Annotated in this window: 102 protein-coding genes and 12 pseudogenes (2 of these 114 only partly in view); 62 read left to right on the forward strand and 52 right to left on the reverse strand. The window is 68.7% G+C overall.

Annotation, left to right across the window (positions count from 1 at the left end):
* Both OG522_RS38920 and OG522_RS38925 read left to right on the forward strand, forming a co-directional pair.
* Positions 1-238, forward strand: partial view of a macrolide family glycosyltransferase gene (locus OG522_RS38920; protein ID WP_329468174.1) — the 3' end only. It extends 929 nt beyond the left edge of the window; the window shows 238 of its 1167 coding nt (coding positions 930-1167); its start codon lies off the left edge, out of view; its stop codon occupies positions 236-238.
* An 81-nt stretch (positions 239-319) separates the two neighbouring features.
* A complete protein-coding gene (locus OG522_RS38925) occupies positions 320-940 on the forward strand; it encodes a response regulator transcription factor (RefSeq protein ID WP_443074880.1) in 621 nt (206 codons plus the stop codon).
* Positions 941-963: 23 nt separating this feature from the next.
* On the opposite strand, the gene OG522_RS38930 is transcribed toward OG522_RS38925, so the two are convergent.
* The 5 genes from OG522_RS38930 to OG522_RS38950 all read right to left on the reverse strand — a co-directional run bounded on the left by OG522_RS38930 (position 964) and on the right by OG522_RS38950 (position 5357).
* Positions 964-1734, reverse strand: coding sequence for a polysaccharide deacetylase family protein (locus OG522_RS38930; protein ID WP_329468176.1), 771 nt, complete (start codon positions 1732-1734; stop codon positions 964-966).
* Between the two features lie 88 nt (positions 1735-1822).
* Positions 1823-3046 carry an MAB_1171c family putative transporter gene (locus tag OG522_RS38935; RefSeq protein ID WP_329468177.1) on the reverse strand — a complete coding sequence of 408 codons (1224 nt, stop codon included), beginning with the start codon at positions 3044-3046 and terminating at the stop codon, positions 1823-1825.
* A 5-nt stretch (positions 3047-3051) separates the two neighbouring features.
* On the reverse strand, positions 3052-3594 hold the full coding sequence (locus OG522_RS38940; RefSeq protein ID WP_329468178.1) for a hypothetical protein: 543 nt from the start codon (positions 3592-3594) through the stop codon (positions 3052-3054).
* A 93-nt stretch (positions 3595-3687) separates the two neighbouring features.
* Positions 3688-4254 (reverse strand): helix-turn-helix domain-containing protein, encoded by a 567-nt coding sequence (locus tag OG522_RS38945; RefSeq protein WP_329468179.1) that lies wholly within the window; start codon positions 4252-4254, stop codon positions 3688-3690.
* Between the two features lie 950 nt (positions 4255-5204).
* Positions 5205-5357, reverse strand: a complete 153-nt coding sequence (locus OG522_RS38950; RefSeq protein WP_329468180.1) for a hypothetical protein — start codon at positions 5355-5357, stop codon at positions 5205-5207.
* 170 nt (positions 5358-5527) lie between these two features.
* On the opposite strand from OG522_RS38950, the pseudogene OG522_RS38955 reads away from it, so the two are divergent.
* From OG522_RS38955 to OG522_RS39000, 10 genes and pseudogenes are all read left to right on the forward strand, one after another.
* Positions 5528-6006 (forward strand): annotated as a pseudogene (locus tag OG522_RS38955) (transposase); the annotation flags it as partial.
* Between the two features lie 368 nt (positions 6007-6374).
* On the forward strand, positions 6375-6542 hold the full coding sequence (locus OG522_RS38960; RefSeq protein ID WP_329468181.1) for a plantaricin C family lantibiotic: 168 nt from the start codon (positions 6375-6377) through the stop codon (positions 6540-6542).
* A gap of 52 nt (positions 6543-6594) precedes the next feature.
* Positions 6595-6759 (forward strand): class II lanthipeptide, LchA2/BrtA2 family, encoded by a 165-nt coding sequence (locus tag OG522_RS38965; protein ID WP_329468182.1) that lies wholly within the window; start codon positions 6595-6597, stop codon positions 6757-6759.
* Between the two features lie 118 nt (positions 6760-6877).
* Entirely contained in the window at positions 6878-9820 is a 2943-nt protein-coding gene (locus OG522_RS38970) for a type 2 lanthipeptide synthetase LanM family protein (protein ID WP_329468183.1), read from the forward strand.
* Positions 9820-11961 (forward strand): peptidase domain-containing ABC transporter, encoded by a 2142-nt coding sequence (locus tag OG522_RS38975; protein WP_329468184.1) that lies wholly within the window; start codon positions 9820-9822, stop codon positions 11959-11961. The genes OG522_RS38970 and OG522_RS38975 overlap by 1 nt, the downstream gene beginning before the upstream one ends.
* Positions 11958-14684 (forward strand): type 2 lanthipeptide synthetase LanM, encoded by a 2727-nt coding sequence (gene lanM, locus OG522_RS38980; RefSeq protein WP_329468185.1) that lies wholly within the window; start codon positions 11958-11960, stop codon positions 14682-14684. The genes OG522_RS38975 and lanM overlap by 4 nt, the downstream gene beginning before the upstream one ends.
* Before the next feature lie 18 nt (positions 14685-14702).
* Positions 14703-15650: an LLM class flavin-dependent oxidoreductase gene (locus OG522_RS38985; RefSeq protein ID WP_329468186.1), complete on the forward strand. Its 948-nt coding sequence runs from the start codon at positions 14703-14705 to the stop codon at positions 15648-15650.
* 88 nt (positions 15651-15738) lie between these two features.
* The gene (locus OG522_RS38990) at positions 15739-16656 is read left to right on the forward strand and encodes an ABC transporter ATP-binding protein (protein WP_329468187.1); all 918 of its coding nucleotides are present in this window, start codon (positions 15739-15741) and stop codon (positions 16654-16656) included.
* The gene (locus OG522_RS38995) at positions 16653-17390 is read left to right on the forward strand and encodes an ABC transporter permease (RefSeq protein WP_329468188.1); all 738 of its coding nucleotides are present in this window, start codon (positions 16653-16655) and stop codon (positions 17388-17390) included. Before OG522_RS38990 ends, OG522_RS38995 begins: the two co-directional genes overlap by 4 nt.
* A 310-nt stretch (positions 17391-17700) precedes the next feature.
* A complete protein-coding gene (locus OG522_RS39000; RefSeq protein WP_329468189.1) occupies positions 17701-17856 on the forward strand; it encodes a hypothetical protein in 156 nt (51 codons plus the stop codon).
* 171 nt (positions 17857-18027) lie between these two features.
* Here OG522_RS39000 and OG522_RS39005 read toward each other — a convergent pair whose 3' ends face one another.
* The 4 genes from OG522_RS39005 to OG522_RS39020 all read right to left on the reverse strand — a co-directional run bounded on the left by OG522_RS39005 (position 18028) and on the right by OG522_RS39020 (position 23817).
* On the reverse strand, positions 18028-20400 hold the full coding sequence (locus OG522_RS39005; protein WP_329468190.1) for a non-reducing end alpha-L-arabinofuranosidase family hydrolase: 2373 nt from the start codon (positions 20398-20400) through the stop codon (positions 18028-18030).
* On the reverse strand, positions 20397-20552 hold the full coding sequence (locus tag OG522_RS39010; protein WP_329468191.1) for a hypothetical protein: 156 nt from the start codon (positions 20550-20552) through the stop codon (positions 20397-20399). The genes OG522_RS39005 and OG522_RS39010 overlap by 4 nt, the downstream gene beginning before the upstream one ends.
* A 431-nt stretch (positions 20553-20983) precedes the next feature.
* Positions 20984-22549 carry a sigma-70 family RNA polymerase sigma factor gene (locus tag OG522_RS39015; RefSeq protein ID WP_329468192.1) on the reverse strand — a complete coding sequence of 522 codons (1566 nt, stop codon included), beginning with the start codon at positions 22547-22549 and terminating at the stop codon, positions 20984-20986.
* Between the two features lie 236 nt (positions 22550-22785).
* Positions 22786-23817: a DUF6215 domain-containing protein gene (locus OG522_RS39020; RefSeq protein ID WP_329468193.1), complete on the reverse strand. Its 1032-nt coding sequence runs from the start codon at positions 23815-23817 to the stop codon at positions 22786-22788.
* A gap of 132 nt (positions 23818-23949) precedes the next feature.
* Between OG522_RS39020 and OG522_RS39025 the strand changes: the two genes are divergently transcribed.
* Complete coding sequence (locus OG522_RS39025; protein ID WP_329468194.1) at positions 23950-24297, forward strand: hypothetical protein; 348 nt, start codon at positions 23950-23952, stop codon at positions 24295-24297.
* A 124-nt stretch (positions 24298-24421) separates the two neighbouring features.
* Here the strand turns inward: OG522_RS39025 and OG522_RS39030 are convergent, their stop codons facing one another.
* On the reverse strand, positions 24422-27151 hold the full coding sequence (locus OG522_RS39030) for a discoidin domain-containing protein (protein WP_329468195.1): 2730 nt from the start codon (positions 27149-27151) through the stop codon (positions 24422-24424).
* A gap of 409 nt (positions 27152-27560) precedes the next feature.
* Between OG522_RS39030 and lpdA the strand changes: the two genes are divergently transcribed.
* Complete coding sequence (lpdA, locus tag OG522_RS39035) at positions 27561-28970, forward strand: dihydrolipoyl dehydrogenase (protein WP_329468196.1); 1410 nt, start codon at positions 27561-27563, stop codon at positions 28968-28970.
* An 81-nt stretch (positions 28971-29051) separates the two neighbouring features.
* Here the strand turns inward: lpdA and OG522_RS39040 are convergent, their stop codons facing one another.
* Positions 29052-29837, reverse strand: coding sequence for a metallophosphoesterase family protein (locus OG522_RS39040; protein ID WP_329468197.1), 786 nt, complete (start codon positions 29835-29837; stop codon positions 29052-29054).
* 248 nt (positions 29838-30085) lie between these two features.
* Between OG522_RS39040 and OG522_RS39045 the strand changes: the two genes are divergently transcribed.
* Positions 30086-30394, forward strand: coding sequence for an immunity 53 family protein (locus tag OG522_RS39045; protein WP_329468198.1), 309 nt, complete (start codon positions 30086-30088; stop codon positions 30392-30394).
* A 21-nt stretch (positions 30395-30415) separates the two neighbouring features.
* Here the strand turns inward: OG522_RS39045 and OG522_RS39050 are convergent.
* Positions 30416-30642: pseudogene (locus OG522_RS39050) on the reverse strand (IS630 family transposase); the annotation flags it as partial.
* A 24-nt stretch (positions 30643-30666) separates the two neighbouring features.
* On the opposite strand from OG522_RS39050, the gene OG522_RS39055 reads away from it, so the two are divergent.
* From OG522_RS39055 to OG522_RS39070, 4 genes are all read left to right on the forward strand, one after another.
* A complete protein-coding gene (locus tag OG522_RS39055) occupies positions 30667-30939 on the forward strand; it encodes a peptidoglycan-binding domain-containing protein (RefSeq protein WP_329468199.1) in 273 nt (90 codons plus the stop codon).
* Between the two features lie 145 nt (positions 30940-31084).
* On the forward strand, positions 31085-31453 hold the full coding sequence (locus OG522_RS39060; RefSeq protein ID WP_329468200.1) for a peptidoglycan-binding domain-containing protein: 369 nt from the start codon (positions 31085-31087) through the stop codon (positions 31451-31453).
* Between the two features lie 135 nt (positions 31454-31588).
* The gene (locus OG522_RS39065; protein ID WP_329468201.1) at positions 31589-31750 is read left to right on the forward strand and encodes a hypothetical protein; all 162 of its coding nucleotides are present in this window, start codon (positions 31589-31591) and stop codon (positions 31748-31750) included.
* Between the two features lie 29 nt (positions 31751-31779).
* On the forward strand, positions 31780-31905 hold the full coding sequence (locus OG522_RS39070; RefSeq protein ID WP_329468202.1) for a hypothetical protein: 126 nt from the start codon (positions 31780-31782) through the stop codon (positions 31903-31905).
* A 130-nt stretch (positions 31906-32035) separates the two neighbouring features.
* On the opposite strand, the pseudogene OG522_RS39075 reads toward OG522_RS39070, so the two are convergent.
* Positions 32036-32327 (reverse strand): annotated as a pseudogene (locus OG522_RS39075) (IS630 family transposase); the annotation flags it as partial.
* Positions 32328-32702: 375 nt separating this feature from the next.
* Between OG522_RS39075 and OG522_RS39080 the strand changes: the two are divergent.
* The 3 genes from OG522_RS39080 to OG522_RS39090 all read left to right on the forward strand — a co-directional run bounded on the left by OG522_RS39080 (position 32703) and on the right by OG522_RS39090 (position 34823).
* Complete coding sequence (locus OG522_RS39080; protein ID WP_329468203.1) at positions 32703-32984, forward strand: hypothetical protein; 282 nt, start codon at positions 32703-32705, stop codon at positions 32982-32984.
* A 735-nt stretch (positions 32985-33719) separates the two neighbouring features.
* Entirely contained in the window at positions 33720-34388 is a 669-nt protein-coding gene (locus OG522_RS39085; RefSeq protein ID WP_329468204.1) for a DUF4232 domain-containing protein, read from the forward strand.
* 204 nt (positions 34389-34592) lie between these two features.
* Entirely contained in the window at positions 34593-34823 is a 231-nt protein-coding gene (locus OG522_RS39090) for a hypothetical protein (protein ID WP_329468205.1), read from the forward strand.
* Between the two features lie 18 nt (positions 34824-34841).
* On the opposite strand, the gene OG522_RS39095 is transcribed toward OG522_RS39090, so the two are convergent.
* A complete protein-coding gene (locus OG522_RS39095; RefSeq protein WP_329468206.1) occupies positions 34842-35255 on the reverse strand; it encodes a winged helix-turn-helix transcriptional regulator in 414 nt (137 codons plus the stop codon).
* A 102-nt stretch (positions 35256-35357) separates the two neighbouring features.
* Between OG522_RS39095 and OG522_RS39100 the strand changes: the two genes are divergently transcribed.
* A complete protein-coding gene (locus OG522_RS39100) occupies positions 35358-36209 on the forward strand; it encodes an alpha/beta hydrolase (protein WP_329468207.1) in 852 nt (283 codons plus the stop codon).
* Positions 36210-36350: 141 nt separating this feature from the next.
* Here OG522_RS39100 and OG522_RS39105 read toward each other — a convergent pair whose 3' ends face one another.
* The 3 genes from OG522_RS39105 to OG522_RS39115 all read right to left on the reverse strand — a co-directional run bounded on the left by OG522_RS39105 (position 36351) and on the right by OG522_RS39115 (position 39442).
* The gene (locus OG522_RS39105) at positions 36351-36899 is read right to left on the reverse strand and encodes a GNAT family N-acetyltransferase (RefSeq protein WP_329468208.1); all 549 of its coding nucleotides are present in this window, start codon (positions 36897-36899) and stop codon (positions 36351-36353) included.
* 310 nt (positions 36900-37209) lie between these two features.
* Positions 37210-38505: an alpha/beta hydrolase family protein gene (locus OG522_RS39110; protein ID WP_329468209.1), complete on the reverse strand. Its 1296-nt coding sequence runs from the start codon at positions 38503-38505 to the stop codon at positions 37210-37212.
* A gap of 385 nt (positions 38506-38890) precedes the next feature.
* On the reverse strand, positions 38891-39442 hold the full coding sequence (locus tag OG522_RS39115; RefSeq protein WP_329468210.1) for a YceI family protein: 552 nt from the start codon (positions 39440-39442) through the stop codon (positions 38891-38893).
* A 178-nt stretch (positions 39443-39620) separates the two neighbouring features.
* On the opposite strand from OG522_RS39115, the gene OG522_RS39120 reads away from it, so the two are divergent.
* Together OG522_RS39120 and OG522_RS39125 are read left to right on the forward strand one after the other, a co-directional pair.
* Complete coding sequence (locus tag OG522_RS39120) at positions 39621-41051, forward strand: glutamate decarboxylase (protein WP_329468211.1); 1431 nt, start codon at positions 39621-39623, stop codon at positions 41049-41051.
* A 344-nt stretch (positions 41052-41395) separates the two neighbouring features.
* Positions 41396-42436 (forward strand): mechanosensitive ion channel family protein, encoded by a 1041-nt coding sequence (locus tag OG522_RS39125; RefSeq protein WP_329468212.1) that lies wholly within the window; start codon positions 41396-41398, stop codon positions 42434-42436.
* A 392-nt stretch (positions 42437-42828) separates the two neighbouring features.
* On the opposite strand, the gene OG522_RS39130 is transcribed toward OG522_RS39125, so the two are convergent.
* The gene (locus tag OG522_RS39130; protein ID WP_329468213.1) at positions 42829-43521 is read right to left on the reverse strand and encodes a maleylpyruvate isomerase family mycothiol-dependent enzyme; all 693 of its coding nucleotides are present in this window, start codon (positions 43519-43521) and stop codon (positions 42829-42831) included.
* A gap of 742 nt (positions 43522-44263) precedes the next feature.
* Here OG522_RS39130 and OG522_RS39135 point away from each other — a divergent pair.
* The 6 genes and pseudogenes from OG522_RS39135 to OG522_RS39160 all read left to right on the forward strand — a co-directional run bounded on the left by OG522_RS39135 (position 44264) and on the right by OG522_RS39160 (position 49042).
* Positions 44264-45019: a dienelactone hydrolase family protein gene (locus OG522_RS39135; RefSeq protein WP_329468214.1), complete on the forward strand. Its 756-nt coding sequence runs from the start codon at positions 44264-44266 to the stop codon at positions 45017-45019.
* A gap of 319 nt (positions 45020-45338) precedes the next feature.
* Positions 45339-45582: pseudogene (locus OG522_RS39140) on the forward strand (site-specific integrase); the annotation flags it as partial.
* 502 nt (positions 45583-46084) lie between these two features.
* Positions 46085-46795 carry a hypothetical protein gene (locus OG522_RS39145; protein ID WP_329468215.1) on the forward strand — a complete coding sequence of 237 codons (711 nt, stop codon included), beginning with the start codon at positions 46085-46087 and terminating at the stop codon, positions 46793-46795.
* 51 nt (positions 46796-46846) lie between these two features.
* Complete coding sequence (locus OG522_RS39150) at positions 46847-47398, forward strand: YciI family protein (protein WP_329468216.1); 552 nt, start codon at positions 46847-46849, stop codon at positions 47396-47398.
* A 194-nt stretch (positions 47399-47592) separates the two neighbouring features.
* Positions 47593-48276, forward strand: a pseudogene (locus OG522_RS39155) (recombinase family protein); the annotation flags it as partial.
* Positions 48277-48661: 385 nt separating this feature from the next.
* Complete coding sequence (locus OG522_RS39160) at positions 48662-49042, forward strand: peptidase inhibitor family I36 protein (RefSeq protein ID WP_329468217.1); 381 nt, start codon at positions 48662-48664, stop codon at positions 49040-49042.
* Between the two features lie 91 nt (positions 49043-49133).
* Here OG522_RS39160 and OG522_RS39165 read toward each other — a convergent pair whose 3' ends face one another.
* Both OG522_RS39165 and OG522_RS39170 read right to left on the reverse strand, forming a co-directional pair.
* Positions 49134-49577, reverse strand: a complete 444-nt coding sequence (locus OG522_RS39165; protein WP_329468218.1) for a DUF6294 family protein — start codon at positions 49575-49577, stop codon at positions 49134-49136.
* A gap of 53 nt (positions 49578-49630) precedes the next feature.
* Entirely contained in the window at positions 49631-49978 is a 348-nt protein-coding gene (locus tag OG522_RS39170; protein ID WP_329468219.1) for a hypothetical protein, read from the reverse strand.
* Positions 49979-50192: 214 nt separating this feature from the next.
* Between OG522_RS39170 and OG522_RS39175 the strand changes: the two genes are divergently transcribed.
* Positions 50193-50618, forward strand: a complete 426-nt coding sequence (locus OG522_RS39175; protein ID WP_329468220.1) for a hypothetical protein — start codon at positions 50193-50195, stop codon at positions 50616-50618.
* 351 nt (positions 50619-50969) lie between these two features.
* Here the strand turns inward: OG522_RS39175 and OG522_RS39180 are convergent.
* Together OG522_RS39180 and OG522_RS39185 are read right to left on the reverse strand one after the other, a co-directional pair.
* Positions 50970-51344: pseudogene (locus OG522_RS39180) on the reverse strand (helix-turn-helix domain-containing protein); the annotation flags it as partial.
* Positions 51345-51394: 50 nt separating this feature from the next.
* On the reverse strand, positions 51395-51754 hold the full coding sequence (locus tag OG522_RS39185) for a hypothetical protein (RefSeq protein WP_329468221.1): 360 nt from the start codon (positions 51752-51754) through the stop codon (positions 51395-51397).
* A 710-nt stretch (positions 51755-52464) separates the two neighbouring features.
* Between OG522_RS39185 and OG522_RS39190 the strand changes: the two genes are divergently transcribed.
* A complete protein-coding gene (locus tag OG522_RS39190) occupies positions 52465-52698 on the forward strand; it encodes a hypothetical protein (protein WP_329468222.1) in 234 nt (77 codons plus the stop codon).
* Positions 52699-53029: 331 nt separating this feature from the next.
* Here OG522_RS39190 and OG522_RS39195 read toward each other — a convergent pair whose 3' ends face one another.
* The 4 genes from OG522_RS39195 to OG522_RS39210 form a co-directional block, all read right to left on the reverse strand.
* Positions 53030-54268 (reverse strand): cytochrome P450, encoded by a 1239-nt coding sequence (locus OG522_RS39195; protein ID WP_329468223.1) that lies wholly within the window; start codon positions 54266-54268, stop codon positions 53030-53032.
* A gap of 24 nt (positions 54269-54292) precedes the next feature.
* Positions 54293-55684 (reverse strand): NAD(P)/FAD-dependent oxidoreductase, encoded by a 1392-nt coding sequence (locus OG522_RS39200; protein ID WP_329468224.1) that lies wholly within the window; start codon positions 55682-55684, stop codon positions 54293-54295.
* Positions 55677-55937 carry a ferredoxin gene (locus tag OG522_RS39205; protein ID WP_329468632.1) on the reverse strand — a complete coding sequence of 87 codons (261 nt, stop codon included), beginning with the start codon at positions 55935-55937 and terminating at the stop codon, positions 55677-55679. The genes OG522_RS39200 and OG522_RS39205 overlap by 8 nt, the downstream gene beginning before the upstream one ends.
* A 144-nt stretch (positions 55938-56081) precedes the next feature.
* On the reverse strand, positions 56082-56756 hold the full coding sequence (locus OG522_RS39210) for a hypothetical protein (protein ID WP_329468225.1): 675 nt from the start codon (positions 56754-56756) through the stop codon (positions 56082-56084).
* 734 nt (positions 56757-57490) lie between these two features.
* On the opposite strand from OG522_RS39210, the gene OG522_RS39215 reads away from it, so the two are divergent.
* Together OG522_RS39215 and OG522_RS39220 are read left to right on the forward strand one after the other, a co-directional pair.
* Entirely contained in the window at positions 57491-58405 is a 915-nt protein-coding gene (locus tag OG522_RS39215; protein WP_329468226.1) for a hypothetical protein, read from the forward strand.
* Between the two features lie 802 nt (positions 58406-59207).
* Positions 59208-59639 carry a VOC family protein gene (locus tag OG522_RS39220; protein ID WP_329468227.1) on the forward strand — a complete coding sequence of 144 codons (432 nt, stop codon included), beginning with the start codon at positions 59208-59210 and terminating at the stop codon, positions 59637-59639.
* Between the two features lie 68 nt (positions 59640-59707).
* Here OG522_RS39220 and OG522_RS39225 read toward each other — a convergent pair whose 3' ends face one another.
* The gene (locus OG522_RS39225; RefSeq protein ID WP_329468228.1) at positions 59708-59842 is read right to left on the reverse strand and encodes a hypothetical protein; all 135 of its coding nucleotides are present in this window, start codon (positions 59840-59842) and stop codon (positions 59708-59710) included.
* 342 nt (positions 59843-60184) lie between these two features.
* The gene (locus OG522_RS39230) at positions 60185-60688 is read right to left on the reverse strand and encodes a hypothetical protein (protein WP_329468671.1); all 504 of its coding nucleotides are present in this window, start codon (positions 60686-60688) and stop codon (positions 60185-60187) included.
* Between OG522_RS39230 and OG522_RS39235 the strand changes: the two genes are divergently transcribed.
* Positions 60645-61004: a DUF4232 domain-containing protein gene (locus OG522_RS39235; protein WP_329468634.1), complete on the forward strand. Its 360-nt coding sequence runs from the start codon at positions 60645-60647 to the stop codon at positions 61002-61004. The genes OG522_RS39230 and OG522_RS39235 overlap by 44 nt on opposite strands.
* A 412-nt stretch (positions 61005-61416) precedes the next feature.
* Here OG522_RS39235 and OG522_RS39240 read toward each other — a convergent pair whose 3' ends face one another.
* A complete protein-coding gene (locus tag OG522_RS39240; RefSeq protein ID WP_329468229.1) occupies positions 61417-62937 on the reverse strand; it encodes a SulP family inorganic anion transporter in 1521 nt (506 codons plus the stop codon).
* Between the two features lie 35 nt (positions 62938-62972).
* Positions 62973-63593: a carbonic anhydrase gene (locus tag OG522_RS39245; RefSeq protein ID WP_329468230.1), complete on the reverse strand. Its 621-nt coding sequence runs from the start codon at positions 63591-63593 to the stop codon at positions 62973-62975.
* Between the two features lie 1339 nt (positions 63594-64932).
* Between OG522_RS39245 and OG522_RS39250 the strand changes: the two genes are divergently transcribed.
* The 5 genes and pseudogenes from OG522_RS39250 (at position 64933) to OG522_RS39270 (ending at position 70546) form a co-directional block, all read left to right on the forward strand.
* Positions 64933-65211, forward strand: coding sequence for a hypothetical protein (locus OG522_RS39250; RefSeq protein WP_329468231.1), 279 nt, complete (start codon positions 64933-64935; stop codon positions 65209-65211).
* Positions 65212-65586: 375 nt separating this feature from the next.
* Positions 65587-66873 (forward strand): cation:proton antiporter domain-containing protein, encoded by a 1287-nt coding sequence (locus OG522_RS39255; protein ID WP_329468232.1) that lies wholly within the window; start codon positions 65587-65589, stop codon positions 66871-66873.
* A 439-nt stretch (positions 66874-67312) separates the two neighbouring features.
* On the forward strand, positions 67313-67489 hold the full coding sequence (locus OG522_RS39260) for a hypothetical protein (RefSeq protein WP_329468233.1): 177 nt from the start codon (positions 67313-67315) through the stop codon (positions 67487-67489).
* 129 nt (positions 67490-67618) lie between these two features.
* A pseudogene (locus OG522_RS39265) lies at positions 67619-68202 on the forward strand (TerD family protein).
* 562 nt (positions 68203-68764) lie between these two features.
* Positions 68765-70546: an ABC transporter ATP-binding protein gene (locus tag OG522_RS39270; protein WP_329468236.1), complete on the forward strand. Its 1782-nt coding sequence runs from the start codon at positions 68765-68767 to the stop codon at positions 70544-70546.
* 147 nt (positions 70547-70693) lie between these two features.
* Here OG522_RS39270 and OG522_RS39275 read toward each other — a convergent pair whose 3' ends face one another.
* The 4 genes from OG522_RS39275 to OG522_RS39290 form a co-directional block, all read right to left on the reverse strand.
* Positions 70694-71812, reverse strand: a complete 1119-nt coding sequence (locus OG522_RS39275) for a sensor histidine kinase (protein WP_329468238.1) — start codon at positions 71810-71812, stop codon at positions 70694-70696.
* Positions 71809-72480: a response regulator transcription factor gene (locus OG522_RS39280; RefSeq protein ID WP_329468240.1), complete on the reverse strand. Its 672-nt coding sequence runs from the start codon at positions 72478-72480 to the stop codon at positions 71809-71811. The genes OG522_RS39275 and OG522_RS39280 overlap by 4 nt, the downstream gene beginning before the upstream one ends.
* Positions 72481-73021: 541 nt before the next feature.
* Complete coding sequence (locus OG522_RS39285; RefSeq protein ID WP_329468241.1) at positions 73022-73915, reverse strand: methyltransferase domain-containing protein; 894 nt, start codon at positions 73913-73915, stop codon at positions 73022-73024.
* A 256-nt stretch (positions 73916-74171) separates the two neighbouring features.
* On the reverse strand, positions 74172-74933 hold the full coding sequence (locus tag OG522_RS39290; protein ID WP_329468242.1) for an SDR family oxidoreductase: 762 nt from the start codon (positions 74931-74933) through the stop codon (positions 74172-74174).
* A 203-nt stretch (positions 74934-75136) separates the two neighbouring features.
* On the opposite strand from OG522_RS39290, the gene OG522_RS39295 reads away from it, so the two are divergent.
* Positions 75137-76093: a helix-turn-helix transcriptional regulator gene (locus tag OG522_RS39295; RefSeq protein ID WP_329468243.1), complete on the forward strand. Its 957-nt coding sequence runs from the start codon at positions 75137-75139 to the stop codon at positions 76091-76093.
* On the opposite strand, the gene OG522_RS39300 is transcribed toward OG522_RS39295, so the two are convergent.
* On the reverse strand, positions 76062-76577 hold the full coding sequence (locus OG522_RS39300) for a MarR family winged helix-turn-helix transcriptional regulator (RefSeq protein WP_329468244.1): 516 nt from the start codon (positions 76575-76577) through the stop codon (positions 76062-76064). The two genes, OG522_RS39295 and OG522_RS39300, sit on opposite strands and share 32 nt — an antisense overlap.
* A gap of 268 nt (positions 76578-76845) precedes the next feature.
* Between OG522_RS39300 and OG522_RS39305 the strand changes: the two genes are divergently transcribed.
* The 3 genes from OG522_RS39305 to OG522_RS39315 all read left to right on the forward strand — a co-directional run bounded on the left by OG522_RS39305 (position 76846) and on the right by OG522_RS39315 (position 80230).
* Positions 76846-77916 (forward strand): alkene reductase, encoded by a 1071-nt coding sequence (locus OG522_RS39305; RefSeq protein WP_329468245.1) that lies wholly within the window; start codon positions 76846-76848, stop codon positions 77914-77916.
* Between the two features lie 119 nt (positions 77917-78035).
* Positions 78036-78941, forward strand: a complete 906-nt coding sequence (locus OG522_RS39310; RefSeq protein ID WP_329468246.1) for an NADP-dependent oxidoreductase — start codon at positions 78036-78038, stop codon at positions 78939-78941.
* Positions 78942-79111: 170 nt separating this feature from the next.
* Positions 79112-80230, forward strand: a complete 1119-nt coding sequence (locus OG522_RS39315; RefSeq protein ID WP_329468247.1) for an alpha/beta fold hydrolase — start codon at positions 79112-79114, stop codon at positions 80228-80230.
* A gap of 550 nt (positions 80231-80780) precedes the next feature.
* On the opposite strand, the gene OG522_RS39320 is transcribed toward OG522_RS39315, so the two are convergent.
* Positions 80781-81179, reverse strand: coding sequence for a VOC family protein (locus tag OG522_RS39320; protein ID WP_329468249.1), 399 nt, complete (start codon positions 81177-81179; stop codon positions 80781-80783).
* Between the two features lie 101 nt (positions 81180-81280).
* Between OG522_RS39320 and OG522_RS39325 the strand changes: the two genes are divergently transcribed.
* Positions 81281-82282 carry a helix-turn-helix transcriptional regulator gene (locus tag OG522_RS39325; RefSeq protein ID WP_329468250.1) on the forward strand — a complete coding sequence of 334 codons (1002 nt, stop codon included), beginning with the start codon at positions 81281-81283 and terminating at the stop codon, positions 82280-82282.
* A 184-nt stretch (positions 82283-82466) separates the two neighbouring features.
* On the opposite strand, the pseudogene OG522_RS39330 reads toward OG522_RS39325, so the two are convergent.
* Positions 82467-82705, reverse strand: a pseudogene (locus OG522_RS39330) (IS256 family transposase); the annotation flags it as partial.
* A gap of 121 nt (positions 82706-82826) precedes the next feature.
* On the reverse strand, positions 82827-83129 hold the full coding sequence (locus OG522_RS39335; protein WP_329468252.1) for a helix-turn-helix domain-containing protein: 303 nt from the start codon (positions 83127-83129) through the stop codon (positions 82827-82829).
* A gap of 66 nt (positions 83130-83195) precedes the next feature.
* Between OG522_RS39335 and map the strand changes: the two genes are divergently transcribed.
* Positions 83196-83966, forward strand: a complete 771-nt coding sequence (gene map / locus OG522_RS39340; RefSeq protein WP_329468253.1) for a type I methionyl aminopeptidase — start codon at positions 83196-83198, stop codon at positions 83964-83966.
* 480 nt (positions 83967-84446) lie between these two features.
* Here the strand turns inward: map and OG522_RS39345 are convergent, their stop codons facing one another.
* The 3 genes from OG522_RS39345 to OG522_RS39355 all read right to left on the reverse strand — a co-directional run bounded on the left by OG522_RS39345 (position 84447) and on the right by OG522_RS39355 (position 86474).
* Complete coding sequence (locus tag OG522_RS39345; protein ID WP_329468255.1) at positions 84447-85385, reverse strand: MerR family transcriptional regulator; 939 nt, start codon at positions 85383-85385, stop codon at positions 84447-84449.
* A gap of 274 nt (positions 85386-85659) precedes the next feature.
* Positions 85660-86076 (reverse strand): SRPBCC family protein, encoded by a 417-nt coding sequence (locus OG522_RS39350; RefSeq protein WP_329468256.1) that lies wholly within the window; start codon positions 86074-86076, stop codon positions 85660-85662.
* A gap of 26 nt (positions 86077-86102) precedes the next feature.
* Complete coding sequence (locus OG522_RS39355; protein ID WP_329468258.1) at positions 86103-86474, reverse strand: VOC family protein; 372 nt, start codon at positions 86472-86474, stop codon at positions 86103-86105.
* Between the two features lie 157 nt (positions 86475-86631).
* Between OG522_RS39355 and OG522_RS39360 the strand changes: the two genes are divergently transcribed.
* Complete coding sequence (locus OG522_RS39360; RefSeq protein ID WP_329468260.1) at positions 86632-87447, forward strand: helix-turn-helix domain-containing protein; 816 nt, start codon at positions 86632-86634, stop codon at positions 87445-87447.
* 269 nt (positions 87448-87716) lie between these two features.
* Here the strand turns inward: OG522_RS39360 and OG522_RS39365 are convergent, their stop codons facing one another.
* Complete coding sequence (locus OG522_RS39365; RefSeq protein WP_329468262.1) at positions 87717-88568, reverse strand: oxidoreductase; 852 nt, start codon at positions 88566-88568, stop codon at positions 87717-87719.
* A 205-nt stretch (positions 88569-88773) separates the two neighbouring features.
* Between OG522_RS39365 and OG522_RS39370 the strand changes: the two genes are divergently transcribed.
* From OG522_RS39370 to OG522_RS39380, 3 genes are all read left to right on the forward strand, one after another.
* On the forward strand, positions 88774-89646 hold the full coding sequence (locus tag OG522_RS39370) for a helix-turn-helix transcriptional regulator (protein WP_329468263.1): 873 nt from the start codon (positions 88774-88776) through the stop codon (positions 89644-89646).
* A 1038-nt stretch (positions 89647-90684) separates the two neighbouring features.
* Complete coding sequence (locus OG522_RS39375; protein ID WP_329468265.1) at positions 90685-91413, forward strand: SDR family oxidoreductase; 729 nt, start codon at positions 90685-90687, stop codon at positions 91411-91413.
* A 651-nt stretch (positions 91414-92064) separates the two neighbouring features.
* A complete protein-coding gene (locus tag OG522_RS39380; RefSeq protein ID WP_329468267.1) occupies positions 92065-93270 on the forward strand; it encodes an alpha/beta hydrolase family protein in 1206 nt (401 codons plus the stop codon).
* A gap of 28 nt (positions 93271-93298) precedes the next feature.
* On the opposite strand, the gene OG522_RS41450 is transcribed toward OG522_RS39380, so the two are convergent.
* A complete protein-coding gene (locus OG522_RS41450) occupies positions 93299-93583 on the reverse strand; it encodes a hypothetical protein (RefSeq protein ID WP_443074871.1) in 285 nt (94 codons plus the stop codon).
* 89 nt (positions 93584-93672) lie between these two features.
* Here OG522_RS41450 and OG522_RS39390 point away from each other — a divergent pair, with 89 nt between their 5' ends.
* The gene (locus OG522_RS39390) at positions 93673-94731 is read left to right on the forward strand and encodes an NAD(P)/FAD-dependent oxidoreductase (RefSeq protein ID WP_329468268.1); all 1059 of its coding nucleotides are present in this window, start codon (positions 93673-93675) and stop codon (positions 94729-94731) included.
* A 30-nt stretch (positions 94732-94761) separates the two neighbouring features.
* Here the strand turns inward: OG522_RS39390 and OG522_RS41455 are convergent.
* The 3 genes and pseudogenes from OG522_RS41455 to OG522_RS39400 all read right to left on the reverse strand — a co-directional run.
* Positions 94762-95112, reverse strand: a pseudogene (locus OG522_RS41455) (cupin domain-containing protein); the annotation flags it as partial.
* A pseudogene (locus OG522_RS41460) lies at positions 95110-95412 on the reverse strand (helix-turn-helix domain-containing protein); the annotation flags it as partial. The pseudogenes OG522_RS41460 and OG522_RS41455, both read right to left, overlap by 3 nt.
* A 66-nt stretch (positions 95413-95478) precedes the next feature.
* A complete protein-coding gene (locus OG522_RS39400; protein ID WP_329468269.1) occupies positions 95479-96474 on the reverse strand; it encodes a hypothetical protein in 996 nt (331 codons plus the stop codon).
* A gap of 415 nt (positions 96475-96889) precedes the next feature.
* Here OG522_RS39400 and OG522_RS39405 point away from each other — a divergent pair, with 415 nt between their 5' ends.
* Positions 96890-97753 carry an LLM class flavin-dependent oxidoreductase gene (locus tag OG522_RS39405; protein WP_329468270.1) on the forward strand — a complete coding sequence of 288 codons (864 nt, stop codon included), beginning with the start codon at positions 96890-96892 and terminating at the stop codon, positions 97751-97753.
* On the opposite strand, the pseudogene OG522_RS39410 reads toward OG522_RS39405, so the two are convergent.
* Together OG522_RS39410 and OG522_RS39415 are read right to left on the reverse strand one after the other, a co-directional pair.
* Positions 97754-97918 (reverse strand): annotated as a pseudogene (locus OG522_RS39410) (ATP-binding protein); the annotation flags it as partial.
* A 56-nt stretch (positions 97919-97974) separates the two neighbouring features.
* A complete protein-coding gene (locus OG522_RS39415) occupies positions 97975-99000 on the reverse strand; it encodes a polyprenyl synthetase family protein (RefSeq protein ID WP_329468271.1) in 1026 nt (341 codons plus the stop codon).
* Positions 99001-99429: 429 nt separating this feature from the next.
* On the opposite strand from OG522_RS39415, the gene OG522_RS39420 reads away from it, so the two are divergent.
* From OG522_RS39420 to OG522_RS39440, 5 genes are all read left to right on the forward strand, one after another.
* A complete protein-coding gene (locus tag OG522_RS39420) occupies positions 99430-100077 on the forward strand; it encodes an ABC transporter ATP-binding protein (protein WP_329468272.1) in 648 nt (215 codons plus the stop codon).
* Positions 100074-100916, forward strand: a complete 843-nt coding sequence (locus tag OG522_RS39425) for an ABC transporter permease (protein ID WP_329468273.1) — start codon at positions 100074-100076, stop codon at positions 100914-100916. The genes OG522_RS39420 and OG522_RS39425 overlap by 4 nt, the downstream gene beginning before the upstream one ends.
* Positions 100917-101062: 146 nt before the next feature.
* On the forward strand, positions 101063-101524 hold the full coding sequence (locus tag OG522_RS39430) for a nitroreductase family deazaflavin-dependent oxidoreductase (RefSeq protein WP_329468274.1): 462 nt from the start codon (positions 101063-101065) through the stop codon (positions 101522-101524).
* A gap of 475 nt (positions 101525-101999) precedes the next feature.
* Positions 102000-102479, forward strand: a complete 480-nt coding sequence (locus OG522_RS39435) for a hypothetical protein (protein WP_329468276.1) — start codon at positions 102000-102002, stop codon at positions 102477-102479.
* Positions 102480-102514: 35 nt separating this feature from the next.
* The gene (locus tag OG522_RS39440; protein WP_329468278.1) at positions 102515-104584 is read left to right on the forward strand and encodes a M48 family metallopeptidase; all 2070 of its coding nucleotides are present in this window, start codon (positions 102515-102517) and stop codon (positions 104582-104584) included.
* A gap of 217 nt (positions 104585-104801) precedes the next feature.
* On the opposite strand, the gene OG522_RS39445 is transcribed toward OG522_RS39440, so the two are convergent.
* Positions 104802-105359 (reverse strand): NADPH-dependent FMN reductase, encoded by a 558-nt coding sequence (locus OG522_RS39445; RefSeq protein ID WP_329468279.1) that lies wholly within the window; start codon positions 105357-105359, stop codon positions 104802-104804.
* A gap of 107 nt (positions 105360-105466) precedes the next feature.
* Here OG522_RS39445 and OG522_RS39450 point away from each other — a divergent pair, with 107 nt between their 5' ends.
* Positions 105467-105940 carry a MarR family winged helix-turn-helix transcriptional regulator gene (locus tag OG522_RS39450; RefSeq protein WP_329468280.1) on the forward strand — a complete coding sequence of 158 codons (474 nt, stop codon included), beginning with the start codon at positions 105467-105469 and terminating at the stop codon, positions 105938-105940.
* A gap of 530 nt (positions 105941-106470) precedes the next feature.
* Here the strand turns inward: OG522_RS39450 and OG522_RS39455 are convergent.
* Positions 106471-106746 carry a hypothetical protein gene (locus OG522_RS39455; RefSeq protein WP_329468281.1) on the reverse strand — a complete coding sequence of 92 codons (276 nt, stop codon included), beginning with the start codon at positions 106744-106746 and terminating at the stop codon, positions 106471-106473.
* Between the two features lie 213 nt (positions 106747-106959).
* Positions 106960-108396 (reverse strand): carboxylesterase/lipase family protein, encoded by a 1437-nt coding sequence (locus OG522_RS39460; protein ID WP_329468635.1) that lies wholly within the window; start codon positions 108394-108396, stop codon positions 106960-106962.
* Between the two features lie 140 nt (positions 108397-108536).
* On the opposite strand from OG522_RS39460, the gene OG522_RS39465 reads away from it, so the two are divergent.
* Positions 108537-109514: an Lrp/AsnC family transcriptional regulator gene (locus OG522_RS39465; protein WP_329468282.1), complete on the forward strand. Its 978-nt coding sequence runs from the start codon at positions 108537-108539 to the stop codon at positions 109512-109514.
* 55 nt (positions 109515-109569) lie between these two features.
* Here OG522_RS39465 and OG522_RS39470 read toward each other — a convergent pair.
* A pseudogene (locus OG522_RS39470) lies at positions 109570-110027 on the reverse strand (transposase); the annotation flags it as partial.
* 351 nt (positions 110028-110378) lie between these two features.
* On the opposite strand from OG522_RS39470, the gene OG522_RS39475 reads away from it, so the two are divergent.
* Positions 110379-113036: an ABC transporter substrate-binding protein gene (locus OG522_RS39475; RefSeq protein WP_329468636.1), complete on the forward strand. Its 2658-nt coding sequence runs from the start codon at positions 110379-110381 to the stop codon at positions 113034-113036.
* Positions 113037-113619: 583 nt separating this feature from the next.
* Positions 113620-113837: the beginning of an AzlC family ABC transporter permease gene (locus OG522_RS39485; RefSeq protein ID WP_443074872.1), read on the forward strand. It continues 283 nt past the right edge of the window; the window shows 218 of its 501 coding nt (coding positions 1-218); it begins with the start codon at positions 113620-113622; its stop codon lies beyond the right edge, outside the window.

Below are 113837 nucleotides of genomic sequence, written 5' to 3' on the forward strand. Positions count from 1 at the left end.
GCAGAACGCCGAGGAGGCCTTCCACGCCGACCGGCTGGTCGAACTGGGTGTGGCCCGCCGTGTCGATACCGCGGACATCTCGGCGGCGGCGCTGCGTACGGCACTGATGGAACTCATCGGCGATTCACAGGTCGCCGCGCGCTCGGCATGGCTGTGGGCCGAGGTGCGCGCCGAGGGCGGCGCCCGCCGGGCCGCGGATCTGATCGAGGAGCAGCTGGTGGAGGAGCAAGTGGGTTGATAACGCGGGGCTGGTGGCCGGGGAGCGGTGGTGGCGCCGTGCGGTGCCGCGGGGCCTGTCGGCGGTCGTCCTCGACGCCGGCTGCCGACTGGCGTCGCCGCCGACCGCGGCGCCCGCCCTCGCTCTCGGCGCAGCGGCCCACTGGCCAACCCGGTGCTGGCCCGCGCTGTTCGGCGGCCGGGCGGTCAGGGCGAGGCGCGGACCGCCGGGCGCAGGATCCGCGAGCACACCGGCGCCGTGGTGATCATGGTCGGCGCGCGATCCGATATGGGGTCCCGGATCCACGGCCTCAGCCTGGGAGCCGACGAGTACGTGGTGAAGCCGTACGACACCGGGGAACTGCTCGCCCGTATCCACGCGGTCAGCCGGCGCACCGCCCACGCGAGCGCCCCTGGAGCGGGCGAGACCGTGCTGCTCCTTGGCCCGGTGGAGATCGAACTGCCCACCCGCCGGGTCAGCGTGGACGGTTCGGTCGTCCAGCTGACCCGCAAGGAGTTCGATCTACTGGCACTGCTCGCGCAACGCCCCGGCGTGGTGGTTCGGCGGGAACAGATCATCAGCGGGGTGTGGCGCGCCAGTTGGGAGGAGACCGGGCGCGTTCTGGAGACGCATGTGGCGTCCCTGCGAGCCAAGCTGGGCGTGCCCGCGCTGATCGAGACCGTGCGCGGCGTGGGCTACCGGCTCAACGCCCCGGGCACGTAGCGGCACCCACCGCCGTGAGGAGTTCACCGCACCGGGAAACCGAAGGTGTGGCCCTGCGCTTTGAGCTCGGGGAGGAGCCGGCGGAGGGCTTCGATGGTCTGGCTGCGGTTGCCGCCCGCGTCATGGAAGAGGATGGTCGGTCCGCTGGGCAGCTCCCGTTCGACGGTGGCGACGATGACGTTCGTGCCCGGCCGCTCGAAGTCCTTGCTGTCCACGTTCCAGCCCAGCGGACGCATGCCCCGGGATGCGGCGAGCTGGCGGCTGTAGGGGGTGAACGCGCCGCCGGGTGCCCGGTAGTACATCGGCCGTACGCCCCCGGACGCTTGGGTGATCATGCGTTCGGCGTCGAGTATCTGCTGTGACTGGTAGGCCTGGGAGGCTTTGTCCATGGAGGTGTTGTGCGACACCGAGTGGTCGCACAGGCGATGCCCGGCCGCGACCACCTTCTTCACGAGGTCCGGGTGGGCCTGCGCCTGGGTGCCCACCATGCAGAACGTGGCCTTCACCCCGAACTCCCGCAGCAGGTCGAGTACTTGGGGGGTCCACACGGGGTCCGGGCCGTCGTCGATGGTGATGTTGACGCCGTGTGTCCCCGCGTCCGAGGCGTGCGTGATGGTGTCCGCGACCGGCTTGACGTCCATGTCCGGCGTGGCCGACCCGTTCGCCCTGGGTGACGCGTGGCCCGCGGTTCCGGCCTGGGCGGTCCACACCGAGGCACCGGTGGCCAGGATCGTCACCCCGAGCGCCGCCCCGACCAGTTTGCCGTACCAACCCCGCCCGCCGTGCCGTGCCATGTCCGCCTCTTTTCGCCGCAGTTCCTCGCCGGTCCCTGGTCACCTGGCAGGACGAGGCGCGGCGGCCGGGGGATGCCTCCGTTACCGATCACGGACAATCCCGGGAATGTTCGCGGACAATCCCGGATGTGAGGGTTCGGGTGACCACGGGTGAGTGCTGGAAGGCGACGGCGACTTTGATCAACCAGTCCGTCTCGTCCGCGAGTCCGGCCGTTCCGGGCATCTCGCCATGGGGTGGTGCGAGGGTGGGAGGACGTCCGGTCTCCTTGGCCTGGATCGCGGTGGCGAGCAGCGCGGCTTCCACTGCGGCCCGCAGGTCGGCGCCGTCGAGACCGGCGGTTCTGGCGTGCTCGCGGGCCCGGTGACCGGCCTCCGGGCCGGCGTAGGCCCGCAGGGCGAGCTGGCCGTCGCGGATCTCGATGACACGGCGGTAGAGGCGGAACTCCAGGGCCTGGAGGCTGTATCGCGACCGCCATGGCCGGGCGGCCGTCTCCAGGACGATGGAGGGAGCGGCGTTGCTGAGCGCTTCCCACAGGGGCCGCAGCCGCCGGAACCGGCGCCATGCGCGCAGGCTCCGGTGCGCGGTGGTGAGCGCGGGGCCCCAGCCGGGCATCGTCCAGCCGATGTGGATGAGCAGGGTTCCGGCGTCGCCGCACAACCAGGCGAGCCACTCCAGGGAGTCGGGCTTCCAGGGCAGGCGCGTGGTGACGATGTTGAGGAGCCGGATGGTGCCGTACCCCAGGGTGAGGGTGGCCCCGGCGCAGACCAGGTTGAGGCCTCGGCGCAGCCAGGGTTGGGGGGCCAGCCGGGCGTAGCGCCGGCTCAGCCGCGCGACGACGATCTCGCCGTGGACGTAGGCCGCGATGTACAGCAGGAGGTAGGCGGAGTACAGCGGTTCGTGGACGTAGTGGAGGGTGAAGCCGCGGGGCTTGCGCTGGTCGGGTGCGAGCAGGGTGAACAGGCCCACGAGCGTGCCCAGGACGAGGAGGGCCAGGGCGAGCCGTACGCCGATCTTCCGGCGGGCCTGACGCGGCGGACTGTTCCAGTAGATGAGGACTGCCTGCTGTCCCGTGATCAGGAGCACGACGCTGCACTGCGCCAGGAGCGCGGCGATGTTGGGGTAGCCCAACAGGCGGTCCAGCAGGCTCCATACGGCCGGCTGCGACAGGGTGAGGCTCAGGGCGGACAGGGCCAGGACGCCGCACAGGACTGCCAGCGCCGGATCACGGGGCGTGCGGAGCAGGTCCCGGAGCTTGTACGTCAGCGCCAGCAGTGCCGTCAGTGCGCACAGCGGGTGGAGGTAGTCGATCATGCCGCTCAGCCGGAGTGCTGGCCCAGCGAGCGGATCAGGCGTTCCACCAGGGCGGTCTCACTGGTGGGAACACACACCGGGGCCGGCTCGTCGTGGCCGGCCTGAAGGAGCATCGAGGCGAGGGTCTCGGCCTCCGCTTCCTGCTGGCTGTCATAGGCGGAGCGCGCCAGCGCTCGCCGGATCAGAGAGGGCCCGAGGTCGGGCAGCAGCCGCTCGGTTCCCTCCGGGTCCGTCACGGTGCGGTGGCCGAACAGCATGTGGGCGCACTCATGAAGGATGATCTGCTGCTGGTGCAGGGGCGAGGTCTTCTGCTCGTGGCAGACGTAGTCGGTGGAGGCGGTGGCGATCCACAGACCGGAAGGCGCACCGGCGCCGCTGATGCCCGGCAGCGGCAGGACGACGATGGGCCGTCCCCGCCCGTGGGCGAGGTTGTCCAGAAATCTCTGTGTGGTGAAGGGCCTGGGCAGCGTCAGCGAGGCGAGAAGCTCCTCGCACCGGGCGTGCAGTCCCTGCCTGCTCCTGGCGTGTATGGAAAGCCCTTTGAACATGCGCACCGTCCCCCGTGACAGCCGGTTCGGCCGGGCCTGGTCGGGGCCCGCCCGTTGCTCCGGTGCAGCGTATCCCCGCGGATGCGCGGTTGCTCAGATGGGGTTGTCGAGCTGTTCCAGGCTGCGCAGCCGGTCCACCATGCCGCTGAGGGCGTGCAGGCTCTCGGGGGACAGGCCGTCGGCGCGCAGCGCGATGTTGCGCACGGCTCCGCTCTTCAGGGCATGCAGAATCGTGAGCTGCTCATCGATGCGGTCGGCGACGGTGTCGTTGAGGAAGTACTCCGTGGGCACGTCGAAGTAGCGGGCCAGCGCCTCAAGATGACCCAGGCGCGGATTGTCGGCTTCGCCCTTGTGGAGCTTCCAGATGTAGCTGGCCGAAATCACGCGTTCGCCCGCGGCCTCGTCGATGGCGCGCGCGATCTCGTTGTACGACGGTGACGCGCCCCCCTGGGGCGTGGTGAGCGTCAGGAGCCGGTCGAGCTTCTCCGCGAGGGGGCTGCGACGGGCCGTACGCGGGCTCTGCGCGTTGCTGTCTGCTGCGGGTGGCGCGGCAGCAGGTCGTGTTTCCGCGTGTGAGCGACCCCCGGGGGCGGCGCTCGGCGTGCCGAGCGGGTCCTCACCGGTGCCTTCGGACGCGCGGGTGCGGGCTGGCAACTTCACCTTCGGGCTGCCCCCTTGAGGATTGCGGCGCTGATCGGCCGGACGAAGAATATCCGGCTCCTGTCCGGTTCCGGGACGCGGCTTGCCCTTTCGTGGCCGATGGCCGATGGGTGGCGAGCGCGCGTGGCTGGATCTCGCCTGCGGACCGATCGATTCCGGCCGCTTTCTCGTGGCCTGTTTCCGTGTGGAAACGGAAGTGCCTACAATCTGGAAGATCACGGTTGTTGGCTGCGGGGGACGCGCGAGACAGGCGGGGGGCCGGCCATGTGGGGTCGATCCGGGACGGGACGGTGTCGCCCGTCGAGACGCTGCGTCGTTGTGCGACGCCCGGGGCGTCCGCGTAAACCCCCTTGTGGCGAGCGGCAGTTGACCGATGGGACAGCCAGGAAGGCCCATCGCGCCCATCGCGCCCAGGAGTTCTCCCGCGGGCCTTCCTGACGCCCGGGACCGGTCCCGAGGCCGACTTCGACGACAACGCGGACGGATACGGCTGACCCGTCACGCACCGTGTACCGACGCCGTCCAGCCACTCTCATCCCGTTGCACCGCACGGGCTGCCGCCGCGTGTCCGGCGCGGTTCGCCGACCCGGTGTGGCCGCCCGGCGAACCGCGGAGGCACAGTCATCCGAACCACATGGTGTAGCGAAGCGGTCACTTGGGCCGTCAGGTTTCCGGGCGGGCATGGATGCGGTGCGGCCTCGCCCGCCGCGTACCGGCACCACCAGGCAAGAGCCGTCCCCGACGCGCGTCGGCCGGCGCGATGGTGCCCATTGCTCATCTACTGCTGTCCGGCCATGGCCGGGACGCCAGTCGGCCGGCCACGGGGAGAGCGCTCGATGACTCCCGTACACCCACCTGTCCCATGACCAAGGTGACGGGGCATCTGCTGCGGACCGGCCGCTCGCCGCCCGGGTGAGGGGGCGTGCGCTTGCCGCCGGTCAGCGCCGCATCTACTGGTGGAAGTAGGTGCTGGTGATGGCGGCGGTGTTGGCGGCCTCGGAGTTCCGCCCGTACTTCGCCTTGCGCCGGGCCTTCTTGGCGTCCTTCTGCTCCTGCTTGTCGCGGGCTTTGGGGTCGTCGCTGCCGGCCTTCTTCTTGAACATGGGCTGCTCCTCATGTCGTTGGCATGCATATCGCCTCCTTCGACGATGCCATATCCCCGACGGGGCTGCCAGGCCGTGCCGCTGAACTGGTGCGCGCCCGGATCGGGCGGCCCGAGTCGCGGTGAGCTGAAATCAGTCAGTGTCCTATGTGGAGAGTTGGGCATTCTTTTATGGGGCAGGGTACGTGGAGTTGGATAGTTCCGGACGGGTTGTGGGAGATCGCTCGTCCGCTGATTCCGGAAGAGCGGATTCGGCCGCAGGGTGGAGGCACACCGAACACCCCAGATGAGACGCTGTTCGCCGCGGTTGTCTACGTCCTGGTCAGCGGGTGCGCCTGGCGGTCGCTGCCGCCGTGTTTCGGGGTGTCGAAGTCGACGGCTCACCGCCGGTTTCTGATCTGGCACCGGGCCGGGACGTGGGACCGCCTGCACGAGGAGGTCCAGCGGCAGGCGGACTGCGCCGCGCTGACCAGAGTGAGCCGCGCCGTGCTCGAATCCGCCCCCTTGCGGGCCAAGAAAGGCGCGAACACAGAGGTCAGAGCCCCGTGGGCCGAGACGGGCCGGGTGCCGAGATGCAAGCCTTGCCGGAAGCGGGCGGACTGTCCCTGGTCTCCGGCCGCTTCGCGCTCGACATCCGGGGGCTGAACCCGTGGCGGCGGATCACGAGGACGCCGTGGGGCAGAGCATCGGCTCGGGGCCCCTCTGTACTCCTCTGTACTCCGCAGTAGCAGCAGACGGCGTTTTCCCGGTGTGCGGCCGCCGGTGAAAAACCGACTCATTCGCCTCACCACATAGGACACAGAGGTACGAGTGCATTGCTCGTCACTGACCTGCACTAAACCAAACCGTTACTGTGACCAGGGTCACAATTGCGACTGTTGTGGTCCACGGTGCTGCTGTGTAACTTCATGCCTCGTTGCTCTGACCAGGCAATGGCATGCGAGGCGAAACACCGCTGAAATACGCGGAGTTCATCGACTTGCGGCATATTTAGTGGTCGGAACGGGGGTGAATTCACATGGCTTTTGAGGGTGACGTTTCGCTGATCGAGGAGATCGCGGAGCAGGACTTCGACGGCGTCGCGTACGGCGCGTGCACGACGAACACGTTCTCTCTGTCCAACGTGCTCAGCAACAACGGTGGCTGGTGCACGCTCACGAAGGAATGCCAGCCGAACTGCAACTGACCCCTGTCTTGGGGCTGTTCAGGCGTGAGTGTGACGGAGGGAGGTGAAGTACATGCAGAAGGAGGACTTCCTTGGTGCCTACGACGAGCTGGAGCTGATCGAGCTCAGCGAGGAAGACGCACACGGAGGCACCACGACCGTTCCGTGCAGCATCGCTGTCACGACGCTCGTCTCCAGCGCGGCTTGCCCGACGACCAAGTGCAGCAAGCAGTGCTGACCCCGGTCGCGTAGCACACGGCACGAACGAGCCCGGGGGAGCGGGGAACGGAGCATGTTCCCCGCTCCCCTGGGCCCAACTTTCCACCCTACCGCTTTCCGCGCATGGAGTAAGAACGTTGACCTCTCCCGTGAACCTTTATCCGGAATTCGACGGCGCGGAAATACAGGAGACCATCGAGCCCCTCAGCGTGTTCGACGCCGCCGTACGGACGGTGCTCACCACGGCGAGTGAGCCGGCACCGGCCGACTGCCCGGCCTTCGTCGTCAACTGGTCCCGGATGCCGGAGACCTACCCGTTCCAGCGGGTCATCCGCCAACTCGCCCTGCCCGCCGCTGTTCAGGCCCTGCCCGCGGACCACGCGGACATGTTCGCAGACGCCGACGACATCACGGTGCAGGTGCTCACCCGGGCCGAGTCGAGGATCCGCGACACCGCCACGCGCGCTCTGGTCGCCGCGGTGAACCAGGCGTCCGTGGACGGCGTGCTCAGCGGTGACACCCCGCAGGACCGCTACGAACACTTCGTGCGTGCCGTCTGGCCCACATACCTCGCCCAATTCCCCGTCCTCACCTCCGCCGTGACCCATGTGGTGCGCAACACCCGTGCCGCGGCACGTGAGTTGTTCGAGCGCCTGGCCCAGGACCGCGACGCCTTGCAGCGCCGATTCGCCGTCGCTCGCGACGACCGGCTGGTGTCCATCGGTGACGCCGACGGCGACGCACACGCCCACGGCCGTTGCGTCAGCATCCTGACCTTCGCCTCCGGCGCCCGCCTTGTGTACAAACCCCGCGACATCTCCTGCGAAGCGGCTTTCGAGACGATCACCGCCGAGGTCAACCGGATGGCGGGGACCGCCCTGCCCGCCGCCTCCGCGCTCGCGCGAGGGGGGTACGGGTACGTGGCCTACGTACAGGCCGAGGACGTGACGGACCAGGGTGCGCCGTTCATGCGTGCCTGCGGCGAACTGGCTGCGGTGTTCTACCTGTTGGACGCGCGGGACATGCACTTCGAGAACATCCTGGCCACCCGTCGCGGCCCCGTCCCGGTCGACCTGGAGACACTGCTGCACCCCGCGCGCGTCCACACCGGTCCCAAACCGGAAGCCGACGGCAACGCCTACGACGCCATCGGTCGCAGCGTGTACGGCATCGGCATCCTTCCCCTGGTGCTGCCCGGCAAGGACGAGAACTCCGGCCATGTCGACCTCGGGTTCCTCGGCGGCGACAACCAAGGAGTGTCGCCCTTCAAAAGCATGGTGTTCGACCACCCCTTCACCGACCGGATGCGGATGCGCCTTCAGGCCCAGCCGGCCGAGCAGCGTTCCACCGTCGTACGGGAGGGCAGCGAGGAGGAGATCCACCGCCTCGCCCAGGAGATGGCCGACGGTTTCATGACGGTGTGTCAGGCCGTGCGGCGTGAGGCGTCCTCGTGGACCACTCTGCTGAAGACGACCGCCCCGGCCCTGCGGATCCGCTACATCCACAACCCGACCTCGCTGTACGCGCAGAGCCTGCGCATGACGTCCTCGGCCGCCGCCATGGCCGGTACGGATCTGAGTGTGGGGCTGCTGAAGCGGATCGCGATCCCGTCGAAACTGTCCGACCCCGCTCTCGTCGGCTCGGAAATGGTGCAGATGGCCGAGCGGGACATCCCGTACTTCACCGCCGAGGCGACCGGCACGGCCGTCTACGACTGCGACGGCAACGACACGGGCGCCCGGCTCGCCGAACCCCCGCTCGCGCGGGCCCTGGCGAAGGCCACCGCGCTCGACGACCGGGTGATCGACCAGCAACTGAGCATGCTGTACGCGGCGTTCTGCGCCCGTTTCCCCGACAACCACCTCTCCGGACACAAGACGTGGGACGTCCACCCCGTCGGCAGCGAAACGGCCCCGCTGGAGGAACTCGCCCGGGTGCTGGCCGACGACCTGGTCGCCTCGAACCTGCCCGACAAGTTCGCCCACCTGCCCTCCACCTGGATCGGGCCGCTCGCCTCCGCGCAGGCCACCCGGCCCTGGCCCTCGGGCGTCCTGGGCTACGACCTGTACACCGGCCGCACCGGCCCCGCCCTCGCGCTGGCAGCCGCCGGCCTCCACTTCGACGAGCCGCGCTATCTGGCGGTGGCCCGGCAGATCTTCTCCACCAGCGCCGCCATCCTCTCCGACGGCGTCTACGAGCAGCGCAGCGTCCGCCAGAACGGGCCCGGCGCCTACACCGGCATGGCCGGACTCCTGCTCTCCTTGAGCGTGGCCGGGCGGATGCTGGACGAGCCCGGCTGGATCAAGGCCGCCCAGGAAGCCGTGCCGCTGGTAGCCGATCAATGCGGGCCCGCGGACTCCCCGGACGTGATCACCGGAATCGCCGGGACCGCGGCGATGATCGCCACGGTCGGCGGCAGTTACGCCACCGGAGCACTGACCGGGCTCTGCGCACATCTGGACCAGCACATCAACGACCCACGGGGTTCGTGGTGGGAGCAGTCCGGATTCGCCCACGGCGTCGCCGGTGTGCTGCACACGCTCGCCGTCCTGCGTCCGCACACGGGCGACCGGGTCGATCCGGCGATCGGGCTGCTCCTCGACCGTCTCGCGACGTTCTACGACCCGCGGGAAGAGAACTGGTTCACCAACACCTCCACCCGGGACCGGTTCTCCACCGGCTGGTGCCACGGCGCCGCCGGTATCGCCCTCGGTCTCTGGCAGGTCGCGCAGACCACGGGCGAGCCGCGGGCCGGTGAGTGGCTGGACACCGCGCTGGCGAACACCGTCCGGTACGGGTTCGGCCGGAACCTGACGTGGTGTCACGGCGACCTCGGCAACCACGACATCCTCAGCCACATCGCCGCCCGGCGCGGAGATCCCGCGCTCCTCGACGAGATCGCCGACAGTGAAGCCCGGTGGCTCCACCCGAGCGTCATCAGCCAGAAACTGGCCGACCGCACGTCCCGCTACGCGCACACCAACAGCGTCATGCTCGGCACCTCCGGCGTGCTGCTGCACCTGGTCCGACGGCTCGCGCCCGGCCTGCGCATATCGCCGATCTGCCACGGGGTGGTGTGATGGGCCGCCGCGTACCCACGCTCACCCAGGTCACCCAGACGGAGTGCGGACTGTGCTGCTGCATCGCGGTCATGCGCTACCACGGCCGTACCGAGGACTTCCAGACCGTACGTGAGGGCCTGGAAGCCGGCCGTGACGGGCTCGGCGCGAAGCAGCTCGCGGACTTCCTGCGCTCGCGGGGCATGGACGTGAAGCTGTTCCGGGCCAGGAGCGTGGACGCCCTCAAGGGCTTCACCCAGCCGGTCATCCTGTACTGGGAGGAGTACCACTTCCTCGTACTGGAACACTTCGACGGCAGGACCGCACGGGTCATGGACCCGGCGGTCGGCCGGCGCCGCATGACCCGTGCCGAGCTGGAGGCCGGGTTCTCACAGGTGGTCATCGCGCCCGAACCCGGCGAGGGTCTGGTCCGCCAGTCGCTGCCGGCCAGCCGGGACTGGCGGACCCTGCCGCTGTTCCCAACCGGGTCGAAGCACCGGATCGCGCTGGTCGCCCTGCTGTCGCTCGGCTCCTACGGCGCGGTCCTCGGAATCCCGGCGCTGACGAAGTGGGCCGTCGACCGCGAACCGGCCTGGCAGGACCTGAGCCAGATGGGCTCCGTCATGGCGGCGGTCGCGGCGGCCGCGGCCGGGTACCTGCTGCTGTGGATGCTCCGGACCCTCACCTTGGCCGGGCTCATCTCCGTGATGGGCCGGCACCTGATGAGCCACGTCTTCACCCGGCTGCTCTCGCTGCCGTACAAGTTCTTCGCGACCCGACAGCCCGGGGAGCTCCTGTTCCGGCTGAACACCGTCAACCACATCCGTGACCTGCTGTCCTCCCGGATCGCCCAGGGCGTCCTCGACGTGGGCACCCTGGTGTGCATCGGCGTCTACCTGTTCGTCACCGAGTGGCGGATCGGCCTCGTCGCCCTCGCCCTGTTCGGTATGAACGCGCTGTTCCTGTGGACGACGAGGAACCGCGTCAAAGAGGTCACCGACGCGGAGATCGCCCACCTCTCCCGCTCCCAGGCCACCCAGCTCGACGCCATCGTTTCCATCCCGACCATCAAGATGGGCGGCTACGCCCGCCAGTTCGCCGCCGAGTGGGAGCAGATCTACCGCTCGTCGCTGGACGCCATGAGGGCGAGGATGCGGCTCCAGCAGGGCTGGATCTCCGGCATGGCCACCACCACCCAGATGTTCGGCCCACTGATCCTGCTCCTGGCGAGCCTGTACCTGGCGGCCAACCACATCGTGTCCATCGGCTCGGCGATCGCCGTGCAGGCCGTCTCCGCCACCTTCTTCGCCCTGTCGACGTCGGTGTTCCAGATGGTCACCGAAATCACCGAGACCTCCCGCTACATGAGCCGTCTCAGCGACATCACCGGCCACGAACCGGAGCCCGTCGGCGGTGAACTGACCGAGCTCGCCGACACCTCCATCCGCTTGGAGCGGGTGTCGTTCCAGTACACGCGGCACAGCAAACCGGTCCTCGAAGACGTGACGCTGGACATCCCGGCCGGGGCCAAGGTGGCCTTCGTCGGCGCGTCCGGCTCCGGCAAGACCACGCTCGGCCGGCTCGTGTGCGGGCTGCACCATCCCACCGGCGGCGTGGTCGAGTTCGCCGGACGGCCGATGGCCGACTACCGGACGGACTTCCTGCGCCGCCAGATCGGCTACATCCCCCAAGAGGTCCACCTGCACAACCGCACGATCCTGGAGAACCTCACCCTCGGTCAGGACATCGACGAGGAAACAGTGCGCGAGTACTGCGCCACTGTGGGCATCCTCGACTTCATCGACGACCTCCCCATGGGGCTCAAGACCCTGGTGTCGGAGATGGGCTCGAACTTCTCCGGCGGCCAGCGCCAGCGCCTGGCCATCGTGCGCACCCTGCTGCAACGCCCGCGGATGATCGTCATGGACGAGGCCACCGCCTCCCTGGACACCGTCAACGAACGCCGCGTGTCGAAGATCATCGAAGAGAGCGGTGCGACGCAGATCGTCATCGCGCACCGCCTGGCGACGATCAAGAACGCCGACCACATCTACGTCTTCCACCGGGGCCGGGTCGCTGAACACGGCACCCACAAGGAGCTCCTGGCCAACCAGGCCGCCTACGCCGCCCTTTACGCAGAACCTGTGGGTGAGACCGCATGACCGACCCTGCCGTGAACCTAGAGTGCTTCGCCCCCTTCTACACACATGCCGCCCCCTGGCAGGCGTTCAAGGACGGACTCGCCCCGGCCGCACGGCGCGCCATCGCGCCACAGAGTCGCGATGCGGTACTGCACCGGATGTGGGAAGCCGTCCTGGCGACCGTCGAGGGACACTCCTACCGCTCCCTGATCGCGGCCTTCCACGCCTTCCGCGAAGCACAGGGTCTGCCCGCCGACCTCGGCAGCAACAGGGCCCTCACCCTCTACACCCGCCATCTCGCCCACGACGGCAGTGCCGACGTACTGGCCGAGTACCCCGTCCTCGCCCGCCGCCTCGCCGGCGTGACGGAGCAGATGCGCCAGGCCTCACACGAGCTGCTCACCGGCTACACCCAGGACCTGCCCCGCCTGACCGAGGCGTTCGGCATCGAGCCGTCCGACCTGATCAGCGAGGTGCAGACGTCCGGCTCGGACCCGCACAACAACAATCGGCGCGTGTGGTTCGTGACCCTCACCAGCGGCACACGACTGGTGTACAAACCACGCCCGCTCACCGGCGACGAATTCGCCCGCGACCTGTACCGGGCGGTCGGCCCGGGGCTCACCCACTCCCTGGAGCCCTGCGCGCCTGCCTCGCTCACCTGCGCCGACCACGGCTGGCAACTGTTCACGGCGCCCCGTCCGATGCGGACCCCCGCGGAAGCCGACCGCTATTTCTACCGGTTCGGGGCTCTCACCTGCCTGTTCTCCGCGATCGGGGCGACCGACCTGCACGACGAGAACCTGCTGGCTTGTGGCGAGTACCCCACCGTTGTCGACACCGAGACGCTGCTCCGCGCGGACGCCGGAGTCGACAACGACACCCTGCCCAACGCGCTGATCAACCACATGAAGAGCAGCGTCACCTCCACCATGATGCTGCCGATGATGAACCCCGACTCGGTGTTCGACATCATGCTGTCCGCCATCGGCGTCCTCGGCGCGCAGGAATCGCAGATCAAGAACCCGAAGGTCGTCGACGACGAGACCGACGCGATCCGGGTGGTGTGGGAGAACTACAGCCACCAGCACACCATCAACGTGCCCCGGCTCCAGGAGAAGGACCTTCCGGTGACGGAGTTCTTCCCGCAGATGATGCACGGCTACCGGGACATGCTCGCCGTGCTCGGCACGGGCGCGGTCGAGGAAGTGCTCGACCGGTACGGGTCCATGGTGATGCGGTCCGTGATGCGGTCCACTGAGGTGTACTCACGTTTCCTGGACGCCTCCACCCACCCCAAGTACCTCAAGAAACAAGAGGACTTGGACCGGCTGTTCACGCACCTGAGGCGGTTCCACCAGAAACTGCGCCCGGACCAGGCCGAGTTTCTCCAACGCCAGGAGGCCGCCGGGCTCGACAACGGTGACATTCCCTACTTCATGGTCCGCTCCGACCGGCTCCATCTGGCCACGTACACCGGGCAGCACGACACCTTCTACCGCACCGCCGCGATCGACTTCGCCAAGTTGGGGGTGAGCATGGCGAAGCGTCAGCACGAGCGGTACCACCAGTTCCTCGTCGAGGAGTGCCTCGGTGACCTGGCCGTGCTGCCGCAGGGGCTGTCCCGGGACAGCATCTTCCGGGCCGCCCTGGACGGGACCGCCCCCGGCGAATGGGGCCACAAGATCGCCGACATCGTCGCCGATCTCGCCGTCACCGTGGACGGACGCACCGGATGGCTCGGCGGCATCGGCCCCGACCGGGGCGCGGCCACCGTCACCCCCGGCAACTTCGTCACCTTCCACGACATGGGCGGCATCGCCCGCATGTACGCGCAGGCCGCCCGCGCCGACCGGCGCCACGCCCCGATGCGCGACGCCGCGCTGGCCGGGCTCACCGAGCTGTGGGAGGCATACCCGCAGGTCCTGGACAACGTGCCGGAGTCGGTGTTCTCCGGCCGCGCCTCCCAACTCCTGGCCCATGCCGAGTCGGGCGGGGACGCGTGGCTCAAAGACCTCCTGGCCTCCATCGCGGAACGCGGCGAGCAGCGGGAACAGGACGTCTCCAACGGCCCTGCCGGGCTGTGGCTGCTGCTCCTGGCAAGGATGCGGCACGGCGGCCGGACCTACGACCCCGCCCTGGTCGAGGAACTGCGTCAGCTGGCGCTGGCACCGGGGGCGGCTCCGACCGGCGCCCCGATGGAACTCGCCCACGGCCCGCTCGGCCTCGCCTGGGCGAAGGCCCGCACCGCCGCGGTCCTGGACGAACCGGCCCTGGCCGAGGAAGCCGCCGACTGGCTCGCCGCCCACTTCGATGGTTACGCCCCCGCACTGACCGGATGGTGCAAGGGCGCCGCCGGCGTACTGCTGGCCGGCAGCGAGATCGCCCAGGCCGCCGGACGGCTCGACTGGTTCACCGACCGCGCCGTGCCCGGCCTCGTACAGGCCGCCACCGAGCTTCCCGCGGCACCGGTGGAACTGTCCGTGTGCCACGGCAGCAGCGGCGTCGTGCAGGCCCTCCTGTACGCGGCGCGGCTCACCGGGGACGAGAGCCTTGTGAAGTCGGCCGGCCAGTACCAGCACGAGGTGCTCGAACTGGCCCGCCGCCACGGCTTCTACGTCGGCGCCCGCGGCCGCACCTCCACCCTCGGCTACATGACCGGCTGGGCCGGTGTGGCCGACACCGACCTGATGCTCACCGACCACGGCGCGGCCCTCGGCATACCGACCGCGCTGTCCTGCTAGGAAAAGAGTCCCGCTGCCGTGCGCTGTTCGCTCGTACTCCCGATCGCCGTGACCCGGCCCGAGCAGGCCGTACCCTTCGCGAACCTGGTGCGCTGGACGAAGGCGCACCGGTTCTGGCAGGGCCAGTCACCCATCATCGACAGTCACCAACTCCTGTCGTGGCTGGCCGGGTTGGGCATCAGAGTGCCCGCCGGGTTCGGGGTGAGCCTCACGCCGCTGCGGGCCCCGTACCAGGCCGCGATGGAAGCCCGGACGGTGTCCCTCACCACCGGCCACGAGGTCCTCGCTGCGTTCGGCCCCGGTGCCCCGAACTACCAGGCGGCCGTTCTCGGCCGGCCGTACGCCAAGCCGCTCACCCTGATGCACGAGTACCTGAGCGCGGTGAAGGGCCTGGTCGCGGGTGAACCGGTCGCCGCCGAGGGCGAGTACGTGTCCATGGAGGCCCAGCTCGTCCCGCTGCGGGCGGCGAAGGTCCGCGTCGGCGCCGGAGTCCTGCGGCCGCGCATGGCCGAGGTCGCGGGACGGATCGCCGACGACGCCGTGACATGGCTGTGCGGACCGGAACACATCCAGGACACCCTCATCCCCAGGATCCGCGCGGGTGAGGAGAAGGCCGGGCGGACCACGAGGGTCGGGGTGACGGCGTTCGTTCCCGTCGCCGTGGCCCGCGAGGGCCGCGACATGGTCGACACCGCTTACGGCACCTTCGGCATGCACCTTCAGGCGGATCACTATCAGGACACCCTGCGGCACGCCGGACTCGACGTCACGGGGGAGCGGGAGGACGCCAAGAAGCTCATCGACGCCGGGCTGTTCCTGTACGGCACCCCCGCCGACATTCGCGACGGCCTCGAACGTTACCGCCGGGCCGGTGTCGACGAGGTTGTCCTGAACACCGTGGGTGTCGCCGCACTGTACGGCGCACGCGAGGCAGCGAAGGATCTGGAGGACATCCTTGAGACGTAGACGGGCTCGATCCACGGTATGACCCGACCCACTCACCCCGCATCTAGGGTGAGTCGCACCACTTCGCCAACTCCCCCTGGGTACTTGAATGATCCACGTTGAGAGCCTGACCAAACGGTACGACGACACTCTCGCCGTCGACGATCTGTCCTTCACGGTGGAGCCGGGGAAAGTGACCGGCTTCCTCGGTCCCAATGGCGCGGGCAAGTCCACCACGATGCGCATGATCCTCGGTCTGGACGAGCCCACCGGCGGGCGCGCCCTCGTCAACGGGACCCCCTACGCGCAGCTGCAACGCCCGTTGACGCAGGTGGGGGCGCTCCTGGACGCAAAGGCGACCCACGGCAAACGCAGCGCCCGCGACCACCTGCGGGCGCTCGCGGCCGCCAACGGGATTCCCGAACCGCGGGTGGACGAAGTACTGGGCCTGGTCGGCCTGAGCAACGTGGCCAAGAAGAAGGCGAAGGGGTTCTCCCTAGGCATGGGGCAGCGCCTCGGGATCGCCGCCGCGCTCCTGGGCGACCCGGCGGTGCTACTCCTCGACGAACCCGTCAACGGGCTTGACCCGGAAGGTGTGTTGTGGATCCGCGGGCTGATGAAGCAGCTCGCCGCCGAGGGCCGAACCGTCCTGGTGTCCTCACACCTGATGAACGAGATGGCGGTCACCGCAGACCACCTGGTGATCATCGCCGGTGGCCGGCTGCTTGCGGACACCACCATGCGGGCGTTCATCGCCGAGCACTCCGCGGACGTCGTACTCGCCCGGGTCGCCGAACCCGACAAGCTCCACGACGCTCTCACCCGTGAAGGCCATACGTGTGTGAGACAGCCGGACGGAACGCTTGAGGTGCACGGCGCGACGGTGGAGAAGGTGGGCCACATCGCCAACGCCCAGCAGGTGCCGGTGTTCGGGCTCTCGCAATCCGCCGCGTCCCTGGAGGAAGCGTTCATGCGGATCACCCACGACCACACGGAGTACCGCGCCACGGTGGGAGGCCGGCGGTGAACCACGCCCTGAAGTCCGAATGGATCAAGCTGACCACGATCCGCTCCCTGGCCTGGTCGCTCGGGCTGTACCTGTGGCTGATGCTCGGCCTGTCCGTTGCCTATGGAACGGTGCCCGGAGAACGCGACCTGAACGCCAAGGGCTTCGACCCGATCGGGCTCGGGCTCTCGCTGGTGCCGCTGGGGATGATCCTCCTCATGGTCGTCGGCGTCCTCGCGGTGACGGGGGAGTACGCGAGCGGCACGATCAGGTCGAGTCTGCTCGCCGTGCCCGATCGCACCAGGTTCTACGTGGCCAAACTCGGCCTGCTCGCCCTCGTCACCGGCGCACTGTCCACGGCCGGGATCGTGGCGGGGTTCTTCATCGTCCAGGCCTTCATCGGCGATCATGCCGCTCCGTTCGACGCGGCGACCGTCGGCCACCTGGCGGGCGCGGTCCTCTACACGGTGCTGCTCGTGCTGTTCTCCATGGGCCTGGCCACCGTCCTGCGCTCCAGCGCAGCGACCCTGACCACGCTGATCCCGCTGTTCTTCATGGTCTCCACGATGCTGAACCACATCCCCAGGGTTTCGGCCGTGGCGCAGTTCCTCCCCGACGTCGCCGGAGGACTCGCCCTCCAGCAGCACTCCGGGGGCGGCGTGCTGAACGCCTGGTCCGGCCTCGGTGTCCTCGCGGTGTGGGCCATCGTCTCCATCCTGGCCGGTCACATGTCGCTCACCCGCCGCGATGCCTGACCATCTCGCCCGGTCGGGGCCGAGCGCGAACCGCCCACTCAACAAAGGGAGTTGACTGTGTTGGCCGCAAAAAGAGGCATAGGCAGCGCCTTCGCTCTGCCGCGTCCGAGACCGAGCCGCGACAGGTAGCCGGTCGGCTTCCGTCAGCCGATGCGACGGGCCCGGCCATGACCACCGGGTTGCGGCACACCTCGTCGTGCCGCGCCGCCCCGGTCCGCGGGGGGCCTCCGGCCCCTTCACCGAGGGCGCTCCGACCACTGATTTCCACCGCCTGCGGACAGAACCGCCCGCGGACCGAAGGGGTTCATTCATGAAGAACACCATGGGCGCCAGCCTGCCGATCGTCATCGGTGTGGTGATCGCGAGCGTGTGCATCACCCAGGACAACTACGGCGGAGCGGCGTTCGCCATCGTCGTCTGCGCAATCGCCTCGCTGGTGCTCTACCGCAAGACCCGCGGCAAGTAGGTACGTGTACGTCAGCCTCTGGTACGCAAGGAGAGGAACCCCAGCCGACGCACGGCTGGGGTTCCTCGATGCGGTGGGTATCGGTCAGCGGGCGGTGCCGCCCGCGCCGTGAACCATTGGTCTCAGCGCGGGCAGACGGCCCTGAGCCGCGATCACCGTGGATGGGTCAGGTCAGCGCCGCAGCGTGAGGACCCCGGGACGCCAGGGCAGTTGGTCGTAGGGGCCGCTCGCGGTGGGGGACTTGCCCTGGTAGAGGAACTGCAGGTTGCAGGGGTCGATGGTCATGGTCTGGTCGGGGTTGTCGCGGACCAGGTCGCCGTGGCTGATGTCGTTGGTCCAGGTGGCACCGCTGTTGGCCTTGCCCGCGAAGGGGTTGCTCTCGCTGGCGGCCTGCGGGGTCCACGAACCGTTCAGGCTGGTGGCAGTGAACGAGCGGAAGTAGCGCTGCTCGTTCGCACCCCGCGCCTCGACGATCATGAGGTACTGGTTCTGGTCCTTGACCTTGTAGACCTGCGGCGCCTCGAACAGGTTCTTCACCGTGTCACTCATGACCGTCGTGTACGAGGAGCCGAAGCTGCCCGGGAAGTTCCCGATCGGCATGCTCGCCCGGTAGATCTTGCCGTTGTCACCGGCGAAGAACAGGTACATGTTCTGGTCGTCGGCGATCAGGGTCTGGTCGATCGGTGCGGCGCCCGGGATGCCTCCGGTGAACAGCGGATGCGGGGCGGACCAGCCGTTGGGGTTGGTGGGGTCGCTCGACGTGCGGTAGATGAAGGGCCACGCACCCCACTGGTACGCAAGCACCCAGATCTTCTTGGGCGCGAAGTAGAACAGCGTGGGCGCCACAGCGGACTGGCTCATCCCGGTCTGACGGGCCGACGCCATGTCCGACCAGTTCGTGAACGGACTGAACATCATCGAGCCGTACGACGATCCCGACACGTTCGAGGCGTAGACCAGGTGCTTGCCGTTGTACGTCACGGTGGTGAAATCCTTCACCGAGGCCCACCCGTTCGCCGGCTGCGCCAACGCACCCGTCGACGCCCACCGATACGTCGACGGAAGAGCACACGAGCCACCCGCCGGCGCGGGCTTCGTCGGGGTGGGCGTCCCGGACAGACCGCTCCACTTCTGGTTGCCGCCCGACCAGCAGGAGTACAGCTGGATCTTGGTGCCGTTGGCGGTGGCCGCGCCGACGGCGTCGAGGCACAGCCCGGACTGGACGCCGGCGATCGTGCCGTCGGTGTTGATGTTCCACTGCTGGCCGGCGCTGCCGTCGCAGTCCGAGATGACGACCGCGGTGCCGTTGCGGGTGCCCTTGGCCATGGCGTCCAGACACTTGTTGCCGTAGACCATCAGCTGCTTGCTGGAGGTGTAGGTCCAGCGCTGATTGGTCTGTCCGTTGCAGTCCCACAGCTGCGCCTGGGTGCCGTTGGCCCTGGTGGAGCCGTTGATGTCGATACAACGGCCGGAGGGGACGCCCTTGATCTCCCCACCCGTACCGGCCCCGCCAGGAGTGGTACTGGGAGCGGACCTGAGGACGTTCATGACGGCGGTGTAGGCAGCCTTGGGGTTGCCGTTGTTGTCGAAGAGCAGGGGGCTCTCGCTGCTGCGCCAGGAGTCGCGGTCACGGATGCCCCATACCGTGATGCCGGTGCAGCGGGCGACGTTCATGCACGCCTGAACGGCGTTGGCGTAGGCGGTCGGTGATGCCTGGGCGATGTCGAGTTCGGTGATCTGGACGTCGATGCCGAGGGCGGCGAAGTTGGCCAGGGTGGTGCGGAAGCTTGCGGGCGAGCCGCCGGCGCCGAAGTGGCTCTGGAATCCGACGCAGTCGATGGGTACGCCGCGCGACTTGAAGTCCTTGACCATGTTGTAGACGCCCTGGGTTTTGGCGTCCGACCAGTTCTCGATGTTGTAGTCGTTGTAGCAGAGTTTGGCCGAGGAGTCGGCGGAGCGGGCGGTGCGGAAGGATTCCTCGATGAAGCCGTTGCCCAGCACGTTCTGGAACACCGAGCTGCGGTGCTGGCCGCTGCCGTCGTCGGCGAAGGCCTCGTTGACGACGTCCCAGGCGTAGATCTTGCCCTTGTAGTGGGTCATCTCCGTGGTGATGTGGTTGTCCATCACACCGCGCAGAGTGTTCGCGTCGCCGATGGAGCCGACCCAGGACGGAAGCTGCGAGTGCCACACCAGAGTGTGGCCGCGCATCCGCTGGCCGTGCGCGGTGGCATGGTTGACGATCTGGTCGGCGGGGCCGAAGTTGAATTTTCCGCGGGACGGTTCGGTGGTGTCCCACTTCATCTCGTTCTCCGGGGTGATCATGTTGAATTCCCGGTCGAGAATCGTCGAATACGTCGAGTCACCGAGCTTCCCGGCAGCCACGGCCGTGCCGAAGTACCTGCCCGAGGGGGCCGCCTGCGTACCGAGGGCGGCGGCTCCGGCGGAGCTGGGGAGCAGCGTCACGACACCGGCCACCACCGCGGCGGCCGACAGTCCCACCATTACTGTTCGGCGGCGCCGGCCGAGCCGGTGCAGGCCCTTCATGATTCTCCTCGGGGGCCGCGGGTCACTCCGAGTTCCGTGATCGTGAGCGCATCGGCCGGTACGGCCTGATCCGTCGCGGGCCGGGTGCGGTGCAGGACATGAGCCCGTTCCTGCACACCGGTCGCCCGGGGGTCGTGGGTGTGTCGCGTCATGAGAGCGGCTTCCTTCAGGGGATACGTACGGGGAAAACTCGGGGTACCCCGCCACGCCGGCACGTCAAGGTGAGCGACGGGAAGAGCACCCCACAAAGGGGAGGCCTCCGAACTCGCGGTCTCGTAACAGAAAAATGGCGGCGTCCAAACAATTGCCCAGTGATGCATCTCGCGGGCAAAAAGCGTTATGCCGAGCCCTGCGGTCTGGTCGTCCCGGTGAAAAGGGCGCGCCGCCCTGCTCATCAGCGAAGGGTCGGGAGTGGTCCCCATGGCGGGTTGTCGCGGTGATCAACCCTTGGGGCGGCCGCGGCGAGACATGCGTCGATGAACGTCGTGAGCCGAGTGGCGCGCCGAAGCCGGGTGCGGGGCTGGGGTGCGAGAGCGCGCGCCGTCACCGCGCGACTCGGTGCACGACGCTCAACGAACGGTTCTCAGGCCCAGGCCCTGCGGATGATGAAGGAAGCCTGGTCGCCGAAGGCCCGAGTGCCGTCGGAGCCATCGAGCCAGATGCCACCGTCGCGGCAGCGGAGCACCGATCCGGGATAGTTGTGCGCGTGTAGGGTCACCGACCCGGCGACCGCCCCGGGGCGCGGACAGAAGGTGGCGTCTTGACGGAACAGTTCGCTGCCGTCGTTCGTGCTCAGCCGCAGCCGCAGGTCACGATGGCGCAGATAGCGGCCGTCGGTGGCGCGGAAGGTGACGCATCGTGTGTCGGCCAGCCCTTCGATGACCGTGAAGGTGACCCGCTGGCGAGTCTGCGGGTCGCTGGACGCGGAGACATGGCCGAGCGCCGCGAAGTCCCCCGCGTACGTGAGGTACAGGGCGGGGTCGGCAACGGACTCCAGCGACTGCGCACCCGGCAGAACAGTGCCCGCGGCGGCGGACGGACTCGCCGAGGACGGCCCGGCCGAAGGGGTGGCGCGCGACGGGACGGGCGTGGAATTTCCGACCGTGGGAGCGGCGACGACGCCGGGCACCCGATGCGCCGGTTCGGGCCAGGCCGCGTAAGTGACGGTCCCGGTGATGAGCACCGCGCCGGTGGCGAGGGCCAGCACCGGATGAGCGGTCACCGCGTAGAGCTTGCCGATCAGCGAGCCGTGCAGACTGCCGCCCGCCGTCGCCGTCGCCGTCGCCGTCGCTGTCGCCGTGCCGACGGCTGCGTGTGCCGCGGCCAGTCCGGCGGCGCTCGCGGCCGTACTCGACAGCAGGCCCTTGGCGGCAAGCGCGGCGATGAGCCCGGCCGGGACCGCCAGCGGCGCGAGGCTGAGGAGCAACAGTTCGGCCGGAACCCGGGTCGACGTCGTCGCCGCGCAGACCGGGCAACCGCGGGTGTGCCGCGCGATCCGCTTGCGCCACACCGATGTACGGAGACCGTCCCAGCCGACGACGGTCTCGTCCAGCCGCGGACAGCGCGGGTCGGCCGCCAGCGCGGCGACGATCGTCCGGGTCAGTTCCAGCTGCTCGCGCATGCGTTGCAGACGCACTCCGACGTGGGCGACCGTGAGCCCGGTCGCGGCGGCGATGTCGTCACGGCTCAGCAGGCCGGCGCCTTCCTGCAACCACAGTGACAGCAGCACCCGTTGGTCCGGGTCGAGCCACCGGCCCGCTTCCACAACCTGGCGGCGCTCGTCCGACACATGCAGACGCAGGAGCGTCATGTCCTCAGGTACGGCGTCGGGGTCCGGAATGCGGTGTGCCTCATCGATGACCGTGGTCCGGTCCGCGAAGGTGCGTTGCCGGATCCGGTGGGTACTGATCTGGCGCAGCGTGATCGACACCAGCCAGGACCGGAAGCTCTCCGGGGCACGCAGGGCCGGCAGGTCGCGCACCACGCGCAGCAGGGTTTCCTGGACCACGTCGTCGACGTCGGCATGTCCGCTCAGCGCTCGCCCGACGATGTTGTAGAGCAATGGCAGGTAGGCGGCGATCAGTTCCTCGCGCGCCCGATCGTCACCGGCCTGCGCCGCGACGACCAGCTCCACGTGGTCCGTGTCCATGAGCCCCCCATTCCCACCTCCCGCTGGGGAGCGATCCGCCGAGTACGGCGCCACACCCTAGCGTCGGCAAGGGTATGTGGCGAAGCCGGTGCCCGTACCCCAGCTCTCCGGGTTCCGGGTTCCGGGTGGTTAAGGTCGAAGGCAGGGAGGACAGTGCCGACTTGGCGACCTCTGCTTCGCACCGGTTTCACCACTTGCGACGAGGGCAGGCCGCGCGCCAGGAAGGGAACGGGCTCTTATCGGGCAGCCCGTTGGGGGATCGTCGGAAGGACCTTCTCAGCGATGCCGAGGAGAACGCCGTCGTCCGGGACGACGCCGGACGTGCGCCACACGGTGACCTCGTAGTAGCCCCCTCGGTCCGCCTGGTCGAGGGCTATGGACAGCGTTCTGGCCAGGGGGCCTTGTTCGACCGGTCCGCCGGATCCCGGGCCGATCCTGATCGCCATGGTGTGATCCGAGGACAGCACTGCGGGCCGCCCAAGAACCGGAAGCTGCTTGACGTCCTTCTCATTGCCGAACTTCATCAACTTCACGTACTGGGCTATCGACAGCTCGTTGTACGTGGCCGAAAGGTGCACGGTGTACGTGTCGAAACTGACCTCGGCCTCCGGGAGGGCGACCTTCTCGTCCGTCAGGAGAGCTGTGTTGCTCGTACCGGAGGCCGTGGTCGCACTCTCTCCGGGCGTGCCGAGCAGCTGGGCCAGGTCGGGCCGATTGAGCGCCTTGCACAGTTCGTCACCGGTCGCGGCGCGCGGCGTCCCCTTGTACGCCTTCGGCAGCTCCTTGTGTTCCCCGGCCGGACACGTGGCGGCCTGCCGCGCCGTGCTGTTGTCCGACGGCAGCACACGCGGAGCCAACCACAGCGCGGCCGCGAGCGCCCCGACCACGGCCACCGCCGCGATGGCCTGGCCCCACACATTGGGCTCCTTCTCCGGGGCGGCCGGGCCGGGTCGCGGCCCCGCTCCGGCCTGGGGCTGGGCCTGGGCCGGGGCTTGGGTTTGGATTTGGGTTTGCGGGGCGGCGTCGACCGCCGCCCCGTCTGCATGGGTCGCCGGACTCGGGTTCCGGCGGCGTGCGCGCAGGGCGCGGAGCACCATGTGGACGCGTATCGCGGTGAACACGAGGAACACCACGCCGAGACCCGCAGCGACCTTGTCGTGATCGCGGATGGCGAGATACATGATGCGTACGCCGAGAACGGACCCGACCGCGATGAGCAGCGGCTCGCGGACCCAGAACGGCAGAAGACGGAGGAGGAAGCCGAGCATCTGGCGATCTCACCATGGGAGGACCACGTCCGCCGTGGTCGAAGCCACAGTTCCAGGACCATGGAGGGTGGGAGCGACCGGACGGCCCAACTGGGGTCGGTTTCCTCAGCGGGACTTGATCGTTGTCAAGGCATGAAGAAGAGAATGCTGCTCACGGCCCCACTCATCCTCGCGCCCCTGCTGGCAACACCGGCTGCCCACGCCACCGGCACAGGCGTCCTGACCGTCCCACCGCGATCGGGAAACGTGTGCGTCAACCTCACGCGGGACATCAAGACCATCGTGCTCCCCCCGGGCTACCGGGCCAGTATCCACAAGGAGAAGAACTGCCGGGGACACGTCCTGCTGGAATCCACCGAACGCCGGATCACTGGGCTCCCCAGCGGGGCCGCGAGCGTCCACGCCTTCAAGGACTCCTCTGACATCCATCTCCCCCTCGTACAAAGCCTCATCGGGGATCCGTCCGCAGGACCGGCCTGAGCACTCACGCACAAGCCGCTTCAGCGGCCCCGCATGCGCGCAGCGTGGCGCGCATGCGGACGGACGCCGGCTGAGCTCGGTCGGTCCCGGGTCGGTGCGGGCCAGAACACGGCCCGCGCTGCTCCTAGTTCACCGTCAACTCGGCGACACCCGGGTGGTTCTTGGCCTGGACGTCACCTTGCACCGTCAGCCGTACGTACCGCGCGAGTTGCGCGTCGCCCGCCACCTCGCGGTGCCAGTGCCGCCCGTCGAGGGAAAGCTCGATGCTGTAGGCCACGGGCTTGGTGGCGTTCCAGGTGGGAGTGACCTTCTTGACGGGCACGGGCCTGGTGAGGTCCGTCGTCAGCTGGCCGCTCGCGCTGTCGGGGACCCAGGCCGTGGCCGTGTTGCCGTCGACGGCGGCGTCCGCGTACATGCCGGGTTGTTCGGACGAGGCCGTGGCAGTGGTGCAGCGGGCCGCGTTGGTGGTGGGTGTGAGGTCGGGGCGGCGGGTCTTGAGGACGGCGGGGACGTCCCTGCTGACGATCTGCTCGCCCTGGGGGGTGTCGAGCGTCATCGGCGCGCCGGCGGTGAGGCGCACGGTGGTGCGGTGCGCGCCGAGTTCGATGTCGTATGTGCGCCCCTGCCAGGTCAGGCCGTGCAGGGTGACGCCGCGGTCGAGTTGCGGCGGCAGCATCGGGTCGAGGTGGAGGCTGTTCTCGCCCATCCGCATGCCGGTCAGGCCGTTGGTGAAGACCTGTAGGAAGCCTCCCTTGCCGGTGAGGAAGTCCTGCGCGGGCGAGCCCGCCAGGGGGTCATCGGCGCCCGCCTTGTCGCCGCGGGCCTCCGAGAACTGCTCGAACGGGCCGCGTACGAACGGCTTGATGGAACGCTCCAGATAGGTGTACGTGGAGCAGCCCGGTTCGCCGATTCCGGCGGCGTCGATGGCGTGCACCGAGTCCGTCATGGCCGGGCCGTCGGGGTCGGTCCGCTGCGCGTAGTAGTCCAGGGTGGCGGCGTCGGCGCCCTTGGGCATGGGCCACCCCAGCGGGTACATCAGCAGGACCGTGTCGGCCTGCTTGATGGTGCTGCCCTTGTAACCGTCGTACTGCTGGAAGACCTTGCTCCGTGCGTCGTACGGGATCCGGATGTGGTCGGCGATCGCGTTCCACTCCTTGGGTGCCTGCTTGCCGAGCAGTTCGGCGGCGCGGGTGGCGTGGCGCAGGGCGGTGACGGCGCCGGCGTTGGTGAAGACCGCGTCGTCGACGCCGTTGCTGTACTCGTCGGGCCCGGCCGTGTCCTTGATCGAGTAGCTGCCGTCCGGGTTGGGGCTGACGCGGCTCGCCCAGAACTCGGCGATGCCCTGCAGCACCGGCCAGCCGCGATCGCGCAGCCATTGCGTGTCCTTGGTGGCCAGGTAGTACTGCCAGGCAGCCAACGAGATGTCGGACTGGAGGTGGATCTGGGTGCGGCAGTGCGGCGGGTCGACGCTGTGGCACTCCTGGGCCAAATTGCCCGAACTTCCACTGTTCCAGGGGTAGAAGAGCCCTTGATAGCCGAGGTCGCGGGCGTTCGCGCGAGCCCCCGCGAGGGTCCGGTAGCGATAGTCGACCACGGTCTTGGCGAGTTCGGGCCGGGTGGCGAGCAGACCCGGATACATCCACGTCTCCGCGTCCCAGAAGACGAGGCCCGCATAGTTGTCGCTGGTCAGGCCTGCCGGAGCGATGCTGTTGGACGCGCCCTCGCGAGTGTTGGAGAGCAGCCCGTACTGCGCGGACCGCACCCACGACTGCATCTCGGGCTGACCGGGCACCTCGATGTCGCTGCGCCACAGCCGGGACCAGGCGGCGGCGTGGGAGCGCAGCAGGGCATCCCAGCCGCGGTCGGCGGCCTGCTGCGAGGTGGCGGTGGCGTCCCGGCGCGGCGCGCGCGAAGTCAGGGCCGTGTCGACGCCTACGTACTTGGTGACGTCGTACGACTGCCCGCTCCGGACGTGCAGGGTAAGAGCCTGATGGCTCGTCATGTCCTTTGCCTGAGTGGCCTGTTGTGCCTTGACGCCGTGTGTTCCGCTTCCGGCGCGCAAGGTGGAGGCGACAGCTCCGTCCACGTTCGTGCCGTCCGTACGGAAAGCCACATCCATGGTTGGTGCGGTCCGGCCGGCGCTGTGGTCCCCGCTGGTCTGGTCACCGCCGCCGGTCTGTTGCATGCGCCGCGCGCCGCGGCCGTCCAGGATGTCGGTGACGGTCGCCTCCCCGCTCCAGTGCGGCGTCATGCTCATGCGTACGGCGCCAACGTGCGGGTTGACGCGGTCGGCGAGCACCTCGTACACGAGGTCGGTCTGGCGGCCGTCGGCGGCGGTCCAGGTCATCGACGTACGCACCACGCCGCAGTGGAGGAAGAGCGACTGGCGGTAGTGGGAAATCCGGCCGGGTGACGTCGAAGAGTTGAAGGTATCGCCCTGAGCTCCACCCGTAGTGACGGTGAGGGCGGTCCAGGTGGGCAGCGCCGCGACGGCCTGCCGGTCCCCGGCGGTCTGCTTGTTGTGCGCGTACAGGCCGGACACGAAGGAGCCGTCGTAACGCGGGGTGAACAGCGGCCAGCCGGTCTTGGCGTCGCTGTCGGCGTATCCGGCGCCGTTGGGCGGCACGCGCTGCCCCAGGTAGCCGTTGCCGACGAAGGCATGGTGGGTATCAGCCGCATCGATATGGTTGGTGCCGAGCGTCCAGTCGTCGCTGCTGCGGCAGTTAGCGGTCGGGGCGGCGGTGTTTCGCGCCGGCTGCGAGGCCGCGGGTGGCGCGGAGGTGACCAGCACTCCGGCCAGCAGCACCGCGGTCAGTCGGGCAGCACGCGGCCGCACACCGAGGGAGTACGTCATTGTTCTCCGTCACTCTGGTTCGCCTGCGAGGGTCCAGGGACCATAAATTTCCTGAACGATCGGCGTCAATAGCTAGGCACTATTAATCAAGTCCCGAATGCATGAGGGCGACTGCTCGTGTCCAGACCGAGGTGTTTCAGCCAGCGCGCGAGGGTCCGCCGACGGCGGGCGTGCTCTCGGCATGGGGGCCGACGTCAGCGGCGCCGGCCAGGGCCCTCGCATCGGCCCCCCCCCCGAGGAAGTGGCCGATGTCACTGCCTTCCCGCTCTCCGACAAGGCATCGTTCATGCAGGGCGGTTACTACGCGGTGGACGGCGGCTGTGCAGGAGCCTGAAACGGCTGCGGCCCCAACCGAGTTCGGGCGGACCGCGCCGGAACACCCGTACGGACAAGGGAAGTCAGAGGAACAATGAGCGAGCATTTCGATGTCGTCGTCCTGGGAGCGGGCCCCGGCGGTTACACCGCGGCGGTGCGTAGCGCACAGCTCGGTCTGAAGACGGCCGTCGTCGAGCCGAAGTACTGGGGCGGGGTGTGCCTGAACGTGGGCTGCATCCCCTCCAAGGCCCTGTTGCGCAACGCGGAGCTGGCCCACATCCTGACCCGGCAGGCCGACACCTACGGCATCCAGTCCTCAGGCCCGATCACGCTCGACTTCGGTGCCGCGTTCAAGCGCAGCCGGCAGGTGGCCGACGGCCGGGTCGCGGGCGTGCACTACCTGATGCGCAAGAACGGCATCACCGAGTACGACGGCCGCGGCACCTTCACCGACAGCCGCACCCTCCAGATCGCGCTGTCCGACGGCACGAGCAGCACCGTCACCTTCGACCAGTGCATCATCGCGGTGGGCGCCACGACCCGTCTGCTGCCCGGCACCAGCCTGAGCGCGCGGGTCGTCACGTACGAGGAGCAGATCCTCACCGAGGAACTGCCCGAACGCATCGTCATCGCGGGCGCCGGAGCCATCGGCGTCGAGTTCGCCTACGTGCTCCACAACTACGGAGTCAAGGTCACCCTCGTCGAGTACGCCGACCGGATCGTGCCCGCCGAGGACGCCGACATCTCCAAGGAACTCACCCGGCACTACCGCAAGCTGGGGGTGGAGATCCTCACGTCCACCCGGGTCGACGCGATCGACGACTCCGACCCGTCGGGCCCGGTCAGGGTGACCGTCACCCAGAGCGGAACTCAGAAGGTCCTGGAGACGGACAAGGTCCTCCAGGCCATCGGCTTCGCGCCGCGCGTCGAGGGCTACGGCCTGGAGACGACCGGGATACGCGTCGGCGAGCGCGGCGCCATCGAGGTCGACGCCCGCGGTCGCACCGGCGTCCCCCACCTGTACGCGATCGGCGACGTGACCGGGAAGCTGATGCTCGCGCACGCCGCCGAGGCCATGGCCGTCATCGCCGCCGAGACCATCGGCGGGGCGGAGACGATGGAGATCGATGACTTCCGGATGATTCCGCGCGCCACCTACTGCCAGCCGCAGATCGCGAGCTTCGGCCACACCGAAGCACAGGCTCGGGAAGCCGGCTTCGACGTACAGGTCTCCAAGTTCCCGTTCACCGCCAACGGCAAGGCCCACGGCCTGGGAGAACCGGTTGGCTTCGTCAAGGTGATCAGCGACCGCCGGCACGGCGAACTGCTCGGCGCGCACCTGATCGGCCCCGAGGTCACCGAGCTGCTGCCGGAACTCACCCTGGCCCAACAGTGGGACCTCACGGTGCACGAGGTCGCCCGCAACATCCACGCCCACCCCACGCTCGGCGAGGCGGTCAAGGAAGCCATCCACGGCCTCGCCGGCCACATGATCAACATGTGACGCCGGGACGCCCCTCCGGGGGCGTCCGCGCCACCGGGCGAATCGTGGAAGGGGTGGTGAGTCTGACTCACATGAAGGCCACTACCCCTCTACGCGGCCCGTCGGGTCGTGCGCCGGGTCGTCCGCGGACGACCCGGCGAACAGGGCGAAGGCCTCCGCCTCGCCGGTTCGGGCGTTGAGGCAGTGGTCCGCCCACTCGGCTGCCTGCACGAAGGTGGAGCGCGCCACGATGTCTTGGGTCGCACTCTCCACGTCCAGCGGGGTGCGCCGCAGTTGGACACCCGGGCCGAGCAACGCCCAATGTGCGCCTGCCCTGCCGTAGGGCATGCCAACGCTGCCCGGGTTCACTACGAGCCGGCCGGCGGCCAGCCGTGTGTAGGGCATGTGTGTATGGCCGCACACCACGGTGGTGACTGTGGAGGGCAGGCCGGAGAACACCCTCTCCCACCGCTCGGCGGGGGAGTCGACCAGTACCACCTCCTCGTCGTCGCGTGGTGTGGCATGGCAGAACAGCACCTCGCCGAGCCCGTCCACCTCGACGGTGTGCGAGGTGGGCAGTCCGGCCAGGAAGTCCACTTGTTCCGCACGCAGGCTGTCGGCAGCCGAAGGGCCGATCGGGTCCGGGATGGACGTACGCATTCCGCGCCGGTACTCGACGAGTTCGCGATCGGCGTTGCCCCGGATCCACACCACCCTGTCGCCAAGCCCGGCGAACAGGTCAAGGACGTGGGTTGGCTGGGGACCGCAGGCGATGTCGCCGGTGAGCACGATCAGGTCCGCGGCCACGACGTCCGCTTCCGCCAGAACGGCCTCGGCCGCGGGCAGCACGCCGTGGATGTCGGAGAGCACAGCTACTCGGTGCACCATGATGATCAGTATCCGACTCCGCGCTTCATCATGCGTGCGATCACGCCACGGTCTCGGATTGACCGGAGGCATCGCGTGGCAGAAGCCGCTGCCACCGGTCGCCAGGTGCGCCCACCGGGTGTGTAGGCGAGCGCGGTGGCGGTCACGGCGCCGTTGCCCAGCAGGGTGCCGCGTGGTGCCTGGTGCTGTGACCGGGAAGGTACGCCGGGTTGGTTGGTGCGTGCGCGGTCCGCTTAGCATTTGCGTCCATGGCTGAATCCGTGCACGTCCTTGACTGGTTGCAGAGCTGGTACACCTCACAGTGCGATGGCGACTGGGAACACGAATGGGGCATGACGATCGAGACTCTCGACAACCCGGGCTGGGCCGTCAAGATTGATCTTGAAGAGACAGTCTTGGCGGACCGGGAGTATGCCCAATATCGGGTCACTCGGGATGGGCACGACTGGGTCATGGCCTGGACGGCCGAGAGGGCGTTTCGCATCGCGTGTGGACCCGGCAACCTGACCGAGGCCCTCACGCTGTTCCGGGTCTGGGCAACGGTGAGCGTCCCGTAGGTGATGTGACCGGCGAACTGGTCACGCTGCGAGCGCGGGTCGGCCGCCCCAGCGGAGGCCTTTCTCGCTCCGGATGCGGGCGCGTTCGCGTCGCTGTGCGGTGAGGACGTCAGGGTGTCGGTTGTGCTTGTTGCGCCAGCGCAGGTAGGCGTGCAGGGCCCGGGTCTGGAGGTGTGGTTCGGGTGGTGGGAGTTGGCGAGGTTGAATTGTCGCAGGGGTCCGAAGTGGGCCTCGATGGGGTTGGCCCAGCACCGGCACCGGCCACCACGATCATGAAACCGGCGCACTTCACCTGTACCTACACCACCAGCGAACCGCAGCTGGCGTCCGGCAGTACGGGCGCGGCCGTGAAGCAGGCCCAGTGCCAGCTCAACAGCGTCCTGGACCGTCGCGTCACCGTCGACGGCATCTTCGGCAGCGGCACCAAGAGCGCGACCATCGCCTTCCAACAGTGCGCAGGGCTGTCCGCCGACGGAATCATCGGACGCGATACCTGGGCCGCCCTGGACAACTGGTGGCTCAACGACATCGACTGCCACAAGTAGCCGCACCTCGCCGGCACACACCGAAAGGCCACAACCGCGCCGTGTCCGACCGGCCAAGCCTCGCTGCTCGGCCGGTCGGACACGGCCCGACCAAGAACGCCCGTAGAGAGCATCCGATCCCGCTCACAGCGACAGGGGGGACCTCATGGCACCACGCCCCACCAGCGCCGCCGTCACCCGGTGGACCACCGTGGCGGTCAGTTGCGCAGCTCTGCTGTGCTCACCACTCGTCGAAGTTGCCGCGGCCCAACCGGCGCCCGGCCCGTGCCAGTACGCCCCGTGGAACAGCTGGCACAGGCCGCCCAGCGCGCCAGAGGTACGCCAGCTCCAGTGCGAGCTCAGCTATGCGCTGAGCGACTACCACGGTCCGATCACCGGAGTCTTCGATCAGCGCACCCTCGCGGCGCTGCTCCGCTTCCAGACGTGCGACGGACTTGGCGCCGACGGAATCTACGGCCCGCGCACCCAAGCCGAGCTCTACCGCGTCTACTTGAGCGGACAACCCGCCTGCTGAGGGATGTCGAAGGGCGTCGAGCACCGCCGACGTTCGGACGGCTGCGGGTCAGTACGACTCGGTCCTCTCCGGTCCGCCATGCCGCACTCAGGTTGGCGCGCTGCCGACGCAGGCCCTGTGGTCCCATCGGCCTCGATGCGGTCGACCACCGTGCTGTCCCCCGCTGTCCTCGGCGGGGCCGCGATCACCGCTGCCACAGGCACCGCGAGCGCTGCCTCCGGCGCATCCTGCATCAGCCAGGGCCAGAACACGTACGCCGTCGATCCGTCCAACTCTCAGCCGATGAGCACCTGTTGAGCTCCCCCAGCGCCAGCGCGTCGTCCTAGGTGCCACCGCCAAACAAGCTGCTGAACTACGACGTGACCGATGGGTACGCGATCGACGGGTACGCGACCCACGGCTACGGCTACGGCTACGGCTACGGGTACGGGTACCTTCCCACGGCCTGGTGATGAGGAGCGGCAGCGCCGGACTCGGCGCGCCTGCCCGGCACGGTGATGACACCTCCGGCCTCGCGCGGTAGGCGGCTCGGCACGGGCCCCGGGCCGCTTACACGCAGAGGGCCGGGGCCGGATCATCTGCCGGGCGGGTGGCGGCCGTCGCCATGACGAGGACTTGGTCGTCAGTGCCGAACAGGCGGGTACGGCCTCCTGCCCATCGAGGGCTCAGGCAGGTCAGCCGATCTCGTAGAGCCGGTGGATGATTTCCCGGGCGGCGTACTCGTCGGCCTGCACCAGCTCAGCGATCACCGGGACCCGGTTGCCGCCGACCGAGGCCATCAGCATCATCACGCGCGGGTAGCGCACCGAACTCGTGCTGTCCCGCGCACAACTGCTACCGCAGCTGCCCCTCCTTGATCGGTCGATCTGCGCACATGGGCCTGTATTTCGCAGCCAGCCAGCCAGCCAGCCAGACGGCCAGACGGCGAACGACGACGTCAACTACCCCACGGCCCCGCGGCGCAGGTTGGGGATGAAGAGGAGCTGTAGCAGTTCGTGGCCTCCTCGACCCGGCCGGTCCCGCGGTGCGAGAGCGGTTGGCCCGCCGGGCGGTCGCCGAGGTGAACCGCAGGTGCGGTGGAGGACGCCGAGGGTCCGCTCGTAGGCGTTACGACTTCAGAGTGCTTCCACAACAAGATCATGGTTTCCGGCGCGCCATCGGGTGGTTTAGGGCGATTTATATTAATTTGCATGACTGTAAGGGATCGATCTGTCGCGGATCGTGTCCACTTCACTCCAATGGAGATGACATGAACAAGCTTCGCAAGGCCGCCGTCCTGGTCGCTGCCCTCGGTAGCCTCGGGATGCTGGCCACCGGCACGGCCCAGGCGCACGACGGCGGGAAGGGCGGCGACCAGTTCGGCATCAAGCAGAGCAGCAACTGCAAGTCGCACGACCTGAACCTCGACATCCTCGGCCAGGTCGGCATCCTCAACGGCCTGCTGGGCAACGGGCTCAACGGCGAGGGCAACCCGGGTGCTCAGAACACCCACATCGGGTCGAGCATGGGCTGCAACAACACCGCCTTCTGAGCCAGGGTTACAAAGTTGTGGCTGCCGTACCGTAGCTGGTCAGGACGTTGAGCCTCTGGCTCGGACGAGTGCGTGTGACTGTCCATCGGTGCATGATGGGCGTCGCGACCTGACCAGCGCAGGCGCCACGATCGAAGTACACAGAGAAGCCCCCAAGTCTCGCCGTAATGGCGTGACTTGGGGGCTTGTGTGGTTCACGAACGAGTTGGTGCCACTCGGCGGGAGCAGCCGCCTCCGGCTAGGTCGCTGTGGTCTTGGCGTTCTCGGCTTGTTACTTGACCGCTGGGCGGCGGCTGTGTTCGGCGACGGTTTCGGGGCGTCTGATCGCTTTGTACACGCCGTAGCGAGTGGTGGGTCGTTGGTGACTCAAGTCAAGTGGGCGACCTGGGCTTGGAGTTGATGACTGGTGGCGGGTTCCCTTGGGGGCCCACCGGCCGACCAGCGACGAGAAAGTCCGGACCCCAACTGCCAACTGGCGGGGGAACGTAGGGATCCTCGCCCGTATCTGGTCACCGATGTCGGCGGCGTGCTGTGCGCGTGCGCCCAGCCGCCGAAACGGTGTCCGGCGGTCGCCCCTTGAACCAGGCTGGTGACCGTACGGTGGCGGCGCCTTGGCGGAGCGTGCGGTCAAGAGGCCTGTGACAGAACGAAGACGTCGCGAAGCACCGCCTGTAACCCGGTGCGGGATACAAATACTTCCGACCGCACGCACCGCCCTACTTCTGGGGGAACACCGTGAACTACACCCGCATCACTGCTCTCGCCGCCGTCGGCCTCGCCGCCACCCTCTCGCTCACCGCCTGCGACAACAACGACTCCGGGAACAACTCGTCCTCCAAGGCCTCCCCGTCCTCCGCGCCTTCGTCCTCGGACGGTGGCTCGAAACCGGTGGGCGCGGGTTCCGCGGGCTCGGGGGCCGGCAACGCGAAGTCGGGCTCCGGTCAGGACACCGCGGCCGGCTCCGGCGCCGCGAAAGGCGAGACGAAGACCAGCAGCAAGAGCACGTTCTGCAAGGCGGAGGACCTGGCCATCGACGCCCAGGACGCCGCGACCGACAAGAGCTCCGGCAGGATCAACATCACCATGATCAACCGGGGTTCGACCACCTGCTCGGCAACGGGCTTCGCGGGCGTCGACATCAAGGACGCCGACAACACCTCGAACCCCATCGAGCGCGGCCACGCCCAGCCGCGCATAACCACCCTCAAGCCCGGCGACGCCGCTGTCTTCGACATCGCCTACAACATCGACAGCAGCGGCAACAGCCTCACGCACCCGACCAACATCCTGGTGACGCCCCCGAACGAGACCCACACCGTGAGCCTGAAGTGGCCCTCCAGTGCTGGGCAGATCAAGGGCGCCTACACCGACGTCGAGGTCTACCCCACGCACACGACCAAGTAGAGGCGATGACCGCGGTCAGCCGGTGCCAAACTGCCGTACCCGGGCAGGACGTTGGCCGTTCGAGGTGCAGCCGGCCCGTGTGGCTTCGTAACCGGGAACTGACACGAAATGTCGACGAGTTTGGGGTTCTGGTACATCTCTGGGGGAGCGGGCGCGGAGCGTCATCTCGGTGTCGATGGGGGCCCGGTCGATCAGCTTGCATGATTGCGCACCAACCCGGAGAAGCTCGATCAGGCGCGCAGCCACAACAAGTGCGGCTCTCTCACGGTGGTCGGCCGCCGACGTTCGGCCCGGGGCGACTACCGTGAGCGGTACGCGGTCGAGTGGGGCATAAATCGGCTCAAGAGGCACCGCGTAGTGCCCACGACGTGCGGCAAGTTGGCGGTCCGCCACGAGGTGACCGTCCTCGTCGTGGCCATCAATGAGTGGCTGTGACCAGCGCTTCGATGCACGCTAGGGGGCGGGTGACTCATCGGCGAGCTGGTTGTTGCGGTCGATCTCCGGCATGTGTGTCTCGGCCCAGCCCCGTAGGGCTGAGAGCGGTCTTTCGAGGGACAGGCCGAGGTCAGTGAGCCGGTAGTGCACGGCGGGCGGCACGGTGGGTTCCACGCGGCGCGCGACCAGGCCGTCGCGGGCCAGACTCTGCAGGGTGGCGGAGAGCATCTTCTGTGAGATGCCCGGTATACGACGTCGCAGTTCCGCGAAACGGAGCTCGTCCGGAGCCTCTTCGGCCAGCACCTTGACCACCATCGACGTCCACTTGGTTCCGATGCGGTCGAGCAACTGGCGGGTCGGGCACGACGGATCCAGCAGGTCACCGCGCTCACCGGGCCGCTGGTCGCGGCTGCTCGACTTCGACGGGGTCACCTTGGGCTCACCACCTGATTCGAAAGTGCTCTCTTGGGCGGACCAAGTTAGTTCCCTAGCGTGGCCTTGTCACCATCGTTCACCAAGTACCTGGAGGGCCCCATGCCCGAGCTGCGACGCGTCCCCGTCAACGGTGTCGAACTGAACGTCGCCCTCGCCGGGTCCGGCCCAGCCGTTCTGCTGCTGCACGGCTTCCCTCACACCTGGGAGTTGTGGACGGACGTCATGGCCGATCTGTCCAGCCGCTACCGCGTCATCGCACCTGACCTGCGCGGGTTCGGCGCGAGCAGCCGGGCCGCCTCCGGATACGACGCGGGCACCCTGGCCGAGGACGCCGCGGCGCTTCTCACTGCTCTCGGCGTGTCCTCGGCCGCGGTGGTGGGCATCGACGCGGGCACCCCGCCGGCCTTCCTCCTTGCGCTGCGCCACCCCGGTCTCGTCCGGCGCCTGGTGGTGATGGAGTCCCTGCTGGGCAGGCTGCCCGGTGCCGAGGACTTCCTCGCCGACGGAGCGCCGTGGTGGTTCGGCTTCCATTCCGCCGCGCCCGGCCTCGCCGAGACCGTCCTTGAGGGCCACGAGGCCGCCTACATCGACTGGTTCTTGCACGCCGGCATGCTCGGCGACGGGGTGCGCCCCGCCGTCCGGGACGCCTTCGTCTGCGCGTACACCGGTCGGCAGGCGTTGAGCTGCGCGTTCTCCTACTACCGGGCCCTGCCCGAGAGCGCGGTACAAATCGAGCAAGCAGTCACCACTGCCCGCCTGACCGTGCCGACGATGGCGCTGGGCGCCCGCCCTGTCGGTGCTGCCCTGGAACGTCAACTCCGCCCGGTCACCGACGATCTCACCGGACACGTCATAGAAGACTGCGGCCACATCATCCCGCTGCACCGACCGCGCGCCCTGCTCTCGCTGCTGCTTCCGTTCCTGGCCGGAGAGGAAGCCCGAGCGGCCTGAGGCGGAGCGAGAACCCGAGGACCCGAGGACCACAAGCCGAGGCACGCTGGCGCCACGCCTTACAACTCGCCTAATCCGTACGGCACTTCGCATGTCACGGCCCGAACCGGGACGATCACCATGTACGCCGCGGCCGTGAAGCTATCCGGCCTGAACAGCCTCTGCCGGGACCTCGAAGATGATCGTGAGTCCGTCGCGCTCGTTGCCCTGCTCACCGACGCGCGTGAAGCCGAACCCCTCGATGGTTGCCAGAGAGGCGGTGTTGTCGGACCCGATCCTCGCGCGCACGGTCCTGACCCCGGGTTCGGCGGCGGCCCGGACGAGCAGCGTCCTCAGCATCGCGCGGCCATAGCCCTGGCGGCGGTACGCGGGCACGACGGTATAGCCGACCTCGACCATGCCGGACTCGTCCGGCGGCCCGTGGAACCCCGCGTCCCCGACGACGATCCCGTCCGGCTCGGACACCGCGGCCCGCGTGATCCAGGGCGCGGCAGAGGGGTCCTTGGCAAGCTGATCGGCACGGTAGCCGAAGATCCTGCGGGCTCGTTCACCGACGAAGTGTTCGTCAAGAGCGACCCCGGCCTCGGCGCTGCCGCCGGCGAGGTCACCGTCGGCAAGGGCCCGCAGCGCTCTTGCGCTGAGCTCGACGAAGCGGACGAGCTTGGGGGCGGAGAGAGGTTCGTTGTTCATCGCGGTGATGCTCACCCAGAGCCGGAAAGCTGTCCACCGCTTTTCGGCACGGTGACCGCCACACGGGCGCCGCGATACCTGCGCCGGTCCCGTCTCGTGATCGCCAAGCGCCAAGCGCGTAAGTGGCGGCCATGGTCGGAGAGTTCTGCTCAGCACGGGGACATCGCTGATGTGGAGATGCGCATTGGTGTGTTCGTTGTGAAGGACCTGTCTCATCGCGGCACGGCCGTCTGACAGGCCTTGAAATCTTCGGTTCGGCGATGGGGGCGATGGGTGTGTGTTCTGCGATGAGAGGTGTCAGACGGGTGGCTCAGCTGGTGCCGGTGTCCAGCGGAGTGCAGGTGGCCGGCGAGGTTCCGCCGTGGGTGCGGAGGAAGGCAAGTGTGTCGCAGAGCGATCGGCCCAGGACCTGTAGGTGGCCCGCGGCCGGATAGGTGCGATAGTGCACGGATGGCGAGCCGAGTTTGCGCAGATGGGCGACTACCTGGGCGGTCCAGACGGCCGGCACGTCCTGGTCGGCCTCGCCTTGGATGATCAGTGCCGGGACGGGTACAGGGGCGCGGTCGGGATCACCGTAGGCGCCCATCCGTTCCCCGATTCGGTTCAGACGGTCGGCACTCAGCGGCAGCATCTCCTCGGTGTCCAGGCCCTTCAGCACCATGGCACTGTTCGTGGCGCAGCTGTTGAGGACCCGGGAGGCGGTGGTGGCTGCCGCGTTCCCCAGCAGCGCGCGCAGGCTCACCGACGCGTCGGTCGGGTCGACGGCCGCAAGCCCGGCGAGGGAGTACAGAGCGAAGGACAGCTCGCCGGGCACGTGGGATGCCTTCACCCCGGTGAGCATCCCCTCCAGATGGCTGGCCGGGGCAATGGCCACCACCCCGCCCAGGCGCTGACCGCCAGGTGGATGTGCAGCGTGCGCGGCGAACAGGGCGGCCTGGCCGCCTTGGGAGTGCCCGACCGCGAACCACACCCGCCCCAAGCCGGGCACCAACTGGTGGGCGGCGGTGACGATGTCGGCCACCGCATTGCCCTCGTCCGAGCCGACCAGATACGTGTGCATCCCCGGTGTCCCGAGCCCGGGGTAGTCCGAGGCAGTGACCGCGTATCCGGCGCGCAACAGCGCACCGAGTTCCTGGATGTAGGCGGCCGAACCGAGATCGGCCAACCGGGAGGGAGCGCAGGCATCGGCCACCCCGGTGGTGCCGTGTGCCCAGGACACCACCGGCCAGCCGCCACGAGGAGGGGAGCCGGGTGGCAGCAGCACTGTGCCGCTGACCGGGACGTCTGCGCCACGGCCGTTGGTGGAGTGGTGGACCACAGTCCAGCGCCGGGCGCCGGCCAGCCGGGCATCGGGGCCGTGATCGGTCGCGGCGATCAGCTTGCCCGGCGTCCCGGCCGGTAGCGGCTCGGGCACGCGGTACGTCTCGCCCGTCACGGCTACCGTCGGCGGCACGGCGCGATCCGATGGGCTGGTGGCCGTATGCGGGGAGGTGCAGCCGACCGCCGCGACCACGGCCGTAACCACGACGGTCAGCAGCCCAGCCATGCGCCGGCGCGCGCCGTCCGAACCCGGTACCGCACCGTACGGGGGCTGGGCTGACTCCATGTGGGCGACGCCCCTTCCCGCGTGATCCGTCAGCTGATCTCACCCTGGCATCGCCACCCCTGTCCACGCATCCCAGGGTCCGCCGCCCGTGCGATGTGGCGGCTACGCGAGCCACAACGCCGCCGCGATTTGCCGAGCGACAGTGTCACGGAGCCGGAGGTTGAGCCGGAACCCCAGTTTCGACAGCACCTGGAACTCAACGGATTCGAATGGGGTGGCCCGGTGACTTCTGCGTCCCGCACCTGGATGATGTTTGCCATGCGGGTGCGGGACGGCATGCGACCTGGCCACTGCGGTCTTTTCGCCCCACGGTCGCTTCGCTGTGTGGTGGGGCCGTCGACCGGGTGCGCCGAACGTTCGGGCGCGGCTAGTTCTGGTAGGTCTGCTAGTTCTGCTTGATCGCGGAGATGTCGAATTCCAGGACGACCTTGTCGCCGACCAGTACGCCGCCGCCTTCCAGCGCCGCGTTCCAGGTCACGCCGAACTCCTTGCGGGAGATGGTCACCGATCCCTCCAGGCCGACCCGCAGGTTGCCGTAGGGGTCGACGGCATTTCCGGTGTACTCGAAGTCGATGGTGACCGGGCGGGTGGTGTCCTTGACGGTCAGGTCGCCAGTGACGCGGTACTCCGTGTCGGAACGCGGCTCGATGGAGGTGCTGCGGAAGGTGATGTCGGGGAAGTGCGGAGCATCAAGGAAGTCGTTGGTCCGCAGGTGCTGGTCGCGCTGCTCGACGCCCGTGTCGATGCTCTCAGTCTTGATCACCACCTGGGCGGTGGAGCGGGACGGATCGGTGCCGTCCAGGTGGGCCGTGCCCTCGAACTGGTGGAACGCGCCGCGGACCTTGGTCACCATGGCGTGGCGGGCGACGAAGCCGAGACGGGTGTGGGCTACGTCGAGGACGTAGTCCCCTGTGAGCTCAGACATTGCGGCAGTCATGGTTGAGGTGCCTCCTAGGACGGGATCCCGGCGGCGATATGCCCGGATCGTTTTGGACTCACGCTACGGCGCGACCGGGTCCAGTCCCGGCCGGACGCACGGGGCGGCGGCCTTCGGTTGTCGGGCGGTCGCCTGGGTACCCGGGAGGGGACCTGTCTCCGGGAAGGGATGCCCTGTCATGGCTTTGAAGCACCCCCGTCACAATGGACGCGGCTCTCGCAGCGTGGAGGCGAATCCGTTGTTCAGCCGCGAGCCTGTGACGGTCGCCCGCTACGAGATGCCGCGCCGGGCGGTGGACCCGGACACGGCGTACCAGCTGGTGCACGACGAGCTGATGCTTGACGGTAACGCCCGGTTGAACCTGGCCACCTTCGTCTCGACGTGGGCGGAGCCGCAGGCACTGCGACTGATGTCGGAGTGCGCCGAGAAGAACATGATCGACAAGGACGAGTATCCGCAGACCGCCGAGCTGGAAACCCGGTGCGTGCACATGCTCGCCCGGCTGTGGAACGCTCCCGATGCCGATGATGCGGTGGGCTGCTCAACGACCGGGTCCAGCGAGGCGGCGATGCTGGGCGGCCTCGCGCTGAAACGGCGGTGGCAGCAAAAGCGGCGCGCCGAAGGCAAACCCGCAGACCGGCCCAACCTGGTGATGGGCATCAACGTTCAGATCTGCTGGGAAAAGTTCTGCGACTACTTCGAGGTCGAGCCGCGCTACGTCCCCATGGAGGGAGAGCGCTACCACATCAGCCCGCAACAAGCTGCCGAACTGTGTGACGAGAACACCATCGGCGTTGTCGCCGTCCTCGGTTCCACCTTCGACGGCAGCTACGAGCCGGTCGCCGACCTCGCCGCCACCCTTGACGATCTTCAAGCCCGAACCGGGATCGATGTGCCCATCCACGTCGACGGTGCGTCGGGCGCGATGATCGCACCCTTCCTCGACCCCGAACTGGTCTGGGACTTCCGCCTCCCACGCGTCACCTCCATCAACACCTCCGGTCACAAATACGGCCTGGTGATGCCCGGCGTCGGCTGGGCGCTGTGGCGTGACACCGATGCGTTGCCGGACGATCTGGTCTTCCACGTCAACTACCTCGGCGGGGACATGCCCACCTTCGCCCTCAATTTCTCCCGCCCCGGGGCCCAGATCATCGCCCAGTACTACAACTTCCTGCGCCTCGGCTTCGACGGCTACCGCCGCGTCCAGCAGACGTGTCGTGATGTCGCCACTCGCCTCGCAACGGACATCGCCAAGCTCGGCCCCTTCGAACTGCTCACCGACGGCCGTCACACACCTGTCTTCGCCTTCCGTATCAAGGACAGCGTCGACAACTTCACCGTCTTCGACGTCTCCGCAGCCCTGCGTGAACGCGGCTGGCTCGTACCCGCCTACACCTTCCCGGCCGACCGCACCGATCTCGCCGCACTGCGCATCGTGGTACGCAACGGATTCGGCCACGACCTCGCCGACCTCCTCATAGAGGATCTCCGCCGCGTTCTGCCGCGCCTCGAAAAGCAGCAGGCCCCGCACCGCGACGAGGAAGACGCAGGCGGCTTCGCCCACGGAGCGGAAACCAAAAACCCGCGCAGCTCCGGCCATCACTGACCCCAAGTGCTACGCCATCCAGGGCGCGATGGCTCATGGCTGCGCTGGCTCATGGCCGCGTTGGCTCAGGGCCAGGAGCAGCGCCCGGTGCGCCCCGCGCACGACGCGGCACGCCGCCCGGAGCCCTTCGCGCTCGCGGAAGCCGGGGTACCAGTGGCTGGTGCTCGTCCGTCGTGCCGCCACGACAGCTGCGTAGTGGGCTCCTGAAGTGAACTGAGGTAGCGAGCCGTTTCGCTCGCGGCTCCTCGGTGAGCCTCGTCGAAGAAGTTCGGAAGCGGACGTGTCATCGGAAGCGGACGTGTCAGGGGAACCGCGAATTCTCCCTCGGAAAGGATGAGGTGTGCATGGAGTTCACAGTGCGCCCGTTGTTGGTGGCGGCAGGCGTTATTGGCGCCACCTTCGCCGTGGGGTGGGCTGCCGACCTGGTGTTGCGCCGGATCGCCTCCCGTCATCCCGCGGCGCCCCTGTGGCAGCGGTTGCGCCGCTGCCGGGTGCCGCTGCAAGTCGCCTCGTGCACAGGGCTGTTGCTCAGCAGCTACCGGACGGCCGGGGTTGGCCAGGACCATCACGTCGGCATTGACCGTGCGTTGACACTGTTGCTGATCGCGTCCGTGGGATGGCTGAGCCTGCGGATCGCCGGTGCTGTCGTCGACTCCGGCTACGCCCGCTACGCTTCCGCCTCGCATGATCCGGCGCGCGTACGGCGGGTGCGGACCCAGGTTGCCCTCATCCAGCGGGTCGTGACCGCCGTGGTGATGGCGGTCACCGGTGCCGTCATGTTGATGCAGTTCCAGGCGGTGCAGACGCTGGGCACCTCGGTCCTGGCCTCAGCGGGAGTGATCGCCGCGGTTGCCGGTATCGCCGCCCAGTCGACGCTGGGCAACCTTTTCGCCGGCCTCCAGATTGCTTTCGGCGACATGGTCCGCCTCGGTGACACGGTGGTCGTCGAGGGGGAGTGGGGCACGGTGGAGGAGATCACGCTCACCTACCTCGTGGTCAGGACCTGGGACGAACGCAGGATCACCATGCCGGTCTCGTACTTCACCAGTCGGCCGTTCCAGAACTGGTCCCGCGGCGGTGCCCAGATGACCGGTACCGTCTTCCTCCACGTGGACCATGCCACTCCGGTCGCCCTGCTGCGTGAGCAGCTGCACCGGGTCCTGAAGGAATGCGACGCCTGGGACGGGCGCTCCTGGAGTCTCGTCGTCACAGATACGACTCCCAGCACGATCGAGGTGCGGGCGCTGGCCACCGCGCGGAACGCGGACAACATCTGGACGGTGCGGTGTGCCGTCCGGGAAGGGCTGGTCGGCTGGCTGCGGGACGAGCATCCGTACGCTCTCCCCAGGATCAACCACACCCCGGCACCAGGGCGGGAACCATGAAGCCGGCTCGGCGCGGCCCGAGTGGAGCGACGTGTACGAACACGACGTGCCCCGCGACGACAAGCTGCTGGCCCCTTCGGGTCACCCGGCCACCACGGTCCGTGAGCAGGAGCCGGCCAAGGGCCTGCCGCCGCCGCTGAGCTCCGCTTTTGCCCATGAGGGCGGCCGCGTCGGGTGCCTTGTGGCCGGAATGAATCGACGCGACCGATATTCGTCAGCCGCGGGCCTGATCTGATCTGCCCGGGTTCCGGGGGTGGGGAAGGCGTCAATGGGCCAGCGGGTTCCGTTGCGGTTAAGGCGCCAGCGGGCCGACGGTGCCGTGGTGGTCAAGGAGTCAACGGGGCGGCGGGCCTGTGGGGGGCACGTCAGCGGGGCGGCGGGTTCCGTGGCGGTCAAGGAGTCAACGGGCCGGCGAGAGTCGCTGCTCCCGCCGCGCGGTCTCCGGACCACGAGATCGACGCGTCGTCTGCGGGCAGTCGGCCCCAGAGCATGAGCAGCAGCTGCTCCGCCGTTCCGGAAATCTCGGCGACAGGCTCGCCAGGCCCGTGAGTCCACGACTGGCCGGTGTCCGTGGCCCGCAGCCGGAGTGCATGGCGCGGCGGTTCAGCCCGGCCGAGCTTGACCTGACGCGGCGCCATGGTGTCGAAGACCTCCGCCACGCCGTCTGCCGCGAACTCCGGGTCGAAGGGGAGGGCTTCTCCCAAGGCGTTCTGCGCGTCCCAGCGGTGGATCAGCATCTCCTGAGCGCGCCGCCGCTGCCAGAAGCCCACGGTGTGCGGCGGGTAGAAGGTCCACGCCTCGTTGGCCGGATCGGTGTCCAGCACGGCCAGCAACTCGTCTGCCGAGGCGTCGAACCAGCCCCGCACTTCGTCGTCCACGCGCGGCGCGGACGGCGCTTCGTAGTCGCCGCGCTTCTCGGTGACCGCAGCGGCAGCCCAACGGTTGCCCCGGCCCATGTGCTCGGCGAGACCGCGCAGTGTCCAGTCTCCGCAATGGATGACGGGCAAACTCAGGTCGTGCCCAAGGCAGGCGCTGAATGCGTCGGACTCCTGGCGCAGCAGCTGGAGGTAGGGAAGCGAAGCCATGGACTTGACCCTACCCAGCCCTCTCCCGTGGCCCCGCGGGGCACCCCGTCGATGCTCTCGTCCCAGCATTTCTGAGAAGCCGTATCTCTATCGGTCGCGAGGGCGGTTCTGATCGAACGGTGGCCATCGCGGCGGCGGGGGGTCTACGGGCTGCCGTTCGCCGACGCGTCCCCGGCCCACCGCGCGCTCGTGTGCGAAGCCCCCGACCCGGCCGCCGTCGGCACGAGGGGGCCCCGGTCGGGTGATCTCGGTCGGGTGGCCGCGTAAGCACGGGGCCGCTTGGTAGCTCGGGGTTGCGACGCCTGCTCAGTTTCCCCGCCGTGAAGTGGAACAGCTCCTCCCAGACCAGGGACGAGGGAAGCCCACAATCGGTTCGGCGAGTACAGCACCCACGAACTCGGCATCCAGCCCGAGGCGTACGACGCGAAGCTCGACGTCGACTTCACGCCGCTTCGCGAGCAGGACCTGACCGCTGCCGGTCTCGGCCAGGCCGCGTGAGCCGTGAGGTGCCTAGCTGGTGACGCCCCTTCAGGGGGTCGGCCCGGTTTACGCCAGAATCCGGCCCCGAGGGTCGGTCTCCAACACCGTGGCCTGGGCAGGTGATCCGACAGTGCTGCCGTGGGAACGGGGTTTGTGACGGTTCCTGTGAGCCCTCGCCGTATTTCAGAGGGATACCCGCGCTGTTCTGCCAGCGGCAGAACACCAGCCGGACCGGGCTCGACGATCACTATCGTCCAGTCTCATGACGACGATTACAACGCGCACGGTCGAGTACCCGGCCGACGGTCTGACGATGTTCGGGCACCTCGCACTCCCGGCCGGTGTCGACCGCCGGCCGGCAGTCCTGATCGGACCCGAGGGGACGGGGCTCAGCGACGTCGAGCGCCGCCGGGCCGAGGCGCTGGCCGAGCTGGGTTACGTGGCGCTGGCCTTCGACCTCCACGGCGGACGCTATTTGGAAGACCCAGAGGAAATGTTGGCCCGTTGCATGCCGCTGCTCGCCGACCCCGACCGGATGCGGGACATCGGTCATGCGGCGCTCGACGTGTTGCGCGCCGAACCGCGGACCGACCCCGACCGGATCGCCGCCGTCGGCTACGGCACCGGGGGCGCAATCGCACTGGAACTCGGTCGCGATGGCGTCGACCTGCGCGCGATCGGGACAGTCAACGGGCTGATCACGGGCCGACCGGGCGAGGCGGCGCGCATTCGATGCCCCGTGTGGGCCGGGGTCGGGTCGGAAGACCCGATCATGCCGCCCGCGCAACGGAACGCGTTCACCGCCGAGATGCAGGCCGGGGGCGTCGATTGGCGCCTCGCGGTCTACGGCGGCGCCTTGCACGCCTTCCACCACCCGTCGGTCGGCCACACCGTGCGTCCCGGCGTCGGCTACCACCCACGGCACGCGCAGCGAGCCTGGCGCGACGTCCTCGACCTGCTCGCCGAGTGCCTGCCCGTGACGGAGGATCTGGTCAGTCCAAGCTCGGCCATCGGCTGACCAGCGCTTATCGGTCACTACGGCACATTTCTGGAGTGTTCCGGTCCCGTCCCGTCCTTCCACGCCGCAGGACGCCGACGATGCGCTCTCTGCCCAAGGCCGGGGCCTCCACGCAACGTTCGGGGGTGACGAGGGGATGCCGACCCACGTGGCGGAGCTCGGGAACGCCGCAAGCCCGCAGATGAGTCGCCGCCATGATCAGTTCAACGAGGGAATGTGCGACATCCCGTGAGTTCCCGTGAGTTCCCGTGAGCCCAGCTGAGTCCTCAAGCCCTTAGCCAGGAGGTGCCTTCTCCTTCGGGTGCAGTGCGTCTTCGTGGTCGGCCTGCGGGTCAGTGAGGCGTGCAAGCTCGACCTGACCGACATCAAGTGGGAGCTGGAAGCCGCTTCGGCAAGCTCCACGTCCGTCACGGCAAGGGGGCCCCTCGGCTTGGCCCGCGAGCGGATGGTGCCGGATATCAACGGTGCCGACCGCACGCTGCGGTGGTTCATCGAGGACGTGGGGTCAGTTCGACGACGACCACAGCCGCCCTGGCGCGCAAGCAGCCCCCCCCCGGCACCGGCCTGGCGCCCGGATTCCGGCTGGACGCAGCCATCGCTGTTCGAGCAGATCCCCCGCGACTACCGGCGACTCGCCCTGGCCGACGCCGCCCTGGCCAACCCCTGACTGACCTGGGCGAAGTACCCCGCGCACCGGCTCGCCGAGGCGCGCGGCTGGGGCCGCAACATCCGCTTGGCCGTCAACCGCGGCGTGGCCCTCGTCCTCACCGGCTACGTCGAGGGGGACGTCATCCGTCCCACAGAGATCTTCGCCCCATTGCGTGTTCCTGGACCTGCCGGTCGGCCACACCGTCACGGTCCTGGAGGGGATGGGAATCTTCGAAGACGACAGCGAACCCTCCTTCGAACGCTGGCTCGCCGAGAGACTGGAAGGTCTCGCACCCGGCATCCGCTCGGAGACCGAACGTTGGACCCGCGTCCTTCGCGACGGCGGCCCGCGCAGCCTCCCGCGACGGGGGGCACCGTCTGGCTCTACCTCAACCGAGTCCACCCGCCCCTGCTGAGTTGGTCGAACCGCTACGACCACCTCCGCGAAGTGCCCGCGACGACGTCCTCACCTACATCAAGACCCTGCACGGCCATCAACACCACGACCAACTCGTCGCCGTACGCTCGCTGTTCACCTGGGCCAAGCAGAACGGGCTGATCTTCCGCAACCCCGCCGGCCGGATCAAGGTCGGGCAATACGAGTACGCCATGCTGCAACCGCTCGTCCCCGTACAGGTCGACCGCTCTGTCGCAGTGGCTACCACCCCGGCGACACGGCTCATCCTCACCCTCGTAGCGGTTCACGCCGCCCGAGTCGCCCAGATCGTCACCTTCATGCTCAACGACACCGACCTCGGCAACCGCCGACGGACCATCGCCGGACGTGTCCGCCCGCCGGACGACCTCACCACGCAACGGCTGCTGGACTGGCTGGAGCACCGGCACCGACGATGGCCTAACACCGCGAACCTTCACCCGCTGATCAACAACCAGACCGCCAACACCTCCAGCCGGGCCGGCAGCCACTGGATCAGTGCTGCGATGCGGGGACAGGACGCGACCCTGGAGAGACTCCGCGTCGACCGGCAGCTCGAAGAAGCCCGGGTCAAAGGACCCGACCCACTCCACCTCGCGGAGGACTTCGGGCTCGATGAGAAGACCGCGATGCGCTACGCGGACTCCGCACGGGCCCAGCTGCCGCAGGCAGCCGAACAACCCTCTCAGTGAAAACCGCTGAAAACCGCTCGACCGGTTACCTCATTGAAGAGATCTTTAGGCATGGAGTTCCTCTGCTACCACCGCGACCGGCCCGCCTCCCTGCCACTGCGCTACGAGCTGCAGGAAGCGCATTGGTCCTACATGGACCAGTACGCGAAGGAGATGATCGCCCGGGGCCCGACTCTCGCCGACGACGGCGACACACCCACCGGAAGCGTGCACATCCTCGACCTGCCCGACCCCGCCGCGGCCCGCACATTCGCCTTCGACGAGCCGAACTACCAGGCCGGCGTCTACCGGGACGTGCTGCTACGACGGTGGCGCAACACGCTGGGGCGCACCATGTGGGACTTCCCCGGCGGTCGGACGGGCGGCGACCGGTACCTGGTGATCGGCCTCGGCACGGGACAGGCCGCCGACCTCGCGGTGCCGCCCGACCTGAACGAGCTGATCGCCTACGGACCGCTGTTGTCCGACAACGGCGCCACCTGGCTGGGCACCGCGGCGCTGCTCCGAGCGCCGGACCCGGACACGGCACGCGCCATCCTGACCTCGGACGAGTACGCCGACATTGAGGTGCACAACTGGCAGTTCGGCGGACGCCCGACCTAGCCGAGGGTCCGTCGCCACAACCGCCGAAGCCCTTCGGGTCGCTCCGCATCCCCGTGTTCAACGTCAGGTAGACCGCTGCGGGGCCGGTGGGCGCCGGGGCGGCCGTGGCGGTGTCGGCGGGGGTCGCCATCGCCATGGTCCACGGTCCGGCTGCGGGACTCGACCCGGTCAGGGCACTGGAGGCCGGCAATCGCATGGCCCGCCACCACCGGCTGCTCGCCACCCGTGCCCACCTCGTTGAACTCCTCGGCGAAACACCGGGGCCGCGGCGACCTCCGACCGCGAAGCCGCCCGACGCATCACCAGAGCCCCCAGGCGCCGCCTGCGCCGCCCCGGCGGGCTCCCCGTGCCGGACTGGGAAGGGCAGGGTGGCGACCCAGTACCACACCGCCAGCTTCCGCCTCGTGCCCCAACTCGCCAAGGCCCTTAGCGTGCCGACTCCCGCCGTACGCAAGCCGGGCTCGGTGTGGACCGAGCTGCGCCGGCCCGTGCGCGCCGGCGCCGAACCGGTCGGACACGTCCGCCTCGACTACGCCCCGCGCCTCGACCGTCCGGAGTCCCTGGACGCACAGCTCGACTCGCTCGGCGAGGCCGGGGTCATCCGGGTCTTCTCGGAGAAGATCTCCACCCGCGCCACCCAGCGCCCGGAGCCGGAGGCCGCCGTGAAGCTCGCCGGGGAGATCCGCTCCTCCGGTGTCGCCGTCACCCTCGTCGTGCACGAGCACAAGCGTCTCGGCCGCGACATCGAACTCGCCGTGCTCGCTGAGGAGTTGAAGGCAAGTGACGTCGGTCTGGAGGTTCTCACCGGAGAACTGAAGGGCTCACACGACCCGTCCGGCGTCGTGTTCACCGTGCTCGCGGCCGTGTCCGGCATGGAGCGCGAGCACGTCCGCGACCGCACCCTCGAAGGCCACGAGTCCACGCGGAAGCGTGGCAAGACCATCGGCGGTGCCGGGGTCACCGACGACGACAGGCTGTCCCGCTCAACCAGGCGCTTCGTCTTGGACCGCACTCGCGAGGCGCGTGGGGCGGACTCCGGCGCACGACCGGCGCGTGCGCGGCCGTGCTTCCAGCCTCACCTGGTCGGCGAGAAATGCTCTGATGGTGCACTTTTTGCGACGAAATACTGGGCGCTGTTTTCGCGGGGCGGGCCCATCGGTGCCACCGCTCGGCCCCGCTGCTCCGCGCCCATGCGGTCCTGCGCGGCCGGCCCACGAGGTGTGGCCGGTCCGGACCGCCGACGAGAAAGAGGAGTTGCTCCTTATGCGTCGTATCCACTCGTTCGCCGTCGCCTCTGTGGCCCTGGCCGCCGCGCTGGGCGTCGTACCCACCGCGACCGCGACCTCCGCGGCGCCCGCCCGAGCAGCGGCCTACAACTGTTCACCAGGATACTTCTGCATCTACAGCGGCTGGAACGGTTCGGGAACCCGTTGTCAGTGGTCGCAGTCCAGCCTGGCCAACACGGCGGACAACTGCTCCTTCATCCAGAAGGGCCAGAACGTGCGCTCCGTGTGGAACAAGACGGGGCACCGCGTCCAGTACTACACGCAGACCAACTACCACGCGCGCGTCGGATCCACCGAGGCCGGCAAGGGCGGCAACGTCCAGGGCAACTACCAGATCCGCTCCTTCAAGCCCCAGTAGAGGCGCCCCCGCATCCATCCGGGCGGCACATGAAGAAGCGGCGGCGCTGTGCTTTGCAGAGCACAGCGCCGCCGCTCCTGATGAGCGAGTCTCAGCACTCGGAGTGCTGGACGACTCTCGCGATGGCGTTGTACACGCTGGGTTCGAAGGTCCCCTGCACCGTGTAGGTGTGGTGCTTGCTCGGCCACATGGTCGGGCTGTCGTAGGTCCCGGTGGTGTACATCGTCTGGCCCGCAGAATTGTTCAGCTTGAAGCGCGAGTGCCAGATGTCCCCGCTGATGGTGCGGGTCGTCCAGGCCGTGGCGTTGAACGTGAGTTTGCCGTCGGAGTAGAGCTGTAGGTGCCCGCCCGTCTGATGGCAGTCACCGACGCTCAGGTCGTCCCACGTGAACCATTTGTAGTCGGCCGCAACCCCTGAACGGACGGTGCTCCCTCGAGAGTCGGCCGAGGCGGTCGCGGGGTTGAGAACGAGGACGGTGGCTCCGATGGCGGCCGCCGTCACGAGTACCCTGCTAGCCCGTCGGAGTACGTTCATTGATCAACTCCCCTGCCATTGAGGTAACTTGGGGCGGTTGAATGGGTCATGCGCTAGGCCGAGCCGAAGCCCACGCTGCGGGCGGGCAGCGGCGGCGGGCCGGTCTCGTCCCACGTCCCCCCGACGCCCACGATCGCGAGGAGTTGCCGGCAGTCGGTGTCCGCGTAGACGAATGCGGTGGCATCGGTGTCGTTGCCCGCGTGGGCCGCACCGCCGGCCAGTGGCAGGCACACGTCGTTCGGCGGATTGACGAGCGCGTCGAGTGTTCCGGTGTCGAACCGGATGTACGGGAACTGGCCTCCGGACGCCTGGGCGCCGGACGGCAGCAGGGCAATCAGAAGAAGAGCCCCGCCAACCGCCGTTCCCAGCCGCCGAATTGCCGCGCGCTTTCCGGAGGTCACTTTCCGCGTAGCTTTCCGTAGAGTCTTGCGTGGCGTAATTCGCCTGTGCATAGACACCCCCCTCTGGGTCCCTCGATGGTTCCGCAGGAAAAACGCCGTCGGCAACCGCTCGAATGGGCGTGTACCGACCTTCCGGGCGCCCGCCCGCGCCCGTGCGTCGAGGTGTGCGCTGCGCCGTCCGAGTGACGACGGGGGTGAGTTGCCTTCCGTCCCCATGTCGATGCAGGACGCTCAAATGGAGCGGCTACAGGGCGAGTTGGGCGTAGAGAGGGGGGTGCCGATGCGTGTGCTCAGGCGGGAACTCACGGGCAGGAGGGTGACCAGGTCGGTTTTGGTCGCCGGTGCGGCGCTGTCGCTGTTCACCGCGATGGCCGGACTCTGCACCGATGCCCAGGCAGCCACGGGAAGCTTCAGCTACCAACGCGCGGACACTGGGGGATTCACCACCATCGACAACCCGCCCGACCATTTCTGTTTCATTCTCAGCGGTGAGGCACTGAGTGTCCACAACGGAACGAACAGCACCGCCATTCTGTACGAGGACGCGGAATGCGACCCGAATCAATTCCTCGATGCGGCACAGCCGGGACAGACCCTGAGCTTCGGCGTACGGCTGCCGCTGAGCGTGCGATTCGGCTGACTGCGGGGGACCAGGGGCGGGGGCGTGCGGAAGTCGCCCTGCGCGAGGGGGAGTTGTCGCCTCTGGATGGCGAGGACGAGTATGGAAATTCAGACGCCATCGAGTTCCACCAGTGCTGTTGATGGGCTCACACCCCCAAGGCCCATACCGACACCGAGACATGGTGGGATCAACACGCTTCACCGATGAAAACGACCCCTCAGCCACGCAGGCCCCGCCGATCGCCAGGGGCGGCATCAGCAGGGTCTGCGCGTACGACAGATCAGGCGGCGGCCAGCAGGCCCGCAGTGCCCGGGTACGGTCCGTACGACTCGTCCGTCGAGCTTTCGTTGGCGCACATGGTCAGCAGCGCGATTGCGACTGCTCGGCAATGGTGTGGTCGCGGGTGGGGGCCAGGGTGCCGTCCACGATGAGCACGGTGTCCTTGGCGAACCGTTTGCGGGGCTGGAGCGCGAGCATCGGCCCAAGATGGCCGATCACGCGGTCCGCCGCGGATTTGGACACCCCGAACATCGGGGCGAGCTGGCGCATCGTCAAGTTCATGCGCCAGTACGCCGCGACCAGCAGTGCCCGGTCCTCCAAGGACTGGCTCCACGGCCGACCCTTGCGGACGGCATCCGCACCCTCACGCCGCAGCACTGTCACCAGCTTCCCGAACAGGCGGGGGCTCAGCCCGGTGAACGGGGCTATCCAGGACGACTCCGACGCCGTGATCACACCAGCCACGCCGCGATCATCGCACCGGCCAGCGTGCCCCGTCAGCATCCCTCCCCGCCTCAGCGGAACTCGTGGACCACCTGGATCTCGCCGACAATGTGGGCGTTGAAATCGTCCAACTCCTCGGCCGGAACCCAGAGCTCGAGGATCGTCTGCCCGCCGGCCTGCTGGATGGGATACCGGCTCAAGAACTCCGACTCGACCCCGAAACGAGTGACGAACCCGGCGCCATCGTGCTTCACGTTCCAGTCCCGCGCGATCCTCACCGCGTAGTCCTCGTTGAGGACCGGGTAGAAGATCGGCTGCTCGGGCAGCCGGGGCGGCCAGGCACGCCAGTTCAGCTCCCGAACCAGATCCAGCTCCTTGGGGCCGGTGGGGCGCCACAGGGTCGTCGTTGCTTGCTGGCTGGTCATCTGCATCGCTCTCTGAACGTAGGCCGCCGGTACGACGGGTCGGGAGACCGGACGATACCGGCACCGCGAACTCAGCAGCTACACAGTTTCCGCACCTTGGCCAGCTCCGTGACCAGCAGATACGGGACAGCCCTTAGGCGGCGAAGCCTGCTATGCGGGCGACTACCTCACCGCTGATCGCCGGTGAGCAATGAGCTGGCCAGCCAAGGTGAGGACTTGGTCCCACATCGGTTCCAGGGCTTGATCGGTACGGCCCATGACCCACGCCGTAGTCGCCCCAGTCGCCTCGGTCACCGTGAACAGATCGGTTCAGGGCGCCTAGGCCGTCGTGTACATGATGGCGGGCCTCCAGGCCGACCAGGGAGGTCACTCGAACGGAAGTCAGCGTCACGATGTCGATGAAGAGCGCCATCGGGGTGAAGGACGGTACGGAGAGGGCGGGTTGATGCGCACGGTGTTGTCGCACGCGACGTCAATGCGATGCTGACCGTCGTGGGGGCACACAGAAAGCCAGCCTTCGACAGGGCGAGGAAAGCCTCAAGAGCCGCTCTGTTAACGTCACGCGGCTCGGTTGCGAACTCGTGGGGCCGGCCATCGGAATCGGGGCCGCTGCGCGGGGCAACGCCGGTGATGCCGTCAGTGACATCGCGGCGCAGGGCACCGGGCCTGGTGGAGCCCGGACGGTGACCGACGGCCCTCCCCTTCCACCGGGGCAGATGGACTGGACCTCCGAAGCGCGCCAGGAACTCGACCTCATGCCGCCCGACGGACAGCAGCTCATCCTGGCCGCGCGGGCGGAACTGGTCACCGGAGTGATCCGCGTCTCCGGGCACAGGCACCGTAAACCCCGGGCCATGTCCGAGGCATCAGTGGCGCACTTCTACGACGAGCCGGCCGACCATCACCAGCTGGTCCACGCGGACCGGGACGCGAGTATCCCTCGTCAGTGAACGCCCTGGATCCCTGATCGGCCAGGATCGCGTGGCGGTACTCGACTGCTCCTGCGGCATGGGGGCCCAGGCCATCGGCTCGGCGCTGCGCGGGCACCGCGTCACCGGGATCTACCTCAGCCCCGCGCCGGTGCCCGCGAGGCCGCCGGCTGGAGTCGGAGTCTGCGCACGGCCGCCGCAGACATGCAGTGCGGAGTGCCACCACGGAGATGGCTCCAAGACGACGGCGGCGTATGCGCGGAGCGAGCTGGCTTCGGCAACCTCACAGGAGAAGCGGTTCGCGGAGTTGGCGGCCGTTCTGGTGCCCAGACAACCGGCGCCCGGCCAGGGCCTAGGCGCCGACTTCGGCGCAGGTGATGTGGAGGTGGCGGGGGCCGCGCAGGACGGCGTTCTGGCGGTAGGGGGGCGGGTCCTCCAGGAGGCGGGGGTTGCGGAGGCGGCGGGCCAGTTCGGTGAGGGCGATCTGGGCCTCCAGGCGGGCCAGCGGAGCGCCGAAGCAGCTGTGGATGCCGCTGCCGAGGCCCAGGTGCTGGATGTCCGCGCGGTCCGGGTCGAAGCGGTCGGGGTTCTCGAAGCGCTGGGGGTCGCGGTTTCCCGAGGCGAGGATCAGCCACATCGAGGAGCCCTTGGGGATGGTGACCCCGCGCACCTCGATGTCGACCAGCGGGGTGCGCTGCGGCAGTAGTTGTACCGGCGGTTCGAATCGCAGCAGCTCCTCCACCAGCGGCGCCGCGAGCGCCGGGTCCCGGCTCAGCCGTTCCAGTACGTCGGGGTTGCGCAGCAGCGTGAGCATCCCGTTCGTGATCAGGTTGACCGTCGTCTCGTGGCCGGCGATCAGCAGCAGCGCGGCGGTGCTGAGCAGTTCCATGGTCGACATGGACTCGTCCTGCTCGTGCCCCACGGCCAGCTGGGACAGCATGTCGTCACCGGGCTGCTTGCGCCGCTCCTCGATGAGACCGGCCAGGTACATGCCCAGTTCCATCCGGGAGTCGTGGGTCTTGCGCTGCCTTTCGGCGGGATCCGCGTCCGGATCGGGGTCCAGGCTCGCGGCGAGGGTGTCCGCCCAGGTGTGGAAGCGGGGCTCGTCCTCGCGTGGCACCCCCAGCAGTCGGCAGATCATGGTTACGGGGAACGGGTAGGCGAACTGGTCGACCAGGTCGATGCGTTCGGGGTCTCCGAGGTTGTCGATCAGCCCGGTGACGATGGAGCGGAGGTCGCCCCGCATCCCGTCGATGCGGCGTGGGGAGTGCGGAGGCCCGAAGGGCCGGTTGGCCATCCGGCGCAGCCGGTCGTGCTCGGGCGGATCCAGCTTGAGGAAGCTCGGCGGGAGGGCCGCGGCCTCCTCCTCGCCACCCTCGGCCAATGGGTCCCCGGCCGTCGCGGCCAGGTTGCGGGTGTCGGAGCTGAGTCGCGGGTCGTGCAGCAGGCTCTGGATCTCGTAGTAGGTGCTGATGACGTACGGCCCGCTCCCGTCGTGGAAGACGGGAGTCTTGCGCAGTTCTTCGTACAAGGGGTACGGGTTCGCGCGGTTGGCGTAGTCCAGGATCTCGCTCAGGATGCCGTGGGTCATTGCGGTCCTCCGGGGGCCTGCGGGTCAGTGCCCGGCGGGGGTGAACGTCATCCGCCGGTCGGCCGGCGAGTATCCGCTCAGGGTGATGGTCGGCCCGTGCGTGGGCACGGACGGGTCGGGGAAGTCGGCGGGGACGGGCCGGTTGCCGTCGGAGCGCCGATCGACCGTCGGGAACGGCACCGGGAAGGGCGCGGTGCTCTCGATCTGCTGCTGGTAGAACGGCAGCCACCGGCCGTTGTCGAAGGTGACGGCCCCGATGACGCGGCCCTGGTACCCATAGACACCGGTGAAGCGGCGTTCTGCGCGCGAGCCCTGCGTGATCATGATTTCGGATCCCATCGACGGAACGCCGACGGATTTGATGTTGACCCCGAACTGCGAGGACCAGAAAGCCGGCACCCAGATGTGCGGGCGCCGGTCGCTGCTCACGCTGAGCATGTTGTGCGCCGCGGTCTCCGCCTGCGAGACGGCATTGCCCCAGTGCTCCAGGGAGAGGAACTGGTACCCGAACAAGGGGTGCGGGGAGCGGGCCACGTCCCCCGCAACGTAGATGTCGTCGGTGACGATGCCCCGGATGTCGAAGGCCCGGCAGCCCGCGTCGCAGGCGATGCCGCGCGGACCCGCGCCGAGCCCCGAGCCCCTCAGCCACTCGGTGTTGCGCTGGGCTCCCAACGAGACGACCACCACGTCGCAATCCAGCGTGGTGTCGTCGGAGAAGTGCGCGGCCCGCACGCGGCCGGTGGAGTCGCCCTCCAGCTGGGTGACCATCACGCCGGTGCGCAGGTCGACGCCGTGCTCCCGCTGGAGCTCGGCGCTCACGGCCCCGATCACCCCGCCCAGCGCCCCGACCAGGGGCGCGTCGCCGCGTTCGGCGACGGTGACCTCCAGCCCGCGCTCCCGGCACGCCGAGGCGATCTCCGACCCGGTGAAACCGGCGCCGATCACCAGCACCCGGCGGGGCCGCGCGTCCAGTCGCCGCGCCAGCGCCGCGCCGTCGTCGCGGGTGCGCAACACGAACACGCCGTCGAGTTCGCTCTCGGCCGCGTTCGGCCAGGGCCGGGCCCGTACGCCGGTGGCGATCAGCAGCCGGTCGTACGGGACTTCGTCCCCGTCGGCCAGCTTGACCCGCCGGGCCGCCATGTCGAGGCCGACGGCCGGTACGCCGAGCCGCCACTCGGCGTCGATGGCCCGGCGGCGCGGCAGTGCGGTTCGCTCGGCCGTGGACTTGCCGAGCAGCACCCCCTTGGAGAGGGGAGGGCGGTCGTAGGGCTCGTACGGCTCGTCGCCGATCATGGTCAGTGAGCCGGTGAAACCCTTGTCACGGATGGTCTCGGCGGCCCGCAGACCGGCGAGCGAGGCTCCCACCACGACGATCCGGCCGTCGCGCTTGAGATGCTCCAGGGTCACTTCATGCATCGCGCGCCTCCGCGGCGGCCGTCAGGTCCCGGTCCTGTTCGCGGTTCCGGTCGAGGTTGAGGTCCAGGTCGTCCACGAGGATGGCCTGCACGGGGCACGCGGCGGCGGCCTGCGCCAACCGCTCGCGCTGGGCGTCCTCGGCCTGGGGATCGTAGAGGAGCCCCTCGTCCCCGTGCATCGCGAAGACATCGGGCGCGAGGAAGGCGCACTGCGCGTACCCCTGGCACCGGTTGAGATCGACGACAAGCCTCAGCAACGTGCGGTCCTCTCGGTGACCCCCTCGGCTCCCCGGACCAGCCTGCCGGACGCGCGCCGTTTCGGCCTGCCCACGTGAACCATCGGGGTGACGGCTGCCCAACCCCTGGCCCTCATGGGGCGTGGCGGGCGGCCCCCGGTCTCATGGGGTCTGGCCCTCATGGGGTGCGGCGGGCGGCCCCTCTGATGCGGCCTGGCGGGCGGCCCACAGGATGTACACGCTGATGAGGAGGGCCCAGGCGGGAAAGGCCAGCTCGGACCACGGCACGGAGGACCCCGCCACCAGCAGGACGAGGCCGACGACCACCCCGGCCAGGCTCAAGCCGCGCGGGAACGTCCCCAGCTTGCGCCCGATGGTGGACGTCGCGAAGACGAAGACTGCGGCCATCCGCATGCCGTACGTCGTGAGCAAGTCGTACGCGAAGTGCCGGCCGAAGTTCTGGGGTTGGTCGGCGGAGAGTACGGTCCCGGCGGCCGCGGCGGCGACGAGGAGGGAGGCGACGAAGACCAGTCCGCTGCCCAGGAAGACAGTGGCGATGAACCGGTCCTCGGCCTCACCGGTGTGGGCGCGCACGGCACCTACGAACCAGAGGAAGGCGATGCCGGCGAAGGGGATGAGCCCCACCGCCGTGTTCACCGCGTTGCGCTGTGCCGCGTCGATATTCACGGTGGAGCCGCCGGCTCCTTCCGGCAGACCGATCCGGGCGAGTACGATCGCCGCCGCCAGCAGGACTGCGAAGAGGATGCCGGCCACTCCCGCCGCCCGAGGGGTCTCCAGGTTCTGTGTCCGGGACGCGCCCGGTGATCGCTCTCTCATCCGTCCAGCAAGCAGGGCTCCCGGCCCGGCTGCCAACGGGGTCACCCAGCCGCGTGACGCCGGTGACAGGTGGACCCGGCGGGGGTCAGGGGTGCATTGGGGAGCGGCTGTGTGGACCCGCGAGCCTAGGGTTCTGCCTTATCGGCTGGGCCCTTGGACGCATCCGCGAGTACGTCCTTGGGAAGCTGGTCGACCAGTGCGTGCAATGCGTGCAATGCGTGCAATGCGTGCAACGCGTCGCGGGGCACCACACCGCCACCCTGGCCCATCGATGTCCTCGCAGCGGGACGGCGGGCGCCCCGGCCGCGCGCGGATTGCGCGCCGCTCGGCCTCCTCGCGGACCAGAGCCCGCTCCTGAACCTCCCGATCCCGGTGGCCCTCGCGACCAGAGCGCGTACTCCACCGTCGGGTTCGCCCCACAACTGCGCCCCCACAACGGGGAGTTCGGGGCCTGGATGTACCGTGCTGCTCTTCGCTGGCCGTCCTGAGTGCCAGGGAGCGAACGTCGTCCCGGCGCCATCCGACCCTCCCGCCTGCTGCGTGCTTCGTGCAGCGGCAGGTCCTGTGACGCTTTGGTGACATGGAAGGGACGCTTCTCGCACAGGTGATCCATAAGTTTCTTCTTGCAGCCCCGCCCAGCCTCAACGGCCCCACCCGACAGAGGAGGCGGCATGCAACCTCTCCTGTTTTCTCCTTCTCCGGCCGTTCGGCCGCCTCTTGTCACGGAGTCGTTCATGTCGACCTACACCCCTTCCCGCCGCCGCTCGACCCTGCGGGCCGCCGTCGCCACTGCCGTTCTCGGCGGGGCCCTCCTCACACCCGCAGTCGCCTTCGCCGCCGATGCTCCCAAGGCCGCCGCTTCGGCCCCGGCCACCGCGACGGACGGGAAGCTGGTGGGCCACCCTGTGCTGGCCGACGGCACCAAGGGCGATCTGTGGAAGAAGGGCGAGGGCTGGTACTACCTCGACCTCCACACCGACAGCGGCATGCCGATCGGCAGCTTCCACGTCGGTGGGACGAGCAAGCAGACCCAGGACGGCCAGCAGATCCGCGGCATGTGGGTCACCCTGAACAGTTCCGGTCAGGTCCGGTCGTGGAAGAACCCGGCGACGGGGCACGGTTTCGACGCCGGCGGCACCGAGACGAGGAATGGTTGCACGGTCGCGTGGAGCATGGGGACTCCCTTCGAGGGTGTCAGCCTGCGGCTCTCCAACGGCCCTTCGGGCCCGGTCGCGCAGCTCTTCGACGCGCAGACGGCCCAGGTGATGACCACCCTCACCAAGTCCAACCGAGAGGGCCTGGCCGGGGGCGCCCGTATCAAGGACGCCGATGACCCGCAGGTGCCCCAGTTCCAGATGCGTGTCATCGGCGGGAAGACGCCGTGGGAGGGCATCGCCTTCCCCAAGCCCGCCAAGGACTGCGCCCAGCCCGCTGCCAAGCCCTCGGGCGCGGCGAAGCCCACCGCCGCGGCCTCCACTCACAACGCCTCGCAGACCTCCGTGCTGCCCAAGGGCGGTGTCGCGGCCGGTGCCGAAGTCAAGGGAGACTCCGGCAACACGACTGCCCTGGTCGCGGGCGGCACGGGCGCTGTGGCTCTCGGAGCGGCCGGGTTCGTCGTCCTGCGCCGCCGCGCAGCAAACCAGCGCTGACCCGCCCCGCCCGGAAGCCCCCGTACCTACGGGGGCTCCCGGCCTGCCCCGGGCGCAGGTCATTCACGCGAAACCCACTGCTCGGCCGGCCGTTTGACGTCCGGTGCCGAACGTGGCTCGTGCGTGGTCCAGCTCCGGTCCGCACCCTGACAGCGCCCGACCCCTCACTTCGGTCCGAAGGTCCTGATCAACACATTGAGTCTGTTCCAACCCGGTGGCGCTGACCGCGAGTTGGACACGCCTGCGCAATGACGAAGCTCCTGGCATACGGGTTCTCGACCAAGACCACCCATGTCCGCCAGGAGCTTCACGTGCTCGTATACCCATCGTCGATGGGTCTGCCCCGTCCCACCCTGCGACACCTGAGCAGACAACCCCACCCTGCGACACTTGAGCGGACAACTCGCCGTCGGGCACCGGAAGATCGGGACGCGGTGGCAGTGGCTGCCGGCCGACTATCAAGCACTGCTTCCCTGTCCCACCTGCAGTGCGGCGCCCCTTACACCCAGCTCGCCGCCTGGTTCGGGATCGGCATCGCCCCCGTGTTCCGCTGTATGCGTGAGGCCATTGACGTACCGGCTGCCCTCGCTCCGACCTTGGCCGAGGCGACGATCACGATCCGAGAGAGGTGAGGCAGGAGTAGAACTCGCCCCGAAATCAGGGAAGTTCAACCAATGGCCCTCGTCGGGCATCGTGATGCAGCAGGCTCATCCTCGCGGTCCTCGCGGCAGGGCCGTCCTCCCGGCAACGTGTGGAACCACCCGCCCGGGGAGATGAGCAGGGCCCCTGTTATCGTGCGCCGATGTCAATGATCAAGCAGTTCCAAGTGACCTTCGACTGCGCGGAGCCTGCGCGCCTCGCCGCCTTCTGGTGCGAGGTGCTGGGGTACGTCGTACCGACAGTCCCGGAGGGCTTTGCCACGTGGGAGGAGTACCACCACTCGCTGCCGCCTGAGGATGAGATCTACTTCGCGTGCACTGATCCCTCGGGTGTGGGACCGCGCGTGCTCTTCCAGCGAGTTCCCGAAGGCAAGGTCGTCAAGAACCGGGTGCATCTTGATGTGCGGGTCGGCACAGGGCTCGTGGGTGACGAGCGCCTGGCCACACTCGAGGCCGAATGCGCACGGCTGATGGCGCTCGGCGCGAAACACGTGCTGACGCAGCGCGCCGATGACGTCAACGAGTCCTGCATCACGATGCAGGACATCGAGGGCAACGAGTTCTGCCTCGACTGATCCTCCTCCGAGACTGCGAGGGGGAGCCATCTCCCGGGGGACCTCTCAGGTCTCTTATGCGGCAGAAGCTATCCCGTGAGAGCGAGGTTGTGCAGTCGGGCGATGCCGAGCAGAGGGCGTCGTAAGAACTTGTTCTCGCCATGGCGGGAACTGCCCACCAGCGCACTGTTGTTGGTGGAGTGGTTGGTGATGTACATCGCCATGCCATTGGTGCGGGGGAGACGATCTGGTAGCCCGTCACGGCTGCCGCGGAGGAGTGGGTGGTGGGGGTGGGGCGTTGCTGCCGGGGTTGCACGGACAGCAACCGCACGCCGGTCCGCAAGGGAAAGCGCCACCGTCCTCGTCAAGCAGCCTCTCGCTTCAGCCGCCGGTCAGTGCGGAGGAGGCTGAGTCCGCGCTGGTGCGGCAGTGAGGCTGAGAAGGGCCAGGTGGTTGTGCGGTCGGCTTCAGCGTGTGTGCCTTCAGGGCTCGGCAGTTGTTGCAATGCGCCCGCCCGGCCTGTCCGAGTTCCTCCGCCTTTCCGTAACGGCGGCTCGACTCACATGTCACAGCGGTGTCTTGGTGTAACTCCTTCCGCAACTCATCGCCCGGCGTAGACCTCCTATGAAACAACTGTGGCCGCTCAGCTGGCGCGAGCGACCGATACCACACTGCTTCCCAGGAGTACCGATGCGCGTCAAGAAGATGTCCGTCCTCGCCGTCGTCGTCGCTGCTGCCGGCCTCTCGCTGACCGCATGCAACAGCAGCGACGGATCGAGCGCTTCCGCCAACACCAGCGCGTCCGCCAGCGCGAGCAGCTCCACGGGCGCGAGCAGTTCCACAACCGCGGGAACCTCCACCGGCGGCCAGGGCTCGACCTCAGGCTCCTCCTCCGGTTCCACCGGTTCCACTGGCTCCAAGAAGGGCAGTGGATCCACTGCACAGGCCCAGTCCTCGGCGTCGGGCTCCAGGTGCAAAGCCGACCATCTCGCCCTCAGCGCCACCGCCAGCGGGACCAAGGACGAGATAGTCGTCAACATGAAGAACACCGGTTCCAGCAAGTGCAGCATGCACGGCTTCCCCGGAGTCCAACTCGTGGGCCCCGATGGACTGGGTGACAACAGGCCCGACGCCGCCCGCGCCGACGCCACGGCGTCCACCGTCACCGTCGGGCCCGGCGAGGAGACCCGCTTCCTGCTGCACTACAGCCCGGACACCAGCGGCTCCGGCAAGACCTACACCCGGCTTCTCGTCACCCCGCCCAACGAGACGGTCGGGGAGATCGTGAACCTCAACGGTGTGACCATCACCATCGCCGCCGCCAGTGGCACCGTTCCGGACGTCGTCGTCGACCCCGTCGGCTACCACGTCGGCTCCGGCAAGTGAGCCCAGCAGCCACGCCCCCGCCCGAGCCGTCGGGCCCGTGGCCAAAGCGTTGTGTGACATCCCACGGGTTCGTCCTGGCTTCATTCATCTCCAGTTGCCGCAGGCCGGAGCGCTTTCACAGCGCGCGGCAGCACACTCTCCCAACCCTGCCGCCGCGCTCGTAGCGTCGGAGCTATCACCAGTCACCGCGCCGCCGACCGCTCGCCGGGGCCGCCCCAACTGTCCTTTCCCCAGGCAGGTCGAGGGGGCTGCCACGACGGCTGTCCGCCGACCGCCGTGGCAGCCCCCTCAAACCGGAGCCCTTTCAACCGGGTCCTTTTATGCCCGAAGTATTCGCCACCGTTGTCAGGCATGGTGAGCGTTTCGCCCGGCCCTGGTACACGGGAACCCGGCTACTTGTTGGGAGGCAACGTCACGCGGATCGGGCCGCTGCCCCCGCCGACGCGGTGGTGGCGTCGTTCTCCGTGGCCGGCACTCTCACCCGTACCGGTTCGGTGCCGGTGGTGTGGTGGCGTGCTGCCCAGTTCTCCAGGGCGGCGCGGCAGGCGTGATCCAGATGCCGCACGGCCGTCAGGTCGAGTTCGATGGGCTGGTCCTTCGGTAGTGCCTCCAGGGTCTGCAGGATGCGGGGGAGCCGGAGGAAGGTGGCGTTGCCGGTGAGGGTCACCACCAGCCTGCCGTCGGTGAGTTCGCGGGTGTCGAGGTGGACGTGGGAGGTTTCCCACGCCGACTTCGCCACGGCCAGCACCAGGCCCAGGACCACGCCTTCGAACATGCTCGTCGTCACGATGGCGATGGCCGTGATCGTGAGGATGACGAGCTCGCCGCGGTGTTGGCGCCACAGCGGGAGTACTTCCTTCACGGGGATCAGCTTGCAGCCCGCGTGGACCAGTACGCCCGCGAGTGCCGCGAGCGGGATGATCCCGATCACGGTGGGCAGCAGCACGGTGAACAGCAGCAGCCACAGCCCGTGCAGGATGCGGGAGGCCTTCGTCGTCGCGCCTGCCTGGAGGTTGGCGGAGCTGCGGACGATGACCGCGGTCATCGGCAGGGCCCCGAGCACGCCGCACACGGTGTTGCCCACGCCCTGGGCGACCAGTTCCTTGTCGTAGTGCGTACGCGGGCCGTCGTGCATGCGGTCCGCCGCCGCCGCGCTGAACAGCGATTCCGCCGAGGCGATGAGGGCGAAGGCAAGGACCGTGCCGAGTACCGCGAGGCTGCCCAACGAGCTGACGTCGCTCAGGCCGGGCGGCTGGATGGCCTCGAAGAGCCCCTGTACCTTCACGTTGGCGATGTCCAGGCCGCCGATCGCCGTGACGCCGGTGGCGAGGGCCACCGCGGCCAGCGGGGCGGGGATCAGACGCACCGTGGCGGGCAGTCTCTTCCACCCCACGAGCACGATGATGGTACCGAGGCCCACCGCGAAGGCGGTCAGTGCGGAGCGGCTGGTGGCGATGTCACCGACCAGACCCGGGATGCCGAAGATCTTCTCCAGGCCCGAGCGCGGCTGCTGCACGCCGGCCATGGTGTACAACTGCCCGAAGATGAGCACGAGTCCGATGCCGGCCAGCATGCCCTGGACGACCGACACGGAGATCGCCCGGAACCAGCGGCCGAACCGCAGCAGGCCGAGGCCGATCTGGAGCACTCCGGCGGCCAGCACAATGGCGCCGAGCATGCTCAGTCCGAACTCCCAGACGGCTTCGAAGACAAGGACGGTCAGGCCCGCGGCCGGGCCGCTGACCTGTAGCGCGCTCCCTGGCAGGAAGCCCACGACCAGCCCGCCCACGATGCCGGTGATCAGGCCCAGTTCGGCCGGTACGCCCGACGCCACGGCGACTCCGACACACAGGGGCAGGGCCACCAGGAACACCACGAGCGAGGCGAGCGCGTCTTGGCGCAGGACGGCAGGATTCTTGAAAGCGGAAAGCATGGGTGAGGGTCCCCCCGAATTCGTGTCCGGCCGGTTCACAGGGCTTTGAATGGCAGTCCGCCGTCTTGCGCCTGTTGCGCTCTGACCACGCCGGTATGCACTTCGTAGTACCAGGCGTGCAGGGAGAGCGTGCCCGCGGTGATGCGCTCCTGGACGCAGGGGTAGCCGTGCAGCGTCTCCAACTGCGCGACGGCGTGGGCCTGTACGGCTTCCGCGAGGTCGGCGGAGTCCGTCGCCAGCGAGCGGACAGGGGCGTGCGGCGGTACGGCTTCTTCCAGCCAGCCGCGGACGGCGGGAACGGCGGCCAGGTCCTCGCCGCGGACCACCGCGCCTATCGCGCCGCAGTGGGAGTGGCCGCAGACGATGATGTCGCGGACGCCGAGGACGCGAACGGCGTACTCGATGGTGGCCGCCTCACCCGTGGGGCGGTCGAGGTCGGGGTAGGCCGGGACGATGTTGCCGGCGGTACGCAGTTCGAAGAGCTCACCCGGGCGCGCCCCGGTGATCAGGGCCGGTACGACGCGGGAGTCCGAGCAGGTGATGAACAGGACTTCCGGAGACTGCCCGGCCTCAAGGGCCTGGAACGCCTCCGCATGTTGAGGATCGGCCACGTGCGTGGTCGAGAAGGAGCGCGCATTGTCGATCAGTGACTTCATGATGGCCTGCCTCCTGCGCCTGCGTGGCTTCAGCCGGGGCGCGGTGTGGTCGGGTCGGTCAAGAGCGGTGTGGAGGGGTGCGGCGGCGATCTGTGAGCGCCACGTCTTCGGGGCGTTGCGCCACACCACTGCGGCTCAGCCGTATTCGCAGCCGCAACCAAAACCTTACCAGCACTTTGCCTGTTGATGGTGATAAAACAATTGCAATAATCCATAGAAATAGGACATTTGATCAATTTTGAAGTCGATCCAGAGGGCTGCGGCGCCGTTACGCCATCGCTCAACTAGCCGTTTGTATAAGGGACTTGCGCCTCCAGTGCCTCATGAGTCACTCCCTGGCCGGATTCACGCCCCACACCACGGGCAAGCCTCGACCTTCACTTGACGGATGATCAAGCTTTACCTTTCATTTACGCGAAGTCAGGGCCTGTGGAAATGTGAAACAGCCTCTCGACGCAAACATCCTCTCGGCGCAACGCGATTGCAGAGTCGTGGTGATCTCTCGGATGTGCAGGTCGCGGGGGTATGACGAGGCCGGTCGGATGCGCGGCGGGCCCAACGACGCTCGGTTGCGGAGGTGACCGGCGGAGAAGTGGCGCCCAGCCGCACCTGTCCGCGCCGCCGTGTCCGACGCCCGCGGGCCCGTGTCGGACGGCGGCGCGCCGGCGCCGAGGTCGGCGGGGGCGCCGCCGGTGGTCAGGTGGGCCGGACTTGGCCGTCTGCCCCTTCCACGAGCGATTGCCGTTTGGCTCCTCTGACCCCAAGGGCGTCCGGCCAGGGAAGTCCCCACGTGGCGGGTGGTTTCCGGCCGACCGGCGGGGGTGAACCCGACGACTGTCGGATGGGTTCGCGATCACCGGTGCCCGACTCTGGAGTCATGGCACTGCGCCCACTCCTCAGGAGCTTTCACGTGATCGGCCACGGCGGCGGGGGCCGATGACAAGCCTTCGTCATGACCTGTGGCATCCGCGTATGACAGCGCGGTCACAGGGCGAGAGGGCGTGGATGCTTTCTCGGTGTCGCCGAAGGTACCGCCGTTGGTTGGCGGCCTTCGTAGCGGATGCGCCTGGCGGCATCGCCCCGGCTAGGGCGCCGAGAACCGAGGAGGCGTGTCGGCCTCCACCCCATTTGACCGTGCATCAGATCACCGGGTCCACTGCGCGCGAAAGGTGCGTCTGTGCCGCCTGCGCAGACCACTTGAGCGCTGGCCCCCACCGACGTCTGAGCGCTGCCGGTCACCGCATCTTCCCAACCAACAGGAAAATCTTCCATGACGTGTTTCTTCGACCCCATCCACGGCCCTGGCACAACGACCGTGGTCTGGTTCCCGTAGTGGGGCGTGTCCCGCCCCGTGCACGCCTGCGGTGCCTGCGCGCAGCGGGTGCAGACCACCCCGGCGCCCTACTACACCCCGCCCCAGCCGGGATATCCACAAGCTGATTACGCGCAGGCACCGGGCTACCCGCAGCAGGGCTACCCGGCTCAGGAAACGGCTCCCCAGCAGCAGAACGGACGCCGCTTCGGCACGGGAGCGCTGCTCGGCGCCGGCGCGGCCGGTCTCGTCGGCGGTGCACTCCTGAACGAGGCGATGAGCGACGACGGTACGGATTTCGAGTGACCGAACGACGCGGCGTGGGGCCCCACACGGAGGCCGCGCCGCGTGCGGGGCAGCGTGGCCGGGCGGGCATGTTGGATCCACCGGGGGACGACTCGATCCGACCGACTTCGTGGACCGTCGGGCGCCGGCTGCGGCTGAAATGGCTTTCGGCTGCGGCTCTTTCTCCAGTGGCGTGCTGAACAAGGCAGGGTGTCGGCCGGCCAGGATTTCGCGTGCTGTGGCTTCCACACCATTCGTGTAGAGGGCGCGAAGTGGCGGGTGACATCGGCGCGGGCGCTGGACTTGGCCGCGCCGCTCCTGCACTGATAGCGAGACCGCCCTTCTACGTGCCTTCGGTTGAGTGGGCGCTACCTGTTCCCTTGTGATGGATTCGCCATGATTTTTGTCCTGATAGTGATTACCGCCGCGGTGGCCGGGTGGTCGCTCGTCGCTGGGCGGCTGGAGCGGTGGCACGTGCGGGCGCCCCTTGTGCTGGTGCTGGCGGGCGCCATCACCGGCGTGTTCACCCAAAGCCACCTCGCTGCCACGATGAACTCCGAGGTCGCCCAGCACGTGGCGGAGGTCATCCTGGCGGTCCTGTTGTTCGTCGACGCCACGGAGCTGCCGGGCGGACGGCTCTTCGGTCACGACCCCGGCTCGGCCGCGCGGGCGTTGCTGGTGGCCATGCCTCTGAGCTTGCTCATGACAGTCCTGCTGGGAATGTGGCTGCTGCCGGGGTTGCCACTCGTGGTGCTGCTGCTGATCGCGTGCATCGTCGTTCCGACGGACTTCGCCCCGGCCGAGACCCTCGTACGCGATCGACGCATCCCCGAGAAGGTGCGCAGCGTCCTCAACGTCGAGAGCGGCTACAACGACGGGATCATCTCGCCGCTCTTCCTGTTCGCGCTGATCCTGGCCGGGTCAACGTCCCAGCCGCGCACCCCTATGGAGGCGCTGGGCACCGCTGGGCCGTTCGCGGTGAAGGCGCTCGTGGTCGGCGGCGTGGTGGGGGCGCTGGTCGCGTGGCTCATGAACCTGGCCGACCGCGCGGACTGGACGACCGGGCAGTCCCGGCGGGCGCTCGTGCTGATCACACCGCTGTTCGCCTACACCTCGACGGTGGCGGTGGACGGGAACGGCTTCGTGGCCGCGTTCGTGTGCGGGATCGCCTTCCGGTACGTTCGGCAGGCACCGGCCCGACGGCATGGCGCTCCGGCTCCGGCCGCCTCCGACTTCCAGCTCATCGAGGACACCAACTCGATGTTGACCATGGTCATGTGGTTCTTCTTCGGAAACGCCGTGGTGCTCGCCCTGAGCGAGGGCATCGGATGGGGCACGCTGGTGCTCTGTGTCGCCGCACTCACCGTCGTGCGGATCCTGCCGATCCTGTTCGCCTTCCTTGGCTCCCGGTTCAGCTGGCGCGAAAGGCTCATGGTCGGCGCGCTCGGTCCGCGGGGCACGACCTCCATCGTGTTCGGCCTCCTGGCCTTCAACGCTCTACCGCTCGGGCCGTACGCCGACACCGCCCTCGACGCCATGACGCTTGCCGTGCTCGGCAGCGTCCTGCTTCACGGAGGCGGCTCAAGGGGTATCACGCGGCTCCTGGCGGCAGAACCGACTCCCGCACCACCGCGCCCTGCACTGCCGGGCACGACTGAATCGGCGCGGCCCACCACAGGCTGACGAACAACGGCGTCTCCAGCCGCAGTTGGGGCTTCGCCGAGCGGCATCGACTGCTCGGGAGACGGCTTCCCCGGCGCCTCGTGGACCTTCACGGGGCACTGACGCCCCACTCGCATGACGAGCGGCCGCGGCGGTGCGCTCCATGCGACCCGCTGCGGCCGCTCGCGTCGCGTTCGGCAACGTCTCCGGGCCGGAGGAGCCTGCCACAGCCCGGCGGGAGGAGCAGCCTCACAGGGGGCTGCGGGCCCCGCCGGGTGGCGGGGTATCCGCGGCCACGTGGCGGGGTGTGGCCGGACACCTGCCGGATACCGGCTGATCGGGCGGTTGGCGAGGGTGGAGACATCAGCCAGTCCGCTTCGGCCCAGCCGAAACGCGGTGCTGGTCCTGTCCGACGTGTACACCGCACCCAAGGCGTACTCGATCACGCAAGGAGACCGCGATGTTGACGACCGTCCGCCGCACCCTGTTCGCCGGGGCCCTGGCCGCCGCGCTGGCCGTCCTCGTCACGGTCGTCGCGCTCGGCGCCCCCGCCGACGCGGCCGGGCAGGGGCAGGGCCGTCTCGCCCTGATCCACGATGTGCTTCACGGCCACGGGATCGGCCTGCCTGACAAGTGAGAGGCACCGACCCCTCCCAGCCTCCGCCACCGCACCGCTCGGGCGGAAGTGCCCTCCGCGCGCGGGCGGTGGGCCCCCGGGCGCCTTGGCCGGGCGCCGTCCACCCCGAACCGAAGCAAGGAACCAGCCGTGACCGTGAACCTCACCAGGGGCAGCAGATCAGCCTGACCAAGACCGATGGGCGACCCCTCGCCCTGGTCCGCATGGGACTGGGCTGGCAGGCCACCCCGCGGAACGGCCTTCTCGGCCGGTTCATGCCGCCACGCGACATCGACCTCGATGCGTCGGCGGTGCTGTTCAGCGGCGCCCACTTCATCGACGTCGTCTACTTCAACCACCTGGTCAGTGACGACGGTGCGGTTGAACACTCCGGCGACAACCGCACCGGCGGCACTGGCGCGGGCCGCGACGGCGAGTTCATCCGCGTGAACCTGCCCCGGGTCTCGGCCCACGTGGACCAGATCGTGTTCGTCGTCAACTCGTTCAGCGGCGAGACCTTCGAAGCGATCGAGAACGCGCATTGCAGGCTCGTCGATGACACCACTGGACAGGAGCCGGCCCGGTACACGCTCGCCGAGGGTGGCCCACACTCCGCGCAGATCATGGCCAAGGTCGTCCGCAGGGGCGCCGAGTGGCACATGGTCGCCATCGGCCAGGCCGAGTCCGGCCAGACCTTCCAGGACCTGCTCCCTGCCGTGGCCCGCCATCTGTGACGGCCCCGGGCCACCCCAGCGGCCGCCCGGCCCGCGCCCGCACACCGCGACCCCACCGCCGTCCGCCGCCTCGGCCGGCCCATCCCACGACCCACGCTCGCGCCCCGGGCGGAGCCATGGCGTAAACCGAGACTGCCACCGGGCCTGTGTCTCCCGGCGGCTGCGCACCATCGCAGATCAGCCCCGCCGGTGCGCCCCGGAGCTTCCCGCCTCCTTCGAGCGGCCGGAGGAATTCGAAGAGTTCGTTCGTGTGCGGCGGGCCGCACCTGGCCCTCGGCCGTGAAGCTGGGGGCGGCGGGCGCACTGCTCGGAGTGATCGTGGTCGTTGCCAACGCGCCCATCAAGTAGCCGTCCCGAGGCCTCCGTTGACGGCTCAACGGGCCGGAGACCGGCCCGTCGGCGCGGTGGCCCCGCCGCTCGGCGAAGCGATCGCGAGGCGGGAGGCGATGAGATGGAGAAGGCCCACAGGCAGGCCCCGAACCACGACCGGCCTGATACCGGGCGGCCTTCGGGCCCCGGGACCGGGCCGGCAGACCGACAGAGCGCAAGAGAGAGACATTCAGTGAATACCGCATCCGACCCGTCGACGACGGGTGCTGAGCCCCTGTCGGCGCGTGAGACGTTCAAGGCGCTGTACGCGTATGCCCGGCCGCACCGGTGGGTCATCGCGCTCGGTCTGCTGTGCGCGCTGATCGGAGCCGCGGGCGGGCTGCTCCAGCCGCTGGCCACGAAGGCGCTGGTCGACAGGCTCCAATCAGGGCAGACCATCGCCACGATCCTGCTGTCCCTCACCGCGCTGCTGCTGGTGGGCATGGTGTCCGAGGCGCTCGGTACCTACGTGCTCGAACGGACGGCGCATTCGGTCGTGTTGTCCGCCCGGCGCTCCCTCATCGGACGGCTGCTGCGGCTGCGGCTCACGGAGGTGGAGCGGATTCCGCCGGGCGATCTGATGTCCCGGGTCACCTCCGACACGACGCTGTTGCGCGCGGTCACCACGCGGGCGATCGTCTCGGGAGCCACGGGCGCGGTGGCGTTCGTTGCGGCGATCGTGATGATGGCGGTGCTCGATGCCGTGCTGCTGGGGGTGACGTTCGGCGTGCTGCTGCTGGTCGGCATGGGCGTCGCCCTGGTCATGCCCAAGATCTCGCAGGCCACCGAGCGTTCACAGGAGGCGGTCGGGGAGCTCTCCAGCGGCCTTGAGCGGGCCTTCGGGGCGTTCCGTACAGTCAAGGCCTCCGGTGCCGAGGAGCGGGAGATCGCTCGCATGCAGGCAGCGGCGCAGCGGGCCTGGCAGCACGGCGTGGAGAGCGCGAAGTGGGAAGCGGTGGCGTCGTCGGCGCACGAGATCGGCCTGCAACTGGCGTTCCTCGCCGTGCTCGGGGTCGGCGGGGCGCGGGTGGCGTCCGGGGACATACCCGTGTCCACCCTCATCGCCTTCCTGCTCTACCTCTTCTACCTGATGGAGCCGGTGTACAAGCTGGTCGACGCGGCGACCGAGTACCAGGAGGGGGCGGCCGCGATCTCCCGGATCACGCAGGCCGATCGTCTGTCGGCCGAGCCGCCCGCACAGCAGCGGGCCGCCACCCCGGCAGCGGTGTCCCGCCCGGCGTCGGTCCGCTTCGAGGACGTCTCCTTCCGCTACCGTCCCGACCTCGCGCCCGTCCATCACGAGGTGAGCTTCGAGGTGCCGGGGGGCGGGATGACGGCCTTCGTCGGCCCCTCGGGCGCGGGCAAGTCGACGGTCTTCGCGCTCATCGAGCGGTTCTACGAGGCGACCGGCGGCCGAGTCCTGGTCGACGGCGAGGACGTACGCGACTGGTCCCTGCCCGAACTGCGCTCCGCCATCGGCTATGTGGAGCAGGAAGCCCCCGTACTGGCCGGCACGCTCCGCGAGAACCTGATCTTCGCAGCGCCTGGCGCGAGCGATGACGACATCCGCGAGGCCCTGACCCGGGCGAAGCTCGACAGCCTCGTCGAGCGCCTCCCCGATGGACTGGAGACCCTGGTCGGACACCGCGGTTCCAAGCTGTCGGGCGGTGAGCGCCAGCGCGTCGCCATCGCCCGCGCCCTGTTGCGGAGGCCCCGGCTGTTGCTCCTGGACGAGGCGACGTCGCAGCTGGATGCGGTCAACGAGCTGGCCCTGCGGGACGTCATCGCCGAGGTGGCACGCGAGACCACCGTGCTGGTGGTCGCCCACCGCCTGTCGACGGTGGTCAACGCGGCCCGGATCATCGTGATGGAGGCCGGACGGGTACGGTCCGTGGGCACCCATGAGGACCTGGTGGCCCAGGACGGTCTGTACGCACAGCTGGCGGCCACTCAGCTCCTGGCCCCCGCGCAGTGACCTGCGGGTCATCCGGTCGTCTGCTCTGCCGCCGCGTCGGTTCTGCAGAGGCGGCTCGCCACGGTGCGGATGGCGCCGCAGTACACCATCTGCCCCGACAGGCGGCAGGGACAACACGTCCCGCCGGGCAGCCGGGACCGCGGCGGTTCAGTCCGTGGTGAGTGGGATCCGTAGCCGCACCCGGTAGCCGCCCTCCAAGGTAGGGCCCGCCTCCAGGCTGCCGTGCAGGATCTCGGCCCGCTCCCGCAGTCCCACCAGTCCCTGCTGCGAACCGGGGAGGGGCAGGACGGGACGCGTGGGCGGGGTATTGGTGACGGTCACGCCGACGTCCTCGCCGTCCTGCCACAGCTCGACCGTGGCTGTGGCGCCGGGGGCGTGCTTGCGCACGTTGGTCAGCGCCTCCTGGACCGTACGGTAGAGGGTCCGTTGGGCGGGGGTGCCCACGGTGGCCGGAAGCTCACCCGTCAGATGTGCCTGGGTACCGCTCGACGCCACGAGTTTGTGCAGGTCGGCCAGGGTGGGCTGGGGAGTCAGCTCGGTGGCACGGCCGCCGGAGGCGCGCAGCAGTGTGACCATGGTGCGCAGTTCATCGAGCGTGGTGACGCACAGCGAACGGATCGTGCGGGCGGCCTCCTTGGTTTCCGCGTCCTTCGCGGCGACTTGCAGGGCTCCGGCCTGCACCGCTATCAGACTGACCTGGTGGGACACCACGTCGTGCATCTCGCGCGCCAGCTGGGCGCGTTCGTGGGCGAGCACCGCCTGGGCATGCAGGGCCCGCTCGTGCTCCTTGGCATCCTCCACCTCGACAAGACGCCGCGCCAAGTCCCTCTGGGACTGGACGAGTTGACCGAAGAGCACCGGAGCGGCAGCGGTCGCCAAGCTGTACGCGAACGCGACGAAAGTCATGGGCTGAACAATTCCCTGACCATCGTCATAGGGCCCCGCGATACTCCCCACGACGGCGGACGCGGCGACGCACGCTGCCAGAAGACGCCGGTCGCGGGAGCGTTCGGCCAGGCTGAACAGTGCCACGAGCGGAGCGACGGCGACTTCCTGGAGGAGCGTGGCCGGCAGGGAGAGCACGAAGACGGTGAACGGGAACCTGCGCCGGAAGGCCAGCGCGGCGCAGCCGAGCGCGGCCAGAGCGAGGCTGAGCTGCGACGCGTCCCACAGATTCAGCAACATGTCCATGGTCGCCACCGCCACCACGGCGAGATCGACGACCGGGGCGGGCACACGCTTCCACAGGGTGCGCGCGCTGGTCACCTTCCGCCCCCCGGTTGCGGGCGCTCGTCGAGCAGCCCGGCCCGCTGTGCGAGCAGCGCGGCCTGGACGCGACTCGATACCCGCAGCTTCGTGAGGATGGCGCTGACGTGGTCCTTGACGGTCCCGGCGCCCAGATGCACGCGCGTCCCGATGTCGGCGTTCGACAGGCCTTCCGCGACCAGGACGAGGACGTCGCGCTCGCGGGCGGTGAGCAGCCGGACGCGAGCCGCCTCCTCATCGACGGCCGCCGCGGTGCCGGGGTGGCTGCGCAGCAGGGTCCGGGACGCCTTGGGGGACAGTACGACGCCCCCCGCGGCCAGGGTGCGCACCAGCTGGGCGAGCTGGTCCGGCTCGGTGTCCTTGAGCAGGAAACCGGCCGCGCCGGAGTGCAGCGCGGTCAGGATGTACTCGTCGGCGTCGAACGTCGTCAGCATCGCCACGACCGGGGCGTCCGGCATCAGCCGCAGCTCCCGCAGGACTGTCAGCCCGTCGACGTCCGGCATGCGGATGTCCAGCAGAACGACATCGGGCCCCTCCCGCAGTACGGTCTCGACGGCGTCCCCACCGCTCGCGGTCGCGACGACCTCGATGTCGTCGGACGCCCCGAGGATGAGCCCGAACCCGGACCGGACCAGTGCCTCGTCGTCCACCACCACAACCCGGATCACCCGAGCACCGCCTCACCTTCGTCCATGCCGTCCCACCCCGTCACCTCGACTTTAGGGCGCTGGAGGGTCGCAGCGGCCCGCCCGGCGGCAGCTCCACCCACCCGGCGGGGTGACACCCACCGGTCGGCAGGGGCGCCATCTCCAACTGCCCTGACGCGGAACCGGCCACCGCAGGCAGCGGATCCCATTCACCGCCGAGAGCTCCGAACCATCAGACCTCAGCCGTGACCGGTCGCGGCCCCGCCCCGCCCGCCCGCTCTTCGATCCAGGGGTGGTGACCGTCCGGCCCGTTGGCGGAGTCGACCCACGGAGCATGTGGCGAGTGCTGCGGCACCGACAAACCTGTATCGGTGGCCGGCGCGGCCGACTCGGATTTTCACATCCGGAACCGGTAGCTGTTCGAGCCCCGCGTACATCGCGGTGATCAGCCGCCGGTCGGCGTCCGGGTGGCCGGGGCTTACCCGGCGTCCGCATGGTGAGCTGTCCGGCCCGACTCGACGAACAGCACGGTGGACAGGTCGGACAACGCCTGGATCCGTACCTAATCGAGTGCCGACGGGGGCTCGGCCGGGCGGCGTCCCCAGGCCGAGATCAGCGGCGCGAGTGTCAGGTCGAGTTCGCCGGCGTGGATGGCGGCCAGGTGCGAGTCGATCTCGGCGTCGTCGGCCAGGCCTGCCGCGAGCAGTTCGCCGCGTACGTGCCGGATGGTCGCCGCTTCCAGCCGGTCGCAGGCCGGCCCGCCGAATGGGAAGAAGCCCTCCGCGGCGACATCGACCAAGCCGGCCTCACGCAATGCCCGCGGCAGTGTCCGGCCGTAGCGCAGGTCCGCGCCGCGGCGTGTCAGCAGCTCCCGGACCGCGTCGCGCAGCCGGTTGGCCCGCCGCTGCGCGGGGCCGCTGTCGTCCAGGCATGCCAGTGGCTGCAGAGCCGTATCGGCGTCCTCGACCAGCAGCCAGCCGCCGGGCCGTAGCGCTGCCGCCATTGTGGCCAACGCCCTTGCCCGGTCAGGCACATGGACCAGCACGAGCCGGGCGTGCACCAGATCGAACATGCCCGGCTCCGGGGGTGGATCAGCGGCGACGTCGTGCTTGCGGACCTCGTACCCGTCGCCTGTCTTCAGCCACGACGGGTCGATGTCCGTGACCAGCACGTGCCCGGCCGGACCGACGGCCGCTGCGAGCGCCTTCGGGATACTGGGGCCACCGGCCCCCACTTCCCAGCAGCGCGAGCCGGCCCCGACCCCCAGCCGCTCGAAGTGCCCGCGCGTCACACCGTCGAACAGCTCGGCCAGCCAAACGAATCGCTCGCCCGCCTCGGCGCGTGCGTTGTCCAGCAGATACCCGCGGGCGGGAGCGGGCTCTTCACCGAGCGCGCCAGTCCCACCTGTCGGATCCGATCGGCCACCGACGTGCGGCGGGCGGGGCGAGGAGGTCATGACCACATGGTCAACCTTCCCGGGCCACCAGCGCCACGACGACGGGAGAGGGATGTCTCACACAGTCGGCGAACTCCGTCTCCGTAGTCGACCTCGATGCCGTTGGTCTCGCGGAGGAGGGCAGCGAGGTCAGCGGGCAGTGGATGGCCGAGGGGTGCGCAGCGAACGAGGCTCCGGTGTCGTTGGGGGAGGTGTTCGAGGTCTCAACTCACCGGCAGGGGAGCCTTGTTGGTTCGCTGCCCCGCCGCACTCGACCTCAGCCTTGGCGGCTGGGGAGCATGGCCAGGGCCTGGGAGCGCTGTGCGACGAGGTCGTCGTAGGTGCCGTCGCGCTCGGCCCAGCGGTGCGTGAGAACCCGCTCGACCAGGATCTCGTCAGGGGTGGGGTTCTGCGAGAGCAGCTGCATGACCTCGGTGGCGAAGACGTCGAGCGGCAGTGCCTGCGGGTTCACCTTCTCCTGACCTGCCGTGGCGACGGCCGGGGGGACGAGTTCGACGACGCCGACGCCGGTGCCGTCCAGTTGTGCGCGCAGTGCCTCGGAGTAGGCGTGCACCGCGGCTTTGGAGGCGGCGTAGGTGGGCATGGGCGGGAACGGCAGGAAGGCGATGCCGGATGTGACGGTGATGAAGGTGCCGGCGCCGCGGTGGACCAGGTGTGGGGTGAAGGCGTCGATGACCCTGATGGTGCCGACCAGGTTGGTGTCGATCGTCGTCTGCGCCGTCTCGAAGTGCGCCGGGTCGCGCAGGTCCTCCAGGAGCATGACGCCCGGCATGGTCACCACGGTGTCCAGCTCGGGGTATCGGTCGAGTACGGCGTCGCGGGCACGTGCGACGGAGGCATCGTCGGTGACATCGATGCCGAATGTGCCGATGCCTTCGTCGGAGAGTTCAGCGAGCGCCTCTGCGCTGCGACCGCCGACGGCCACGGTGCTGCCCGCTGCGGCGAACCGCCGGGCCAGTTCCCGGCCGATGCCGGACGTTCCGCCGACGATGAAAACGGTGCGGTTGGAGAGGTCCACGGGGTCTTCCCTTCAGTTGAGAGCGCTCACGGCGTCCGGGCCCGCGGCGCTGCTCAGCGGTGATCCCTGTCCTTATCGAACAGTGATCTCAAACAGTGACGTCGCCAGTCTTGACCGGCTCCGCCGAGTGCGGCAGGGCCCCCGTCTTCCCTGGTCCTGCCAGGGCCCCCGCTGAGACGTACGCACCGCACTACCGTGGAGTCGTGAAGGACGAGGCATCGGACAACCAACTCGGCAGCTACCTCCGCGCCCGGCGTGAGCTGATCTCTCCGGCCCAGGCAGGGCTCCCGCCCGGCGGCAACCGCCGCGTACCCGGCCTGCGCCGTGAGGAAGTTGCCCTGCTCGCCGGAATCAGCCCCGACTACTACCTGCGCCTGGAACGGGGCCGCGACAAGAACCCCTCACCCCAGGTCCTCGGCTCACTCGCGCGCGTCCTGAACCTCGACGACGTCGAGCGGACCTACCTGCTCGGCCTCGCGGCAGCACGCCCCAGGACACCGCGCCGCAAGCGACCCGAGCACGTGCCGGTACGGGTGCACCAACTCCTCGCCCACCTTCAGATCCCCGCGTTCGTCGAAGGGCGCGCCTTCGACGTACTGGCCTCCAACCCCATGGCCGTCGCCCTCTCCCCACGTCTGCGACCCGGCGAGAACCGGCTTCGTTCCCTCCTCCTCGACCCGGAGGAACAGGCCTTTCAGCAGGACTGGGGGAAAGCCACCGCCGACTTCGTGGCCGCCCTTCGCACCACCATCGGGGACGACACCGACAACCCCCGGTTCGTCGAACTCGTCGGAGAGCTCGCACTGTCCAGCCAGCGGTTCCGCACCCTGTGGGCCCGACACGACGTCCGCAACCTCGACGGCGGCACCACCACCGTCCACCACCCCGTCGTCGGTGAACTACGGCTCCACCGCGACAAACTCCCCATCGACGACGTCATCCTCGTTGTCTACTACCCCGACAAGGACAGCGACAGCGACGAGAAGCTGCAACTTCTCGCCGCACTCTCACCCACCGAACCCACCGACACAGCGGACAGCAGGACGGCAGACACCCCCCCGGTAGACGACACGTTGACGAACACCGGCTGTCCGGCGGCGCAGCCAGAACGGCTGCCGTGGTGCGCCCTCAGGCTCCGAGCTGTGCGGCTGTGCGGGTGAGTCGCTTCTCGATGTCTTCCAGGGCGCGTAGGACGGAGGCCTGTTCCTCGCGGGTGGTGTCGCCGACGGTGGCGTCTTCGAGCTGGCGCCACAGCTGTTCGACTTCCTTGCGCAGCGCGTGGCTGGCGGTGGTGGCCTCGATGACGGAGGCGCGTTTGTCGTCGGGGCAGGGGGAGCGGCGGACGAAGCCGGAGTGTTCGAGGCGCCGGATGGTGCGGGTCATGGTGGCGGCGTCGGAGTCGAGCAGGCGGACGAGGTCGACCTGCCGCTGTGGTCCGAGTTCCCACAGCTGCATCATCACCAGCTCCTGGCCCGGGTGCAGGCCCACGCGGCGCAGGAGGTGCCCGGCGATCATGCGGTGGGTGCGGGCTACCCGGAAGATCGCGTGGCTGATGGGTCCTCCGCCGGCTGCCGCGGGCAGGGGGATGGCCGCGTCGGCCGAGGCCGGGGAGCGGCCCTCGCTGCTGGCTGCGGATTCCGCCATGGTCTCTGACACTCCTGCCTCATGGTGAATGTTGCTCGAACAGGATACCTCTGCCACTTCCGGCTCTCCGATTCATCTTCTCGCATTCATGCGCAAACTGGACCGAATCTGTCCGTTTTCGCGGCCGTTGTGACAGGAGTCACGTCGTTTGCGGAATGCCGCCGCGAGATTTACTGTTCGAACAGGTAAATCGCCGGGTCGCACCAGGGACCCGCCAACAGAGGCCGTCGCGGCCACTACAGCACCCCCCTCGTGAAGGGCTTTGATCATGACCACCGCTTTCGATCCGATCGTCCTGGGCGGCCGCCGCCTGGCCAGCCGCGTCGTGATGGCGCCGATGACCCGCAGCCGCGCCTATGGGCCGGGCTCCGAGCCCACCAAGCTGATGGCGACGTACTACGCGCAGCGTGCTGGCGCCGGCCTGATCGTCACCGAGGGCATCCAGCCCTCGGTGACCGGCCAGGGCTACCCGAACACCCCCGGGCTGCACACGTCCGGGCAGGTGGCGGCGTGGCGGCAGGTGACCGACGCGGTGCACCGCGAGGACGGTGTGATCTTCGCGCAGCTGATGCACACCGGCCGGATCGGCCACCCGAGCCTGTTGCCCGAGGGCCTGGTGCCGGTGGGCCCGTCGGCGGTGGCCGCCAAGGGCAAGGTGTTCACCCACGAGGGACCGAAGGAGTTCGTGACGCCGAAGGAGTTGAGCGAGGCGGAGATCCGGCAGACGATCGCCGACTTCGCCGACGCGGCCCGCAACGCGATCGAGGCCGGGTTCGACGGGGTGGAGCTCCACGGAGCCAACGGCTACCTGATCCACCAGTTCCTCGCTCCGAACACCAACCGGCGCACCGATGCCTGGGGCGGCGGGGCCGAGGGGCGGATCCGCTTCGCCGTCGAGGTGACCGCCGCCGTGGCCGGGGCGATTGGCGGCGACCGGGTGGGCCTGCGGATCTCGCCCGGCAACCGGTACAACGACATGGCCGAGCACGACCCGGCCGAGACCTACGAGGCGCTGATCGGGAGGATCGCCGGCCTGGACCTGGCCTACCTGCACCTGATGGAGGGCCCGGACCGCGGCCTGACCGCGCGTCTGCGCAAGGTCTGGCCTGGCACATTCGTTCTCAACCCGTTCACCTACCCCGAGGTCACCGGGCCCGAGGCGCTACAGCTGATCGAGGACGGCGCGGCGGACATGGTGGCCTACGGGGCGCTGTTCCTGGCCAACCCCGACCTCCCGGCCCGCCTGGCGGCCGGCGGCCCGTTCAACAGCCCGGACCAGTCGACCTTCTACGGCGGCGACCATCGCGGCTACACCGACTACCCCGCTCTCACCAGCTGACGAGGCAGCCCCCGTGGCCCAGGCCTTCGGCCTGCCGCCGGGGCGTCCCGCCGCTTTGACCCCACTCTTGTGACACGGATCACTTCGCATCCCGTGTCCTCCTCTCCCTGGAGTTTCCGATGTCCAAAGCGATCACTTTCTCCGAGTACGGCGCGCCCGAGATGCTGCGACTGTCGGAGGTCACCCCGCCGACGCCGGGCCCCGGGCAGGTCCGGATCAAGGTCAGGGCCGCCTCCGTGAACCCGATCGACATGAAGATCCGGTCCGGCCTGATGGCCCGCATGGCCCCGGCCGACTTCCCCGTGATCCCCGGCCTGGACGCGGCCGGTGTCGTCGACGCCGTCGGCGAGGGAGCCGACGCGACGGTGGGGGACGAGGTCCTCGGCGCCACCGTCGGCGGCAGTTACGCCGAGTACGCCTTGCTGGAGGGGCCGGTGGCCAAGCCCGAAGCCCTGTCGTGGGAGGTCGCCGCCTCACTGGTCACGGTCGGCCTGACCGCGGCCCGCGTCCTTGCCCAGTTGGGCGTGCGGGCGGGCCAGACCCTGCTGATCCACGGCGCCGCCGGCAGCGTGGGCGTCATCGCGGTACAGCTGGCCGCCGCCCGCGGGATCACCGTCATCGGCACCGCCGCCGAGCGCGACCTGGAGCGCGTCACCGCCTTCGGGGCCACCGCGGTCCGCTACGGCGACGGCTGGGTGGAGCGGGTGAAGGCCGCCGCCCCGGGCAGCGTGGACTTCGTGTTCGATGCCTCCGGCGCCGGTGTGCTCGCCGACTCCGTCGCCCTGACCGGCGACGCGGGCAAGGTCATCACCATCGCCGATATGACCGCCGCGCAGCACGGCGTGCGCTTCAGCGCCGGTACGTCCGAGCACGTCGGGGAGTCCCTGCCCGCGCTGGTGCAGCTGGCCGCCGCCGGGAAGCTCACCGTGCCCGTCTGGCGCGCCTTCCCCCTGGCGGAGGCGGCTCGGGCACAAGCCGACGTGGAGGCTCACCGCAACCGGGGCAAGGCCGTCCTGGTGCCCTGACCCCCCCTGTGCCGCCGCCTCGCGTCGCTGGAACGGGCGAGGTGGCCCCGGGGCCGCAGCCGGGCATCCCCCGGCCGGTTGCGGCCCCACCTCAAGCCCAACCCACGCATGCCCGCACCGGGACGCACGAGCTGGAAGGCCGAACCGATGGCACTGGCCAACCTCGCCGCATGATGGCCGATGCGGACGCGGCCGCCGCGTTCGCGGTGCTGGGCCAGAAGTGGAACGGGATCATCCTGCACACCCTGGCCACCCGCCCGGCCCGCTTGGGTGAACTACGGCAAGCCCTCGGCTCCATCAGCACCAAGATGCTCGCCGACCGGCTGCGCGAGCTGGTCGGCGCGGACCTGGTCACCCAAGCCCAGCTCCCACTCGGCTCCGCCACCTACACCCTCGCCCCGACGGTCGGCCCTGCTGCCCGCCCTGGCGCAGATCCGCTCCCGGTCCAAGCACCGCAGCACCTGGCCCCGCCACCTCCCCGAAGACTGGAAATTCCCATGTCACAGCGCGCCCTGCCCGAAGCGACCTTCGCCCGCACCGTCCTGGGCTCCGGCCCCGGCCTCGCCCTCGCCCACGGCGCCGGCAGCAGCATCGACAACACCTACGGCCCGATCCTCCAGGGCCTGGCCGCCCACCACACCGTCGTCGGCGTCGACTACCCCGGCAGCGGCGACACCCCCCGCTCCACCACCCCGCTGCGGCTCGACGATCTGGCCGACCAGCTCGTCGCCGCCGCCGTCGCCGAAGGTCTGGAGACCTTCGCCGCGGCGGGCTACTCCCTCGGCGGCCTCGTCGCCATGCGCGCCGCCGCCCGTCACCCCGAACGCGTCAGCGCCCTCGTCCTGACCGCGACCCTCCCGTACCACGACAACCGGCTCGCTCTCGCCACGCCGATCTGGGCCAAGCTCGCCGAGACGGACCGCGAGCTGCTGTCCAAGTTCCTGGTCATGATGGCCATGGGCGCCGACGCGCTGGAGTATCTGTCGGAGGAGCAGCTCCAGCAGGCTCTCGAAATCACTGCCGCGAACATCGCCGACGGCACCCCCGAGCACGCCGAACTCGCCGGCCGGGCAGACGTCCGCGACGACCTGCCGCACATCAAGGCGCCCACTCTGGTCATCTCCACCACCCAGGACTGGTTCACCTCCACCCGCCTCCACCGGCAGATCGCCGACACCATCCCCGGCGCCCAGCTCGTGGAGATCCCCACCGGGCACCTGCCCATGGTCGAGCGCCCCGAGGAGTGGCAGAAGCTGATCACCGACTTCCTCGCCAAGCACAGCGCCTGACATCAGTCGCGCCCGGCCCGGACCGCGGAACTCATCCGCGGTCCGGGCCCGCGCCGACAAGAAGTCCGGCAAGGACGACGACCACCCTGAGCTTCGGGCGTGTCATGCCCTTCCTCCAGCGCGGCGGGACCTCGGTGGTCCCGGTGGTCCCGGTTCCGGTCTTCCCGGGCCGTTCGGGACCTGGACCGAGTAGGGGGCCAGGAGCACAAGAAACCGAGAACGTCGCCCCGGACGACGCCGAGCTCTCCGCCTCGGCGAAGTAGGCCGGGACCCGGCCGAGCACGAGTCAACCGGACTGCACTACTGAAAAATCGCCAAGATCATCCCGTGGCGGCTATTGGGTTCACCTTGGCTCGACCTCCACCACAGGCGCCGACGGCCCAGCGTGTGGCTCACCGCAGGAGCCAGGCTGCGGGGAACGCCAAGGGCGTTCCTGGACAGCCAAATCAGTCGAGTGCGGCCCTGTGACCAGTGACAACGAACCTGGGACGTTTCCCAGCAAGGTTGGACCGACGGCAAGCCGTGCGCCTGGCGGGCAGCTGTGCAGTCCTCAGCGAGCGAACTTCTCGATGGCGGCAGGCGTGACGGGGGTGAAAAAGTTGACGAGGTTGCCGTCGGGATCGCGGAACAGGAGCGCACGATTGCCCCAAGGCATCGTGGTGGGCTCATTGACGAAGTCCTCCACGAAGCCGGTCAGGTTCTTGTGCACGCTGTCCACGTCGTCGACAAGGAACTCAAGGATGACGCTGTGGTTGTCGGCAGGGCGGGCTGAGCCGGGTGCGAACAGAGGGACCGTGCGGGTACTGCCGATCGCGAGGGTGGCCGAGGCTGTCCTGAGCTCAGCGAAGTCCTCGGTGGACCAAGTGGCAGATACGCCGGTGGCACGCTCGTAGAAGGCGACGAGACGGGCGACGTCGCCCGTGATGATGCGTACAGAGACAAAGTCCATGGGTCTTCTCCTGGCGGATCGGTGCAGGTCGGTGCTTCTGACCGCACGCTACGGCGAATACCGGGCGGAACCCGCCCGGTATATGCGGAAGACTTCTCGGCATGCCTCGCCCTACTGCCCGCGTACTCACCCTGCTGGAGCTTTTGCAGTCGGGTGGCATCCGGACCGTGACCGAACTGGCCGACCGGCTCGGCGTCGACGAACGCACCGTGCGGCGCTACGCCACCCACCTCCTCGACCTCGATGTCCCCGTCGAATCGGTGCGCGGTCGCCACGGCGGCTACCGGCTCGCCCCCGGTTACCGCATGCCTCCGCTCATGCTGAGCGACGACGAAGCGCTCGCCGTGCTGCTCGGCCTGCTCGCGGGCCGGCGAGCAGGCCTGAGTACGGCCACGAGCACGGCGAGCGAGACCGCGGCTGCCAAGATCCGGCGAGTGCTGCCGGAGAGGCTGCGCCTCACGCTCGACGCCGTGCTCGGCTCCCTTGCCTTCACGACCCCGCCCGGCGAGACAGTCCCCCCGGATTCTGCGGTTCTGCTCCCGATCGCCGACGCGGTGAACCATCACCGGCCGATCTCGATGCGGTACACAGCCGCCGGCGGCCGACGCAGCGAACGCACACTGCATCCGTACGGGCTCGTCGCCCACTCGGGCCGGTGGTACGTAACGGGAGCGGATCTCGCGTCGGGCCAGGACCGGACGTTCCGGTTGGATCGCATCGCCGGTGTGAGGGCGTTGCCCGGCTCGTTCGAACCACCCGCCGGACTCGACCCGGCGGAGCGCGTCCTGACAGGGCTCGCCACGGCCCCGTACCGGCATGAGGTGACCCTGCGGATCCAGGGCACGGCCGAGCACATCCACACCCGGCTTCCCGCCGGCGTCGCGATCGTGGAGGAACTGACGTGCCCGGACGGCGCAGATCCGCAGACCGAGCGCTGGTTCCGCGTCGAGTTGCGTGTGGACAGGCTCGACTGGCTGCCAGCTGTACTCGCCTCGCTGGACCGGCCATTCGTCATCGAACGCCCGGATGAGCTCCGCGGTCTGGTCGAAGCTCTCGCCGAGCGGCTCACGAACTCCGCCCGACGAATCCCACCTCACCCATGACGGATCGGCAGCCCCCGTACCGGCCAGCCCCTGAGCCCCTCGGACACGACACGTGGACTGTTCGGCGCCGTCGCCACCGCACCGCCGGTGGCACGACACTCATCCACGGGCACCCGTCTGCCAGGTGGGTGGCCAATTTCGCAGTGCCGCATCGGCCATCTGGGGACGCTCGACGAGGTGGCTCGCGTTCGAAACAGGCTCCGGCGCGGACGAGGGCGATGGGGGGTGGGGTGCGTTCACCGCCGGCCGGCGGGCCTGGGGGGACTCAACCAGCTTGAAGACCCTGGCCAGTTCGGCAGCCCGGCTGCGCCCTCCCTTGGTGGCCTTCGTCCGTAGGTGCACGGTGGCGAATGCCGACTCGATGGGATTCGTCGTTCGCAGGTGGATCCGGCGCTCGGCCGGGAAGTCGAAGAACACCAGCAGTTGCCCTCGTCATCCGTGATTTTGTTGACGGGCTCTGCTGTCATTCCCCGGCCACGTGCCGATCACCAACCAAGACCCCACGTTCGATCCACAACCGAACCTCTGGGTACGGCCACGGCCCTCAGGACGCCAGCCGCTCTCGTGCGTAGTGGCGGGAGTCGATCGGTCCAACGCCACATTCGGGCCGGCTGATTTCGGTCCACACCGCGTCGAGGGAGAGGCCGAGGACATCGGCGATCGCCGCGATGGTCGGAAAGGCGGGGGTGGCCACGCGCCCCGTTTCGATCTTCCGGAGGGTCTCCGGTGAGACACGTGCGGCGAGCGCTGTATCGAGCATCGAGCGCTCCCCCCTGGCTAGACGCAGCAGGGCGCCGAGTCGCTGTCCGCGTTCGACCTCTTCGGGAGTAAGGGGCAACCTGACCATGACCCCGATTCTAATACCGGTACAGTATTGCCGGTATAGTTATTGGTATAGCGAGAAGGACGCCGCATGATCGAGATCCTGAACCACACCCGTCTGACCCGAGCAAGAGACACAGGCGCCCTGGTCGCCCACATCCTGCAGACGCTGAAGAGCCGTAGCACGATCGGCACGAACCTTCTGGACATCGACCAGTGGGCCAAGGCCATGATCGTCGAGGCGGGAGCTACGTCCTGCTACGTCGACTACGCGCCATCCTTCGGACGCGGCCCGTTCGGCCACTACATTTGCACGGCCGTCAACGACGCTGTGCTCCATGGAAAGCCGCACGACTACACACTTGCCGACGGCGACCTGCTGACACTCGACCTCGCCGTCTCCAAGGCCGGGGTCGCCGCAGACGCCGCCATCAGTTTCATCGTAGGTGACACCAAGCCTCCGGAGAGCGTCGCGATGATCAGCGCAACTGAACGCGCGCTGGCGGCGGCGATCGCCGCCGCCGGGCCCGGGGCCCGCGTCGGCGACATCTCCCATGCCATCGGCACCGTCCTCAGCGAGGCGGGCTACCCCATCAACACCGAGTTCGGTGGTCACGGCATCGGATCGACGATGCACCAGGACCCGCACGTTTCGAACACCGGACGGCCCGGCCGCGGATACAAACTGCGCCCCGGGCTGCTGCTGGCACTGGAGCCGTGGGTCATGGCGGACACCGCGCAACTCGTCACCGATGCCGACGGGTGGACACTCCGAAGCGCGACAGGCTGCCGGACAGCACACAGCGAGCACACGATCGCCATCACCGACGATGGAGCCGAAATCCTCACCTTGCCGGCGTAAACGCAGCCATGAGGCGGGAGCCCTCGTCTTCTCTTTCTCCAAGCACCCTGCGGGCATGCAACGGCCCGGCCCGCTGCATGACTTGTACGGCGCCGTACCGCTGCGCGACAGGAAGATGCCGGACACCGCCGAGGCCCGCAGCCTGTTCTCGCAACCGGTGGACCCACTCCCTTTCGCTTGGATCAAGGCTCAAGGCGATTGATGTCAACGGCCATTAAGATGCCCGGGCGGGCGATCGTTGGTTGTCCGGGCTGATGGCCATCGGAAATCCATGCCTGCGGCCAGCGGCGAGCCTGAGGAGCGGCCGCCCGCCAGGGCCTTCGCCGACAGGCCCATGGGTGGGGCGGTCAGTGACAGGTCCGTGAGCGGGGCGGTCAGTGCAAGGGGACCAACGCCCTTGCCGGTGAGGGCCTCGGCTGCCCACTTGCTCTGCGGTCCCCCACCACTTGCGGCAGACGTGTTCGGGGGCTGCGCGGCGTGCTATCTGCTCAGCTGCGAGCGCAGAGCGGTGATGAACCAACTGAAGACCGGCGCGAGAGCAGGAGGTACTGGCCAGCCGTTGATGGTCGACAGAAGCTGCCAGTAGCGCTCCGCTCTGGGGTCCGCGCCGGTCTCCAACCGAGTGACGAGCCATTGCCGCAGGTCGGCATCGTCAGTGCGTCCGAACGTCTCGGCATAGAGAACGGTGAGAGCGTCGACAATGGGCACCGCCCGGTCGGACGTCGGCTGGATTCCTGCTGCGAGAGCTTCGCCGACCTGCTCACGCACCGCAGTGGTCAGATCGTGGTGCAGGCCGGTGGTGTCGCCCTGCGCCCGCTCCGCTGCCTGGTGTTCGGCCATCCGTCGGACGGCGGCCCGGAAGTCCGTGTCCTGGCAGAGTTCTGCCAGTTCCACCCATGCCTCGACCTGTTCGGGAGCCGGGTCGTCGGGGAGTTGGGGCATGGCCGAACGCATCATGGCCACGAACTCCGGGTTGGCGTCGAGATCGCCGAAGGTGTCATCGATGAAGTCGTTCACCAGTCGCTGTCGTTCGCTGTCGGAGAGTTTGGCGAGTGTGTGCATGAGATCCAATTCCTCGGGTGTAGCGCCACGCTTGGCTACCGCTCTCAGTACTGATCGCCGCAGACGAAGCGTACGAATCTGCACGTCCAGGGCATCGGCGTGCGCCGAAGCCACCTCGGGGACGGAGACTTCCCGGTCGAGCACCTTCCTGATGGCGGAAAGATCCAGCCCGAGGTCGCGCAGGGTGCGTACGAGATCGAGACGTGTGACGGCGTCGATGTCGTAGAGCCGGTAGCCAGCCGGGCTTCGGTCAGTCGGCGGCACGATTCCCGCGTCGGAGTAGAACCGAATGGTCTTCACCGTCAGCCCGGTTCGCCGGGCCAGGTCACCAATCGCGTAGAGCGCGTCACCGTTCATGTGCTTCACCTTGCTGTCTCCCCCTACTGGAGACTCAAGCGGTTAAAACCGCCGGCTGAACGAACCAGGCCTTCAGAGTCCCGACAGGGATCGCGCCAGATCTCCCGAAGCGCCGTGCGTCCGGCCGCTACAACCGGCGCGGCGGCGACAACTCTTCCCCCACCGCCTGGCTCGACACCAACCCACCCCGTAACCACGCCACATACCGCGGCAGTGCGGCCCGGAACGCTTCCCCGTTCCGGGCTGCACGCTTGTCCTGGCCTGGTGTCGCCGGTCAGCCGATCGGAGTCGCCTCGTGGTCCAGCGTGTGCTTGATGACGCGGAGTCCCTGATCGACCATCTCGGCGATGGGTGCACCGAGGCTTTCCGGCGTCACATCGATGATCCAGACGAAGCGGCTGCGGTTCCCCTCCCCGGCGAGCACCTGCATGGAGGCGTGGTGGTGCGTGGGTTCCAGGGAGCCGCCGACCACTGCGTAGGCGATGCGCCGGGTCTCATCGTCGATGTCGACGATGAGTTCGCGCACCACGGCGCCGTTGGCGAAGGTGACGGTCCTGATGTCGCCGTCGACGCGGGTGTCGGTGACATACCCCGGTGCGAGGCGGTGGTGGACCTCTCCGAAGTCACGGACCGCCGCCCACACGTTGGCTGGGGTGTCATCGATCAGCACTTCGCGATGGATGGATGCCATGGATCTGTCCCTTCTGGGTGGATCGGTCAGTCGCCGGCCGGGGCAGTGGCAAGACAGAACGGGTGGCCCTCGGGGTCGGTGAGGACGATCCACTGGCCCTCACCCGGCTGGAAGTCGGGCCGGGACGCACCCAGGGCGAGTAGTTCCTCGGCCGCGGCGTCCAAGTCGGCGACGGTGAAGTCGAGGTGTATGTACGTCGTGCCTTCGGGCCAGTTCGGCACCTCGTAGCCGTCGACGCGGACGAAGGCGAGCTGGACCGGAGTGCCACTGCCCAGGGAGGCGAAGTCCTGGTCGCTGTGGGTGATCTCCCACCCGGTGGCCTTCTGGTAGAACGCGGCGAGCGTGGCCGGGTCGGCACAGTCGACGACGACCGTGCTGAGCTGCTTCAGAACAGACATGCCGATGACTCCTGGGAATCGGTAGGGAATGAACACAGCGGCGTACGGGGAGCGCGCAGGCCCTCGCACTGTGCAAGCGTCCTCCCGGCTGCGGGCCCGGTCTTGAAGATCCTTGCAACGGGGCGTGGTTGTCAGACCTCCCACGTAGCGTGCGAGGGTGCTCACAGCCATTTCTGTTGCCAGCCGCCCAGACTTCGACATCAGTGCGGTGACCTGCCGTTCCGACCACACCCGCTGGTCGGCGCCGGAGGTGCGTGCCGACTACCGCGTGGTACTCGTGCGCCGCGGGCGGTTCCGTCGGAAAGCGGCAAGCAGTCCAGCCGACCTCGACGCGACCCTCGCCTACGTGGGCACACCGGGTGAAGAGGAGAGCTTCGCCCATCCCACCGGCGGCGACGTTTGCACATCGATCAGCGTGGCACCGAAGCTGTGGCGCTCCCTCGCCGGAGACGCCGAAGTACCGGCTGCCCAGGTCGTCTACGTCGATCCGCACCTCGACCTTGCCCACCGCCGCCTGCTCGCCGCCGCACGCTCCGGAGACGTCGACTACGCACTCTCCGAGGAACTGCTGGCCCTTCTGTCCACCGCCATCGGTCGCACCGCGACTGGACCGACCCCGCTCGCTCCCACCGCCTCCGGGCGCGACCGACCCCTCATCGCGGCCGCCCGCGAGGCGATCGCCGAAGCCCACCCCTCGTCGGACACGCTGTTCTCGCTCGCCAAGCAGCTCGGCGTCTCCCCCTACCGCCTGAGCCGGGCCTTCCCACGCGAACTCGGCGTGACAGTGACCCACTACCGCCAGCGCGTCCGCATCGGCAGGGCCCTCGACCGCCTGGAGGCCGGAGAGAACAGCCTCAGCACCCTCGCCGCCGACCTCGGCTACGCCGACCAAGCCCACCTCACCCGCACGATGCGCCAATACCTCGGCCACACACCGGCGGCCCTTCGCCGTCTGCTCACCCCAGCACAGTGACCCGCTTACCCGGAGCATGGTCCTTGCTGAGCGCCGAAGAGCTGGTTGCAGCGAGGCCACAGCGCGTGCCGTCGCGTCACGGGACGTCGGCCTCCCGGCAGCCGGGAATCATGCAGCGTCACATGACTGTCTCTTCCGGGTTGCCAGGGTGCGCTGGAAGGTGTGAACGGCTACGAGCAGGCCCGGCTGTGGTGGACCAAGAGCGAGCCGACTTGGTGATGACGGGCGCGCCGTCGAGGCCCGCGCCGGGGGCCCGGCAGCGAGTGAGGTTATGCGGACCGGCTGACGTCGTCGAAGTCGGTGGAGGCCGAGAGCTCGGCCCATGCCAGCATGTCGTGCTCGAAGGCGTCGCGTCCGGCCCGGACGAGCCGAAGCGCGTCGTTGCCGAGCAGCAGTCGCGCCGGCGGCCGGTCGGCCGCCACGATTCGCAGCACCGCGGCCGCGGCCTTGTCCGGGTCGCCCGGCTGGGTCCCGCTGCCGTGGATGCGCCGGGCGCGCAGCGGCTCGAACAGCTCGTCGTAGTCCGCGATCGCACGGGGTGCGCGGATCATCGAGCGCCCGGACCAGTCGGTGCGGAAACTGCCCGGCTCGACGGCGGTGACATGGATGCCGAAATCGGCGACCTCCTTGCCGAGCGTTTCGAGGATGCCCTCCACCGCGAACTTGCTGCCGTGGTAGAAGCTGAGGCCGGGCATGGTGATCAGGCCGCCCATCGAGGTGACGGCGATGATGTGGCCCGCACGGCGTTCCCGCATGTGCGGCAGCACGGCCTTGATCACCGCCACGGTTCCGTAGACGTTCACCTCGAACTGACGGCGAAGGTCATCCATCGACGACTCCTCGAAGAGGCCGTCATGGCCGTACCCGGCGTTGGCGACGAGTACGTCGACCGGGCCCAGGTCGCGCTCGGTCTCGGCCACGACCTTGTCCACCGAGTCATGGTCGGTCACGTCCAGGATGCGGGCGTGCGCGTCGCCGGCGAGCGCCTCAAAGGCCCGTGCGTCGGCGGGGGTGCGTACCGTGCCCACCACCCGGTGGCCCGCGGCCAGCGCCGCGTGCCCGAGTGCGCGGCCCAGGCCGGTGCTGACGCCGGTGATCAGGAATGTCTTGGTGTCCGACACAGGAGTTCCCTTCGTACGATGCGAACGGAGACCGACCGGGGCGGTTGGGCCCCGGTCGGTCTCGACACGTTCCACTTCAGCACCGGAATCGGCCGCTGAACGGCTTCCGGGGGGTCCGCTTCGCCCCGGGGAAAGCCGGACCGGGGGACTGTCAGTCCCCCTTTCGCGGGCCGTCGGGGCGATCTTGGGCCCTATCGTGAACGGCATGGACCGCAACACAGCTCTCGGTGAGTTCCTCCGCTCTCGGCGGGCACGGATCACCCCGCGCCAGGCGGGCCTGTCCGACAGCGGCGGCTCCCGGCGAGTGCCAGGACTGCGCCGCGAAGAGATCGCGCAATTGGCGGGCGTGAGCGTCGACTACTACGTACGCCTGGAACGCGGACGCCGACTGAACGTCTCCGAGACCGTCCTCGACGCCATCTCCCGCGCGCTACGCCTCGATCCCGTCGAACGCGCCCATCTGTTCCAACTCGCCAAGCCCGTCGCAGGTAGGCCCCGCCGCACGGCGACGCGTCCGCAGCCGGTCCGCCCGGGGCTGCGCAACCTGCTCCGCACCCTGGAGCACACCCCCGCCCTTGTGCTGGGGCGGCGACTGGACGTACTCGCGTCCAACCAGATGGCACGTGCGCTGCTCACCGACTTCGACGCGCTGCCGCACCGTGAGCGGAACCTGGTGCGGTTCATGTTCTGCGACGAGACCGCCCGCTCGCTGTACGCCCACTGGGACACCCACGCCCAGGACATTGTCGCCTCGCTCCGGCGAGACGCCGGACGCCATCCCCACGACCCACTGCTGGCCGAACTCGTCGGCGAACTCTCAATCAGGGATGAGGACTTCCGCCACTGGTGGGCCGACCAGAACGTGCATCGGCACACGCATGGCAGCAAACACTTCCGCCACCCGATCGTCGGCCCACTCACCCTCAATTACGAGTCCCTCACCCTGCCCGCCGACCCGGACCAGCGGCTGAGTGTCTACACCGCCGAGGCAGGCTCCAGTTCCGAAGAGGCGCTTGGGCTACTGGCCGCGTGGGTACGGCAGCCCGAGACCTCGCACGGGCAGCACGCAGATCATTAGACGCCCGCCGGTCATTAGACGCCCGCCGGTCCGCGAGGAGCGGTCGGCCATAGTGGCTGCGCGTCCGATGAGCCGGGATGCGCGTTATGGAACACCGGCAGACCCTGCGCCACACTGCCGGAGTCCCGCAAGCTCGTCGAGGGGGAAGAACCGGGATTGAGAGGAATGCGACGTGCCCATTCGCGCCGCGCAGCAACTCTCGCGACCTGGCGCCTCCTCCGACGCAGCCGAGGCAACGACATCACGCATACCCAGCTCACCGTGGTCCGCCGGTATCTGCGGGCAGCCGTCCATCTCCGGAACCGGCTCGACGGGACCAGCCTCTGACTCTCCGACCTGCCGTCAGGCCGACGTTGAACGCTGGATGTTCAGCGACGCTGTCCGTCACCGTCGAGAGCCCAGGCCACTTCGTGGGCTGGACTCTCGCCCGGAAGATCGCCCACGGTCTCAGCTTCCCGGCTGTCAGATGGAACGGTTCCTCCCAGGCGATGGACGTCGAAGCCCGATGGGCCCGCCCGCCGTCTGCTGCACGACGACGCTCTCAAGTCCGAAGGCCGGCCCGCTGTTGCTTCGCTATGCCCGATGGCCCGCGGTGAACTCCCGGCTCACCGTCGACCACATCGAGGAGACCGACCGTGCAGTCCCTCTCGCTTCGGCGAGTCCCGGTCGAGCTGCCCGGCCCCGTCGCCGAACTGGCCCTCCGTCAGGTTGCGGTCCGCCGCAGCCATGCCGCTCTCGCCCGGACAGAATTACCCTGGCGATTCCCCGGCGACCAGCCTGGCCGCCCGATGACCGTCCGGGCATGGGCGAACGTCTCCGTAAACTCGGCATCCGGCTTGCCGACCGAGACCCGCTCAACTGCCCTGTTCCAGCTCGCCACCGAGCTGCCACCACGGTCCTCGCACGCGCTCCCGGCACCGGCATCACCGTTGCCGTCAAATGGCAACGGGCCGCCGCAGGAGACTGGGACGCCTATGCAGCCGAAGTCAGCCGCCGCACTTCACTGCAACCTCCGATCCAGGAACCTGGAGTACCGACATGAGATTCAACGATCACCGCGTGGTCATCACCGCTGCCGGCCGCGATTTCGGACGCACTCTGGCCATCCGTCTCGCGGACCTAGGCGCCGAGGTCTTCCTCTCCGCGCGCACGCACGCCGCCGCTGAACGGGTCCGGGACGAGATTCGCAGCCGAGGGCACCAGCAGGTCCACGCCTTCACCTGCGATCTGACGGACCCGGCCTCGATCCGCGACTTCGCTGCCGACGTCGGCCGGCACACCGACCGCATCGACATGCTGATCAACAACGGCTCCCGCTACCTCCAAGGGCCAGACCTCCAATCCGCCTCCGACGCCGACGTCATCGACACCATCGCCTCCGGCGCCACCGGCACTGTCTTGACCGTGAAGAACTTCCTCCCTCTCCTCCTCAACTCGGATAAACCAGATGTGGTGAACATGGTCTCCGCCTGCGGCACGGCCGGTCATCACCGCTCGGAAGCACACGATGCCTTCTACGCGGCCAAGAGCGCCCAGGCAGGGTTCGCCGAGATCCTCTCCAAGCGGCTGCGTCCCCAGGGGGTCCGGGTGATCTCCCTCTACCCGCCCGACTTCGACAACCCTGATCCGCTTTCCGAGGAATGGGAGAACACACCGCGCGAGGCCAAGAATGCGCTCACCGCGCAGTCGCTCGTGGAGTGCATCCTCTTCGCCGTTGCCCAGCCGCGCGACTGCTTCATCAAGTCGTTCCACTTCGAACAGGCCTGACTGGCTCCTGGCACGTCCACGCGCGGCGACGAACACCGGGGTCCGGGGCGGCACATGGGCCCCGGACCGAGGGCATTCAGCCGGTTCCAATACCCGAGCACACCATCAGTCGGCGAAGTACGCCGCAGCGAGGCCATCGACCGGGTCACTGCCGCTGCGTCGGGCTATCCCGGCCGTGCGCGGGCATCCGATACTTCGAGGTACGACCGACTCAAGAACTGGCGCGCCCAGCGTCGCTAGGGTCCGATTCCGGGGTCCTGTGTTCCCGAAGCGGGGGTGCGGTTCGGACCTCTTGCGGTTCCAGATCGGTTCGTCTGCATGAGCAGTCGCGATGGACCAGCGCAACACCAACCTGGCCACTGCCCGGGAGATTTGGCCAAACATCACCCCGACCAGCGTCGCGTTGGTCCTTCGGGGGTTCATGCGGCTTTGAGTGGGCTGCCGTCGTAGGTCCGGCGATAGGGCTTGGCGTCGTGTTCGACTAGGCCAGGACGAAGGTGGCACTCGACGATGTCGGCGAAGGGAACCCCGCACCGCACGACATACTCCCGGCGGGTTACTCCGGTACCTCCCGGGGGCTACGAACGACACCAGAATGCTTACATCCATGGGCCGATTCGATACGGAGCCGCGGAATCTAGCGTCGATCCCATGAAACGCAATCGCCGTATCAGCGCCGTCGCGGCGCTGGCGCTCGCCGCCCTCGTCACCGGAACCGGCGCCGGGTTCGCCGCCACGACCACACCGTCGGCCACACCGGTGGCCACGCACGCGTTCGACACCGCACCGGCCACGGCCCCCGCGCCCACGCCGTCCTTCCACGGCACGCTCCCCGCGCCGACCGGCCCCTACGCCGCCGGCGAGGACATCATCCACCTCACCGACGCGAGCCGTCCCGACCCGTGGGTGCCGTCATCCGGCCCCCGCCAACTGACCGTCACGATGGTCTACCCGGCCGTCCCCGGGACCGGGACTCCGGCCCCCTACATGACCCTCGCCGAGGCAGCCGGACACATCCAGCAGGCGAAGATACCGGCGAGCTCCGGCATCACCCCACAGAACGTTTCCAGCGTCACCACTCACGCCTTCGACGGCGCTCGGCCGCAACACGGCAAGTATCCGCTGGTGCTCCTCTCACCCGGGTTCGGGGACCCGCGCATGGTGCTCACCTCGCTCGCGACCGACCTGGCCAGTCACGGCTACGTCGTCGCGCTCGTCGGCGACACCAACGGGGACAGCGGCGAGACGCTGGCGAACGGCCAGACGCCGCCGTGCGCGATCTGCGATGACCCGAACCTCGACATGGACACGGTCACCGCCAGCCGCGCGCTGGACGAGTCCTTCGTGATCGACCAGTTGACGCACGGCAATACCGCGTGGCGCCTGGCACACCTCATCGACAAGCACGAGATCGGCGTGGCCGGACACTCCATCGGCGGAGCGACGGCCGCCGCCACGATGATCGCCGACCCGCGAGTACGGGCCGGAGTGAACATGGACGGCAAGTTCTACCCGGTCCCGATGCCAGGCCAGATCAACCGGCCGTTCCTCATGCTGGGCGAGACCGACACCCACTTGGCCGGCGGCTCCGACACCACGTGGGAGCAGACCTGGGCCGCCCTCGGCGGCTACAAGAAGTGGCTGACGGTCACCGGCGCCAACCATCCCAGCTTCACTGACGTAGACCTGCTCGAGGAGCAGGCCGGGTTCCCGACGCCGCCCCTCGACCCCGAACGTGGAATCGTGATCACGCGTGAGTACGTGACAGCGTTCTTCGACCAGACGCTGAAGAACATCCACAGTCCGCTGCTGGACGGCCCCTCGCCGAACAATCCGGAGGTACTTTTCCAGCCCTAGTGCAGCGTCGCGTTGATCCTTCGGGCGTTCATGCGGCTTTGAGTGGGCTGCCGCCGTAGGTCCAGCGGTAGGGCTTGGCGTCGTGTTGGTCGTAGGCCAAGACGAAGGTGCCGATGGCCGCGGCCAGTTCGTCGCGGGAGGCGAACTGGACGTCCGGGCCTTTCTCGTACTCGGTCAGCGCCCGGTAGATGCTGTAGAGGCCGGAGGCTGGGGCTGTGCCCCTTGTGGCGGCCGGTGGGGATGAGCAGGTCTGGGGCTGGATCTCCTCGTCCGTCTCGCCGTTCGCGCGGCGGCGAACCACGGTGTGCGGCATGTCGTCGGTGACGACCGGCGGCCGGCCATCTCTTGCCGGTTCGGCAAGAGGAGTGGCATCACTGACGAGGGCGCAGCACCGTGTGCTGCATGAACACGGAAGAGATGCTGGAAGAGTTCGATGTCGTTGTCGTCGGCGGTGGAACCGCAGGTCTGTCGGGTGCGCTGACCCTGGCCCGGGCCAGGCGTTCGGTGTTGGTACTCGATTCCGGGCAACCACGCAATGCCCCCGCAGACGCGGCCCATGGCCTGTTGTCGCGTGACGGGGTGTCGCCACGGGATCTGCTGCGCACCGGTCGTATCGAAGTCGCCCGCTACGGAGGCACGCTGCTCCAGGAAGGCGCGAAGTCGGCACGCCGGACGGGCGGCAGGTTCGTCGTGGGCACGCAGAGCGGCCGTACCTTTCGTGCCCGCCGTCTGCTGGTGACGACGGGCCTGGTGGACGAGCTGCCGGAGGTGCCGGGGCTCTGGGCGCGGTGGGGGCGCGACGTGCTGCACTGCCCCTACTGCCACGGCTGGGAAGTGCGCGACAGGACGATCGGGGTGCTGGGCACCAGCGCCGCATCGGTGCACCAGGCGCTGCTGTTCCGCCAGTGGTCATCGCGTGTCACGCTGTTCCTTCACTCCGGCCCGGAGCCGAGTGAGGAGCAGTGGGAGCGCCTCGCGGCGCGCGGCATTGAGGTCGTGCAGGGTGAGGTGTCCGGCCTGGATGTCACGGACGACGCCCTGAGCGGTGTCCGGTTGGCCTCGGGCCTGCGTGTCCCCGTGGACGCGCTGGTGGTGGCGCCACGGTTCGTGGCGCGCGGCGAGATCCTGTCCGGCCTGGGAGTCGACCCGGTGGAGCACCCGATGGGTGTGGGCACCTATGTTCCCTCCGCGCCGGGCGGTGCGACCGAGGCTCCCGGGGTGTATGTGGCGGGCAACGTCACCGATTTGATGGGCGGTCTGCCCGCGGCGCAGGCGTCCGGTGTGGCGGCGGCCGCGGCGATCAACGCCGACCTGGTAAACGCCGACGCCGACGAGGCAGTGGCCCGTCGCCGGCCCGCCCAGGTTTTCAGCGCGGCCGATGAGGCGCTCGTGTGCGAGCGGGTCCTGGGCGATCGCCGGCACGGCCTGGATTCGATGCTGCCCTCCGAATCCGGCCGGTAACGGGAGGGCATGCGTCCGGGCGCGAGGGCGTCAGGAGGCGGGGCGGGCGCGCAGGTGGGCGCGTTCGCCCTGCTTGCCGAAGATGACCAGCAGCTCCACCGGCTGGTCGTTGTCGGTGCCCAGCCAGGGCGGGACGTGGGTGTCGAATTCCGCGACTTCCCCCGGCGCCATGACCAGGATGCGGTCGCCGAGGTGAAGGCGGAACCTGCCGTTGAGGACGTAGATCTATTCATAGCCCTCGTGCGTCCGGAGCTCGGGCTCGTCGGCGGTGGGGCTGATGACGAGTATGTGCGCGTGCATGCCGCCCGGCCTGCGGGTCAGCGGCACGTACGTCATACCGTCGCGCCTGACGGGGCGCAGATGAAGGCGGGGATCGCCCGTCTCCCTCTGGTCTGCCCAGCCGTGGGCGAGCGGGCCGCGCTCCAGCTCCTGCTCCAGCCTGGCGACCTGGGTCTCGCCGAGTTTCGACCAGCCCGGCGAGCCCTTCGACAGCAGCCCCGCCTCGCCTTGTTCGCGCCAGGCTCGGCGCCACCGCTCCACCGACCGCACGCTTACTCGCGGCGCTGCAGCGACCTCTGCGTTCTTGTGTCTGGTCTCGAAGCGTTCCACGGCCTGGAGCCGCAATTGCTCCCGCTTGCCCCTCTCGGCGTCGGTCAGCCTGCCGCCCTGCGCGTATCTCACGCTCCAGGATTACTGGGTGCCAGCAGGCGACGTTCCCCGAATGGCACGATCGTCACCCGGCCAACGTCAGTTCACTTGGGCGAGCTCCCACAGGCGCACCGTAGTCCCGTCCTTCGAGATCGTGTACCACCTGCCGCCCCCAGCTGCGCGCGCAGGCCCCGAGACTGGGACGGGGTAGGAGATCTCGCCAAGCAGGTCCATTCCCTTTACGTCGACCAGCCAGTGACGGACCGACCCATACTGGGCATCGCACTCGGAGGTGCCGGCAACGATGGTGTCCTCGTCCACGAACGCCGCTTCAAAATCCCAGTAGACCCTGTCCTTGCCCGTGTTCTGCGGGTGCGCCGGCACGGCGTCCGTGGCGTCCAGTTTCCGCGAGACCTTCGAGCTGTGCTCCAGCTGGTGGAGCGAGAGGGACCACTGTCCGACGGGAACAGTCAGGAGCCTCCGACCAGACGGGCTCACCGCGAGGAGGATCCGCTCGGTGCCAATCTGCTCGGCGGTCACCTGCTGCCCATCCCAGCGTCCCCACAACACGGGCGAGCCTTCTTCGCCCTCACCGAGGCTCAGCCCCATCTGCGAAGGGTCTGGGTGTGACGTGTGCTCGGAGCAGGAGGCCATGGTCCCGGTGTTCACACGTCCCACGGCCCTTCCGGCTACGGCGTCCAGGACCACCCACAGTTCCTGGTCGTCCTCCGTGTTCCCGTCGCTGGCCAGCGGTCCGCGGACGTGTGACCAGACGAGCTCGCCGTCCGCGCTGACGACGGCCGAACCGCTGTCCGCATAGAGGTGGTCCCTGTCGTCCGCGTACTCGTCGAACGACACATGCAGCAGAGGACAGCCGCCCCAGCAGCCATGCCGGACTTCCCACCGCGTCGCACCGGTCGCCTCCACCGACCGCACTGCATGAACGCCGGCGAACACCGCTGCATCCCGCTCCGGTGACACCGTCACCGTCCCAAAGCGGCGGGGCCAGGGCGCCGGGAACCGGATCTCAGCGCCTCGACCAGCATCAGGCTGATCAACATCGACAGCCACCACCTCAGCGTCATCACGCTGCACCAGGAGTGTGCGGTTCGGCCAGCACAGCACCTGCGGCGCCTCTGCCGACCCTGGGTCCAGTGGAGCAGCAACGGTGGCGATGAGACGAGCAGCGATACTCACGGCTTCTTCCAGCTACAAACGACGGACAACGCGAGGGCCTTACAGCCCAACCCTATGGGCAACGCCAACGCCGCCGAGCGGGACTCCGAGCCGCGTCACTGAGCTCGCCTCCCGCAGGCCGACATCACGCTTTCAAGTTCAGTAGCAGTCGGCATGGCTTGGATGCGGAGCCCCATGGGTCGGCCTGCTCTGCCGGTCCAGCCGCGGTTCGGGGAGGGTGGAGTGCGTGTAACGCGGTGTCTTCGAGGCCCGGCCGTGCCGTCTGGATCGGATTCCGATTGCTCCTTCGCGGCCAATTGCGCATCCTGCCGGGATGCGCTTCTCCATCAACATCCCCAACTTCGGTGACTTTGCCGACCCTCGTAACGTCGCGGCCGTGGCGGCTGCCGCCGAACAGGCCGGCTGGGACGGGCTCTTCGTCTGGGACCACGTACTGCACCGACAACACCAGGGGCGCCCCTTCGGAGACCCTTGGATGCTGCTGACAGCGGCCGCGCTGGCGACCTCGCGGATCCGGCTGGGCACCTTGCTGACGCCGGTCGCCCGTTATCGTCCGCAGCAACTTGCCCGCCAGGTGGCCACCCTGGACCATCTCAGCGGCGGCCGCGTGATCTTCGCAGCGGGCCTGGGCGGGCCGGTCGAGGACGAGTACCGCAGCTTCGGCGACACCGCTGACCCACAGCTCCTCGCCGAGCGGCTGGATGAAGGACTGGACTTGTTGAGGCGCTGGTGGTCCGGCGAGCCGGTGGACCACCATGGCCGGCACTACGACGTCCGGGACGTGACGCTGCTGCCCGCGACCGTGCAGCGGCCTGGTCCGCCGGTGTGGATCGGCGGGTTCTGGCCGCGCCGCCCGCCGATGCGGCGGGCAGCGCGGTGGGACGGCGCGGTGCCTCTTTTCGAGACGGCCCGGCATGGGCACGTGCCCGATGTGGCAGAGGTTCGGGATCTTGTGGGTTATGTGCGCAAGCACCGTATGGGCGGGGCCGAGCGGCCCTTCGAGTTCGTGCTCGGCGGTGCCACGCCCTCGGATGCCGTGAAGGCCAAGGACGTGATCGGTCCGCTGCGCGACGCCGGCGCCACCTGGTGGGACGAGCGGCAGGTCCAGACGGGCCCGGATCTGGACCGCCTGTCCCCGGTAATGCGCCGGATCGAGGCGGGGCCGCCGGTGATCTGATCAGCCTTTCGAGGGTGTGCCGGGTTTGTCGGTGGGATTCTTCGGCTGTTTGTTGGGCCGGTAACTGGGGCCGTTCTTGATGACCTGATGGCTGGCGTTGATCAGCCGGTCCAGCAGCGACTCGGCGATGACGGGATTGGGGAAGAGCGGCGATACTGCCGTGGGGCACGACGGAACGCAGAACGGGAAGAAGCGGGGCCCACGCCGACCGGACGCGCGGGTCAAGGTCCTTCGGGCTCATGGCCCATCGCCAGTAGTCCTCGGCGCGATTCGCTGACGGCTTGGTGGGCCAGCGTCCATAGCGCCCGGGTCTTCGGGGAATCCTCAATGAGATCTTCCACGCGTTCCCATTCACGCCGCAGCTTCGTGAACGCTTCGGTACGGCTTGCTTCCAACGCCCCGCACCCGCGCAGCACCTGTGCTGCTTTGACAACCCGGCGTTTGCCCGCGCGGCCGTCGCGCAGGCCGTTCCACAGTCGCGCCATGCGGGCCTGGGGGAGCAGGTCGACCGCGTGGGCCATCGGCATAGTGACCTTCCCGTTGAACAGGTCCTCTCCGGCCCGCTTGGTGGCGCTCCCCCCTCGTACGACGCCGTCCAGGTCCAGGACGTCGTCGATGATCTGGTAGGAGACCCCCACGGCCTCCCCGAACGCTCCGAGTGCGGCCTGCACGTCCTTGCCGGCGCCGGTGAGCAGCGCCGCGGTCTCCATACACGCACGTACCGGTGCGCCCGACTTCAACCGGTGGGTCAGCCGGACGAGATGCTGGACCTCACGGCCACAGCCGGCCGCCACCGCGGCGTCCATCTCCGCCTGGTGGCCTTCCAGATCCAGGCCCTGGCCGGCGTGGGCCGAGCGCAGCACACCCAGGCAGGTTTCGGTGACGGCGGCGCGCAGTGCGGCATCCTCGGGCAGCGTGGACCGAAGGGCATGGTCGAAGGTGAAGTAGGCGGCCGTACCGGCATTCAGGGCAGTGGCCTGCCCGAAGACGGCGTGTGAAGGTGCCCGGCCGCGCCGCAGAGTCGCCCCGTCCTGGACGTCGTCGACCATGAGCGAACCGGTGTGCATCAGTTCCATCGCCGCCGCGAGGGGCGCGTACCGGGCGACGTCGCCGCCGAGGAGGTCGATCGCGGCCAACAGCAACCGCGGGCGCAGCCGTGCGCCACCGGCCTCGACGAGATAGCGCACGGGCCGGACGAGCGCCTCGTGGAGGCGGCGATCCGCCCGCTCGGCGACATCTGTCGGCATGCTCCCCAACGTCGTCAGCGCACACAAACGTGCCGTCAAAGTTGCTTGCGGGCACGGGGCATACAGGTCGTCGAGCGCCCCTTGCACAAGCCTTGCCCACGGAGGCTCCATGCTGCCCGGCAACACGGCGGCCTCAGGCTCCTCCCTCCGCCCAGGACCCATCACAGGCACGGACATCGCACCGACGACGTTGCTCACCTTCGACCTTCCCGCTGTATGACCTGCGTGAGACGGCTGGGCGTTCCCGGAACTCGTCGAGCTCGGCCACGGGCGACCTGTCACCACAACGAGCACGCTCCTGGAAAGAAACGACCATGCTTTGTGCGGATCGTCATCGCTCACCAGATCAAGTGACGCCCCATGGGTCGCCGCCACGTTCTGCCCGGTCGTCCGTTGCAACTCGTATGACTTCTTTGCGTGAGGTGACATATGCCGGGGGGTGACTTCGTTCTGCGCGTGCGCAACGTGCACAAGAGATATGGACGACGCTCCGTGCTCCGGGGCGCGAGCCTTGATCTGTCCGCCGGCCAACTCGTGGGGATCGTCGGCGAGAACGGTGCGGGCAAGAGCACTCTGCTGCGGATCCTCGTCGGCGATCTGACGATGGACAGCGGAACGGTGGACCACAAGGGACGGGTGGGTTACTGCCCGCAGAAGACTGTCCTGCACGAGGCATTCACCGTCGACCAGCACCTGCGCTACTTCCAGGCCGCCTACGACCTGGACTGTGTCGATCGGGCGCTGGAACTGCTGGAGGCGCTCAACTTCACCGAGTACCGGCATCAGCGTGTTCACACCCTCAGCGGCGGCACCCGTCAGAAGCTGAATCTCACTCTCGCGCTCATGCACAATCCTCGGCTGCTGCTCCTGGACGAGCCCTACCAGGGCTTCGACTGGGAAACATATCTGCGGTTCTGGGAGGTCGCCCATGCGCTGAGGGAGAGCGGCTGTTCGGTCCTGGTGGTCTCTCACCTCGCCTACGACACCGACCGCCTCGATACCGTGTACCAGCTGACGGACGGAGCCTTGCTGCACACCGGCCGGCTTGCCGACAGCACGCGTGGGGGCGTGGCATGAGCCGGGTATGGCTGTGCTTCGTCACCGCGGTCCGCTTCGCCGTCCTTGCGCAGCTGCGCAATCGCCTGGCGCTGGCGCTGGTCGTCTTCTTCATCCCCCTGTGGCTCTCGCTCGCCTACACCGTGAGCGCCAAGACCGCGGTTCCCTTCTTCCTGCGCGCGGCCCACCGGACGATCACCGTGGACGGCAACATCCTCATTCAGCTCACAGGGGCGCTGCACTCCCTCGCGCTGATCATCGGTTTCATGATGTTCCTCGCCACCTCGCAGTCCGCGGAGTTCGACAGCCGCCTGGTGATGGCCGGCTACCCGCGCCTATGTCTGGTGGCGGCCAAGTACGCCACGCTCCTGCTGACCGCGGCCCCCGTCGTCCTCTACGCCACCTTCTGGGTCCGGGTGTTCTGGGCCCCCGAACGGCTGGAGCTGCTGGCTGCCGCTCTGTTCGTCGGCGGCCTCATCTACGGAGGGGCCGGCATCATGCTGGCCGCTGTCCTGCGCAGCGAACTCGCCGGGACCCTCCTGGTCATCATGGTCAGCTTCCTCGATGTGGGATTGCAGAACCCGATCGCCAACCCAGCGGCCGACAGTCCCGTGATTCGGCTCCTGCCCACCTACGGTGCCATGCAGTCCGCCACCAGCGCGGCACGCCTCGGCACGCTGCCCTGGACCTACCTCGCCCTAGGACTGTGCTGGGCCCTTGGCATGACGGCGATCGGCGTGACGACATTCGCCCTGCGAAACCGACACCGCTCCTTGGGTAACTCCCGGCCGGCTATCCCCTCTCCGCGCAGACGCCACGACGCGATCGAACCACTCCCCGAGACAGAACGTTCACGGTGAACAACAACAGCGCGCACTTCCACCCCACCACCGGGGCACCTGCACCGGCCCACTCACCCCAAGGTCCGACCCGGACAGCGGCCCCAGTCCCACCCACCGCGCCGGCACCGCGCCCCAGGCCACCCGTCTCAGAAACGGGCCCCCTGATGCGATTCCTGAACCAGATCGCCACCAGCCGCTGGGCCAGCGGCCCGATGCGAGCGATGGTGCCCTGGGACGCAGCACTACAGCTCCGTACCAAGGGACGCCTCAGCATCGGACGGGCAGTCGGCCTCCACTCGCTCCTGCTCACTACCACCGGTGCCCGCACCGGACAGCCCCGCCAGGTCCCGCTGTTCCACGTGCCGTGTGAGCACGGCTTCGCCGTCATCGGCTCGAACCTCGGCGGAAACAACCACCCTGCCTGGAGCAGCAACCTCCTCAAATACCCGTACGCCACCGTCGTCACCCGCGGGAAGCAGTTCCGTGTCCTCGCTCGTGAGACCCACGGCCTCGAACGTGAGGAGATCTGGCTGACGATCCTCACCGTTTCACCCGGCTACGCAGCCTACGACGCACGCTGCAGCCGGAACTTGCGGATCTTCGTCCTGCAACCCGTACCCGCATAAGGCGCGGCGACATCTCAGTCAGCGAGGCCCGCTTATGCCAAGCCGACTGGGAAGATCACGGCTGACTGGTGGCGCGGATCGCGAACCGGTGGGCGGTGAAATGGATGCCGGAGAGCGGCTCCTGGACGCCTGGGAGGGCGGTCCGGCACGGCAGCGGCAGGCGGCTGGGGGAGCGGGTCGCGGGCTGGCCGAGAACGGGGCCGTCAGGTCAGCGGCCCGTAGTGCCCCCAAGGGCATCCGGGCTCGCCCAGTGCGCACAGGACGTCTGGGTGCGCGGGATGGCCGGGGAATGTCTGCCTCTGCCCTGGTTCCTGTGTCGTGAACATGTGAGCTCACCACTCCCAAGCCCAGGGTCGCAGGCCGTCATGGACACCAGGTGGATGCCGCGTGAGAGAGACCGGAAGTCGCCCTGTATAAAAGGCCGTTCTGCGCTACGTTGCTGATCCTTTGACGTCTCGTCAAGCAGGGAGGCGGCGTGGAACAGCCCGAGGCTGCGGATCTCGCGCTGGGGCGGGCCATCGTGGCGCGGATAGCCCCCGAGGAGCTCCCCTACTTCGACGAGACCGCGGCGAGCCTGCCCCGCCGTACGCGCAGGCGTGGCGGGCGGCGTCCCAAGGAGGATCCGCTGGCGTTCGGCGGCGCCGCCGAACTGGTCGTCACCAGCATCGCCTGCGGGGTCGCTACCGAGGTGGTGAAGACGATGGGCGCGTCGGTGGGAAGCGGTCTGGTTGCCCGGCTCCGGCGGCTGCTGCCCCGCAGCCGCAGTGCGGAACCGGTGGCGCCCGATCCCGGCGGGCAAACATCGCTGCCCGCCCTCACCGAGGAGCGGATCGCCGATCTGGGGGCAGCCGCAGGACGCAGCGCCGTCCTCCTTGGTCTGCCGCCGGATCGCTCCGAGTTGCTCGCCGAAGTGGTCCGGGACCATCTGAGAGCAGCCCACCGGCCCAGCGCATGACGGCCCCCGGGGGTGCTACGCCGCCCTTGGAGGCCGTGCCGGCGCGCCGATCGCTGCCCTCGGGCACGCTCGTTGCATTCGTGCTGCTGATCTGCGCGGTGCTGTCGTTCCTGTCGGTCCTGCACCCCGGCTACGCCGACTTCATCGCCGGCGAACGGGGCGCCCCCGACCTCAACAGCTGCATCCGCAATGCGATACGGGAGGCCGGTGGGACGGGCGAATTCATCCAGTCCCATGCCCGGACGGGCTGCGACTCCAGTGGCGATCGCACCTCGCAGGGCATCCTCGTGTCGTATGTGATCCTCGCCGTAGCGACCGCTGTGCACTACCGCTTCCGGTCCGCCCGCCGTGCGCGGCGCCGCGGGGTACGGCTGCTGGACCCGGCGCGTTTGCCTGCCCTGCACGCGGAGACCGCCCGTCTGGCCGCCGGTGCCGAGCAGACTCGCGGAGTCACCTTCCTGGTGGACTTCCTCGACTCCGGGGTGAACGGCGTCACCTTCGGCCGCGTCGGCCACCGGCAGATCATCCTCAGCCGCGGCCTGATCCGCCTCCTCGACGGGGACGCTTCAGACCGTGCCGCCTTCCGCGCGGTCGTCCTCCACGAACTGGCTCACGTGCGCAACCGCGACGTCGACATCACTCTCGTCAGCATCGGGCTGCTGCGCTGCTTCTTCGTGCTGATGCTCTTGCTTCCGCTGGTCGGAAACCTTGCCGGACTGCTCTTCGTGCCGGGCGGCACCCCGTACTACGGGATGGCGCTGTTCGACTCGGCCGTGTTCGGCGCGGTTCTGCTCGCCGCCCGCTCCGCCATCCTGCGGACCAGGGAGTTCCGGGCCGACGCCCGGGTCGTGGAGTGGATGGGCACAGCGCAGCCGCTGCTGCACGCCTTCGACCTCGCTTCGGCCGCGTCCGGCGGCCGGCGGTCGGTGCGCGGCTGGTGGGCGAAGACCACCCGCACCCACCCCACGTTCGCCCAGCGTCGAGCCTGCCTGGCCGATGAGGCGCTGGTGATGCACCAGGGCTTCGCATTCGCCTTCGTCATGGGGTTCTGCCTACCGACCGCCTGGGACCCGGTCTCCTCTGTCACTGCACAGGTCCGGCAAGGCGGTGGCGTCAGCAGCTGGTGGCCGTCGGGGCTGATCACCCTGGTGCTTGTACTGGTGCTGCTGCTCACTACGGTCCGCGCCTCGCTGCACCGGCTGACGCATCGGACGGGGGCACCCTCGCCGGTGCCGTTCCGGCTGGGGGTGGGCGTGGGGGTGCTGGCGGGCTTCGCGCTTGCGCCCAGTGCGGTCACCGACCATCTGTCCCTGCCGGGATTGCGCCTCTCTTCGCAGGCCTCCGGCTGGCTGGTGGTGGCCCTGCTCGCGCTCCTGTTCACCATGTGGTGCCAGTACCTCGGTGACTCCTGGGCCCGTGCGGTGGACCTGGCACGGCGGCCGTTCATCACCTTCGCCGGGGTGGGTCTCATCGTGGCGGGGGCGGTGGTCGCAGAGGCGGGAACTGTCTTCGGGCTCCAGTGGGAAATCGAGTACGGCCAGTTCATGGACAAGCGCCTGGCTGCCTTGCCGGGCCCGCTACACGCCGCGGTGTGGACGCAGTACAGGTACATGACGCAGCTGCTCTCCCTCTGGTGGCTGCTCGCACTGCTCGCGGTACTGCTCGGGGTGCCGTTGGCCGGTGCGATACGCGGCATGAGGCTCCCTCGGTACGCGGGGGTGCAGGACCTGCCGGAGCGGCCTGCGCGGCGCGCCCTCGCCCCGGTGCTGGGTGCGACCGCGCTGACGGCACTCCTGCTGCCGTCGGCCTATACCTGGTGGGCCCATCAGCGCGGCCTTGACGCGCTGGCATTCCCGACCTTCCTCACCCCCATTACGGTCGCCGCGGCAACCGGGACACTGGCCGGTGGGCTGGCCAGGACCCGCAGCATGGTGTGGGCGGCGGTTACCTCGCTGGCGATGGGCCTGCTGCTGGCGCTACCGCTGCCGACCAGTACGTGGAGTTCCCAACTGGGCGTCGGGGCCGAGGGTGCCGTCCTCGGCACCCTCCTCATGGCGGCGATTCCGCGCGGCCGCCTCCTGCCTCGGCGCACGGGTGGTGGGTGACCGAAGGACGGAGTGAGCTTGTCGTTCAACCTGCGACGCCGAACGCAGGTCGAACTTGATCAGCATGGGCTCGCCCCGGGGTCGCGGATACGGCGCCGTCGGTGTTTCCGGTTGTGCCAGGTGATATCCCTATCTCCCCGAGCCACACCCCGCACAGCAGCAAACCGACATCACGGTCTGCGAGCAGGCAGCCGCACGACCGTACCGGCAGAGTGAGTCAGCTGAGCTTTTCGTCGATGGTCAGCTTCGACAGCTCGTCAATGAGCTGGGCCAGTTCGCCGCCAAGTCCCTCGGAGGGGGAGAAGTGTCCCTCGGAGGACAAGGAGTGGATCGCGGGTACGGCCAGGCGGCGCTGGGCGGGCCGCAGGCCGAGTCGGGTGAGTACGGGCAGCAGCATTTCGGCGGCCGGTGCGCCGCCGGAGTCGCCGGCGGAGTAGCTGACCAGGCCGACCGGCTTGCCCTCCCACTCCTTGTACAGGTGGTCCAGGGCGTTCTTCAGCGGTGCGGTGAAGCCCCCGTTGTACATCGGCATGACGAACACGAATGCGTCGGCCGCGCCGGCGATCGCGCTCCAGTCACGGGTGTGCTGGTGGTTGTAGATACCGGTCGAGGCGTACTCGGGCTCATCGAGCAGCGGAAGGGCGAGTGCCCCCAGGTCGACGAACTCGACCTCGAACGCGCCGTGTTCGCCGGCGGCGTCGGCGACCCATCGGGCGAGGGCGCGGCCGTTGGAGACGGTTCGGGTGCTGGTGGACAGGACAAGCAGGCGGGCCATGTCGGCTTCCCTCCGAAGTGGTTGATGTGTCACCAATCCAAGCGCGCAACTAGGTGACTTGTCAACCACCTACGTGACACGTCACCTATCCCGTTAGAGTTCCGTCCATGACCTCTCCCCGCTGGCTGACCGATCCCGAACAGCGCGCCTGGTACGCCTGGCGGCGGATGTTCCCCCTCATCAACGCCGAGATCTCCCGCGACCTCGGCGCGGACAGCGGCCTGTCCGAGGCCGACTACGACGTCCTGTCCGTGCTCAGCGAAACTCCCGGCAACCGCATGCGCGTCACCGGCCTCGCCGGCCTGATGATGTGGTCCCGCAGCCGCCTCTCCCACCACCTCACCCGCATGGAACAGCGTGGCCTGGTCCGCCGGGAGGAGGTCACCTCCGACGGCCGCGGCGCCGAGGTGGTCCTCACGGACGCCGGCGTCGCCGTCATCCACGCCGCGGCCCCCCTGCACGTCGAATCCGTACGCCGGCACCTGATCGACCACCTCACCCCGGAAGAACTGGCCACCCTGGCCGGCCTCGGGGAGGCCATCGCCCAGCGCATGGGCGTCACCCGCAAGAACAAGAACTAGGGCCAATACCGCTTACTTTGGCGCCCCTTAGAGCCTTCCCAGGAGGGCATCGCCGCAGTTCAACAACGCACTAGGGCTGACGCTGTCCGCGCGCCTGAGCAGGCAGTACGGCGACAGCAGTACGTGCGGCAGGAGCGGCAACGGGCCAGCCTCGGCCGCAGCCCCCGGAGGCCGCCCCCGGGCAGCCGGATCGCGCGCTCGCGTGCATGGCCCCACGGACGCAGTGGCCCGTCGCAGGCCGGACACGTCGGCAGCACATTCATCTCCGGCTCCGCTACGAAGCGCTGCCCCAGGCAGGAGCCATCGCCTGAAATCGGCGCGGGTCATCGAATAGCTCGCTGGCTTTGTTCGCGAGTCGTGGTTCTGGCTCAACTCATGACGTCACCTGTACGCGGGTTGGGGAGGCTCCCAGATCCACGGGCGGGTGATGTTTCACGAGTTTGGGGTTCTGGCTCAGATCTTGGGGAGCGGTCGCGGAGTGTTCCCTCGGTGTTCGGATGCACGCGTTGATTCGTTGATTCGTTGATTGGCTACTCAACGGCTCGGTAGTCGGGTGACGGATGGGCCAGCTCGGGGTGTTCCACTACGTACCGATCGCCGTGGATCGCCAGCATCGCCCAGTGCCACGCCTCGTCGTGAAAAATCAGCCCGCGGTACGGCGCCTCAGCCGGTTCGTATGGGTAACACTCCAGGGCGGCCTCCCTGGCTTCCTTCGGCGCCAGCCCGCCGTGATGCTGCATTACCCATGCGTAGCTACGCCGCTCGGACTGCAGACAGTCGAGATACTCAGCTTCGTTCCAGGTCACGGCTCAACGGTAGAGCAGGCGACGAGGAGCGCGATGGGGGCCGGAGTGGAGGGGAGCGGGCGTACCCGCTGGTTCCAGGTCGCGAACCGGTCGGCCATGGTCGGAGAGTGCAGCCGGTCCCAGGCGCAGATGGTGGTCAGCAGGGTGAGGAGCGCTCTGCCCAGTGCGGCATGGTCGGCTTACGGACAATGCGCTTCATGGCCCTCTCCCGGCTCAGCCGAAGTGGCGGATGCGGGCGGCGGTCGTGGGGGCGTAGGGCAGCCAGTCACTGATCGTTCCGGTGGTGACGAACTCGGCGACGGCGGTCGCGAATTCGCGGCCCAGGGCGCGCTGGGTGGCGCCGGCCCCGGCAAGGACGGGGCTGTCGAGGAAGGCGTCGAAGGTGTTGAAGAGGAAGGGCAGTTCGGCGCAGTGGGTGGCTCCCAGGGTGTACGGGTCCTCGGCGGGGGCGTAGTCGAACTCGTAGACGTAGGTGGTGTTGCCGCCGGCCGCGTGATGGTCGGCAATCTCCAGCGAACCGTCCCGGAAGAGCTCGTCGGTCTGCGCCGCGGTGAAGATCTGCGCCGGTGTCGCCTGCGGGAGACGAGCGGCGTGCTGCTGGTAGACGTCCTCAGCGACCTGCCGCCCGACCTGGGCGGTGAGCACGTCCAGTGCGGCTGTCGTGGTGAGGTTCTGGATGCGGGGGTCGAAGGCGAAGAAGGCCGTCGACTCGTCGTGAGTGGTGCCGACCAGCAGCGGCTTCCCCTCCAACGCGCCGTCCGCGAGCGCCTGTTGCCGCGTGCGGGGCATGCCGGGACCGCCGAGGACCGGGTACATCGGCGGAGCCACGTTGCCCGGAACCGCGAGCTGGGCGGAGAGCCGGCCGTAGGCCGCCAGCAGCTGCTCGGCCGGCAGGGCGCGCAGGGCCTTCGCGGTGTCAGTGCCGTCCGCGATGCCCAGCAGGCGCAGATAGGCGTCGGCGTTCTCGGCGGCCTGGTGCGCATCCTGCGGGGCCAGGCCGAAGGGCCCGCTCTGCAGCAGCACCCGCGTGATGGATCCGCTCGTCTCGGGATCGAGGGCCAGCATCAGGGACGAGTAGGCCCCCGCGGACTGCCCGCCGACCGTGACGGTGCGCGCGTCTCCGCCGAAGGAGGCGACGTTGTCCTGCACCCAGCGCAGTACGGCGGCCTGGTCCTGCGGGCCCAGGTTGGCGGCCCCGATCTGCGGCAGATAGAGGTAACCCAGCGGCCCCACACGGTAGTTGGCGGCGACGACCACGATGTCGCCCAGGGCGGCGAGGCGGGCGCCGTCGTACCAGTCCCAGCCGCCGGAGCCGCTGGTGAAGCCACCCCCGTGCCACCACACCAGGACCGGCCGGGCCACCCCGTCCGTCAGCGCCCGGCGCGGGGTGAAGACGTTGACGGTCAGGCTGCCGTCCTCGTTCCAGTCCGGCACCCGCTGCCCCTGTACCTTCTCCAGCCGGGAGGCCGCCTGCGGCACTGACGGACCGGCCTGCGCCGCATCCCGCACCTCCGTCCAGCCCGCGTGCGGCCGCGGCGACGCGAACCGCAGCTCGCCCACCGGCGACGCGGCGTACGGGATACCTCGGAAGGACACCGCCTCGCCCTCCACGACGCCCCTGACCTTGCCCCGCTCGGTGTTCACGACCATGCGCTCGATACCGGCACCGGTCACCGTGCTCACCTGCTCTCTCTCGTCTCGGGTGCTCCGAGACATTTCTAGGCCGGGGAGAAAAGCTGAGCCAGAAATACCCATGTGAATCGAGGAAGCAAGACATAAAATTCTGAACCATGGAAAAAGTGCGCCACCAGCTGAACGAGACGGACAGTCGGATCGCCGCCGCGATGCTGGCCGCCCCGCGCGCCTCATGGCGGACGGTCGCCCGTGTCCTGGGCATCTCGGAGCGCACCGTCGTGCGACGTTCGGCGCCGCTGTTCGGCGACGGGACCCTACGTGCCACGGCCGTGCGCAACCCCGTGCACTTCCCCGACCTGATCCCGCTGGCCCTGCGTATCCGCTGCAAGCCCGACCGGATCGGCGCCGTCGCCGCCACCCTCGCCCGCCGCCCCGACACCCTCTGGGTGGACGTCCTCGGCGGCGGGGACGAGATCTGCACCATCCTGTTCCTGGACGGCCCGGACGCCCGCAACAGCCTGCTGCTGCGCGACCTCCCCGCCACCCCCGCGGTCCAGTCGTGGACCTCGCATGTCCTGCTACGGGTCTTCCCGGCCGTCTTCGACTGGAGCGGCGGCCTGCTGTCGGAGGCCGAACTGACCAGCCTGCGCCCGGACATGCCCGCGGTACACACCCGGCCCGCCCTCCAGCCCGTCGACCACCAGCTGATCACCGCGCTGATCGAAGACGGACGAGCCTCCTACACCGACCTCGCCCGCCGCGCCGACACCACCGCCCTCACCGCCCGCCGCCGCCTGGAGGCACTGGTCGGCGGCCAGGTCCTCCGGCTCGCGACCGAAGTCGACCTCGCCCGGCTGGGCATCCGCACCGAGGCACTTCTGTGGATCACTGTCGCACCCGGGGGACTGGAGGAGACGGGCCAGGAGCTCAGCCGCCACCCTCAGGTCCGCTTCGCCTCCGCCGCGACCGGCACCGCCAACCTCCTCGTGGCGCTCGCCGCAGCCGACCTCAACGCGCTCTACCACTTCATGAGTGACACCATCGGAGCCCTCGAACACATCTCCACCGTCGAGGTCACGCCCATCCTGACCGGCGTCAAGAGAACCGGCCTGGTCCGTCCGGGCAGCCTGTGAGCCGAACACACGCGGCCTTCGGCGTCATCGTCCCCAACACCGACGTATGAGCAACCAGAATCAGCCCCAGCACTTCGACGGCCAGTCCCCGCTTGGGCCCGGACACCTTCTTGTTGGCGTCCAGTCCCGTCGTGGTCTTCGGGACACCCGCGGCCGCGCGGACGGACTGGGTGTCGATGATCACCAGGGACGGGTCCTCCAATCGCCGGGCGCTCTCCCGCACTTGGTAGCGCAGGAGTTCCTGGATTCGATGGTCAAGACCGTCTTCGCATCACAGGCCGAAGTAGTGGAACGCCGCCGCGACCAGGCTGGGAAGTCGTGGGGCAGATAGCGCCACTGGCAGACCGTCCGGTTCCGATGGAAGATCGCGTTCACTACCTCCCGCAGATCGCACGCCCCGGGATCACCGGTCGCCGACCGCGCCACCCTCTCCTGCTTCCAAGGCGTGATCATCGGCTCGATCAACGCCCACCGCTCGTCCGGCAAGTCGCTGGGGTACGGCTCTCGCTCCATGCCCCGCATCTCGGCATGGACATGTCCGGAAGGTGGTCGATGTGACGATCAGTATCACGATCGAGTGATCACGAACCAAGGAAGATCGGACTTAACATCCACTCATAGGCGCTTCCGATCACCCGTACTAACAGTGGAACGGGACACGGACCCTTCCTCCACGTGCAGGACCCGAAGGGATTCGCAATAGCCGTACGGGACTTCCTGGTTCGTCGACCGCTTCTGGCTCTCTGACGCGTACGTCATGACTTAGTGACAACGTGCAGCAACCCTGAGCGCGCTGGGTACGTTGTCCGCGAGCGTGGTCGGCGTGGCCTGAGGGGGCGTGGCGTGGAGATTGGCAGTGGCACGGTGCTCGGGGGCCGGTACAAGCTGGCGGAGCGGATCGGCGCTGGTGGCATGGGCGTCGTCTGGCAGGCCACCGACGCCCGGCTCGACCGGGCGGTCGCCGTGAAGCTGCTGAACATGCCCGCCGGCCTGACAGACCAGGAGCAGGAACGGTTCCTCGGGATGTTCATGCGGGAGGCCAGGGCCGCCGCAGCGCTGGAGAGCGCGTACATCGTGCCGGTCTTCGACCACAGCTCCGAGGACGACACCCCGTATCTGGTGATGCCGCTCCTCAAGGGGCGTACAGTACGTGAACTCATAGACGAAGATGGCCCGTTGGAGCCGACGCGCGCGGCGGACATTGCTGCCCAGGTGTGCCGTGCGCTCACGGTGGCGCACCGCGCGGGCATCGTGCACCGGGACATCAAACCGCCGAATGTGATCCTCACGAACGAGGGGACCGTGAAGGTCCTCGACTTCGGGGTCGCGAAGTTCACGGAGGCCACCGCCGGTGCCGGGTTCCTGACCAGGTCGTCCGACTCACCTATCGGCACGCTGCACTACATGGCACCCGAGCGGTTCACCCAGGGCGGGGACGTCAGCGCGGGCGATCTTTATTCGCTCGGCTGCATGCTGAATGAGATGCTGACCGGGCTCACCCCGTTCACGGGTGCTTCTGCCGCCGTACTGATGCACGGCCATGTATATGGGGAGCCCCGGCGACCGTCTGAACTGCGGCCCGACCTAGATGGAGCCTGGGATGAGTTGGTGCTGCAGCTCCTCGCCAAAGATCCGGCGGCACGGTCGGATGCGGCGTCCGTGGCGGGGAGGCTCAACGCGCTGGCCCGGGTGGCGGCACCTGTGTCCGAACCGGTCACCGCAGCCTTACCCGATCCCGCCCCTCCCACCTCGTATGTCATCGCCCCGACCCGAGAAGTCGCCCCCGCACCACGCCGGGCCCTGTGGGTGACAGCCGTTGCGGTACTGGCGGCAGGCGCGCTCACGGCTACGCTCCTCGCCCTCGCACCGTGGGAAGGATCCACCCACGGCGGCGATCGCGGGGGAACCACCGTCGCCCCCGCCGCACTGACCGAGACCCTCAGAGAGGGCACGGCCGATGACTCCAAGGGCCCGGCCCCGGCGGTGAAAGGGGCCAGGCGCGGGGGGACGATCACTGTCCTGGAGCCGCACCAGGTCAAGACGATTGACCCGGGCAACGCGGAGTACGGCGTCGACTCCAAATTGATGCAGCTCGCCTATCGCAGCCTCACTGGCCTGAAGACAGCGCCCGACGGCACCGTACGCGTCGTCGGTGATCTCGCCGACGACGCGGGGACGGCGAGCGACGGCAACCGCACCTGGACGTTCCACCTCAAATCCGGTGTGACCTACGACAACGGTGCCCCGGTGACCGCGAAGGACTTCGCCCACGCCGTGGAGCGCACCCTCGACCCGTCGTTCAACTACGGCTACGGACTGCTGCGTAGCTGGCTGCTCGGCCCAAAGGGCTCCGCACAAAAAGCCGGGGCCAAGCTGCCCGCGGGGGCGATCGACACCCCGGACGACCACACCGTCGTCTTCCATCCGGCCGCGGCCCGCGCCGATTTCAACGTCGCCCTGTCCGGTCCTGCCGGCGCTCCGATACCCACAGGCTGGGATGGGAAACCGGATACGTACGAGGCGGTTCCGACCACCGGGCCGTACCGGATCACGAGTTCGGCGGCCGCCAACAAGCAGGGCGAAATCACCCTGACCCGCAATACGCACTGGCAGCCCGCGAGCGATCCTCTGCGTACCGCATACCCGGACAAGTTCATGGTGGACAGCACCGTCGCACCCGGCTCCCTCGCCACCACCATGGAGAAGCTGGCGACGAAGCCCGTGATCACATTCAGCGGCGACCCCACGGTCACGAAGGACAGCACCGGGGCCGCGACCGCAGGGCTGCAGGTTCTCAAGAGCCCGGTGTTCTACGTGAGGTCCTATGTGATCAACACCAAGCGCGTACCGGATCTGGCGGTCCGTCGCGCCATTGCCCTGGCCATGCCCTCGAAGGATGTCCTGGCGACATTCGGCAAGCTCGGCACCATCACCCACCACCTGCTGCCACCGGGCGTCCCAGGCTCCATGGATTTCTACAAGTTCCCGGCCGGAGACAACGGCGATGCGGACGAGGCCCGTTCGCTCCTCGCCCAGGCGGGCAAGCTCGGCACGAAGCTGACGCTCACGGTCCCGGATGACAAGCCAGTCGAGGCAGACGAGGCGATGGTTGTTCAACGGGCGCTGACCGGGGCCGGGTTGACAGTCGCGATCCACGTCGCGGATGCCTCCACCTACTTCAGCAAGACCGACTCCTACGACCTCTTCCGCGCCGATCTCAAGGCCAGTCTGCCCATCGGCTCGACCGAACTGCCGGACAACTTCAGCAGCAACGGCCAGGCCCTCGGAATCCAGTTCTCAGACAAGGATGTCGACCAGGCCATCGACAAGGCCAATGCCGCCCCGGACCTGAAATCGGCGGCCCCTCTTTGGGCTGCCGTCGACCGCCAGGTGATGGGGCAAACGATGGCGGTCCCCGTCTTTGTGCCGATACGTCTCTATCCGGCCTCGAAGAGCGTGCACGGGCTGCAGACGGACCTGCGCGGCGTATCGGCCCTGAACGCCTACGTCACCGAAGGCTGAGCACCGGCAGACGGCGAACCCGATGCACCGGAGACGCACACCGCCTACCGGGCCATCGTGAACGCCTTCAACCAGTGCCCCGACCAGGATTTCCGAGCCCGCGGGCTGCACGAACTCCTCGGCATGCCCGCCGACGAGGGATCGTGCGCATGGGCACGGTGGAGTACGGGGCCAGGGCGGAAGACCTGAGCCACATGGACAAGTTGCCCTGGGGCAGCTACGCGGAGCCCGAGTACACCGGCCTCAACTGGTTCCCGCGCACCGTGCCCCCAGGCGCCCCGGCTTCGCGACCGCGGCCAGGAGGGCCCCGCACCGATACGACGTTCCGAGCAGGCCTACCGAGCGACGGCCACACATCGCAAGCTCAGGCACTCTGGCCCCGTCGACACAGCAGTACGGGAGGTGCCGAGTCCGCGGGCCTGTTTCGGCTGCCTCGCAGTGGGATGGCTGCAATGCCGACGGCTCGGCGGCCAGGGACGAGGTCATCTCCATCCCGGACGGGGTTGCTGGCGATCACCGAATGGCAACGCCAGAGTTCTATTGATCCGAAATTCAAAGGGTTCTATTCGAGGGTGTAGTGGAGGTGTGGTTCGCCGAAGTAGCCGCGGGCGATGTGTGGCTGACGTTGGCGGCGGTGGAAGAACCTGCGCGTCTAAGGGGCGAGTTGGGCCTGGTCGCGGGCTCGGCTGTGATGCGGCAGGCTCCGCTTCAGGTCAGCGTTCACCAGGGCGCCATGCAGTTCCTCTCCGTACCGTTGCTCGCGGCGGGCATTCCGCTGCTCCAGCTCGCTACGACAACGCT

It is taken from the genome of Streptomyces sp. NBC_01431 (assembly GCF_036231355.1).
GTDB lineage: Bacteria > Actinomycetota > Actinomycetes > Streptomycetales > Streptomycetaceae > Streptomyces.

Coding starts and splice junctions, on each gene's coding strand:
- OG522_RS38930 (WP_329468176.1), bottom strand. CDS start 1,734: ATGGCACGGCACGGCGGGCGGGGTTGGTACGGCAAACTGGTCGGGGCG.
- OG522_RS38935 (WP_329468177.1), bottom strand. CDS start 3,046: ATGATCGACTACCTCCACCCGCTGTGCGCACTGACGGCACTGCTGGCG.
- OG522_RS38940 (WP_329468178.1), bottom strand. CDS start 3,594: ATGTTCAAAGGGCTTTCCATACACGCCAGGAGCAGGCAGGGACTGCAC.
- OG522_RS38950 (WP_329468180.1), bottom strand. CDS start 5,357: ATGTTCAAGAAGAAGGCCGGCAGCGACGACCCCAAAGCCCGCGACAAG.
- OG522_RS38960 (WP_329468181.1), top strand. CDS start 6,375: ATGGCTTTTGAGGGTGACGTTTCGCTGATCGAGGAGATCGCGGAGCAG.
- OG522_RS38965 (WP_329468182.1), top strand. CDS start 6,595: ATGCAGAAGGAGGACTTCCTTGGTGCCTACGACGAGCTGGAGCTGATC.
- OG522_RS38975 (WP_329468184.1), top strand. CDS start 9,820: ATGGGCCGCCGCGTACCCACGCTCACCCAGGTCACCCAGACGGAGTGC.
- lanM (WP_329468185.1), top strand. CDS start 11,958: ATGACCGACCCTGCCGTGAACCTAGAGTGCTTCGCCCCCTTCTACACA.
- OG522_RS38990 (WP_329468187.1), top strand. CDS start 15,739: ATGATCCACGTTGAGAGCCTGACCAAACGGTACGACGACACTCTCGCC.
- OG522_RS39000 (WP_329468189.1), top strand. CDS start 17,701: ATGAAGAACACCATGGGCGCCAGCCTGCCGATCGTCATCGGTGTGGTG.
- OG522_RS39005 (WP_329468190.1), bottom strand. CDS start 20,400: ATGAAGGGCCTGCACCGGCTCGGCCGGCGCCGCCGAACAGTAATGGTG.
- OG522_RS39010 (WP_329468191.1), bottom strand. CDS start 20,552: ATGACGCGACACACCCACGACCCCCGGGCGACCGGTGTGCAGGAACGG.
- OG522_RS39015 (WP_329468192.1), bottom strand. CDS start 22,549: ATGGACACGGACCACGTGGAGCTGGTCGTCGCGGCGCAGGCCGGTGAC.
- OG522_RS39020 (WP_329468193.1), bottom strand. CDS start 23,817: ATGCTCGGCTTCCTCCTCCGTCTTCTGCCGTTCTGGGTCCGCGAGCCG.
- OG522_RS39025 (WP_329468194.1), top strand. CDS start 23,950: ATGAAGAAGAGAATGCTGCTCACGGCCCCACTCATCCTCGCGCCCCTG.
- OG522_RS39030 (WP_329468195.1), bottom strand. CDS start 27,151: ATGACGTACTCCCTCGGTGTGCGGCCGCGTGCTGCCCGACTGACCGCG.
- lpdA (WP_329468196.1), top strand. CDS start 27,561: ATGAGCGAGCATTTCGATGTCGTCGTCCTGGGAGCGGGCCCCGGCGGT.
- OG522_RS39040 (WP_329468197.1), bottom strand. CDS start 29,837: ATGGTGCACCGAGTAGCTGTGCTCTCCGACATCCACGGCGTGCTGCCC.
- OG522_RS39045 (WP_329468198.1), top strand. CDS start 30,086: ATGGCTGAATCCGTGCACGTCCTTGACTGGTTGCAGAGCTGGTACACC.
- OG522_RS39055 (WP_329468199.1), top strand. CDS start 30,667: ATGAAACCGGCGCACTTCACCTGTACCTACACCACCAGCGAACCGCAG.
- OG522_RS39060 (WP_329468200.1), top strand. CDS start 31,085: ATGGCACCACGCCCCACCAGCGCCGCCGTCACCCGGTGGACCACCGTG.
- OG522_RS39065 (WP_329468201.1), top strand. CDS start 31,589: ATGCGGTCGACCACCGTGCTGTCCCCCGCTGTCCTCGGCGGGGCCGCG.
- OG522_RS39080 (WP_329468203.1), top strand. CDS start 32,703: ATGAACAAGCTTCGCAAGGCCGCCGTCCTGGTCGCTGCCCTCGGTAGC.
- OG522_RS39100 (WP_329468207.1), top strand. CDS start 35,358: ATGCCCGAGCTGCGACGCGTCCCCGTCAACGGTGTCGAACTGAACGTC.
- OG522_RS39105 (WP_329468208.1), bottom strand. CDS start 36,899: ATGAACAACGAACCTCTCTCCGCCCCCAAGCTCGTCCGCTTCGTCGAG.
- OG522_RS39110 (WP_329468209.1), bottom strand. CDS start 38,505: ATGGAGTCAGCCCAGCCCCCGTACGGTGCGGTACCGGGTTCGGACGGC.
- OG522_RS39115 (WP_329468210.1), bottom strand. CDS start 39,442: ATGACTGCCGCAATGTCTGAGCTCACAGGGGACTACGTCCTCGACGTA.
- OG522_RS39120 (WP_329468211.1), top strand. CDS start 39,621: ATGGCTTTGAAGCACCCCCGTCACAATGGACGCGGCTCTCGCAGCGTG.
- OG522_RS39125 (WP_329468212.1), top strand. CDS start 41,396: ATGGAGTTCACAGTGCGCCCGTTGTTGGTGGCGGCAGGCGTTATTGGC.
- OG522_RS39130 (WP_329468213.1), bottom strand. CDS start 43,521: ATGGCTTCGCTTCCCTACCTCCAGCTGCTGCGCCAGGAGTCCGACGCA.
- OG522_RS39135 (WP_329468214.1), top strand. CDS start 44,264: ATGACGACGATTACAACGCGCACGGTCGAGTACCCGGCCGACGGTCTG.
- OG522_RS39150 (WP_329468216.1), top strand. CDS start 46,847: ATGGAGTTCCTCTGCTACCACCGCGACCGGCCCGCCTCCCTGCCACTG.
- OG522_RS39160 (WP_329468217.1), top strand. CDS start 48,662: ATGCGTCGTATCCACTCGTTCGCCGTCGCCTCTGTGGCCCTGGCCGCC.
- OG522_RS39165 (WP_329468218.1), bottom strand. CDS start 49,577: ATGAACGTACTCCGACGGGCTAGCAGGGTACTCGTGACGGCGGCCGCC.
- OG522_RS39175 (WP_329468220.1), top strand. CDS start 50,193: ATGTCGATGCAGGACGCTCAAATGGAGCGGCTACAGGGCGAGTTGGGC.
- OG522_RS39185 (WP_329468221.1), bottom strand. CDS start 51,754: ATGCAGATGACCAGCCAGCAAGCAACGACGACCCTGTGGCGCCCCACC.
- OG522_RS39190 (WP_329468222.1), top strand. CDS start 52,465: ATGGACTGGACCTCCGAAGCGCGCCAGGAACTCGACCTCATGCCGCCC.
- OG522_RS39195 (WP_329468223.1), bottom strand. CDS start 54,268: ATGACCCACGGCATCCTGAGCGAGATCCTGGACTACGCCAACCGCGCG.
- OG522_RS39200 (WP_329468224.1), bottom strand. CDS start 55,684: ATGCATGAAGTGACCCTGGAGCATCTCAAGCGCGACGGCCGGATCGTC.
- OG522_RS39210 (WP_329468225.1), bottom strand. CDS start 56,756: ATGAGAGAGCGATCACCGGGCGCGTCCCGGACACAGAACCTGGAGACC.
- OG522_RS39215 (WP_329468226.1), top strand. CDS start 57,491: ATGTCGACCTACACCCCTTCCCGCCGCCGCTCGACCCTGCGGGCCGCC.
- OG522_RS39220 (WP_329468227.1), top strand. CDS start 59,208: ATGTCAATGATCAAGCAGTTCCAAGTGACCTTCGACTGCGCGGAGCCT.
- OG522_RS39225 (WP_329468228.1), bottom strand. CDS start 59,842: ATGGCGATGTACATCACCAACCACTCCACCAACAACAGTGCGCTGGTG.
- OG522_RS39230 (WP_329468671.1), bottom strand. CDS start 60,688: ATGCTGCACTTGCTGGAACCGGTGTTCTTCATGTTGACGACTATCTCG.
- OG522_RS39240 (WP_329468229.1), bottom strand. CDS start 62,937: ATGCTTTCCGCTTTCAAGAATCCTGCCGTCCTGCGCCAAGACGCGCTC.
- OG522_RS39245 (WP_329468230.1), bottom strand. CDS start 63,593: ATGAAGTCACTGATCGACAATGCGCGCTCCTTCTCGACCACGCACGTG.
- OG522_RS39255 (WP_329468232.1), top strand. CDS start 65,587: ATGATTTTTGTCCTGATAGTGATTACCGCCGCGGTGGCCGGGTGGTCG.
- OG522_RS39260 (WP_329468233.1), top strand. CDS start 67,313: ATGTTGACGACCGTCCGCCGCACCCTGTTCGCCGGGGCCCTGGCCGCC.
- OG522_RS39285 (WP_329468241.1), bottom strand. CDS start 73,915: ATGACCTCCTCGCCCCGCCCGCCGCACGTCGGTGGCCGATCGGATCCG.
- OG522_RS39300 (WP_329468244.1), bottom strand. CDS start 76,577: ATGGCGGAATCCGCAGCCAGCAGCGAGGGCCGCTCCCCGGCCTCGGCC.
- OG522_RS39305 (WP_329468245.1), top strand. CDS start 76,846: ATGACCACCGCTTTCGATCCGATCGTCCTGGGCGGCCGCCGCCTGGCC.
- OG522_RS39310 (WP_329468246.1), top strand. CDS start 78,036: ATGTCCAAAGCGATCACTTTCTCCGAGTACGGCGCGCCCGAGATGCTG.
- OG522_RS39315 (WP_329468247.1), top strand. CDS start 79,112: ATGATGGCCGATGCGGACGCGGCCGCCGCGTTCGCGGTGCTGGGCCAG.
- OG522_RS39320 (WP_329468249.1), bottom strand. CDS start 81,179: ATGGACTTTGTCTCTGTACGCATCATCACGGGCGACGTCGCCCGTCTC.
- OG522_RS39325 (WP_329468250.1), top strand. CDS start 81,281: ATGCCTCGCCCTACTGCCCGCGTACTCACCCTGCTGGAGCTTTTGCAG.
- OG522_RS39335 (WP_329468252.1), bottom strand. CDS start 83,129: ATGGTCAGGTTGCCCCTTACTCCCGAAGAGGTCGAACGCGGACAGCGA.
- map (WP_329468253.1), top strand. CDS start 83,196: ATGATCGAGATCCTGAACCACACCCGTCTGACCCGAGCAAGAGACACA.
- OG522_RS39345 (WP_329468255.1), bottom strand. CDS start 85,385: ATGAACGGTGACGCGCTCTACGCGATTGGTGACCTGGCCCGGCGAACC.
- OG522_RS39350 (WP_329468256.1), bottom strand. CDS start 86,076: ATGGCATCCATCCATCGCGAAGTGCTGATCGATGACACCCCAGCCAAC.
- OG522_RS39355 (WP_329468258.1), bottom strand. CDS start 86,474: ATGTCTGTTCTGAAGCAGCTCAGCACGGTCGTCGTCGACTGTGCCGAC.
- OG522_RS39370 (WP_329468263.1), top strand. CDS start 88,774: ATGGACCGCAACACAGCTCTCGGTGAGTTCCTCCGCTCTCGGCGGGCA.
- OG522_RS39375 (WP_329468265.1), top strand. CDS start 90,685: ATGAGATTCAACGATCACCGCGTGGTCATCACCGCTGCCGGCCGCGAT.
- OG522_RS39380 (WP_329468267.1), top strand. CDS start 92,065: ATGAAACGCAATCGCCGTATCAGCGCCGTCGCGGCGCTGGCGCTCGCC.
- OG522_RS41450 (WP_443074871.1), bottom strand. CDS start 93,583: ATGCCGCACACCGTGGTTCGCCGCCGCGCGAACGGCGAGACGGACGAG.
- OG522_RS39390 (WP_329468268.1), top strand. CDS start 93,673: ATGAACACGGAAGAGATGCTGGAAGAGTTCGATGTCGTTGTCGTCGGC.
- OG522_RS39405 (WP_329468270.1), top strand. CDS start 96,890: ATGCGCTTCTCCATCAACATCCCCAACTTCGGTGACTTTGCCGACCCT.
- OG522_RS39415 (WP_329468271.1), bottom strand. CDS start 99,000: ATGCCGACAGATGTCGCCGAGCGGGCGGATCGCCGCCTCCACGAGGCG.
- OG522_RS39420 (WP_329468272.1), top strand. CDS start 99,430: ATGCCGGGGGGTGACTTCGTTCTGCGCGTGCGCAACGTGCACAAGAGA.
- OG522_RS39425 (WP_329468273.1), top strand. CDS start 100,074: ATGAGCCGGGTATGGCTGTGCTTCGTCACCGCGGTCCGCTTCGCCGTC.
- OG522_RS39430 (WP_329468274.1), top strand. CDS start 101,063: ATGCGATTCCTGAACCAGATCGCCACCAGCCGCTGGGCCAGCGGCCCG.
- OG522_RS39445 (WP_329468279.1), bottom strand. CDS start 105,359: ATGGCCCGCCTGCTTGTCCTGTCCACCAGCACCCGAACCGTCTCCAAC.
- OG522_RS39450 (WP_329468280.1), top strand. CDS start 105,467: ATGACCTCTCCCCGCTGGCTGACCGATCCCGAACAGCGCGCCTGGTAC.
- OG522_RS39460 (WP_329468635.1), bottom strand. CDS start 108,396: ATGGTCGTGAACACCGAGCGGGGCAAGGTCAGGGGCGTCGTGGAGGGC.
- OG522_RS39465 (WP_329468282.1), top strand. CDS start 108,537: ATGGAAAAAGTGCGCCACCAGCTGAACGAGACGGACAGTCGGATCGCC.